The sequence below is a fragment of the Streptomyces sp. CB02923 genome, assembly GCF_001905005.1.
In the GTDB taxonomy this organism is placed as follows: domain Bacteria; phylum Actinomycetota; class Actinomycetes; order Streptomycetales; family Streptomycetaceae; genus Streptomyces.
This window is the reverse complement of record NZ_LWKZ01000005.1, coordinates 1-115343: the sequence shown is the minus strand read 5'-3', so window position 1 is coordinate 115343 and position 115343 is coordinate 1. Positions and strand designations below refer to the sequence as shown.

Annotated in this window: 98 protein-coding genes (1 of these 98 running past the window's edge); 66 read left to right on the top strand and 32 right to left on the bottom strand. The window is 71.8% G+C overall.

Annotated features, from left to right (window positions below):
* The 3 genes in view from A6A06_RS09560 to A6A06_RS09550 are tightly spaced (at most 56 nt apart) and all read left to right on the top strand, a layout consistent with a single transcriptional unit that may run on beyond the window.
* Positions 1-599 carry the 3' portion of a thiamine ABC transporter substrate-binding protein gene (locus A6A06_RS09560; RefSeq protein WP_073760778.1) on the top strand. Its footprint begins 481 nt before the window's first position, so 599 of the gene's 1080 nt are visible here — the last part of the coding sequence; the start codon falls outside the window, past its left edge; its stop codon occupies positions 597-599.
* A gap of 56 nt (positions 600-655) precedes the next feature.
* Positions 656-2269: an ABC transporter permease gene (locus A6A06_RS09555; protein WP_073760777.1), complete on the top strand. Its 1614-nt coding sequence runs from the start codon at positions 656-658 to the stop codon at positions 2267-2269.
* Positions 2270-3331, top strand: a complete 1062-nt coding sequence (locus A6A06_RS09550; protein ID WP_073760776.1) for an ABC transporter ATP-binding protein — start codon at positions 2270-2272, stop codon at positions 3329-3331. It abuts the gene before it with no gap.
* Positions 3332-3514: 183 nt separating this feature from the next.
* On the opposite strand, the gene A6A06_RS09545 is transcribed toward A6A06_RS09550, so the two are convergent.
* The 6 genes from A6A06_RS09545 to A6A06_RS09520 form a co-directional block, all read right to left on the bottom strand.
* A complete protein-coding gene (locus A6A06_RS09545) occupies positions 3515-4528 on the bottom strand; it encodes a hypothetical protein (protein ID WP_073760775.1) in 1014 nt (337 codons plus the stop codon).
* Positions 4529-4833: 305 nt separating this feature from the next.
* Complete coding sequence (locus A6A06_RS09540) at positions 4834-6009, bottom strand: LOG family protein (RefSeq protein ID WP_079193914.1); 1176 nt, start codon at positions 6007-6009, stop codon at positions 4834-4836.
* 69 nt (positions 6010-6078) lie between these two features.
* Complete coding sequence (locus A6A06_RS09535; protein WP_073760774.1) at positions 6079-7290, bottom strand: hypothetical protein; 1212 nt, start codon at positions 7288-7290, stop codon at positions 6079-6081.
* Positions 7272-8003: an ABC transporter ATP-binding protein gene (locus A6A06_RS09530; protein ID WP_073760773.1), complete on the bottom strand. Its 732-nt coding sequence runs from the start codon at positions 8001-8003 to the stop codon at positions 7272-7274. Before A6A06_RS09530 ends, A6A06_RS09535 begins: the two co-directional genes overlap by 19 nt.
* Before the next feature lie 275 nt (positions 8004-8278).
* On the bottom strand, positions 8279-9640 hold the full coding sequence (locus A6A06_RS09525; RefSeq protein WP_073760772.1) for an aspartate aminotransferase family protein: 1362 nt from the start codon (positions 9638-9640) through the stop codon (positions 8279-8281).
* Positions 9641-9642: 2 nt separating this feature from the next.
* On the bottom strand, positions 9643-10116 hold the full coding sequence (locus A6A06_RS09520; RefSeq protein WP_003980199.1) for an Lrp/AsnC family transcriptional regulator: 474 nt from the start codon (positions 10114-10116) through the stop codon (positions 9643-9645).
* Positions 10117-10295: 179 nt separating this feature from the next.
* On the opposite strand from A6A06_RS09520, the gene A6A06_RS09515 reads away from it, so the two are divergent.
* Both A6A06_RS09515 and A6A06_RS09510 read left to right on the top strand, forming a co-directional pair.
* Positions 10296-11750, top strand: a complete 1455-nt coding sequence (locus A6A06_RS09515) for a gamma-aminobutyraldehyde dehydrogenase (protein ID WP_073760771.1) — start codon at positions 10296-10298, stop codon at positions 11748-11750.
* Positions 11751-11877: 127 nt separating this feature from the next.
* Entirely contained in the window at positions 11878-13062 is a 1185-nt protein-coding gene (locus A6A06_RS09510; protein ID WP_073760770.1) for a polyamine ABC transporter substrate-binding protein, read from the top strand.
* A gap of 8 nt (positions 13063-13070) precedes the next feature.
* Here the strand turns inward: A6A06_RS09510 and A6A06_RS09505 are convergent, their stop codons facing one another.
* Complete coding sequence (locus A6A06_RS09505) at positions 13071-14018, bottom strand: hypothetical protein (protein WP_199930782.1); 948 nt, start codon at positions 14016-14018, stop codon at positions 13071-13073.
* A gap of 135 nt (positions 14019-14153) precedes the next feature.
* On the opposite strand from A6A06_RS09505, the gene A6A06_RS09500 reads away from it, so the two are divergent.
* Complete coding sequence (locus A6A06_RS09500) at positions 14154-14687, top strand: HXXEE domain-containing protein (RefSeq protein WP_073760769.1); 534 nt, start codon at positions 14154-14156, stop codon at positions 14685-14687.
* Between the two features lie 25 nt (positions 14688-14712).
* Here A6A06_RS09500 and A6A06_RS09495 read toward each other — a convergent pair whose 3' ends face one another.
* Both A6A06_RS09495 and A6A06_RS09490 read right to left on the bottom strand, forming a co-directional pair.
* Positions 14713-15405 (bottom strand): glycerophosphodiester phosphodiesterase, encoded by a 693-nt coding sequence (locus A6A06_RS09495; RefSeq protein ID WP_073760768.1) that lies wholly within the window; start codon positions 15403-15405, stop codon positions 14713-14715.
* Positions 15393-16415 (bottom strand): adenosine deaminase, encoded by a 1023-nt coding sequence (locus tag A6A06_RS09490; protein WP_073760767.1) that lies wholly within the window; start codon positions 16413-16415, stop codon positions 15393-15395. Before A6A06_RS09490 ends, A6A06_RS09495 begins: the two co-directional genes overlap by 13 nt.
* Before the next feature lie 131 nt (positions 16416-16546).
* Here A6A06_RS09490 and A6A06_RS09485 point away from each other — a divergent pair, with 131 nt between their 5' ends.
* Complete coding sequence (locus tag A6A06_RS09485; protein WP_073760766.1) at positions 16547-17554, top strand: DUF4190 domain-containing protein; 1008 nt, start codon at positions 16547-16549, stop codon at positions 17552-17554.
* Positions 17555-17557: 3 nt separating this feature from the next.
* Here the strand turns inward: A6A06_RS09485 and A6A06_RS09480 are convergent, their stop codons facing one another.
* Entirely contained in the window at positions 17558-18190 is a 633-nt protein-coding gene (locus A6A06_RS09480) for an NADAR family protein (RefSeq protein WP_073760765.1), read from the bottom strand.
* A 231-nt stretch (positions 18191-18421) separates the two neighbouring features.
* Between A6A06_RS09480 and A6A06_RS09475 the strand changes: the two genes are divergently transcribed.
* From A6A06_RS09475 to A6A06_RS09415, 13 genes are all read left to right on the top strand, one after another.
* Positions 18422-19939 (top strand): gamma-aminobutyraldehyde dehydrogenase, encoded by a 1518-nt coding sequence (locus A6A06_RS09475; RefSeq protein ID WP_073760764.1) that lies wholly within the window; start codon positions 18422-18424, stop codon positions 19937-19939.
* An 81-nt stretch (positions 19940-20020) separates the two neighbouring features.
* Entirely contained in the window at positions 20021-21268 is a 1248-nt protein-coding gene (locus tag A6A06_RS09470) for a polyamine ABC transporter substrate-binding protein (RefSeq protein WP_073760763.1), read from the top strand.
* A 72-nt stretch (positions 21269-21340) separates the two neighbouring features.
* Positions 21341-22489 (top strand): ABC transporter ATP-binding protein, encoded by a 1149-nt coding sequence (locus A6A06_RS09465; protein ID WP_073760762.1) that lies wholly within the window; start codon positions 21341-21343, stop codon positions 22487-22489.
* On the top strand, positions 22486-23418 hold the full coding sequence (locus A6A06_RS09460; RefSeq protein ID WP_073760761.1) for an ABC transporter permease: 933 nt from the start codon (positions 22486-22488) through the stop codon (positions 23416-23418). The genes A6A06_RS09465 and A6A06_RS09460 overlap by 4 nt, the downstream gene beginning before the upstream one ends.
* Positions 23418-24212, top strand: coding sequence for an ABC transporter permease (locus tag A6A06_RS09455; protein WP_073760760.1), 795 nt, complete (start codon positions 23418-23420; stop codon positions 24210-24212). Before A6A06_RS09460 ends, A6A06_RS09455 begins: the two co-directional genes overlap by 1 nt.
* A gap of 5 nt (positions 24213-24217) precedes the next feature.
* Positions 24218-25633, top strand: a complete 1416-nt coding sequence (locus tag A6A06_RS09450) for an NAD(P)/FAD-dependent oxidoreductase (protein WP_073760759.1) — start codon at positions 24218-24220, stop codon at positions 25631-25633.
* A 256-nt stretch (positions 25634-25889) separates the two neighbouring features.
* Positions 25890-26342: a hypothetical protein gene (locus A6A06_RS09445; protein ID WP_073760758.1), complete on the top strand. Its 453-nt coding sequence runs from the start codon at positions 25890-25892 to the stop codon at positions 26340-26342.
* Positions 26343-26519: 177 nt separating this feature from the next.
* Complete coding sequence (locus A6A06_RS09440; RefSeq protein ID WP_073760757.1) at positions 26520-27539, top strand: helix-turn-helix domain-containing protein; 1020 nt, start codon at positions 26520-26522, stop codon at positions 27537-27539.
* 154 nt (positions 27540-27693) lie between these two features.
* A complete protein-coding gene (locus A6A06_RS09435; protein ID WP_073760756.1) occupies positions 27694-28752 on the top strand; it encodes a glucose-1-phosphate thymidylyltransferase in 1059 nt (352 codons plus the stop codon).
* The gene (gene rfbB, locus A6A06_RS09430; RefSeq protein ID WP_073760755.1) at positions 28749-29729 is read left to right on the top strand and encodes a dTDP-glucose 4,6-dehydratase; all 981 of its coding nucleotides are present in this window, start codon (positions 28749-28751) and stop codon (positions 29727-29729) included. Before A6A06_RS09435 ends, rfbB begins: the two co-directional genes overlap by 4 nt.
* The gene (locus A6A06_RS09425; RefSeq protein ID WP_073760754.1) at positions 29726-30838 is read left to right on the top strand and encodes a DegT/DnrJ/EryC1/StrS family aminotransferase; all 1113 of its coding nucleotides are present in this window, start codon (positions 29726-29728) and stop codon (positions 30836-30838) included. The genes rfbB and A6A06_RS09425 overlap by 4 nt, the downstream gene beginning before the upstream one ends.
* A complete protein-coding gene (locus A6A06_RS09420) occupies positions 30838-32193 on the top strand; it encodes an NDP-hexose 2,3-dehydratase family protein (protein WP_073760791.1) in 1356 nt (451 codons plus the stop codon). Before A6A06_RS09425 ends, A6A06_RS09420 begins: the two co-directional genes overlap by 1 nt.
* Before the next feature lie 2 nt (positions 32194-32195).
* Positions 32196-33443, top strand: a complete 1248-nt coding sequence (locus tag A6A06_RS09415) for a class I SAM-dependent methyltransferase (RefSeq protein WP_073760753.1) — start codon at positions 32196-32198, stop codon at positions 33441-33443.
* Positions 33444-33521: 78 nt separating this feature from the next.
* Here the strand turns inward: A6A06_RS09415 and A6A06_RS09410 are convergent, their stop codons facing one another.
* The 3 genes from A6A06_RS09410 to A6A06_RS09400 all read right to left on the bottom strand — a co-directional run bounded on the left by A6A06_RS09410 (position 33522) and on the right by A6A06_RS09400 (position 36551).
* Positions 33522-34094, bottom strand: coding sequence for a hypothetical protein (locus A6A06_RS09410; RefSeq protein ID WP_073760790.1), 573 nt, complete (start codon positions 34092-34094; stop codon positions 33522-33524).
* Positions 34095-34255: 161 nt separating this feature from the next.
* Complete coding sequence (locus tag A6A06_RS09405; protein WP_073760752.1) at positions 34256-35383, bottom strand: nucleotide disphospho-sugar-binding domain-containing protein; 1128 nt, start codon at positions 35381-35383, stop codon at positions 34256-34258.
* Positions 35384-35414: 31 nt separating this feature from the next.
* The gene (locus tag A6A06_RS09400) at positions 35415-36551 is read right to left on the bottom strand and encodes a DegT/DnrJ/EryC1/StrS family aminotransferase (RefSeq protein WP_073760751.1); all 1137 of its coding nucleotides are present in this window, start codon (positions 36549-36551) and stop codon (positions 35415-35417) included.
* Between the two features lie 264 nt (positions 36552-36815).
* Between A6A06_RS09400 and A6A06_RS09395 the strand changes: the two genes are divergently transcribed.
* Together A6A06_RS09395 and A6A06_RS09390 are read left to right on the top strand one after the other, a co-directional pair.
* Positions 36816-37745, top strand: coding sequence for a TauD/TfdA dioxygenase family protein (locus A6A06_RS09395; protein WP_073760750.1), 930 nt, complete (start codon positions 36816-36818; stop codon positions 37743-37745).
* Complete coding sequence (locus tag A6A06_RS09390) at positions 37742-38806, top strand: L-tyrosine/L-tryptophan isonitrile synthase family protein (protein WP_073760749.1); 1065 nt, start codon at positions 37742-37744, stop codon at positions 38804-38806. Before A6A06_RS09395 ends, A6A06_RS09390 begins: the two co-directional genes overlap by 4 nt.
* Here A6A06_RS09390 and A6A06_RS40735 read toward each other — a convergent pair.
* Both A6A06_RS40735 and gabT read right to left on the bottom strand, forming a co-directional pair.
* Entirely contained in the window at positions 38770-39534 is a 765-nt protein-coding gene (locus A6A06_RS40735; RefSeq protein WP_199930781.1) for a phosphatase PAP2 family protein, read from the bottom strand. The two genes, A6A06_RS09390 and A6A06_RS40735, sit on opposite strands and share 37 nt — an antisense overlap.
* Positions 39535-39925: 391 nt before the next feature.
* Positions 39926-41275, bottom strand: coding sequence for a 4-aminobutyrate--2-oxoglutarate transaminase (gene gabT / locus A6A06_RS09380; protein WP_073760748.1), 1350 nt, complete (start codon positions 41273-41275; stop codon positions 39926-39928).
* Positions 41276-41518: 243 nt separating this feature from the next.
* Between gabT and A6A06_RS09375 the strand changes: the two genes are divergently transcribed.
* Positions 41519-43663: an ATP-binding protein gene (locus tag A6A06_RS09375; RefSeq protein WP_073760747.1), complete on the top strand. Its 2145-nt coding sequence runs from the start codon at positions 41519-41521 to the stop codon at positions 43661-43663.
* A 12-nt stretch (positions 43664-43675) separates the two neighbouring features.
* Here A6A06_RS09375 and A6A06_RS09370 read toward each other — a convergent pair whose 3' ends face one another.
* Together A6A06_RS09370 and A6A06_RS09365 are read right to left on the bottom strand one after the other, a co-directional pair.
* On the bottom strand, positions 43676-44104 hold the full coding sequence (locus tag A6A06_RS09370; RefSeq protein WP_073760746.1) for a PIN domain nuclease: 429 nt from the start codon (positions 44102-44104) through the stop codon (positions 43676-43678).
* Entirely contained in the window at positions 44101-44313 is a 213-nt protein-coding gene (locus A6A06_RS09365) for a type II toxin-antitoxin system VapB family antitoxin (protein ID WP_073760745.1), read from the bottom strand. The genes A6A06_RS09370 and A6A06_RS09365 overlap by 4 nt, the downstream gene beginning before the upstream one ends.
* A gap of 165 nt (positions 44314-44478) precedes the next feature.
* On the opposite strand from A6A06_RS09365, the gene A6A06_RS09360 reads away from it, so the two are divergent.
* The 11 genes from A6A06_RS09360 (at position 44479) to A6A06_RS09310 (ending at position 59822) form a co-directional block, all read left to right on the top strand.
* Entirely contained in the window at positions 44479-46143 is a 1665-nt protein-coding gene (locus A6A06_RS09360; RefSeq protein ID WP_073760744.1) for a PucR family transcriptional regulator, read from the top strand.
* Positions 46144-46325: 182 nt separating this feature from the next.
* Positions 46326-47771 (top strand): aldehyde dehydrogenase family protein, encoded by a 1446-nt coding sequence (locus A6A06_RS09355; protein WP_073760743.1) that lies wholly within the window; start codon positions 46326-46328, stop codon positions 47769-47771.
* 305 nt (positions 47772-48076) lie between these two features.
* A complete protein-coding gene (locus A6A06_RS09350) occupies positions 48077-49417 on the top strand; it encodes a sensor histidine kinase (protein WP_079193910.1) in 1341 nt (446 codons plus the stop codon).
* On the top strand, positions 49392-50078 hold the full coding sequence (locus A6A06_RS09345; RefSeq protein WP_199930780.1) for a response regulator: 687 nt from the start codon (positions 49392-49394) through the stop codon (positions 50076-50078). The genes A6A06_RS09350 and A6A06_RS09345 overlap by 26 nt, the downstream gene beginning before the upstream one ends.
* 300 nt (positions 50079-50378) lie before the next feature.
* Positions 50379-52298: an acyl-CoA dehydrogenase family protein gene (locus A6A06_RS09340; protein ID WP_073760741.1), complete on the top strand. Its 1920-nt coding sequence runs from the start codon at positions 50379-50381 to the stop codon at positions 52296-52298.
* A gap of 141 nt (positions 52299-52439) precedes the next feature.
* The gene (gene dxr, locus A6A06_RS09335; RefSeq protein ID WP_073760788.1) at positions 52440-53711 is read left to right on the top strand and encodes a 1-deoxy-D-xylulose-5-phosphate reductoisomerase; all 1272 of its coding nucleotides are present in this window, start codon (positions 52440-52442) and stop codon (positions 53709-53711) included.
* The gene (locus A6A06_RS09330) at positions 53708-55009 is read left to right on the top strand and encodes a M50 family metallopeptidase (RefSeq protein WP_073760740.1); all 1302 of its coding nucleotides are present in this window, start codon (positions 53708-53710) and stop codon (positions 55007-55009) included. The genes dxr and A6A06_RS09330 overlap by 4 nt, the downstream gene beginning before the upstream one ends.
* 178 nt (positions 55010-55187) lie before the next feature.
* Positions 55188-56345: a flavodoxin-dependent (E)-4-hydroxy-3-methylbut-2-enyl-diphosphate synthase gene (ispG, locus tag A6A06_RS09325; protein ID WP_073760739.1), complete on the top strand. Its 1158-nt coding sequence runs from the start codon at positions 55188-55190 to the stop codon at positions 56343-56345.
* Between the two features lie 217 nt (positions 56346-56562).
* Positions 56563-57408 (top strand): GNAT family N-acetyltransferase, encoded by an 846-nt coding sequence (locus A6A06_RS09320; protein ID WP_073760738.1) that lies wholly within the window; start codon positions 56563-56565, stop codon positions 57406-57408.
* An 83-nt stretch (positions 57409-57491) separates the two neighbouring features.
* On the top strand, positions 57492-58025 hold the full coding sequence (locus A6A06_RS09315) for a GNAT family N-acetyltransferase (protein ID WP_073760737.1): 534 nt from the start codon (positions 57492-57494) through the stop codon (positions 58023-58025).
* A 96-nt stretch (positions 58026-58121) separates the two neighbouring features.
* Positions 58122-59822: a proline--tRNA ligase gene (locus A6A06_RS09310; RefSeq protein WP_073760736.1), complete on the top strand. Its 1701-nt coding sequence runs from the start codon at positions 58122-58124 to the stop codon at positions 59820-59822.
* Between the two features lie 172 nt (positions 59823-59994).
* On the opposite strand, the gene A6A06_RS09305 is transcribed toward A6A06_RS09310, so the two are convergent.
* From A6A06_RS09305 to A6A06_RS09295, 3 genes are all read right to left on the bottom strand, one after another.
* Positions 59995-60912, bottom strand: a complete 918-nt coding sequence (locus A6A06_RS09305) for an aminoglycoside phosphotransferase family protein (protein ID WP_073760735.1) — start codon at positions 60910-60912, stop codon at positions 59995-59997.
* 87 nt (positions 60913-60999) lie between these two features.
* A complete protein-coding gene (locus A6A06_RS09300; RefSeq protein ID WP_073760734.1) occupies positions 61000-61524 on the bottom strand; it encodes a ferritin-like domain-containing protein in 525 nt (174 codons plus the stop codon).
* A 76-nt stretch (positions 61525-61600) separates the two neighbouring features.
* Complete coding sequence (locus tag A6A06_RS09295) at positions 61601-62239, bottom strand: hypothetical protein (RefSeq protein WP_242440659.1); 639 nt, start codon at positions 62237-62239, stop codon at positions 61601-61603.
* A gap of 118 nt (positions 62240-62357) precedes the next feature.
* Between A6A06_RS09295 and rimP the strand changes: the two genes are divergently transcribed.
* The 8 genes from rimP (at position 62358) to A6A06_RS09255 (ending at position 70918) form a co-directional block, all read left to right on the top strand.
* Complete coding sequence (gene rimP, locus A6A06_RS09290; protein ID WP_073760732.1) at positions 62358-62891, top strand: ribosome maturation factor RimP; 534 nt, start codon at positions 62358-62360, stop codon at positions 62889-62891.
* Between the two features lie 2 nt (positions 62892-62893).
* Positions 62894-63886, top strand: coding sequence for a transcription termination factor NusA (gene nusA / locus A6A06_RS09285; protein WP_073760731.1), 993 nt, complete (start codon positions 62894-62896; stop codon positions 63884-63886).
* A 169-nt stretch (positions 63887-64055) separates the two neighbouring features.
* The gene (locus A6A06_RS09280) at positions 64056-64367 is read left to right on the top strand and encodes a YlxR family protein (RefSeq protein ID WP_073760730.1); all 312 of its coding nucleotides are present in this window, start codon (positions 64056-64058) and stop codon (positions 64365-64367) included.
* A 148-nt stretch (positions 64368-64515) separates the two neighbouring features.
* A complete protein-coding gene (gene infB / locus A6A06_RS09275; RefSeq protein ID WP_073760729.1) occupies positions 64516-67656 on the top strand; it encodes a translation initiation factor IF-2 in 3141 nt (1046 codons plus the stop codon).
* A gap of 180 nt (positions 67657-67836) precedes the next feature.
* Positions 67837-68133 (top strand): DUF503 domain-containing protein, encoded by a 297-nt coding sequence (locus A6A06_RS09270; RefSeq protein WP_073760728.1) that lies wholly within the window; start codon positions 67837-67839, stop codon positions 68131-68133.
* 55 nt (positions 68134-68188) lie between these two features.
* Complete coding sequence (gene rbfA / locus A6A06_RS09265) at positions 68189-68635, top strand: 30S ribosome-binding factor RbfA (RefSeq protein WP_073760727.1); 447 nt, start codon at positions 68189-68191, stop codon at positions 68633-68635.
* Positions 68635-69618, top strand: coding sequence for a tRNA pseudouridine(55) synthase TruB (gene truB, locus A6A06_RS09260; RefSeq protein ID WP_073760726.1), 984 nt, complete (start codon positions 68635-68637; stop codon positions 69616-69618). The genes rbfA and truB overlap by 1 nt, the downstream gene beginning before the upstream one ends.
* A gap of 343 nt (positions 69619-69961) precedes the next feature.
* The gene (locus A6A06_RS09255; RefSeq protein WP_073760725.1) at positions 69962-70918 is read left to right on the top strand and encodes a bifunctional riboflavin kinase/FAD synthetase; all 957 of its coding nucleotides are present in this window, start codon (positions 69962-69964) and stop codon (positions 70916-70918) included.
* Between the two features lie 149 nt (positions 70919-71067).
* Here the strand turns inward: A6A06_RS09255 and A6A06_RS09250 are convergent, their stop codons facing one another.
* From A6A06_RS09250 to eccE, 3 genes are all read right to left on the bottom strand, one after another.
* Positions 71068-74121 (bottom strand): SCO5717 family growth-regulating ATPase, encoded by a 3054-nt coding sequence (locus A6A06_RS09250; protein ID WP_073760724.1) that lies wholly within the window; start codon positions 74119-74121, stop codon positions 71068-71070.
* 397 nt (positions 74122-74518) lie between these two features.
* The gene (locus A6A06_RS09245) at positions 74519-75367 is read right to left on the bottom strand and encodes a hypothetical protein (protein ID WP_073760723.1); all 849 of its coding nucleotides are present in this window, start codon (positions 75365-75367) and stop codon (positions 74519-74521) included.
* A complete protein-coding gene (gene eccE / locus A6A06_RS09240; RefSeq protein WP_073760722.1) occupies positions 75367-76587 on the bottom strand; it encodes a type VII secretion protein EccE in 1221 nt (406 codons plus the stop codon). Before eccE ends, A6A06_RS09245 begins: the two co-directional genes overlap by 1 nt.
* 375 nt (positions 76588-76962) lie before the next feature.
* Between eccE and A6A06_RS09235 the strand changes: the two genes are divergently transcribed.
* From A6A06_RS09235 to A6A06_RS09195, 9 genes are all read left to right on the top strand, one after another.
* Positions 76963-78591, top strand: a complete 1629-nt coding sequence (locus tag A6A06_RS09235; protein ID WP_073760721.1) for a type VII secretion protein EccB — start codon at positions 76963-76965, stop codon at positions 78589-78591.
* A 274-nt stretch (positions 78592-78865) separates the two neighbouring features.
* Positions 78866-79189, top strand: coding sequence for a WXG100 family type VII secretion target (locus A6A06_RS09230; RefSeq protein WP_073760720.1), 324 nt, complete (start codon positions 78866-78868; stop codon positions 79187-79189).
* 134 nt (positions 79190-79323) lie between these two features.
* Entirely contained in the window at positions 79324-79617 is a 294-nt protein-coding gene (locus A6A06_RS09225; protein WP_073760719.1) for a WXG100 family type VII secretion target, read from the top strand.
* Between the two features lie 195 nt (positions 79618-79812).
* Positions 79813-81087, top strand: coding sequence for a type VII secretion-associated serine protease mycosin (gene mycP / locus A6A06_RS09220; RefSeq protein WP_073760718.1), 1275 nt, complete (start codon positions 79813-79815; stop codon positions 81085-81087).
* Complete coding sequence (locus tag A6A06_RS09215; protein WP_073760717.1) at positions 81080-81427, top strand: hypothetical protein; 348 nt, start codon at positions 81080-81082, stop codon at positions 81425-81427. The genes mycP (A6A06_RS09220) and A6A06_RS09215 overlap by 8 nt, the downstream gene beginning before the upstream one ends.
* A 49-nt stretch (positions 81428-81476) precedes the next feature.
* Entirely contained in the window at positions 81477-82985 is a 1509-nt protein-coding gene (locus A6A06_RS09210) for a hypothetical protein (protein ID WP_073760716.1), read from the top strand.
* A gap of 91 nt (positions 82986-83076) precedes the next feature.
* Complete coding sequence (gene mycP / locus A6A06_RS09205) at positions 83077-84438, top strand: type VII secretion-associated serine protease mycosin (protein ID WP_073760715.1); 1362 nt, start codon at positions 83077-83079, stop codon at positions 84436-84438.
* A 474-nt stretch (positions 84439-84912) separates the two neighbouring features.
* The gene (locus tag A6A06_RS09200) at positions 84913-85254 is read left to right on the top strand and encodes a WXG100 family type VII secretion target (RefSeq protein WP_073760787.1); all 342 of its coding nucleotides are present in this window, start codon (positions 84913-84915) and stop codon (positions 85252-85254) included.
* A gap of 30 nt (positions 85255-85284) precedes the next feature.
* Positions 85285-86382: a WXG100-like domain-containing protein gene (locus A6A06_RS09195; RefSeq protein WP_073760714.1), complete on the top strand. Its 1098-nt coding sequence runs from the start codon at positions 85285-85287 to the stop codon at positions 86380-86382.
* A 131-nt stretch (positions 86383-86513) separates the two neighbouring features.
* On the opposite strand, the gene A6A06_RS09190 is transcribed toward A6A06_RS09195, so the two are convergent.
* Positions 86514-87506, bottom strand: a complete 993-nt coding sequence (locus A6A06_RS09190; RefSeq protein ID WP_073760713.1) for a WXG100-like domain-containing protein — start codon at positions 87504-87506, stop codon at positions 86514-86516.
* Positions 87507-87737: 231 nt separating this feature from the next.
* A complete protein-coding gene (locus A6A06_RS09185) occupies positions 87738-88082 on the bottom strand; it encodes a WXG100 family type VII secretion target (RefSeq protein WP_242440657.1) in 345 nt (114 codons plus the stop codon).
* A 422-nt stretch (positions 88083-88504) separates the two neighbouring features.
* Here A6A06_RS09185 and A6A06_RS09180 point away from each other — a divergent pair, with 422 nt between their 5' ends.
* The 4 genes from A6A06_RS09180 (at position 88505) to A6A06_RS09165 (ending at position 91003) form a co-directional block, all read left to right on the top strand.
* The gene (locus A6A06_RS09180; protein ID WP_073760712.1) at positions 88505-89104 is read left to right on the top strand and encodes a hypothetical protein; all 600 of its coding nucleotides are present in this window, start codon (positions 88505-88507) and stop codon (positions 89102-89104) included.
* Positions 89104-89823, top strand: coding sequence for a hypothetical protein (locus A6A06_RS09175; protein WP_199930779.1), 720 nt, complete (start codon positions 89104-89106; stop codon positions 89821-89823). Before A6A06_RS09180 ends, A6A06_RS09175 begins: the two co-directional genes overlap by 1 nt.
* Before the next feature lie 175 nt (positions 89824-89998).
* Positions 89999-90637: a hypothetical protein gene (locus tag A6A06_RS09170; protein WP_073760710.1), complete on the top strand. Its 639-nt coding sequence runs from the start codon at positions 89999-90001 to the stop codon at positions 90635-90637.
* Positions 90638-90703: 66 nt separating this feature from the next.
* On the top strand, positions 90704-91003 hold the full coding sequence (locus A6A06_RS09165) for a hypothetical protein (RefSeq protein WP_073760709.1): 300 nt from the start codon (positions 90704-90706) through the stop codon (positions 91001-91003).
* A 41-nt stretch (positions 91004-91044) separates the two neighbouring features.
* Here the strand turns inward: A6A06_RS09165 and A6A06_RS09160 are convergent, their stop codons facing one another.
* From A6A06_RS09160 to A6A06_RS09145, 4 genes are all read right to left on the bottom strand, one after another.
* Entirely contained in the window at positions 91045-92385 is a 1341-nt protein-coding gene (locus tag A6A06_RS09160) for an SUKH-4 family immunity protein (protein WP_073760708.1), read from the bottom strand.
* Positions 92382-94571 carry a hypothetical protein gene (locus A6A06_RS09155; RefSeq protein WP_073760707.1) on the bottom strand — a complete coding sequence of 730 codons (2190 nt, stop codon included), beginning with the start codon at positions 94569-94571 and terminating at the stop codon, positions 92382-92384. The genes A6A06_RS09160 and A6A06_RS09155 overlap by 4 nt, the downstream gene beginning before the upstream one ends.
* A gap of 200 nt (positions 94572-94771) precedes the next feature.
* The gene (locus tag A6A06_RS09150; protein WP_073760706.1) at positions 94772-96025 is read right to left on the bottom strand and encodes a hypothetical protein; all 1254 of its coding nucleotides are present in this window, start codon (positions 96023-96025) and stop codon (positions 94772-94774) included.
* Between the two features lie 414 nt (positions 96026-96439).
* The gene (locus tag A6A06_RS09145) at positions 96440-96868 is read right to left on the bottom strand and encodes a hypothetical protein (RefSeq protein ID WP_242440656.1); all 429 of its coding nucleotides are present in this window, start codon (positions 96866-96868) and stop codon (positions 96440-96442) included.
* A gap of 272 nt (positions 96869-97140) precedes the next feature.
* On the opposite strand from A6A06_RS09145, the gene A6A06_RS09140 reads away from it, so the two are divergent.
* The gene (locus A6A06_RS09140) at positions 97141-97449 is read left to right on the top strand and encodes a hypothetical protein (RefSeq protein WP_073760705.1); all 309 of its coding nucleotides are present in this window, start codon (positions 97141-97143) and stop codon (positions 97447-97449) included.
* Positions 97446-98312, top strand: a complete 867-nt coding sequence (locus A6A06_RS09135) for a WXG100 family type VII secretion target (RefSeq protein ID WP_079193908.1) — start codon at positions 97446-97448, stop codon at positions 98310-98312. The genes A6A06_RS09140 and A6A06_RS09135 overlap by 4 nt, the downstream gene beginning before the upstream one ends.
* Before the next feature lie 88 nt (positions 98313-98400).
* Here the strand turns inward: A6A06_RS09135 and eccCa are convergent, their stop codons facing one another.
* Positions 98401-102354 carry a type VII secretion protein EccCa gene (eccCa, locus tag A6A06_RS09130; RefSeq protein WP_073760704.1) on the bottom strand — a complete coding sequence of 1318 codons (3954 nt, stop codon included), beginning with the start codon at positions 102352-102354 and terminating at the stop codon, positions 98401-98403.
* Positions 102355-102635: 281 nt separating this feature from the next.
* Between eccCa and eccD the strand changes: the two genes are divergently transcribed.
* From eccD to A6A06_RS09100, 6 genes are all read left to right on the top strand, one after another.
* Entirely contained in the window at positions 102636-104111 is a 1476-nt protein-coding gene (eccD, locus tag A6A06_RS09125; RefSeq protein ID WP_073760703.1) for a type VII secretion integral membrane protein EccD, read from the top strand.
* A 198-nt stretch (positions 104112-104309) separates the two neighbouring features.
* Complete coding sequence (rpsO, locus tag A6A06_RS09120) at positions 104310-104597, top strand: 30S ribosomal protein S15 (RefSeq protein WP_073760702.1); 288 nt, start codon at positions 104310-104312, stop codon at positions 104595-104597.
* A 300-nt stretch (positions 104598-104897) separates the two neighbouring features.
* On the top strand, positions 104898-107111 hold the full coding sequence (locus A6A06_RS09115) for a polyribonucleotide nucleotidyltransferase (RefSeq protein ID WP_073760784.1): 2214 nt from the start codon (positions 104898-104900) through the stop codon (positions 107109-107111).
* Entirely contained in the window at positions 107108-108487 is a 1380-nt protein-coding gene (locus A6A06_RS09110; RefSeq protein ID WP_073760701.1) for a M16 family metallopeptidase, read from the top strand. Before A6A06_RS09115 ends, A6A06_RS09110 begins: the two co-directional genes overlap by 4 nt.
* 70 nt (positions 108488-108557) lie before the next feature.
* On the top strand, positions 108558-109310 hold the full coding sequence (gene dapB, locus A6A06_RS09105; protein ID WP_073760700.1) for a 4-hydroxy-tetrahydrodipicolinate reductase: 753 nt from the start codon (positions 108558-108560) through the stop codon (positions 109308-109310).
* 15 nt (positions 109311-109325) lie between these two features.
* Positions 109326-109778, top strand: coding sequence for a tetratricopeptide repeat protein (locus A6A06_RS09100; RefSeq protein WP_073760699.1), 453 nt, complete (start codon positions 109326-109328; stop codon positions 109776-109778).
* Between the two features lie 123 nt (positions 109779-109901).
* Here A6A06_RS09100 and A6A06_RS09095 read toward each other — a convergent pair whose 3' ends face one another.
* Positions 109902-110453 carry a PH domain-containing protein gene (locus A6A06_RS09095; RefSeq protein ID WP_073760698.1) on the bottom strand — a complete coding sequence of 184 codons (552 nt, stop codon included), beginning with the start codon at positions 110451-110453 and terminating at the stop codon, positions 109902-109904.
* 125 nt (positions 110454-110578) lie between these two features.
* Entirely contained in the window at positions 110579-110818 is a 240-nt protein-coding gene (locus A6A06_RS09090; RefSeq protein WP_073760697.1) for a hypothetical protein, read from the bottom strand.
* Between the two features lie 234 nt (positions 110819-111052).
* On the opposite strand from A6A06_RS09090, the gene thyX reads away from it, so the two are divergent.
* The 3 genes from thyX (at position 111053) to A6A06_RS09075 (ending at position 114746) form a co-directional block, all read left to right on the top strand.
* Positions 111053-111811: an FAD-dependent thymidylate synthase gene (gene thyX / locus A6A06_RS09085; protein ID WP_073760696.1), complete on the top strand. Its 759-nt coding sequence runs from the start codon at positions 111053-111055 to the stop codon at positions 111809-111811.
* 236 nt (positions 111812-112047) lie between these two features.
* Positions 112048-112947, top strand: a complete 900-nt coding sequence (dapA, locus tag A6A06_RS09080) for a 4-hydroxy-tetrahydrodipicolinate synthase (RefSeq protein ID WP_073760695.1) — start codon at positions 112048-112050, stop codon at positions 112945-112947.
* A 113-nt stretch (positions 112948-113060) separates the two neighbouring features.
* Positions 113061-114746, top strand: a complete 1686-nt coding sequence (locus A6A06_RS09075) for a ribonuclease J (protein ID WP_073760694.1) — start codon at positions 113061-113063, stop codon at positions 114744-114746.
* Positions 114747-115343 lie beyond the last annotated feature (597 nt).

Sequence of the window (115343 nt, the reverse complement as noted above, 5' to 3'; positions counted from 1 at the left end):
ACGACCTGCTCAAGCCCGCCTACAAGGGGCTGCTGGTCACCGAGAACTCCGCCACGTCGTCACCGGGGCTCGCCTTCCAGCTCGGCACCATCGCCAAGTACGGCGAGTCCGGCTGGCAGGACTACTGGAAGAAGCTCAAGGCCAACGGCGTGGAGGTCGTGGACGGCTGGGAGCAGGCGTACAACGAGCGCTTCTCGGGCTCGGCGGCGGGCAAGGGCAAGGGCGACAAGCCCCTGGTGGTCTCCTACGCGTCCAGCCCGCCCGTGGAGGTCCTCGGCAAGAAACCGGAGCCCGAGGAGGCACCGACCGGAGTCGCCACCGGCACCTGCTTCCGGCAGATCGAATTCGCGGGCCTGCTCAAGGGCGCCGGGAACGAGAAGGGCGGCAAGGCGCTGCTGGACTTCCTGCTGAGCAAGAAGTTCCAGGAGGACGTGCCGCTCCAGATGTTCGTCAACCCGGCGCGCAAGGACGCGAAGGTGCCGGAGCTGTTCACCAAGTACGGCGAGAAGATCGACAAGCCGGGGACGGTGGCTCCGGAGACGATCACCGAGAACCGCGAACAGTGGATCAAGCAGTGGTCCTCGCTCGTCCTGAAGTAACCGGCCGCGAGAAGCGGGCGCGCCGCTCACGCGGGACGGCCACGCGGCTGGCCCTGATGGCCCTGCCGCTCGCCTTCTTCGCGCTGTTCTTCGCCTACCCGGTCGCCGCGATCGTCGGGCGCGGGCTGAAGGACGGCGGACAGTGGCAGCTGGGCCGGGCCGGTGAGGTGCTCTCCGACCCGGACGTCCTGCACGTCCTGTGGTTCACCGTCTGGCAGGCGGCGGCCTCGACCGGGCTCACGCTGCTGATCGCGCTCCCCGGCGCGTATGTCTTCGCGCGCTTCGAATTCCCCGGAAAGCGGCTGCTGCGGTCCGTGGTCGCGGTGCCGTTCGTCCTGCCGACGGTGGTGGTGGGCTCGGCGTTCCTGGCACTGGTCGGGCGCGGCGGCGTGCTGGACGAGCTGTGGGGCGTACGGCTGGACACATCGGTGTGGGCGATCCTGCTGGCGCACGTGTTCTTCAACTACGCCGTGGTCGTACGGACCGTCTCCGGCCTGTGGGGGCAGCTCGACCCGCGGCAGGAGGAAGCGGCCCGGGTGCTCGGGGCGTCCCGCTGGGGCGCCTGGCGGCGGGTGACGCTGCCCGCCCTGGCCCCAGCCGTCGCGGCCGCCGCACTGATGGTCTTCCTCTTCACCTTCACCTCCTTCGGGGCGGTGCAGATCCTGGGCGGCCCGAAGTTCTCCACACTGGAGGTGGAGATCTACCGGCAGACCGCCGACTTCCTGGACCTGCCGACCGCTGCCGTTCTCACGTTGCTCCAGTTCGCCGCCGTACTGGCGCTCCTGGGCCTGCACGCCTGGACCGTACGGCAGCGGGAGTCCGCCCTCACGCTCGTCGACCCGGCGCAGACGGTACGGCGGCCCCGCGGCGCCGGCCAGTGGGCGCTGCTGTGGGGAACGCTCGTCGTGATCGCCCTGCTGCTGGTGATGCCCCTGGTGGTACTGATCGAGCGGTCCTTCGCCGGGCCGGACGGCTACGGGCTCGTCTTCTACCGGGCTCTGCAATCCGCCGCCTCGATGGACAGCACGTTCGCCGTCGCCCCGCTGAACGCCCTGTGGAACTCGCTCGCCTACGGGGCCGCCGCCACGCTGATCGCCCTGGTCGTGGGAGGGCTGGCGGCGGCCGCGCTGACGAAGCGGGGCGGCCGGCTGGTGCGGGGGTTCGACGCGTTGCTGATGCTGCCGCTCGGAGTTTCGGCGGTGACCGTCGGCTTCGGTTTTCTGATCACTCTCGATCAGCCGCCGCTCGATCTGCGCTCGTCGTGGTGGCTGGTGCCGCTGGCGCAGGCCCTGGTCGGTGTCCCCTTCGTCGTACGGACCATGCTGCCCGTGCTGCGCGCGGTGGACGACCGGCTGCGGGAGGCCGCGGCGGTGCTGGGGGCCTCACCGTGGCGGGTGTGGCGCGAGGTCGACCTGCCGCTCGTGCGGCGGGCGCTGCTGATCGCCGCGGGCTTCGCGTTCGCCGTGTCGCTGGGCGAGTTCGGCGCGACGGTCTTCATCGCCCGGCCGGACAACCCGACGCTGCCGGTGGCCGTGGCGCGGCTGCTGGGACGCGCCGGAGAACTCAACTACGGGCAGGCGATGGCACTGTCCACGATCTTGATGGTGGTGTGCGCGGGCGCGCTGCTGGCGCTGGAGCGCATCCGTACCGATCAGGCCGGAGAGTTTTAGATGGCGGAACACGCCGACCGTACGGCGGACGAGGCACTGCTGCGGCTGGCGGACGTCACCGTCCGCTTCCGCGACGGGCAGCCGCCGGCACTGGACGCGGTGGACCTGGACGTCGCCGCGCAGGAGATCGTCTGCGTGCTGGGGCCCAGCGGCAGCGGGAAATCCACCCTCCTCCGCGTCGTGGCGGGGCTGCGGCCCGCCGACGCGGGGCGCGTGTACCTGGAGGGCCGCGACCAGTCGGGCGTCCCCACGCACCGGCGCGGCGTCGGGCTGATGTTCCAGGACCACCAGCTCTTCCCCCAGCGGGACGTCGGCGGCAACGTGGCCTTCGGCCTGCGGATGCGCGGGGTGTCCCGCGCCGAGCAGGAACGTACGGTGGCCGGCCTCCTGGACCTCGTCGGCCTGCCGGGTGCGCAGCGGCGCGCCGTCGCCGCGCTGTCCGGTGGTGAGCAGCAGCGGGTCGCGCTGGCCCGGGCGCTCGCGCCGCAGCCCCGGCTGCTGATGCTGGACGAGCCGCTCGGCCAGCTCGACCGCGGCCTGCGGGAGCGCCTGGTCGTCGAACTGCGCCGGGTCTTCGGGGAGGTGGGGACGACCGTGCTGGCGGTGACCCACGACCAGGGGGAGGCGTTCGCCCTCGCCGACCGGGTGGTGGTCATGCAGGAAGGGCGGATCGCGCAGAGCGGCACACCGCTGGAGGTCTGGCAGCGCCCCGCCACCGAGTTCGTCGCCCGTTTCCTCGGCTTCGACAACGTGGTGGAGGCGACGGTACGGGGTGGGACCGCCGACACTCCGTGGGGCAAGCTCCCGGTGCCGGAGGGCACGGCGGACGGGCCGTGCCGCCTGCTCGTACGTCCGGCGGGCGTACGGATCACGACCGCCACGGAAGGGCTTCCGTGCACGGTCGCGGCCCGCACCTTCCGCGGCACCCACGTCACGCTCCAGCTCCGGCCCGCTTCCGGACCGCAGCTGGAGGCGGCCTGCGCCCTGCGCGACGCCCCCGAAGACGGGAAGAGGGTGGGGGTCCTCTTCAGCGCGGAGGACGTCGTGGTGCTGGACCGCTGACGGGCGGGGGGCGGGTGCCTCCCGGCCGCCGGACTGCTGAGGCGGCGGGTGAGCACCTCCTGGCCGCCGGGCCGCTGAGGCGACGGGTGCGTACCTCCCGGCCGCCGGGCCGACGGCTGACTTCCGGCCGCCCGGCCGCAGCGGGCGAGCGGCTGCCTTCCGGCCACCGGACCGTGACCGCTCCTACGAGCCGGCGCGGTTGCCCGCCGGGCGGGCCGGCTCGGCGCCGGACCGGACGTCGCCGTCCGCCGACTGCCCGGCCAGGGCCGTGTCCGGGGCTTCCGCCGGAGCCGGCACCGCGGCATCGGCCGTACCGGTCGCGGAGCCGTCTTCCGGCTCGCCGAACCAGGCGACCGCGACGGCACCGGCCACCGCGACGACGAAGCCCAGCACGGCCATCCAGGCGAAGCCCGGCCGGGAGGAGTCGCCGAGCCACAGCACCCCGAGGATGCCCGGAACCACCGTCTCGCCCACCACCAGTGCCGCCGTGGCGCCGTTGACCGAACCGATCTGGAGGGCGACCGTGTGCAGGTACATGCCGCCGATGCCGGCGACGAGAATCGCGTAAAGGGCCGGGTCGGCCAGGAGCGTGGGCAGGTGGAACGGGTCGACGCCGTTCAGTACGCGCACGCCGACGCCGAGCGCGCCGAAGCCCAGGCCCGACAGCAGACCGGCGAGAATCGCGGCGCGGCTGCCGAGCAGCCGGACGATCAGCGTCCCTCCGCCGATCAGTGCCACCGAGGCGGCCAGCAGCCACCAGTGCGTGGTCGTCGAGGAGTCACCGCCGCCTTCCGGCCCTGCCGCCGTGGCCAGCAGGACCAGCGCCGAGCAGACCACGGCGATGGAGGCCCACTCGGGACGGTTCAGCCGGATGCCGAGCAGCTTGATGCTGAGCACGGCGGTGATCACGAGGTTGGCGCTGATGACGGTCTGCGAAAGGAAGAGCGGCAGCAGCCGGGCGGCCAGCGCACCCAGCCCGAACCCCACGAAATCCAGCACAGTGCCGACCATGAACTCCCAGGTCACAGCGGCTTTGGCGGTGGAGGAGAGGCTGGGGCCGCCGTGCTGGGTGACGCCGGTCGTGGACGCGGCGGCCGCCTCCCGGCGCGCGGACTTGCGCGATCCCACCGCTTGCAGGACCGACCCCGTGCCGTAGCAGGCCGAGGCCGCTACCGCCGTCAGAAGACCGATGAGCACCAAGAACTCCGTTCGCGCACTGCATGGATTTACCTGTTCATTACCTGGCTAGGCAGACGTGGATTCGGGGGCGGGAGTTGCCTCGGACGGTCAAACAGATGCCGCGGGGCAAAGGACGGGCCGGCTCTCCGGAAGGTGTGCGCCGCCGTCGGCCGACACGTTCGGCTACCGCAAGGGCAGCACCAAACACGGTCTCCTGCCGGTTGCGGATCAGGGCGACTCCGAGACACCGGGTCTGCACAACACCGGCCGCTGACCGCCCTCGCCGCCCAGCGTCCACGGCGCCGGGCGGCGTGCGGTGTTCTTCACCCCGCCGTGGCATCCGCGAGGCGGGCCAGCGCCTCCGGGGCCTCTTCCACCGAGTCGACCAGAGCGATCTTGGCGGACATGGCGCGCTCCGCCGCGAGCGCCTGCAGCAGCGGCCAGGCGGGCAGCCTCTCGGTCCAGTGGGCACGGTCCACGAGCACCATCGGGGCCGGCTCGCCCCGCGACCCGTAGTAGTTCGGGGTCGCGTTGTCGAAGATCTCCTGCACGGTGCCCGCCGCGCCCGGCAGGAACACCACCCCGGCGTTGGAACGCGCCAGGAGGCCGTCCTCACGGACCGCGTTGACGAAGTACTTGGCGATGTGCGCCGCGAAGGCGTTCGGCGGCTCGTGCCCGTAGAACCAGGTGGGGATGCCGACCGAGTCGCCACCGCCCGGCCGGCGGGCGCGCACCTCGAAGGCGGCCCGCGCCCAGTCCGTCACCGAAGGGGCGAAGTGCGGCGTCTTGGCGAGGAGCGCCAGGCTCTCGTCGAGCATGGCGTCGTCGAAGGGTGCGGCGTAAGCGCCGAGGTTCGCGGCCTCCATCGCCCCCGGGCCGCCGCCCGTGGCGACCGTCAGACCGGCCCGGGTGAGCCGTCGGCCGAGCCGGGCGGCGCCTTCGTAGGCGTCGGTCCCGCGCTCCAGCGCGTGTCCGTCCATGACACCGACGACGCGGGCGCCGGTGAGGTGTTCGTCCAGCGCGTCGGAGACGGCGTCGTCGTGGATGCCGCGCAGCATCGAGGCGAAGACGTCGCCGTCCGACATGGTCCGCCGGTACCAGTCGTACGCGCGGGCATCGGGCGTCGCCGCGTAGCCGCCGTCGGTGGCGAGGCCCTCGAACAGCTCGTCGGACGTGTAGAGACTGCCGCGGTACGGGTCGAAGGGCAGATCCGGTACCGGCGGGAAGACCAGCGCACCGCCCGCCCGCACGCTCGCGGCGGCCTCCGGCTCCATCCGGCAGCCGAGGAAGACGGCGTCGGAGACCGGCGTGCCCAGCAGGGCGGACGTGCGGCCGGTCAGATCGACGGACTGGACGCGGAAACCGCGGAGACCGCCCCCGGCCAGCACGCGGTCGAACGCGACGAGTGACTCGATCTCGCGGTCGCTGCCGCGGCGGGGCGACCGCGCGATGGGGCGATGGGACGCGGAGGACTCGGAGTTCGGCTGCACGCCCGTCATCGTAGGCGGGCGTTCCGAGGGTCGGGGACGCCCGGGGGGGGGAGGGGCGCGAGGAATGCGAGGTGGGTGTCAGTGGAGCAGAGGGAGGGCGGCGAGCTCGGCGATGGCCCAGGTCAGCGGCCCGAGGACGAGCAGGAGGGCCAGGATGCGGAGGGCGGAGGCGCGGTGCAGGAGGGAGCGGGGCGTACCGAGGCGGCGGAGGGCGGCGGTGGTGTGCGTACGGGCCCAGCGGGCTTCCAAAGCCGCCGTGAGGGCGCTGGCCGTCACACAGGCCAGGACGAGCGCCGCGCCCAGCCCCGTGAGAGGGCCGAGGGGCCGGGTGGGGGCGGCGTCGTACACCATCGCCGCCGCGTACGTACCGGAGGCGACCGCGCAGAGCACGCCGAGCGGACGGCCGATGCGCCGGGACTCCTCCTGCAGGACACGGCCCGCGAGGAGGCGTACGGCGCCCGGACGGCCGGCGGCGAGCAGCCGGCCGGACAGCTGCGTCAGGCCCGGACCGGCCAGGACCAGGCCGAGGGCGGACAGCGCCCAGCCCGCCAGGACACCCGGCGGGCTGCCGATGAGGCGTTCCGGCAAGGGGAGGAGTGTGTCGGCGTCGGCGGAACCGCGGCTGACGTAGACCTCCAGGGCGAGTCCGGCTGCCGTCAGCGTGATCCCCCACGGGAGCGCGGCGGGTACGGAGGAACGGGTGCTGTTGGTGTCCATGGCGGTGAGCGGGTCGCCGGTGCCGGTGGCTGCCCGGACCCCGCGCCGGCCGGCGCGGGCGTCCTTGCGGGGCCGCAGGACGACGGCGGTGGCGGCGGCCGCCATCAGCGGGACGACGGCGAGGAGTATCAGCGCACCGGCCAGGGGCAGCGGGCTGCCCGCGCCGAGGAGCTCGGTGGCGGAGCCGGTCGCGGTCGCGCCGCCCAGGTCGCCACGGAGCGCGAGGAAGACCAGCAGCGCGAAGAAGCTGCCCAGGACACAGGAGACCGCGGTGGAGGTGGCAGCGATCAGGGTCAGCCGGACGGGCCCCAGGCCGGCGGCGGACATGCCCCGCTGCGGACGGGAGGCGGGGTCGGTACGGGCCGCGGACACGGCGAGCTGGGTGGTGGCCGCGACCGGGACGGCGCACCAGAGGAGGCGTACGAGAGCGTCGGTGGCCGTCGCCGGGTGGGCGGCGGCGTGGCCCAGTGCGGCCAGGAGGAGGAAGCCGGTGCCGGCGGAGGCGGCGGCCACGAGCAGGCGGCGCAGGAGGACGAGGGGGTGGGCCCCGCGGGCTAGACGGAGAGCGAGCACTCTGCCCTGCTTTCCTTGTCGGAGGCGGGGGCCTTGGTGCCGACGCGCCGGCCGTCGAGGAGCGCCACGGTGCGGTCCGCGAGGGTCTCGGCCTCGGGCTCGTGGGTGGCCAGGACGACCGTGATGTCGTGGGAGCGGGCGGCCGTGGTGATGGCGCGCAGGACCTGGGCGGCGTCGGCGCGGTGCAGCGGCGCGGTGGGCTCGTCGGCGAACAGGACCCGCGGAGCGCAGGCCAGGGCGCGGGCGATGGCGATGCGCTGACGCTGTGACTGGTCGAGGCGGCCGGGACGTTGGCGGGCGCACATGCCCACGTCCAGCCGGTCCAGCCATTCGCCGGAGGTCTGCTTGGCGGCGCGGTGACCGACTCCGCGCAGCAGCAGGGGGAGGGCGGCGTTCTCCCAGGCGGTCAGCTCGGGGACGAGATGCGGTTCGGTGTCCACCCAGCTGAAGCGGTCCAGGCGCAGCCGTTCACGGCCGGCGGCGGAGAGTGTGTGCACGGGTGAACTGTTGAACCAGATCTCGCCGCTGTCCGGCGCAAGTTGGCCGGAAAGGCACCGCAGGAGCGTCGTCTTGCCGCAGCCGCGAGGCCCGGTGACGGCGAGGATCTCGCCCTCGCGGACACCCAGGGAGACCCCCACGAGCGCGGGGGATCCGGCGTAGGTGTGGTGCAGGCCGCGCGCCCAGAGAACGTCGTTGTCAGGTGGGGCCACCATCTGCGCACCTCATGCTCGTCGCGTCCGATCGTTCCCCCAACCGGGTGAACGACCATGGAGAGTATCGGTCACTGGCACGGTAAGGAGTGGCGACCCTCGGTATTCGGCGCTCGCCGCGCACCACGGCTCAGGTTCACTCAAATGGCGGCTTATATGAAGAACCCGGCCGGGTGTGCCGTTGCCGGTCGGCTTCGGTCGCCTTCGCTCGTCGACCGGGCGGGCCGGGGCGGGCCTGGGCTGACGCGGGCGCGGACCCGTCCCCCGGTCCCCGTTCGTCAGAGCTTCGACCAGGCCTCCGTGAGCGTCCCCCGCAGGATCTGCTCGATCTCGTCGAAGACCGGCTGGTCGGCGATGAGCGGCGGGGCGAGCTGGATGACCGGGTCGCCGCGGTCGTCGGCGCGGCAGTACAGGCCGTTGTCGAAGAGGGCCTTGGAGAGGAAGCCGTACAGGACCCGCTCGGTCTCCTCGTCGTTGAAGGACTCCTTGGTGGTCTTGTCCTTGACGAGTTCGATGCCGTAGAAGAAGCCGTTGCCGCGGACGTCGCCGACGATCGGCAGGTCGTGGAGCTTGCGCAGGGTCGAGAAGAAGGCATCCTCTTTGTCGAGCACGTGCTGGTTGAGGCCCTCGCGCTCGAAGATGTCGAGGTTGGCGCAGGCGACGGCGGCGGAGACCGGGTGGCCGCCGAAGGTGTAGCCGTGCAGGAAGGTGTTGTCGCCCTGGTAGAACGGCTCGGCCAGCCGGTCGGAGATGACGCAGGCGCCGATGGGGGAGTAGCCCGAGGTCATGCCCTTGGCGCAGGTGATCATGTCGGGTACGTAGTCGAACTTGTCGCAGGCGAACATCGTGCCGAGGCGGCCGAAGGCGCAGATGACCTCGTCGGAGACGAGCAGCACGTCGTGGCGGTCGCAGATCTCGCGTACGCGCTGGAAGTAGCCGGGCGGGGGCGGGAAGCAGCCGCCCGCGTTCTGCACCGGCTCCAGGAAGACGGCGGCGACGGTGTCCGCGCCCTCGAAGAGGATCTGCTGCTCGATCTGGTCGGCGGCCCAGCGGCCGAACGCCTCCGGGTCGTCGCCGAAGAGCGGTGCCCGGTAGATGTTGGTGTTCGGGACCTTGTGCGCGCCGGGGACCAGCGGCTCGAACGGGGCCTTGAGGGCCGGCAGGCCGGTGATGGACAGGGCGCCCTGCGGCGTGCCGTGGTAGGCCACCGCACGCGATATGACCTTGTGCTTGGTGGGCTTGCCGGTGAGCTTGAAGTACTGCTTGGCCAGCTTCCACGCGGTCTCGACGGCCTCGCCGCCGCCGGTGGTGAAGAAGACCTTGTTCAGGTCGCCGGGCGCGTGGTGCGCCAGCCGCTCGGCGAGTTCCACGGCCTTGGGGTGGGCGTACGACCAGATGGGGAAGAAGGCCAGTTCCTGGGCCTGCTTGAGCGCGGTCTCGGCGAGTTCGGCGCGGCCGTGCCCGGCCTGGACGACGAAGAGGCCGGCCAGACCGTCGATGTAGCGCTTGCCCTTGTCGTCGTAGATGTCGGTGCCCTCGCCGCGCACGATCGTCGGCACGGGGGCGTTCTCGTACGACGACATGCGGGTGAAGTGCATCCACAGGTGGTCGTAGGCCGTCTTCGAGAGGTCAGCGGTCATGGCTATCTGGTTCCCCAGGTGTAGGTCTGCTTACGGAGCTTGAGGTAGACGAAGCTCTCGGTGGTCCGGACGCCGGGCAGCGTGCGGATCCGCTTGTTGATCATTTCCAGGAGGTGGTCGTCGTCCTCGCAGACGATCTCGATGAGGAGATCGAAGGAGCCCGCGGTCATGACGACGTACTCGACCTCTTCCATGGCCGTCAGGGCGTCGGCCACCGGGTCGAGGTCACCTTCGACGTTGATCCCGACCATCGCCTGCCGCCGGAAGCCGACCGTGAGGGGGTCGGTGACCGCGACGATCTGCATCACGCCTTGGTCGAGCAGTTTCTGTACGCGTTGCCGCACCGCCGCCTCGGACAGGCCGACGGCCTTGCCGATCGCGGCGTACGGACGGCGGCCGTCCTCCTGGAGCTGCTCGATGATCGCCAGGGAGACGGAGTCGATCGACTGGGTGCCGTTTCTGTCACGAGTGGCCACATCCCTCACTGTGCACGAGCCTCGTCAGTCCCGCAACCCCGATTCAATGAAATCAGTTGCCTGTCGCGCTCGATATCACTGATTTCGTTGTTCACCCTTTGTGGGTATGTCGAAAACGTTGCCTTCCTGACTAGGGTGGGCATCTCAACCACTGGACATCTGACTAGGAGGGGTCGCTCGTGACCACCGAACTGCGTCGGCTGCGCAACTACATCGACGGGGAGTTCCGGGACGCCGCCGACGGGCGGACCACGGAGGTGGTCGACCCGGCCACGGGTGAGGCGTACGCCACCGCTCCGCTGTCCGCCGCCGCGGACGTCGACGCCGCCATGGCCGCCGCCGAGGCCGCCTTCCCCGCCTGGCGCGACCTGGTGCCGGCCGAGCGCCAGAAGGTCCTGCTCAAGATCGCCGACCGCTTCGAGGAGCGGGCCGAGGAGCTGATCGCCGCCGAGTCGGAGAACTGCGGCAAGCCCCTCGCGCTCGTGCGCTCGGAGGAGATCCCGCCGATGGTGGACCAGATCCGCTTCTTCGCGGGGGCCGCCCGGATGCTGGAGGGCCGCGCGGCGGGCGAGTACATGGACGGCTTCACGTCGATCGTCCGGCGCGAGCCGGTCGGTGTCTGCGCGCAGGTCGCGCCGTGGAACTACCCGATGATGATGGCGGTGTGGAAGTTCGCGCCGGCGCTGGCCGCGGGCAACACCGTGGTCATCAAGCCCTCCGACACCACGCCCGCCTCGACCGTGCTGATCGCCGACATCATCGGCAGTGTGCTGGACGAACTGGGCCACAGCCGCGGCGTCTTCAACGTCATCTGCGGCGACCGCGACACCGGCCGCCTGATGGTCGAGCACCGCACCCCGGCGATGGCCTCGATCACCGGCTCCGTACGGGCCGGTATGCAGGTCGCCGAGTCCGCTTCGAAGGACCTCAAGCGGGTCCACCTGGAGCTGGGCGGCAAGGCGCCGGTCGTGGTCTTCGAGGACACCGACATCGCCAAGGCCGTCGAGGACATCTCGGTGGCGGGCTACTTCAACGCGGGCCAGGACTGTACGGCCGCGACCCGCGTACTCGTCCAGGAGTCCATCCACGACGAGTTCGTGACCGCGCTCGCCAAGGCCGCCGCCGACACCAAGACCGGCGCGGCGGACGACGAGGACGTGCTCTACGGGCCGCTGAACAACGCCAACCAGCTGGCGCAGGTCAAGCGCTTCATCGACGGCCTGCCCGCGCACGCCAAGATCGAGGCGGGCGGCCACCAGGTCGGCGAGAAGGGCTACTTCTACGCGCCGACCGTCGTCTCCGGTCTCCAGCAGGACGACGAGATCGTCCAGCAGGAGGTCTTCGGCCCGGTCATCACCGTCCAGTCCTTCCGGGACGAGGACCAGGCCGTCGAGTGGTCCAACGGCGTCGAGTACGCGCTGGCGTCCTCGGTGTGGACCAAGGACCACGCGCGGGCGATGCGGATGTCCAAGAAGCTGGACTTCGGGTGCGTGTGGATCAACACCCACATCCCGCTGGTCGCCGAGATGCCGCACGGCGGGTTCAAGAAGTCCGGCTACGGCAAGGACCTCTCCGGCTACGGCTTCGAGGACTACACGCGCATCAAGCACGTGATGACGTCGCTCGACGGCTGAGCGACCCGCCACGGCGGCGGGCCCGGCGGACCCGGCCCGCCGCCCGGCACACCGTCGTGGGCGGCGGCCCGGCAGCCGACGCTCTGTCGCTTGCCGCCGCCGCCCACGGCGCGTGAGAGTGCTCGCCATGGCTGAACTTTCGCGGCGTTCGCTGCTACGGAGCACGGTCGGTACGGGAACGGCCGGGGCGCTGGCCCTGCTGGCGGCCGGATGCGGAGTGCCCGCCGCGTACGTCGGCCCGGCCGACCGCGCCGCCCCGGACCGCTCGGCCCGCGACCGGCGCCTGACCTTCGCCAACTGGCCGCTCTACATCGACGTGGACGAGCGGGACACCCGGCGGCGGCCGACGCTGGAGGCGTTCGAGAAGCACACCGGCATCTCGGTCACGTACACCGAAGAGATCAACGACAACGACGAGTTCTTCGGAAAGATCAGCCCCGCGCTGATGAACCACCAGCCGACCGGCCGCGACCTGATCGTCATCAGCGACTGGATGTGCGGCCGCTTCGTACGCCTCGGCTGGGTGCAGGAGATGGACCGGGCCCGGCAGCCGAACGTCGCACGGCACCTCGACCCGCTGCTGCGCGCACCGCACTTCGACCCGGGACGCAAGCACTCCGTGCCGTGGCAGTCGGGCATCACCGGCATCGCGTACCACCGCAGGAAGCTCGGCCGGGAGATCCGGCACACCGCGGACCTGTGGAAGGACGACCTGCGCGGACGGGTGACGCTGCTGTCCGGGCTGGACGAGTCGTTCGCGATGCTCATGCAGGGCGACGGCGTGGACATCACGCGCTGGACGGAGAGCGACTTCTACCGGATGACCGGCCGCATCCGCCGCCTGGTGGCCGAAAAGCACATCCGGCGCTTCACCGGCAACGACTACATCAAGGACCTGGCCTCGGGGGACGTGCTCGCGGCACAGGCGTATTCGGGCGATGTCATCCAGCTCAGGGAGGACAACCCGGACATCGAGTTCGTGGTGCCGCAGGAGGGCGCCGAACTGTGGGCGGAGAGCCTGATGATCCCCGCCCGCGCGGAGCACAAGCGCAACGCGGAACAGCTGATCGACTTCTACTACCGGCCGGAGATCGCCGCCGAGCTGGCCGTCTGGGTCAACTACGTCTGCCCGGTGCCGGCCGCGCGGGACGTCCTCGCCTCCTCCAAGGACGGGGAACGTGCCGCGCTGGCCGAGGACCCGCTGGTCTTCCCGGACGACGCGATGCGCGAGCGGCTGGCCATCGCCCGCGACATCACCTCCAAGGAGCGCCCGGCGTTCGCCAAGGAGTGGAACGGGATCGTGGGGCTGTGAGGCGCCGGTCAGCGGGGGGTGCTGTGCGCGACCGTCCGCTCCAGGGCCGTGCGGAGCCGTTCGTACGTGGGGGCGAGGTCCCGTAGGGCCGCTTCCAGCGACGTGTCGTCCCCGGAGACGGTGGGGAGTTGCAGGCCGCCGAGGATGCGGGACTGTTCGGCCAGGAGGGCGGCCGGGGCTTCAAGGCCCAGCGACCCCAGGCACGCGGACGCGTCGTTGAGGCGGCGGGCGCCGACCTGGATGGCGAAGGAGCCGAGCAGGCCGCGGGCCTCGGCGGTCAGGTCGCCCTTGGCGACCTGGTCCGCCAGCGCCTCGACCGCGGCGGCCCCGCCCAGCGATCCGGGCGGGACCGGCAGGTCGTCGCGCCCGGCCAGCCACCGCACGGCGTCGGGCAGCGACCGCCGCAGGGCGTCGGCCGGGTCGGTCGCCCGCTCTCGTACGAAGGCGGAGCGCATCACGTACGCGTCGTCGGTGTACGGCACCGTCTCCGCGCGCCAGGCGGCGGCGAACGCCGGGGCGGGCAGTGTCGCGTACGGGTGTCCGTGCGGGTCGTGGAGGAGGATGGTGCCGTTCTCGACCGCGAGGACGACCACGTAGTGGTCGGCGCCGATCGCGGTGCCGGAGCCGGACTGGAACAGCAGCAGGCCCATCTCCAGAGGGCCGGCCAGGACCGGCCCTTCCGCGCAGGCGGCGCGCAGCCGGGCCAGTGCCTCGTCCTGGGTACCGCCCGCGTCGCGTACGCAGCGCAGGCCGAGCGCCGGTATGGCGGCGTCCAGGCCCAGCTCCGGGTCCCAGCCGTACGGGTCGAACAGCGGCAGGGTGCCGCCGATGAGCTGGACGCCGAACGGGGAGCCGGTGAGGGTTTCGATGACGGCGGTCGACGGGGCCGCGGGGCCGAGCACCATCGCGAGACAACTGCTGTAGCAGTACGGGCCGGAGCCGGTGTAGGTGAGCACGAGGGTCCTAGGTGAGGGGAGCAGGGGCGGACGGGCGTGTCCCTCAGTGGACGGCTTGACACCGTGACAAGGTCAAGTGCGTTCGTAAGTGGCCGGGTGTGAGCGGTATTTGGGCTTGTGCCAGACTCGGCCGTCATGTCGAAGACCACGCAGGACATGAGCCCCGCCGTCACGTTCGGGCTGCTCGCCGCCTGGGCGCTGCACGACGCGGAGGAGGTGGCTTTCGGGCCGCGCTGGATCCGGGCGCGCCTGCCGGAGTTGCGGAAACGGTTCCCCGGGGCGCCGGAACGCCTCTGGAAGGCGTTGGAGGGCGTCGACCAGCGGGAGTTCACGGTCGCGGTGGGCGCCATGGCCGTGATCGTGGCCGCCGCCTCGGCACAGGGACACCGCACCGGCGGCCGCTCGGCCTTCTTCCAGGGCGCGGTGGACGGATTCGGGCTGCACGGCCTGGTGCACCTCGCGCAGGCCGCCGCCGTACGCGGCTACACCCCCGGCTCGGTCACCTCACCGCTCATCGTCGTCCCGTACGCCCTGTGGGCGCGCGGCAGACTGCGGCACGCGGGGCGCCTCAGGCCCGCGGACGTGCGCGGCACGGTGAGCGGACTGGCCGTGGCCGGAGCGGCCACGGCCCTGTCCCACTTCGTCGCGCGGCGGCTGCTGCGGCGCTGAGCCGACGGGCGAGGGCCGGTACGCGTCAGAGCGCGGCGCGTACGGCGGCCACGCGGTTGGTCGTGACGGCGTCGACGCCCGCCCGTCCGAGGCGGCGCGCGGCGCGGAGCGTGTCGGTGGTCCAGGCGGCGAAGAGATAGCCGTCGCCGTGGGCCCTCTCGACCAGGTCCCGGGTGACCAGGCCGAAGTGGTAGTTGAGCCAGCGGGGGCGGACCCGGGCCAGCAGTTCGGGGCGGGGCGGGGCCGTCCGGCTCCAGGAAAGGGCGAGTTCGGCGGCCGGGTCGGCGGCGCGCACGGCCAGCATGGACCGGCCGCCGCCGCAGTAGTACGCGCGATCGGCGGCGCCGGACTCGTGGACCTCGGTGACGGCGGCCCGCGCGGCCGCGGGGTCCGGCAGGTCGACCAGGGCGCGGGCGGCCGGGTACCCGGCGGTGAGGGCGAGGGCGTCGCGCAGCGTGGGCACACCGCCCGCGGTGACCTCGTCCACCTGGGAGTACGTGAGCGAGGAGAGCCGGCGGTCGTGGCCCCACAGGCGTTCCAGCGTCGGATCGTGCAGCAGGACCGGTACGCGGTCGGCGGTCAGCCGTACGTCGATCTCGACCGCGTCGGCGCCCGCTTCGAGCGCCGCACGGAGCGAGGCGAGGGTGTTCTCGCGGTGGTCGTACGGGGCGCCGCGGTGCCCGATGACCGTGACCCGTCCGGCCCTCACCGCGGCCACGCCGCGGTGTAGTCGTCGATCTCGGTGGCCAGCGCCGCCTTGGCGGAGGCGTCCATGAACGAGGCCTCGACGGCGTTCTTGGCCAGGGCGGCGACCCCGGCGGCGTCCAGGTCCAGCAGGCGCGCGGCGACGCCGTACTCCAGGCACAGGTCCGTGCCGAACATCGGCGGGTCGTCGCTGTTGATCGTCACCAGCACCCCCGCGTCGACCAGCTCCTTCAGCGGGTGCTCGTCGAGGGTGCGCACGGCGCGGGTGGCGATGTTCGAGGTCGGGCAGACCTCCAGCGGGATGCGGTGCTCGGCGAGGTGGGCCAGCAGCTTCGGGTCTCGCACGGAACTGGTGCCGTGGCCGATCCGCTCGGCGCGCAGGTCGGTGAGCGCGTCCCAGACGGTCTGCGGGCCGGTGGTCTCCCCGGCGTGCGGGACCGAGTGCAGGCCCGCGGCGATGGCGCGGTCGAAGTACGGCTTGAACTGCGGGCGCGGCACGCCGATCTCCGGGCCGCCGAGCCCGAAGGAGACCAGCCCCTCCGGCCGCAGGTCGCAGGCGATCCGCGTGGTCTCCTCGGCCGCCTCCAGACCGGCCTCGCCAGGGATGTCGAAGCACCAGCGCAGCACCACGCCCAGCTCGGTCTCCGCCGCCCGGCGCGCGTCCTCGATGGCCTCGACGAAGGCGTCGTCCGGGATGCCGCGGCGGGTGGAGCTGTAGGGGGTGACGGTCAGCTCGGCGTAGCGGATGTTCTGCCGCGCCATGTCGCGGGCGATCTCGTACGTCAGCAGCCGGACGTCCGAGGCGTCACGGATGAGGTCCACGACGGAGAGGTAGACCTGGATGAAGTGGGCGAAGTCGCGGAAGGTGAAGTAGTCGGTGAGCGCCTCGGGGTCGGTGGGGACCGCGGAGTCCGGGTGGCGGGCGGCCAGCTGCGAGACGATGCGCGGGGAAGCCGATCCGACGTGGTGGACGTGCAGCTCCGCCTTCGGCAGTCCGGCGATGAAAGCGTCGAGATCGGACAACGGTTCCTCCTGGTCGAGGGGTGGAGCTGGGGTGCTGCGGACGGTGTTCATCGTAAGTGGGACCTGCTTCGGCGGACGGTGCAGGTCTTAGCATGGGCGGACAGTGAATGGGGGGGATTGTGGGGGTGTCGATGTCCGACAGTCAGGAGCCTGAGCCGCGCGACCCGTGGGCGCCGCCGGAGGACCGGGGGCCGCAGGCCGGGCCGGTGGCGGACGCGCGGGCCAAGGCCGCGTCCGCGGCGGACGGGCCCGGCGCTTCCGGCGCTCCGGCTGCTTCCGGCGGGTCAGGGGCAGCGGGTGAGGCGGGTGCTCCGGGCGGTCGGTACGACGTTCCGCCGCCGCCACCCGCGCCGGGCACGGCGGGGGCGTACGCGCCGCCCTCCGGCGCCCCGCCGATATCCGGCGCCGGGGCGAACGGGCAGCGCCCCGGGAACCCGTACGGCACCGCCGGGCCTCCGCACGACGGCGTCTCCCCGTACGGCACCGCCGGGCCTTCGCACGGTGACGGCGTCTCCCCGTACGGCACCGCCGGGCCCGGCTGGGGCGGCGCTCCCTACGCGGGCGGTCACCCGGGGCAGCAGCTGCCGCCCGGCTACCAGCAGCAGTGGATGCCTGCCGGGGCGAACAACGGGTTCGGCACGGCCGCTCTCGTCCTCGGGATCGTGGGCGCCGTCCTCAGCGTCACGGTCGTGCTCGGTGTCCTGCTCGGGGTGCTCGCGGTCATCTTCGGCGGTGTCGGACGGGCGAGGGCCTCCAGGGGCGAGGCGGACAACGGCGGGAGCGCGCTGGCCGGAGTGGTCCTGGGCGGGGTGGCGGTCCTGCTGAGCGTGTTCATGATCTGCTTCTTCGTGGTGGTCGACGCGACCTTCGCGGGGTACGGCGACGACCCCTGGGACCCCGGCTACTCCGACGGGTCGGGCTCCGACGGCCCCGGCCACGGCCCCGGTCACGGCGGCTCCGGTTCGGGCGGTGGCTCCGGTTCCGACGACGACGGCCCGGACACGTACGAAGCCGCGCCCGCCCCCGGCCCCCGTACGCACGGCACCGCGCCCGCGCTCGGACCGGCCGCCGTCCCTGCCCTCCCTGTCCTCTCTGCCCTCCCGGCCCGGTCCGGGACCCGGCTCGTCGTCCTCGCCTGAGCTCTACCCGGCCGCGGACCCGGCCCCCGCCGCCAGTCGCTGCCGGGCCTCCATCAGGGCGAAGCCGAGGAGGTTCAGCCCGCGCCAGCGGGCCGGGTCCTGTGCGCGCTCGTCGTCGGCGGCCAGTCCGATGCCCCATATGCGGTCCAGCGGGCTGGCCTCGACGAGCACGCGGGTGCCCGTGCCGAGGAGGTGGTCGCGCAGGGCGGCGTCCTGGCCGAACTTGTGGAAGCTGCCGTCGGCCACGTACCCGAAGCGGTGCCGCTCCCATTGCGCGCCGTCGAAGCCGCGCACCGAGCGGCCCGCGTCCTTCGCCCGCTTCGGGTGCCCGGCGGACAGCGCCCGCTGCTCCGCCTCCGCGTCGCCGAACAGCCGGGCCTTGCAGGCCATCATCCAGTGCTCGGCGGTGGCGTACCGCACGCCGTCGACGGTGAACGGCGAGGGCCACCACTGGCTGAAGCAGCTCGCGCCGAGCCGCCCGTCGCGGCGTGGCGCGTGGCCCCAGAAGCAGAGGTAGTCGAATGGCTCGCCCGCGGCCGCCCGCGCGGTCAGCTCCCCGGCCGAGCGCGGCCCGTCGGCAGCGGCTCGCGCACCCTCCGCCGCACCGGCCGCCGTCTGGTCCCGTGTCTCGCTCATCCCCGCACCCCCGTGCTGCCGTGCATCATGCCGGGATTCTGTCAGCGGGCACTGACAACGGGGCGGGGTGCCTCACGACGGAAAGCGCAGAATCCGTCGCGTAACCAAAAGGCAACAACGGAATCCCTTGTTGAGGCCCTGTTGCTCTGTCAAGATCAGCCATCGATTCCGGAAAGAGCTACGCCTGGGTGAGCCGCCGAGCGGCCCCGGCGCCCGGCGGAGGAGAGCACCATGGTTCAGCGATTCGACGTGAACGAACGATTCGCCGAGGGCGCGCAGTACATCGGCGGAGAGCTCCGGGACGGCAGTTCCGGCCGTACCCAGCAGGTGGTCGATCCGGCCACCGGCGAGCAGGTCCATACCTACCGTCCGGCCTCGACGGCGGACGTGGACGCGGCCGTACGGGCCGCCGGGGACGCCTTCCCCGCCTGGGCCGGCGCGACCCCCGGGGAGCGTTCCGACGCCCTCCACCGCTTCGCCGCCGTCCTCGGGGAGCGGGCCGGCGAACTGGCGTACGCCGAGTCGCTCCAGTGCGGAAAGCCGGTCAAGCTCAGCGAGGAGTTCGACGTACCGGGATCGGTCGACAACGCGGCCTTCTTCGCGGGCGCCGCACGGCACCTGGAGGGCCGGTCGGCGGGGGAGTACAGCCCTGACCACACCTCCGTGATCCGCCGCGAGCCCATCGGCGTCGTCGGCTCCATCGCGCCGTGGAACTACCCCTTGCAGATGGCGGCCTGGAAGGTGCTGCCGGCCATCGCGGCAGGCAACACGGTCGTCCTCAAGCCCGCCGAGATCACCCCGCTGACCTCGCTGATGTTCGCGCAGGCGGCGACCGAGGCGGGCATCCCGGACGGCGTGCTCAACATCGTCTCCGGTACGGGCCGGGAAGCGGGCGAGCACCTGGTCGCCCACCCGGGCGTCGCCATGACCTCCTTCACCGGTTCGACGGCGGTCGGCAAACGGGTCGCCGAGATCGCCACGAGCACCGTCAAGCGGCTGCACCTCGAACTCGGCGGCAAGGCGCCCTTCGTGGTCTTCGACGACGCCGACCTGGCGGCCGCCGTGCACGGCGCGGTGGCGGGCGCCCTGATCAACACGGGCCAGGACTGCACCGCCGCCACCCGCGCCTATGTCCAGCGCCCGCTCTACGACGCGTTCGTCGGCGGCGTCGCCGACCTGATGGCGACCGTACGGCTCGGCGACCCGTTCGACCCCGCCACCGACCTCGGCCCGCTGATCTCGCACACCCAGCGCGACCGGGTCGCCGGATTCGTCGAGCGCGCCCGCTCGTACGCCACCGTCGTCACCGGCGGCGAGTCCCCCCAGGGCGACCTGGCCAAGGGCGCCTACTACCGGCCCACGCTCATCACGGGCGCCGCGCAGGACAGCGAGGCCGTACAGAGCGAGATCTTCGGCCCGGTGCTGGCCGTGCTGCCCTTCGACAGCGACGACGAGGGGATCGCGCTGGCCAACGACACCCCGTACGGCCTCGCCGCCTCCGCCTGGAGCCGGGACGTCTACCGCACCGGCCGCGCCACCCGCGAGATCAAGGCGGGCTGCGTCTGGGTCAACGACCACATCCCGATCCTCAGCGAGATGCCGCACGGCGGCTACAAGGCCAGCGGCTTCGGCAAGGACATGTCCGCGTACTCCTTCGAGGAGTACACGCAGGTCAAGCACGTCATGTACGACAACACCGGACTCGTCAGGAAGGACTGGCACCGGACCGTCTTCGGGGACCGCACCTGAGACGCGGGCTCCGCACAAGGCGGCAGCCGCCGCACAGCCGCACCGGCCGACCACCGGGCTCATCCTGAAAGGGCACCGCGCATGGAGGACACCCGGCAGCCCGGGAGCCTGTCCCCGCCCGAACTCGCCGCCGTGCGGCGCAGCCTCACCGACGGCCGGATGGCCATGACCCGGCGGTCGCTGCTGCGCGCGAGCGCGGCGGGGGCGTTCGCGTCCGGCGGCGTCGGCGCGCTGTCGGCCTGCGGCATCCCGCCCGCGGGCCGTACGGACGCCGGACGGTCCGAGGACCACTCCGGACCGGAGAAACGTGTCGTCTTCTCCAACTGGACGGAGTACCTCGACGTCAGCGACGACGGCAGGCGACGGCCGACGCTGGACGCCTTCACCCGCCGCACCGGGATCGCGGTGAAGTACACCGAGGACGTCAACGACAACGACGAGTTCTTCGGCAGAATCCAGGCGCAGCTGGCGGCGGGCCAGGACACCGGCCGGGACCTGATCGTGCTCACCGACTGGATGTGCGCGCGGATGATCGGGCTCGGCTGGATCCAGAAGCTGGACCCCGCCGCCCTGCCGCACGCGAGGGCTCATCTCTCCCCGCAGTTCCGCGACCCGGACTGGGACCCCGGCCGCGCCCATTCCTACCCCTGGACGGGCATTCCGGCGGTCATCGCGTACAACGCCGAGGCCACCGGCGGCCGCACCGTCGACTCCGTCGGCCAGCTGCTGGACGACCCGCGGCTCAAGGGCCGGGTCGGCTTCCTCTCCGAGATGCGCGACACCGTCGGGCTGACGCTCCTGGACATGGGCAAACGCCCGGAGGACTGTACGGCCGACGATTTCGACGCCGCCGTGGCCCGGCTCCAGCAGGGCGTCGACAGCAGGCAGATCCGGCGCTTCACCGGCAACGACTACATCAACGACCTCAGCAAGGGCGACCTCGCCGCGTGCGTGGCCTGGGCCGGGGACATCGTCCAGCTCCAGCACGACAACCCGGACATCAGGTACGCCGTGCCGAAGGCCGGCTACATGACCTCCACGGACAACCTGATGGTGCCGAACCGGGCCCGCCACAAGAGGAACGCCGAACGCCTCATCGACTACTGCTACGAGCCGAAGGTGGCGGCGCGGATCGCGGCGTACATCAACTACGTGTGCCCGGTCGACGGCGTACGCGAGGAACTGGCGAAGATCGACCGGGAGCTGGCGGACAACCCGCTGATCCTGCCCGACCGGGACATGGCCGCCCGGTCGCACTCCTTCCGCGCCCTGAGCGGCGAGGAGAGCAAGGACTTCGCCCGGAAATTCGCCGACCTCACGGGCGCCTGAGCCGGGTCCGCCCCGCCCGCCGCCCGGCCATGAACCGGCCCGCGCCCGCCCTCCGACCCCACGGGACCACCCATGACACCGACCTCCGGTGGCGACGTCCGCCTCTCCGGGATCAGCAAGACCTACGGCTCCTTCACCGCCGTCCACCCGCTCGACCTCACGGTTCCGGCGGGCTCCTTCTTCGCGCTGCTGGGCGCCTCCGGCTGCGGCAAGACCACCACCCTGCGCATGATCGCGGGCCTGGAGGACCCGTCCGGCGGCACCGTCGAGCTGGACGGCAGGGACGTCACCGGGCTGCCCCCGTACAAGCGCCCGGTCAACACCGTCTTCCAGAACTACGCGCTCTTCCCGCACCTGGACATCTACGAGAACGTCGCGTTCGGCCTGCGCCGCCGCGGCATCAAATCCGTGAAGAAACAGGTCGGGGACATGCTCGACCTGGTCGAACTCGGTCCGATGGCGCGCCGCAAACCACAGCAGCTCTCCGGCGGCCAGCAGCAGCGCGTCGCGGTGGCCCGCGCCCTGATCAACCACCCGCAGGTGCTCCTCCTGGACGAGCCGCTGGGCGCCCTCGACCTCAAGCTGCGCCGCCAGATGCAGCTCGAACTCAAGCGCATCCAGACCGAGGTCGGCATCACCTTCGTGCACGTCACCCACGACCAGGAGGAGGCCATGACGATGGCCGACACGGTCGCGGTGATGAACGGCGGCCGCGTCGAGCAGCTCGGCGCCCCCGCCGACCTGTACGAGAACCCGGGCACCACCTTCGTCGCCAACTTCCTGGGCACCTCCAACCTCATCGAGGCCGAGGTGGTGACGGCGGGCGGCGACGAACTGCTGCTCACCGCGGGCGGCGGCAAGCTGCGGCTGCCCGCCGGACGATGTCGCGCCACGGCCCGTACCGGCGGCACGGTCCTGGCGGGCGTACGGCCGGAGAAGATCACCCTCGCGCACGCCGACGACGCGGGGACGATCGACGACGGCCGCAACCGGCTGCCCGGCCGTATCGAACACGCCGGATTCCTCGGCGTCAGCACGCAGTACGTCATCGAGTCCCCGGGCGCCGGCCGCCTCGCCGTCTACGAGCAGAACGTCGAACGCGACCCGCGCCTGGTGCCCGGCGCGGAGGTCGTCCTGCACTGGAACCCCGCGCACACCTTCGGCCTGGACGCCTCCCAGGACATCGAGGCGGGCGCGGACACCGGCGAGGAGGCGGCATGACGACGACCACCGAGGCGCCGCCACCGCCCGCCTCCGGGGACGTGCCGGAGGCCCGCAAGCGCGGCGCGCGGAAGCGGCTCGTCCCGTACTGGCTGCTGCTCCCCGGCATCCTGTGGCTGGTCGTCTTCTTCGCCGCCCCACTGGTCTACCAGGCGTCCACCTCCGTCCAGACCGGCTCCCTCGAAGAGGGCTTCAAGGTCACCTGGCACTTCGCGGCCTACTGGGACGCGCTCGGCGAGTACTGGCCGCAGTTCCTGCGCTCGGTCGGTTACGCGGTCACCGCGACCGTGCTCTGCCTCGTCCTGGGCTACCCGCTGGCGTACCTCATCGCCTTCAAGGCGGGCCGCTGGCGCAATCTGGTGATGGTCCTGGTCATCGCCCCGTTCTTCACCAGTTTCCTGATCCGCACGCTGGCCTGGAAGACGATCCTGGCGGACGGCGGCCCGGTGGTCGGCGTACTGAACTCGCTGCACGTCCTGGACGTGACCAGCTGGCTGGGGCTGACCGAGGGGCAGCGGGTGCTGGCCACGCCGCTCGCGGTGGTCTGCGGCCTGACGTACAACTTCCTGCCGTTCATGGTGCTGCCGCTGTACACCTCGCTGGAGCGCATCGACCCGCGGCTGCACGAGGCGGCCGGGGACCTGTACGCCCGCCCGGTCACCACCTTCCGGCGGGTGACGTTCCCGCTGTCCATGCCGGGTGTGGTGGCCGGTACGCTGCTGACCTTCATCCCCGCCGCCGGTGACTACATCAACGCCGAACTGCTCGGCTCCACCGACCAGAAGATGATCGGCAACGTCATCCAGTCGCAGTTCCTGCGCGTCCTGGACTACCCGACGGCCGCCGCGCTCTCCTTCCTCCTCATGGCGGCCATCCTCGCCGTGGTCACGCTCTACATCCGCAAGTCCGGGACGGAGGACCTGGTCTGATGGCCGTGCTCCGGTGGCTGCGCCGCCACCTCGTCGTGCTCGCGGGCCTCGGTACGCTCGCGTACCTGATCCTGCCCAACCTCGTCGTGCTGGTCTTCTCCTTCAACAAACCCAACGGCCGCTTCAACTACGCCTGGCAGCGCTTCTCGGCGGACGCCTGGACCGACCCGTGCGGCGTCGCCGACCTGTGCGGATCGCTGGGTCTGAGCCTGCGGATCGCCGTCTGGGCGACGGTCGGCGCGACCGTGCTGGGCACCATGATCGCCTTCGCGCTGGCCCGCTACCGCTTCCGCGCCCGGCCCGCCGTCAACACCCTGATCTTCCTGCCGATGGCGATGCCCGAGGTGGTGATGGCCGCGTCGCTGGCCACCCTCTTCCTCAACATGGGCATCCGGTTCGGGTTCTGGACGATCCTGATCGCGCACGTCATGTTCTGCCTGAGCTTCGTCGTCACGGCGGTCAAGGCCCGGGTGATGAGCATGGACCCACGTCTGGAACAGGCGGCCCAGGACCTCTACGCGTCCCCCGCGCAGACGTTCCTGCGGGTGACCCTGCCGATCGCCGCGCCCGGTATCGCCGCCGGAGCGCTGCTGTCCTTCGCGCTCTCCTTCGACGACTTCATCATCACGAACTTCAACGCCGGCTCCACCGTGACCTTCCCCATGTTCGTCTGGGGATCGGCGCAGCGCGGCACACCCGTTCAGATCAATGTCATCGGAACGGCGATGTTCCTCATCGCCGTGGTCTGCGTCCTGGGGGCACAGCTGCTCTCCGGACGCCGGAAGAGGAGCTGAGAACCATGGCACGAGCTGCCATGACCACCCCTGTCCACGCCCTCGCGGACGCCGCGCCGACCTCGTTCTGGCTGGACGACGCGGCGCGCCCCGCCGCCCTCCCCGCCCTCGTCGGCGACGCACGTACGGACCTCCTCGTCGTCGGCGGCGGCTACTCCGGCCTGTGGACCGCGCTGCTCGCCAAGGAGCGCGACCCCGGGCGCGACGTCGTCCTCGTGGAGGGCCAGGAGGTCGGCTGGGCCGCCTCCGGCCGCAACGGCGGCTTCTGCGCCGCCTCCCTCACCCACGGCCTCGGCAACGGCCTGGACCGCTGGCCGGACGAGCTGAAGAAACTCGAAGAACTCGGCGCCCGCAACCTCGACGCCATCGAGGACGCCGTCACCCGCCACGGCATCGACTGCGCCTTCGAGCGCACCGGCGAGATCAGCGTCGCCACCGCACCCCACCAGGTCGCCGAACTGAAGGAGGGCGCCGAGCAGGCCGCGCGCCTGGGCCTGCCCGGTGTGGAGTTCCTCGACCGCGAGGCACTGCGCGAGCACGTCGTCTCGCCGACGTTCCTGGCCGGCCTCTGGGACCGTACGGGCGTCGCCATGCTCCACCCCGCCCGCCTCGCCTGGGGGCTGAAGAAGGCGTGCCTGGACCTGGGCGTACGCATCTACGAGCACACGCCCGCCACCGCGCTCGCCGCCGACGGCGTGGGCATGGCCGCCCGCACGCCGTACGGCCGGGTCTTCGCCCGCCGGGTCGCCCTCGGCACCAACGTCTTCCCGTCCCTGGTGCGCCGCGTCCGCCCGTACGTCGTCCCCGTCTACGACCACGCGCTGATGACCGAACCGCTCTCCGCCGGGCAGCAGGCCGCCATCGGCTGGCAGGGCCGCCAGGGGCTGTCCGACAGCAACCACCACTTCCACTACTTCCGCCGCACCGCCGACGACCGCATCCTGTGGGGCGGTTACGACGCCGTCTACCGCTTCAACGCGTCGGTCCGGGCCGAGTACGACCACCGTCCGGCCACGTACGAGAAGCTGGCCCGGCACTTCTTCCGGTGCTTCCCCCAACTGGAGGGCCTGCGCTTCACCCACGCCTGGGGCGGCGCCATCGACACCTGCTCGCGCTTCTCCGCCTTCTTCGGCACCGCGTACGCCGGCCGGGTCGCCTACGCGGCCGGCTACACGGGCCTGGGCGTGGGCGCCACCCGCTTCGGCGCCGAGGTCATGCTCGACCTCCTGGCCGGGGAGCGCACCGAGCGCACCGAACTGGACATGGTCCGCAAGAAGCCGCTGCCGTTCCCGCCGGAGCCGCTGCGCTGGGCCGGGATCGGCCTGACGCAGTGGTCGATGACGCGGGCCGACACCCACGGCGGCCGGCGCAACCTGTGGCTGCGCGCGATGGACAGGGCCGGGCTCGGCTTCGACAGCTGAGGAGCCCGGACGGGCTCGGACCGGCTCGGACCGGCCTCCGGTCGGGACGGGGCGGATCGGCCCCGAAGGTTTCCGGGCGCGCCCGTCTTCCCTGGGCGCGCCCGCATCGCACTCCCCGCGCGTCCGCTCACCACCCCGCGCCCCCGGCTGCTTCCGTCTTCCGTGAAAAACCCCGGCAAACCCGTGTAAGGATGCCGCCTCCGCCGCCTCTCAACGGGCGGACAGCGGTCCGAGCGGACCGCGGAAGCGAGGAGACATGGACGTCGCGGGGGCCAAGAACGCAGTGGAGTGGCTGGTGACGGCGGCAGCGGACCCGGACGCCTGCCGGTGGGACTGGGAGCGCAACCCCCTCGGGGTCGCCCTCCTCCCGGCCGGCCGGCTCTGGGACGTACTGATCGTGCCCGGCGCACTGGGACGGCCGACCCTTGACGTACTGACCCACGTACTGGACCTGCCGGGCCCGGTCCTCGGAGATTTCGGGGACGCCCGTACGGGATTCTTCGTGCCGCCGGGTACGGCCGCGCGCTGGCTCGGGACGGGGGTGCGCGGCGCGGGCGACGGCAGCTGGATCGTGGTGCCGTACCCGGGGCGGGCGACGGGCGGCGTGCGCTGGCTCGTCGTCCCGGACGGCACGGGCCGGCTCACCGAACCGGCGGTGCTCGAACTGGCGATGCACGAGGCCGCCGCACGGCTCGCCGGGGACCGGTGAGGGGCCGGGACGGCGGAGTGAGACGGGACACAGATGCGCCGTGGCCGACGCGGAGCTGAGTTTTTCGGGCCCCTGGATCCGTGGTCCGGGGTGGGAAGCCCGTCAAGGCTCCCCGACGGCCGGGCGCGTGGGGCGCCCGCCGCCCGGACCAGGTGCCGCATCTCAGGGGGAAGAATCATGCGCACGTCGGAGCACGTTCTCGGACGGCTGGGCGTCGAACCGGCGACGGAATCGGTCTACCGCGCCCTGCTGGCCCAACCGCACGCCTCCGCCACCGAGCTGGCGTCCCGTACGGGAATGGCCGAACGGGACACCGGGCGCGCCCTGGACCGGCTGGCCGCCCTCGGACTGGTACGGCCTTCCACGGAGCATCCGGACCGGCTGTACGCGGTGAGCCCGCGCCTGGGCATGGACCTTCTCCTCGCCCGCCAGCAGGCCGAACTCGCCGCGCAGCAACAGCGGGTGGAGGAGAGCCGGGCCGCCGCCGCCCGGCTGGTCTCCGAATTCTCCGCACACCAGCACTTCGCCGCCGACCACGGCGTGCACCGGCTGGCGGGAGCCGACCGGATCGCCGACCATCTGGCGGAACTCGCCACCGCCGCCGAAGAGGAGGTCCAGGTGTTCGCCGCCGGGCAGCCGTGCACGTCGTCCGGACCGCCGGCGTCCCGGCGGCTGTTCGAGGACGTCCTCGCGCGGGGAATCCGGGTGCGCACCGTCTGCCTCGACAGCGCCCGGTACGACCCGGAGGCCGTGGCGTACGCCGAGTGGCTGGCGTCGGCCGGCGCCGAGGTCCGTACCGCTGCCGTGCTGCCTACCCGGATGGTCGTCGTCGACCGGCGGTCCGCGCTCGTCTCCACCACCGGCGAAGGCGGCGCCGAGGCCGCCGTCTCCGTACGGGTGCCCGGCGTGGTGGCCGCGCTGAGCACGCTGTTCGACGCCGTGTGGGCAGCGGCGGAACGGCTGGGCCCGCCCCCGCCCCGGCGCACGGCGGACGGCTTCACCCGGCAGCACCTCGCCGCGCTGCAACTGCTCGCCGAGGGCCACACGGACGCCACGGTCGCCCGGCGGCTCGGCGTCTCGGCCCGGACGGCACGCCGGATCGCGACCGACGCGATGGCCGGGATGAAGGCACGCAGCCGGTTCCAGGCGGGGGTGCTCGCGGCGCAGCTGGGCTATCTTCCGGCGTCGTCCGCCTGACCTGCGGCACGGGAATTCCGGCCGGTGCCCCGGCACCGGCCGGAATTCCCGCCCGCTGTACGGGGCCGCGTCGTGGACCGAAAGGGACACGGCCGGTTCGGTCCACCGGCCGCCCCTTTCCCGCGTACGGCAGCCGCACCGACACTCCTTTTCCATGAAGGCTCTGGTGTTGTCGGGCGGGACGGGAACCCGTCTTCGCCCTTTCACGTACTCGATGCCCAAGCAATTGATCCCGATTGCGGGCAAGCCGGTATTGCGGCACGTCCTGGAAAACCTCCGGAAGGCGGCCGTGACGGATATCGGCATCGTCGTCGACTCCCGTGACCGGCACATCGCGGCGGCCCTCGGCGACGGTTCGGACCTCGGCGTCCGCCTCACCTATCTGCGCCAGGAACGGCCTCTGGGACTGGCCCACTGCGTGGCCCTCGGCCGGGATTTCCTCGGCGCGGAGGATTTCGTGCTGTACCTCGGCGACACCATGCTGCCCGCGGGCATCGGCGCGCCCGCCGCGGAATTCGCAGCCCGCCGGCCCGCCGCGCGGCTCGTCGTCCAGAAGGTGCCCGACCCGCGCCGCTTCGGCGTCGCCGAACTGGACGCCGACGGCGCGGTGCTGCGGGTGACGGAGAAACCGGACCGGCCGCGCAGCGACCTCGCCCTGGTCGGCGTGTATTTCTTCACCGCAGCGATCCACCGGGCGGTGGCCGCCACCGGGCCGGGACCGCGCGGCGAACGGGAGATCACCGACGCCGTGCAGTGGCTGATCACCGCCGGTGCCGAGGTCCGGGCGGGGGAGTACGACGGCTACTGGCGGGACACCGGCCGCGTCGAGGACGTCCTGGCGTGCAATCGCAGGCTGCTGGAGGACGTCCGGCCCGCGGTGGCGGGCGCCGTGGACGCCGCGAGCCGGCTGACCGGGGCCGTCGTCGTCGAGGCCGGGGCACGGGTCACCGGCTCGCGGATCGAGGGCCCCGCGCTCGTCGGCGCGGGCACCGTCGTCGAGGACAGCCGCGTCGGCCCGTACACCGCCCTCGGCCGCGACTGCGTACTGCGCCGGGCCGGGATCGAGGACTCCGTCACCCTCGACGGCGTGACGATCGACCGGGTCGGCGGCCTGCACGGCTCGCTGATCGGGCGCGCGGCGCGCGTCGGTCCCGGTGACGGCCGGCACCGGCTGGTGGTGGGCGACGACACCCGTATCGAGGTGGCCGCGTGAGGCTCCTGGTCACCGGCGGTGCCGGATTCATCGGCTCGCACTACGTCCGTGCGCTCCTCGGCGGCGGCTTCGGGGAGGACGGCGACGCGCACACCCGCCTCACCGTCCTGGACCGGCTCACCTACGCGGGCAGCCGCGCCAGTCTGCCCGCCCGCCACCCCCGGCTGGACTTCGTGCACGGCGACATCTGCGACCTGCCGCTGCTGCTCTCGCTCCTGCCCGGCCACGACGCCGTGGTGCACTTCGCGGCCGAGACCCATGTGGACCGCTCGCTCGCCCCGGACACCGCGCCCGACTTCGTCCGCACCAACGTGCTCGGTACGCAGACGCTCCTCGACGCCTGCCTGCGCACCGGCGTCTCCCGGATGGTGCACATCTCCACCGACGAGGTCTACGGCTCCCTCCGGCACGGCGCGTGGACCGAGGACCAGCCGGTGGCGCCGCGTTCCCCGTACGCGGCGTCCAAGGCCGCCGCCGACCTGTTCGCGCTGGCCTGCCACCACACCCACGGCCTGGACGTGTCGGTCACCCGCTGCTGCAACACCTACGGGCCGTACCAGCACCCCGAGAAGCTCGTCCCGTGCTTCGTGACCCGCCTGCTGGAGGGCCGCGAGCTGCCCCTGTACGGCGACGGGCGCAACGTCCGCGAATGGCTGCACGTCGACGACCACTGCCGGGCCGTCCACCGGGTCCTCCACCACGGCAGGGCCGGCGAGATCTACCACGTCGGCGGCGGCGTCCCGCGCACCAACCTCGCGCTGACCGGACAGCTGCTGCGGCTGTGCGGCGCCGACTGGTCCCGCGTCCGCCGGGTGCCCGACCGCAAGGGCCACGACCGGCGGTACGCGCTCGACACGACCAAGATCCGCACGGAGCTGGGCCACGCGCCCCGCACCGGCTTCGCCCGCGGCCTGGCCGACACCGTGGCCTGGTACCGAGACAACCCCCAGTGGTGGAAGGAGGCGGCACGGCGATGACCACCCGCGTATGGGACTACCTGGCCGAGTACGAGGAGGAGCGCACGGACGTCCTCGACGCCGTCGACACGGTCTTCCGCTCCGGGCAGCTGGTGCTCGGCGCGAGCGTGCGCGGCTTCGAGGCCGAGTACGCCGCCCGGCACGGCACCGCCCACTGCGTCGGCGTCGGCAACGGCACCGACGCCGTCACCCTCGCCCTCCAGGCCCTCGGCGTCCGCCCCGGCGACGAGGTCGTCACCGTCTCCAACACCGCCGCGCCCACCGTGCTGGCCATCGACGCGGCAGGCGCCGTCCCCGTCTTCGTCGACGTGCACCCCGGTACGTACCTCATGGACACCGGGCAGCTGGCGGCGGCCGTGACCGCGCGCACCCGCGCGCTGCTCCCCGTGCACCTCTACGGGCAGTGCGTGGACATGGCGCCGCTCCGCGCCGTCGCCGCAGCACACGGTCTGGCCGTACTGGAGGACTGCGCGCAGGCGCACGGCGCACGGCACCACGGCCGTCCGGCGGGAACGATGGGCGACGCGGCGGCGTTCTCCTTCTACCCGACCAAGGTCCTCGGCGGGTACGGCGACGGCGGCGCGGTTCTGACGCCGTACGCCCAAGTCGACGCCGCGCTGCGACGGCTGCGCTACTACGGCATGGAGGAGCGCTACCACGTCGTCCGCACCCCCGGCCACAACAGCCGCCTGGACGAGGTGCACGCCGAGATCCTGCGCCGCAAACTGCGCCGCCTGGACCGGTATGTCGCCGGGCGCCGCGCGGTCGCCCGGCGCTACGAGGAGGCGCTGGCGGACAGCGGCCTGGTGCTGCCCGTCACGGCCCCCGGCAACGAGCACGTGTACTACGTGTACGTCGTCCGCCACCCCGAACGGGACCGCATCCTCCGCGTCCTGAAGGAGCGGCACGACATCGCGCTCAACATCAGCTATCCCTGGCCGGTGCACACCATGAGCGGGTTCGCGCACCTGGACGTTCCCCAGGGCTCGCTGCCCGTCACCGAGGCACTGGCCGGTGAGATCTTCTCGCTGCCGATGTACCCGTCGCTGCCACGAGGCGTGCAGGACAAGGTGATCGACGCCCTGCTCGGCGTACTGCGGGGGCTGTGATGCACGCGCCCGCGACCGCCGCTCCCCGCCCGGCGGACCACCCGGCCCCCGCCCTGCCCGGCGATCTCGGCCGCTGGTTCGCCGAGGCCGCCGAGCGGACGTACACCCGCTCCCGGCGCATTGCGCTGGACGCCCTGGAAGGCTGGCACACCGACGCCCGCACCGGCGATCTCGTCCACGACCGGGGCGTGTTCTTCACCGTCGAAGGACTGGCCGTGTCGGCACCCGACGGCCCCGTCCGGCAGTGGGCGCAGCCCATCCTCGACCAGCCCGAGACCGGCATCCTGGGCCTGCTGGCCAAGGACTTCGGCGGAGTGCCGCACTTTCTGATGCAGGCCAAACCCGAGCCGGGCAACGCGGGCGGCCTCCAGCTCGCCCCCACCGTGCAGGCCACCCGCTCCAACTTCACCCGGGAGCACGGCGGCCGCGCGGTGCCCTACCTGCGTCACTTCCGTGCCCCGCCGTCCCGCCGGCTGGTCGCGGACGTCCGCCAGTCGGAACAGGGCGCCTGGTTCTACCGCAAGCGCAACCGCAACATGATCGTGCGCACGACGGAGGACGTCGAAGTGCTGCCGGGGCACCGCTGGATGACGCTGCCCCAGGTCAACGCCCTGCTCGCGGCCGGTGACGTGGTGAACATGGACGCCAGGAGCGTGCTCGCCTGCCTGCCCCCGCCGCCGGGACCCGCGGGCCGCGCGGCGCACTCCGGGCGGGAGATCCTGCGCTGGCTCACCGACGTCCGCAGCCGCGCCGGGCTGCGGACCCGGCCCGTACCCCTGCGCGGCCTGCCGGGCTGGCACCGCACCGAACACGCCGTCAGCCACGACAGCGGCCGCTTCTTCGACATCGTCGCGGTCGAGGTGCGGGCCGGCGGCCGGGAGGTGCGGCGCTGGACCCAGCCCATGCTGCGCCCGCGCGGCACCGGCGTCATCGCCTTCCTCCTCACCCGTATCGACGGCGTGCCGCACGTCCTGGTGCACGCCGCCGCCGAGCCGGGCAGCGTGGACGAGGCCGAACTGACCGCGACGGTGTGCTGCACGCCGGAGAACTACGACCTGCTGCCGCCCGGGGCCCGCCCGCGTTTCCTCGACGAGGTCCTGGAGGCGCCGCCGGAACGCGTGCTCTTCGACGCCCTCCTGTCGGAGGAGGGCGGCCGCTTCCACCACGCGCTCAACCGCTACCTGATCGTGGCGGTGGACGGCCCCGAACCGTACGAGGCCGCGGGGGACCACCGGTGGGTGACGCCGCACCAGCTCTCCGCCCTGCTGCGGCACAGCCACTACGTCACCGTCCAGGCCCGCTCCCTGCTCACCTGCCTGCGCAGCCTGACCGGCCCGGCCGGGGAATGGGAGTGACCATGCCGACGTGCCGGATCTGCGGAACCCCGCTGCGCACCTTCCTCGACCTCGGGCACCACCCGCTGTCCTCGGCCTTCCCGGCACCCGACGAGGCCCGCGACGAGGCCCGTGACGGGGCGTGCGGCGGGGCCGGTGACGGGGCGTGCGACGCGTTCCGCTACCGCCTCGCCGTCGGGCACTGCGGGCGCTGCGCCCTCGTCCAGCTCACCGACGACGTCCCGCACGAGCGCCGCCCCTACCCGGGCTACCCGTACCACTCGTCCGGCTCGGCGACGATGCGCGCGCACTTCCGCGCGACCGGACGGCGCCTGCTGCGTACCGAGCTGTGCGGCAAGGACGATGCCTTCGCCGTCGAGATCGGCTGTACGGACGGCGTCGTCCTGCGGACCGTGGGGGAGGCCGGAATCCGCCATCTCGCCTTCGAGCCCTCCGGATACGGCGGGGTACGGGTGCACCGCGCTTTCCTCACCGCCGACTCGGCCCGCGAGGTCGTCGCCGCCGAAGGCCGCGCCCAGGTCGTGTACGCGGCCAACACCGTCTGCGACATCGCCGACCTGCCGGAGCTCTTCGCGGGCCTGGACGGACTCCTCGCCGCCGACGGGGTGTTCGTCTTCGAGGACCCGTACTTCGGCGAGATCATCGGGCGTACCGCCTTCGACCAGTTCTACGACGAGCACCGCTACTACTTCACCGCGGCCTCCGTACGGGCCCTGGCCGAGCGGTTCGGGTTCCGCCTCGTCGGCGTCGAACGGCTGCCGGTGCACGGCGGCCAGCTCCGCTACACCCTCGCCCGCGCCGGCCGCCGCACCCCCGCCCCGGCCGTCGCGGAACTCCTGGCCGAGGAGGAAGCTCGGGGGCTGACGGCCCCGGCGGCACTGGCCGCCTTCGCGGACCGGGTGGACCGCGTGCGCACGGACCTGGTGACGCTGCTGGAAGGACTGCGCGCCGCGGGCCGCACCGTGGCCGGCTACGCGGCCACCGCCAAGAGCTGCACCGTGACCACCTACTGCGGCCTCGGCCCGCACCTGGTCCCGTACGTCTGCGACTCCACCCCGGCCAAGCAGGGCAGGCTGACCCCCGGCGCCCGCATCCCGGTCCGCCCGCCCGCCGCTTTCGCCGCGCCCTACCCGGACTACGCGCTGCTGTTCGCGTGGAACCACGCGGCGGAGATCATGTCCAGGGAACAGGCGTTCCGGGCCGCGGGCGGGCGCTGGATCCTGTACGTGCCGGAGGTGCACGTGGTGTGAGGCCGGGGACCGGCGGCGGCCTGCCACCGGTGCCCGGCCGCACGGGGTCAGGCCGTCACAGCCGTCACGAGGCCCGGCCTACGCCTGGTGGATCTTCCAGTCGGCCACGTCGGAGCTGCGGTTGAAGTAGGCGTTGGTGCACAGGTCGTACTTCCCGCCGGTGGCCGAGCTGTGGCCGTTGGTCTCCAGGAAGCCGCCGTTGTCGCCGTAGGTGTTCCACAGGAGGACCACGTCGCCCGCGCGGACGTTCCGGTCGGCCGGCGAGGAGCTGCGGGCGAAGATCCGCCAGCGGCCGGTGCCCGGGGCGCGGTCCCGGGACTGGGAGGTGGACACGTCGTACAGGGCTCCCGCGGTCTTCTGGGCGTCGGAGGCGTGGCCGTTGCTGTCGAGGTAGCCGCCGTCGCCGCCGTAGAGGTTGCGCAGGTGGACCAGGTCCCCGCTGACGACGGGCTGGCCGGACGCCTTGCCGGTGGCCGACTGGATCTCCCAGGTGCCGGTGCCCTTGCCGCGGGAGGGCGTGTCGGCGGTCGAGACCTGGTACTTGCCGCCCGAGGCGCTGCTGTGCCCGTTGGTGTCGAGGTAGCCGCCCTCCCAGCCGTTGTACCCGTTCTGCAGGTGGATCTGGTCGCCGTACTTGAGCTCGTTCGCCATGAGAATCCCCTCGGTGGACGATGCCGTGTGCGGTACCCGGACCGGGCCGTGGAGCCGGTGCCCGGCGTGCACGGTCATCCTGCCGACAATGTGCCCCTCGCCGACGGTGATGCGGGGACTTGTCCGGAACCCGCCCGGCGCGCCCGCGCTTCCCGCTCCTGTCAGGCCAGTTTCTCCAGGCGCGGCACGATGGCGGCGGGGGAGGGCAGGGCCGCCGTCTCGTCGCGGACCTCGGCCGCCGCGGCCTTCAGGCCCGGGTCCGCCAGCAGGCGGCGCAGCAGACCGGTGTCCACCGCGTCCGGGCTGCTGACCATGGCGACGCCCCGCCTGCGCAGGATCTCCGCCACCTCGAAGTCGTCGGCGCCGCCCGGCAGCACCAGGTGACGGACGCCCGCGCCGAGTCCGGCCAGGGTGGTGCCGTTGCCGCCGTGGTGGATCATCGCGGTGCAGGTCTCCAGGAGCGCGGTCAGCGGCAGCCAGCCCTCGGCCCGTACGTTGGCGGGCAGGCGGCCCAGTCCGGCGGGGTCGGCGTCGCCGAGCGCCAGGACGAAGTCGGCGTCCACCGCGCCGGCCGCCCGGACCACCGTACGCAGCTCGCCGACACCGCTGAGCTGCGGGCGCAGGGTGCCGAGGGTGACCGCGACCCGTGGCCGCGCCGGGCGTTCCAGCAGCCAGGGCGGCAGCACGGCGCCGGTGGTGTAGGGCAGGGCCCGCATCGGCCAGCCGCCCATGCCGTACGTGACGATGCTGGGCGGGCGGGTGTCGACCGTCGCCGCGGGCGGCAGCGGGCCGTCCAGGCCGTACCGCCGGTAGGCGTCCGCCAGCCACGGCCCGAAGCGGCTGCTGATCTGCCGGAAGTGGTGGCAGCTGATGGTGTGCTCGACGGCGGGCACCCCGAGCACGGCCGCCACTAGCGGCCCGGCGCCCTGGAGTTCGGTGTGGACGACGAGGTCGGGGCGCCACGACCGGGCGACCTCGACGGTCCGCTCCACGGTGGCCAGGGAGGTCTTGGCGAAGAGTTCGGCGGCCAGCGCCACGGCCGTCGGCGAGTCCGTACGGAACCGGTCGAAGGTCATGCCCCGCTCGGCCAGCAGCCGCCCGAAGATCTCCTCGGTGTCGGCGGCGGGGGAGGAGTCGAAGCCGTGCAGACCGGCACGCGCGACGTGTGCGCAGGAGGCGCCGGGGGTGGCGAACAGGACGTCGTGCCCCGCTGCGCGCAGCGCGTGCGCCAGCGCGACCGGCGGGAAGACGTGCCCTGCTCCGTGGGACGTGGTGACCAGGACGTGCATCGCTCCGCTCTCCTTCCTCGGAACCGGCCGGTCAGCCGGACGACTCGACGGCCTTGCGCAGCGCGGCGGCCACCGTGCGGACGTCGGCGTCGCTGAGCCCCGGGTGCAGCGGCAGGCACAGCGTCTCCTCGGCGGCCTGTTCCGCGCCCGGCAGGGCGGGACCGCCGGTCCCGTACGCGGGCACCTTGTGCAGCGGCGCGTAGCGGAAGGTCGTGTAGATGCCGTCGCGGAGGAGCGCGGCGGCCACGCCGTCGCGCAGCCGGGCCGCCATCTGCACCCAGTAGAAGAAGTACGAGGACTCGTGCCCGGCGGGCAGAGCGGGCGGCACCCGCACCGCGTCGCAGCCGGCCAGCTCCCGGTCGTACAGCTCGACGATCTCCTTGCGGCGGGCGAGGAAGGCGGGCAGCCGGTCCAGCTGGACGGCCCCGATCGCCGCGGTGAGGTCGTTGCCGATCTCCCGGCGGCCGGGCTCCGGCACGTCCAGCTCCCACCAGCGGTGCGAGACCCGCGCGTGGCCGAGCCCGGTCGGCTGCACCAGGCCGTGGTAGGCCAGCCGGCGCGCCCGTACGGCCAGTTCGGCGTCGCGTACGTGCAGCATCCCGCCGTCGCCGGTGGTCAGCACCTTGGCCGCGTCGAAACTCCACATCGCCAGGTCGCCGAAGGTGCCGGCCGCCTTGCCGTCGACGCGGGAGGCGACGGAACAGGCGCAGTCCTCGACCAGGGTGCGGCCCGCGGCGCGGCAGCGGGCGGCGATGCGGGCGATGTCGCCGGGGTAGCCGCCGTAGTGCAGCACCACGACCGCCTTCGTGCGGGACGTGACGGCGGCCTCGACGTCCTCGGCGGTCGGGTTCAGGGTCCGGGCGTCCACGTCGCAGAAGACCGGGCGGCCGCCGGCCCGTACGACCGCGTTGGCGGCGGCCACGAAGCTGGGCGACGGCAGCACCACCTCGTCGCCGGGCCGCAGACCGAGGAGTTCGGTGGCGAGGAAGAGGCCCGCCGTACCGGAGTTGAGGAACAGCACGTGCTCCGGCCGTGCCCCGATGTGGGCGGCGAAGGCGGCCTCGAAGGCGGTGCTGCGCGGTCCGTGGCCGAGCCAGCGGTCGGCGAACACCGCGGCCACGGAGGCCAGTTCGGCGTCACCGGCCTGCGGCTGGAAGAGATCGATCATGCCGGGTCCTCGCATCCTCGGGGGTGTTTCCCGGAGAGTCTGGTGCGGGCCGCGGGGGCGCAGAAGCGGGCGGCGCGGGACCGAACGGGCCACGGCCGGTTCGGGCCACCGGAGGTGTCTTTCGCGCACGCGGGGGGCGGCGGGAACGTCGTGGGTGTCAGCGAGATGTGGCCGCGACGTGGAAAGTTCTTGAAGTCTCAAGTACTGTCGCTGTCACCGCGCCCGGACCGACCGGTCCGGCGAGCCGCCTTCCGGAGAGGAACCATGACGTCCCAAGCCGTCCACGCGTCCGGTCCGACCACCGACGACGCCCCTGACGACACCCGGCCCTGGACGACCGCCGCCCCCGGCCCCTTCGGCGTCCTGATCACCGCGACCGAGCCCGGCACACCGGTCACCGCCGTCCCCGTGCCCTGGCTGCGCGACCTGACCCGCCGTCACCACCTCGTGGCCCTGCGGGGATTCACCGCCCCGGCCGACGCCCCGGCGCTCGACGCCTACGCGCGCACCTGGGGCGAGGTGATGGAGTGGCCGTTCGGCACGGTCTTCGACGTACGCGCCCACCAGGACCCCGAGGACCACGTCTTCGACACCGGCTTCATGCCACTGCACTGGGACGGCATGTACGTCGACTTCGTCCCCGAGTTCCAGGTCTTCCACTGCGTCGCGGCCCCCGGAGCGGCCGACGGCGGCGGCACGCTCTTCTGCGACACCACCCGCGTCCTCGCCGACGCCGACCCCGCGACCCTGGAACGCTGGCGCGGCCTGACCCTGCACTACCGCAACGCCAAGGTCTCCCACTACGGCGGACTCGTCGTCTCGCCCCTGATCGAACCGCACCCCGACGCCGGATTCCCGGTCATGCGGTTCCTCGAACCCGTGCCGGACGGCGAGCACATCATCAACCAGCCCGACGTGGGCATCGACGGGCTGGAGGGCGAGGCGGCCGCCGCCGAACTGGCCGCCATCCGCGACGCCGCGTACGACCCCCGGCACGTGTACGTCCACGCCTGGCAGCAGGACGACATCGTCATCGCCGACAACTACACCCTGCTGCACACCCGCGTGCCCTACCGCCGCGGACTGCCGCGCCACCTGCGCCGCGTCCACGTCCTGGGCGATCCCCCGCTCCCCAGCCATGTCCACGACCACCGGGGCACCACCGGGACCGACACCCAGCGGGGGACCGCATGACCGTGACGTATGAGCAGCCCGCCGAGCGCCACGAGCAGGGGGAGGACGAGGGGGACGCCGCGCACTTGGCCCGCACGGAGCAGTACTGCGCCCGGATCCTGGAACTGCTCCTGCCGCACCGCCGGCCCGTCGGCGCACCCGCGGACACACGGGCCGACGGCGGCGACGGCGCCGACAGAGCCGACGGCCACGCCCACGACAGCCACCCGCCCGAGCGGTGCTTCGCCGAACAGCTCGCCCAGATCCGCGCGTTCGTCGCCCGCCGCGAGCCGGTGCTGCTGACCCTGCCGGCCTTCCCCTGCAAGTCACCCAACCCCGCCAAGGTCGTCGGCCACCTGCCCGACCTCGGCGAACTGCTCTCGCTGCGCTTCCTGGACGACCTGTGCGCCGCGATCGGCGCGGTCTACCCGCCCGGCGCCCGGCTGCTGATCTGCTCGGACGGCCATGTCTTCGGCGACCTGATACGGGTCCCGGACGCGCACATCGACGCGTACGGCGAGGCGCTGCGCCACATGATCGACGCCAACGGCCTGCGGCACATCGACACCTTCGGCCTCGACCACGTCTACGAGAACCGCACCTACGACGAGAAGCGGGCGCGGCTGGAGGAGGACTTCGCGCAGAGCGTGGAGGAACTGCGGGCCGAGGTGCGGGCCGGCGGCCCGGCGCTCAGCCACTACCGCGGCACCATCCGCTTCCTGGTCGAGGACACCGCCGACTGGACCGGCTCCAAGGCCCAGTTGCAGCGCGAGTGCCGCGCCCGCGCGTACGGCGTCCTGCGGCGCAGCCGCGCGTGGGGCGAGCTGATAGCCCACCACTACCGGCGGACCGTACGGCTCTCCATCCACCCGCAGACCTGCGGTTCGGCGAAGTTCGGGATCGCGCTGCTGGAGGCGGCGGACAACTGGCTCACGCCCTGGCACGCCGTCGTCGTGCAGACCGGCATGGACCGCTTCCGGCTGATGAAGCGGCACGAGGCGGAGCGGGTGGGCATCCCGGCGGGCCCCAGCTGGCGCCCGAGCCACTACATCGCGTCGGAGCTGTTCGGCGCGGCGAACTGACCGTCCTGCGGGCGGTGCGGGCCGTCCTGCCTCCGGTACGGACGGTCCGCCCACCGCCCGCACACGGCCGCGCAGGCCGTGAGCAGCACCCCGGCCAGGCACCAACTGGCCAGCACGTCCAGCGGCCAGTGATAGCCGCGGCGCACCAGGCCGATGCCGACCGCGAGGTCGAGCAGCCCCACGGCGGCCGCGAGGCCGGCCGTCATCGGCCTGCGTGTTCGTGCCGGGCGGGCGGTCCAGGGCGCGGCGAGCAGCAGGGCCACCGCGCCGTACGCGACGGCCGCCGTCGCCCCGTGGCCCGAGGGGAAGAAACCGTCGTGTGCACCGCCCGCCATCTCCGGCGGGCCGGGCCGGGCCAGCCACCGCTTCAGGGGGACCACCAGCGCGGGCACCACGGCCATCGTCACCAGGGCGGCCGACGGCGGCAGCCACCAGCGCGGAGTGTCCGGCCGCTGGGGACCACCCGGCCGCTGGGGACCGTCCGGCTGTTGGGGACCGTCCGGCTGTTGGGGACCGTCCGGCTGTTGGGGGGCGTCCGGCCCCCGCGGCACGGCCGCCCGCCGTCCGCGCCAGGCCGCGTACAGCGCCGCGAGCGCCAGTACCGGCAGTGCGACGGCCGTATTGCCGAGGTCGGCGAAGAATTCCGCCAGGGCGGTGGGTACGGAGCTGTGCACGACCGCGCGGCCGAGGCGTTCGTCCAGCGCGCGCAGCGGACCGCCGGAGGCCACCTGCCAGGTGAGGACCGCGAAGAGCGCGGCGCACAGCAGGCCCGTCCACAGGAGGCGGTGGGGGAAGAAGGTCGGCCGCCTCGGAACAGGGGGGGTGGTTCCGAGGCGGCCGCGCTGACCGGAGCGCCGCGCGCCCCGGGGGGTTTGGGGCGGGCGGCCGTCCGATCGGTGAGGATTCCCGGGGCGCGGGGCCCCGGATGCGTGCACGAAGGCACGGCCTGGCCGGAGCTGGGGAAGCGCCGTCCGGGCGTCGCTCACAGTCTCCTGTGAGCGGGGTGTTTCTCTCATCTGCAGAAACCGTACGGCAGTGAGGCGGGACCGGACAGCCAGATCACCTGCCCACCATGGGCCCCGCACACATTCTTCACGACCTGCCGTCCCCTCCTTCGGTTCACACCGCCGCGAGCGCGCTCTCGATGATGTTCAGACCCTCGTTCAGCAGGTCCTCGCCGATGACCAGCGGCGGCAGGAAGCGCAGCACGTTGCCGTACGTACCGGTGGTCAGCACCAGCAGGCCCTCCTGGTGGCACGCCGCGGCCAGCGCGGCGGTCGCCTTCGGGTTCGGCTCCTTGGAACCGGGCTCCACGAGCTCGATGGCGATCATCGCGCCACGGCCGCGGACCTCACCGATGATGTCGTGCTTGTCCGCCATCGCCTGCAGGCGCGGCTTCATGATCTCGCCGATCCGCCGGGCCTTCGCGTTCAGGTCCAGCTCGCGCATGGTCTCGATGGAGCCGAGCGCCGCGGCGCAGGCGACCGGGTTGCCGCCGTAGGTGCCGCCCAGGCCACCCGCGTGCGCCGCGTCCATCATCTCGGCGCGGCCGGTGACGGCGGCCAGCGGCAGACCGCCCGCGATGCCCTTGGCGGTCGTGATCAGGTCCGGCACGATGTTCTCGTCCTCACACGCGAACCACTGGCCGGTACGGCAGAAGCCGGACTGGATCTCGTCCGCGACGAAGACGATGCCGTTCTCCTTCGCGAAGTCCGCGAGGGCGGGCAGGAAGCCCTTGGCCGGCTCGATGAAGCCGCCCTCACCGAGCACCGGCTCGATGATGATCGCGGCCACGTTCTCCGCGCCGATCTGCTTGGTGATCTGCGAGATGGCCTGGTCCGCGGCCTCCTTGGCGCAGTTCTCCGGGCCGGTCAGCCAGCGGTAGGGGTAGGCCAGCGGCACCCGGTAGACCTCGGGGGCGAACGGGCCGAAACCGTGCTTGTACGGCATGTTCTTCGCGGTCAGCGCCATCGTCAGGTTCGTCCGGCCATGGTAGCCGTGGTCGAAGACGACGACCGCCTGGCGCTTGGTGTACGCACGGGCGATCTTGACCGCGTTCTCGACGGCCTCCGCGCCGGAGTTGAACAGCGCCGACTTCTTCGCGTGGTCGCCCGGGGTCAGCTCGGCGAGCTGCTCGCAGACCTCCACGTACGGCTCGTACGGCGTGACCATCACACAGGTGTGGGTGAAGTCCGCGAGCTGCGCGGCGGCGCGGCGCACCACGGCCTCCGCGCTGTTGCCCACCGAGGTCACGGCGATGCCGGAACCGAAGTCGATGAAGGAGTTGCCGTCGACGTCCTCCAGGACGCCGCCGCCCGCGCGCTTGGCGAAGACGGGCAGTACCGCCCCTACGCCCCCGGCCACCGTGGCCTGCTTGCGGGCCCACAGCTCCTGGGACTTGGGGCCGGGGATCGCGGTGACGACGCGACGCTCCTGGGGGAGGGCGGGGCCTCCGGACAGTTCGGTCATGGCAGTCTCCTGGGGGTGGAACGGGTCGTACTGAAGGGGTTGTGCTCGCAGGCTAGGGGGAGGAGCGGGACGTCGGCATGTTCCGTTCGGGAGAAGTGCGCGTGTTGCGTTGTCCGCACCGGACATAGCGGCGCGCCACGGCCAGTAGATTGAGCGGCGGCGTACGCAGCGAACGGCAGGGCGCACGGGACGGACCGCATCCGTTCCGCGCCCGCACGTCTCAAGGGGGACGAGGGGCACCGGATGGACACCGAGGGCACGCAGCACGACGCACCGCACACCCGCACCGACCACCACGTACCCCGGCCCACGGCACCACCGGTCCCGTCCGCACCGCCGGCCCCGAAGATCCCGCCGGTGCCGCAGGCCCCGCCCGCCGCTGCCGGGGACGGCACGTTCCTGCGCTGGCTGCGCGCCCCCCGCCGGGCCGGCGCGCCCGGCATCTGGACGTACGGACACGTCCCCCGGCCCGCCGAGAACCCCGACCGGGTGCCCACCCGGCAGCTCGTCTCCGGCGCGCTGATCTCGTTCCTGTGCGGCTGGCTGCTGTGGTCGCTGCTCTGGAACGGCTATCTCGGCCCCTACTGGCTCTACCCGCTGCTGCTGCTCACGCCCGACTCCTGGCGCTCGGCCGGCGGCGACAAAATGATCTTCGTCTGGCTCACCTACCTCTACTACGCCCTCTTCGCGGCCCTCCTCGTCCTCGTCTTCGGCCGCCTCGGACGCTGGGCCGAACTGGGACGGCGCTGCCTCGGACCGGTGCTGCGCCGCGCCCGCGAGCGGGCCCCCGACGCCATACCGGAGCCGCAGGAGGACCGCGCCCAGTGGCCCGCACTGCGCGCGGGCGGCGCCCCCGACGCCGCCGACAAGCTCGCCGCCGAGACCCTCGCCGGCCGCCTGAACGACGTCGACGTGGCCCGCATCGAACGCGCCTGGCACTCGGTGCGCTCCGGCAGGAACTCCCTCGCCTCCTTCACCGACACCGTCCTGCGGCACGGCGCCGCCGCCTGCGCCCACCCCTCCGGCCTGCGCGACCTGCCCACCCGCGCCGCCCACCACGACCTGCTCGCCCACCAGGTACGCATCGGCACCGCCGCCGACCACCCGCGCAACCCCCACCAGCACCGCGGTACGGGCTTCGCCCTCGACCCGGCCCTGCTGGGCACCTCCCTCCTGGCCGTCGGCCCGCCCGGCTGCGGCAAGACCACCCGCGTGGTGCGGCCCGTCGTGGAAGCCATGTGCCTCCAGGCGCTGGCCGGGCGGAGCGCGGTGGTCGCCGTCTGCGCGGCCGGCTCCGCACCCGGCCCGGACGACGCGTTCGACGTGGTCGTACGGATCGGTGCCCCCGAACCGGACTGCGACCTCGACCTGTACGGCGGCACCACCGACCCCGACGAAGCGGCCGGCGTCCTCGCCGAGGCACTCGTCGGCGACCTGGCCGCCACCCTCCCCGGCGGCGACAGCCGGCGCGCCGCGACCGCGCTCGGCCAGCTGCTCGGACCGTTCCGCGCCGCACACGGCCGCTTCCCGTCCGTACCCGAACTGCGCGAACTCCTCGACGGCACGGCGACGGCCCTGGCCTCGCTGCGGACCGCGCTGAAGACCGCCGAGGCGCACACGCTGCTGCGCGAACTCGACGCCCGCGAACGGCAGTCCGGGCGCCCCGGCGACATCGGCGAACTCCTCGCCGACCGCGTCGCCCTCCTCGACCGCCCCGCCTTCGCGCCCTACTTCGACCCAGAAGGCGGCGACCGCCAGCTCTCGCTGCGCGCCCTCGACCACCCGCTGCGCGTCCGCATCGACCTGCCCGAACGCGGCCACGCGGAAGCGTCACGCATCCTGGCCCGGCTGGTGCTGGCCCAGTTCACCGAGTGCGCGGCCGCCCGCGGCGACCGCTCGCTCTTCGCCTGCCTGGTCCTCGACGACGCGGCGCACACCGTCACCGCCGAGTCGCTGCGCGGCCTGCAACGGCTGCGCGCCGCCAACGCGGGCGTCCTGATGACCCTGCGCTCCCTGGACGACGTCCCCGAAACGCTGCGCAGCGCGCTGCTGGGCGCGGTGGGCTGCCGGATGGCGTACGCGGGCGTGACGACCTGGGACGGGGCGCGCTTCGCCGAGGTGTGGGGCAAGGAGTGGGTCGAGACGCGCGACGTGACCGACCGGCAGATCATCGCGGAGGGCGCGGCGATGAAGGCGTTCCACATCTTCCGCCACCTGGTCACCGGCAAGGCGGCCACCGCCAAGGCCGTCACCGTCCGCACCGTCGAACGCGAACGCTGGTCCGCCTCCGACCTGGCCAACTCGGTCCCCCCGGGCCACGCGGTGCTGTCGGTGACGTCGGTACGGGGGGAGCACGCGCCGCCGGTGCTGGTGGATCTGCGGGGGTGAGGAGGCGGGCGGTCAGTCGTTGGACGTGGCGGGGCTCACGACCCGCTTCACGGGGAGTCCGGTGATCCGCGACACGGCTTCGTAGTCGCGGTCGTCGTGCAGCACGATGAGCCCTTCCCGCTCTGCTGTGGCCGCCACCAGCAGGTCGACGGCACCGGCGGAGCGGTGGAGCCCCGACTCGGTGAGTTGCTGCTGGAGTTTCTGTGCCCGCTCGAAGACCTGCTCGGGCATCGGCACCCAGGAGAACAGCTCACGCAGCAGTTCTTGCTTCTCCAGGCGATCAGCCAGCGACCGGGCGGAGTACAGGAACTCCAGTTCCACGACCGGGCACAGTGCGATGATCCCGTTGTTGATCTGCAGATGCCACCGTTCACGAAGTGGCTTGACGAGGATCCGGAACAGCGCGGAAGTGTCGATCAGGTAGAGGGCACTGCTGGTCACGGACGGTAGGCCGCCTTGTTGTTGATGAACTCGTCGAAGTCTCCGCGGTCGGCCATCTCACCGAGCCGCTCCAGGGCGCGGGCGCGGGCTATCCGCTGCGTCGCCTCACGCAGGGCGGTGTTGACCGTGTCCTTCTTCGTCTTCGTGCCGAAAACCTGGGCCGCCTGCTCCAGCGCCTCGTCGTCGATGTCCACCAGCATCTTGGTCATGCGATCACCTCCTGGATATATCAAGAATGTATCCAGGATATCCGCTGGCTTCAACCCACCCCCACCCCACCACTGAGGCAGAATCGGCAACGGCCGTTCATACGGGACGGCGAAGACGAAGCCCGCCGACAGCACGCCCGCCCGCCGACGCCCACCGAAGGTCCCATGCCGCACACGCTCGCCTCCCTGGCCCACCACTCCGCGCTCAAGCTGACGGTGCTCGCGGGCGCGGACCGGCTGGACACCCCCGTGCGCTGGGCGCACGCCAGCGAGCTGATCGACCCGGTGCCGTACATGGAAGGCGGCGAGCTGCTGCTCATCACCGCCCTCAAGCTGGACGCCGAGGACCCGCAGACGGCCCGCAGGTATGTGCGGCGGGTCGCGGGCGCCGGTGTCGTCGGGCTCGGCTTCGCGGTCGGCGTCAACTACGAGGACGTGCCGCCGGCGCTGGTCACCGCCGCCGCCGAAGAGGGGCTGCCGCTGCTGGGCGTGCCCCGCAGCACCCCGTTCATCGCCATCAGCAAGGCCGTCTCCGCCGCGGTCGCCGCCGACCAGTACCGCGCCGTGACCGAAGGCTTCGAGGCCCAGCGCGAGCTGACCCGGGCCGCCCTCGGCACCGAGGGCCCGGCCGAGCTGCTGGCCCGCCTCGCGGCGCACCTCAAGGGCTGGGCCGCGCTGTACGACGCGTCCGGCGCGGTGGTCGCGGCGGCCCCCGACTGGGCGGCCCGCCGCGCCGCCCGGCTCGGCGGCGACGTGGGACGGCTGCGCGAGCGCCCGGCCCCCGCCAGCTCCGTGGTCAGCGAGGCGGAGGGCGACGACCGTGTCGAGCTCCAGTCGCTGGGCACCGGCCGCCGCGCCCGCGGCGTCCTCGCGGTCGGTACGGGCGCGCCGCTCGGCACCGCCGAACGCTTCGCCGTGCACTCCGCCGTCGCCCTCCTGACCCTGACCACCGAGCGCTCCCGCGCCCTCCAGGAGGCCGAGCAGCGGCTCGGCGCCGCGGTGCTGCGGATGCTGCTGGCCGGTGAGCCGGACCACGCGCGGGCGGTCGCCGGCCGGCTGTACGGCGGGCTCCTGGACGCCCCCTTCCGGGTGGTGGTCGCCGAGCCGGTCGCCGCCGACGGCGCGGAACCCGGCGACGCGCCGCCCGCCCTGGACGCGCTCGCCGACGCCATGGAGTCGGCGGCGGCCCGCACCGGCGAGGCGGTGCTGGCCGTACCGGAGGGCGCCCGCCTGGTCGTGCTGGCCGCCGACGGCGGAGCCGCCGTCGAGGCGTGCGCCGAGCACACCGCCGTGGTCGAGGCCAGGTACGGCGGGCAGCAGGTGCCGCGCGGGCGCCCGGCGCGGCCCGGCCCGGGGCGGTCCGGCGAAGGGCTCGCCGTCGGCCTGTCCGCGCCGTCCGGGCCGCGGGACGCCGCACACGCCCACCGCCAGGCCGAACAGGCACTGTCCGTCGCCCGCCGCCGCGGCCGGGTGCTGGTCGAGCACGAGGACGTGGCGTCCGGATCGGTCCTGCCGCTGCTGGCCGACGACGCCGTACGGGCTTTCGCCGACGGCCTGTTGCGCGCCCTGCGCGAGCACGACGCCACCGGCCGCGGCGACCTCGTCGCCTCCCTGCGCGCCTGGCTGTCCCGGCACGGCCAGTGGGACGCGGCCGCCGCCGACCTGGGCGTGCACCGGCACACGCTGCGCTACCGGATGCGGCGGGTGGAGGAGATCCTCGGCCGCTCGCTGGACGATCCGGACGTACGGATGGAGCTGTGGCTCGCGCTGAAGACGACGGCGGCGGTGACGGAAGCGTACGGGGGCGGGTCCGCGGAGCAGCAGCCGTAGGCGGAGGCGGGAGCAGCGGCCCCGGGCACGCGCCGCGGCACCCCGTACGCCAATGCGGCGGGCCGCACCGTACGACTACTCCGTGCCGGACAAACGCCGCGGACACCCCCCGCCCCTACGGTGGACCCAGGCCCGCGAGGGCCGTCCGTACCACCCCCACTTCGGAAGGGCCGGGATCCTCTGTGACTTCCCCCACCGCCTTTTGGCTCGCCGGTCGCCAGGCCACCGGCGAGGACACCTTCGACGTCACCTCCCCCTGGGACGGCCGTCACGTCGGCACGGTGAGCGTTCCCACCGAGGCCCAGACCGAGGAGGCCGTCGCGGCCTCGGTCGCCGTGCAGGACGCGTTCGCCGCCACCCCGGCCCATGTGCGGGCCGCGGCGCTGGACCATGTGCAGCGGCGCCTGGTGGAGCGTACGGAGGAGATCGCCCGGCTCATCTCCGCCGAGAACGGCAAGCCCGTGAAGTGGGCCCGCGGCGAAGTCGGCCGTGCCGTGTCCGTCTTCCGGTTCGCGGCCGAGGAGGCCCGCCGCTTCAACGGCGGTGACGCGCAGCGCCTGGACACCGACGCGGGCGGCGCCGGACGGCTCGCCCTGACCCGCCGCTTCCCGCGCGGCACGGTCCTGGGCATCGCGCCCTTCAACTTCCCGCTCAACCTCTGCGCCCACAAGATCGCCCCGGCCATCGCGGCGGGTGTGCCGATCATCCTCAAGCCGGCCCCGGCCACCCCGCTGTCCGGTCTGATCCTCGGCGAGCTGCTGGCCGAGACCGACCTGCCGGCCGGCTCCTGGTCGATCCTGCCGGTGACCAACGACCGGATGCCGGCGCTGGTCCAGGACGAGCGGCTGCCGGTGATCTCCTTCACCGGTTCCGAGCAGGTCGGTTACGCGATCATGGACTCGGTGCCGCGCAAGCACTGCACCCTCGAACTGGGCGGCAACGGCGCGGCCGTGGTGCTCGCCGACTACGCCTCCGAGACGGACCTGGACTGGGCGGCGCAGCGCATCGCCACCTTCTCCAACTACCAGGGCGGCCAGTCCTGCATCTCCGTGCAGCGGGTGATCGCCGACGCGTCCGTCTACGACCGGCTGGTGCCGAAGATCGTGGCCGCCGTCAACGCGCAGGTCACCGGTGACCCGTCGGACGACGCGACCGAGGTCGGTCCGCTGGTCAGCGAGGACGCCGCCCGGCGCGTCGAGGCATGGGTCGACGAGGCCGTCGGAGCGGGCGCCAGGCTGCTCGCGGGCGGCAAGCGGGACGGCGCCTCCTACGCGCCGACCGTGCTGGAAAACGTGCCCGCCGGCGCGACCCTCGCCTGCGAGGAGGTCTTCGGGCCGGTCCTCACCCTGAAGAAGGTGGACGGCGAGGAGGCGGCGTTCGCGGCCGTCAACGACTCCAAGTACGGCCTCCAGGCGGGCGTGTTCACGCACGACGTGCAGACCGCCTTCCGGGCGCACCGCGCACTGGAGGTCGGCGGCGTGATCGTCGGCGACGTACCGTCCTACCGCGCGGACCAGATGCCGTACGGCGGCGCCAAGCAGTCCGGTGTCGGGCGCGAGGGCGTGCGCTTCGCGATGGACGACTACACGTACGAGCGGGTGCTCGTGCTGACCGGCCTGGACCTCTAGGCCCAAGCTGTAAAACCGGCCACGCCGGTCATGAGCAACGCGCTCCGGCACGCTGTCCCGGAGCGCGTTGCCTCCCCCGTTCCCCCGTGCGGCGGCGCCGTTCTCCCCCGTACCCCCGCACGTCTGGGGTGTTGTGCTGCGACCGTACGCGTCCGGCGCCCGCCGGGGCGTCCCGTCACGGGTGTAAAAGCGGGGGTGACTTCCGCGGTACTCCCGGTGCGGGCGTACGACTTCCGCGGTACGCGCGGGACCTCCTCCGGTTCGACGACCCGCCGTGCGCCCGGGGCTACGCTGCGGGCGTGCGCATGGGCGGGGTGGCCGGGGCGGTGCGACGGCGGGTGCGGAGGGTCCCGCCGCTGACCCTCGACGCGGCCGTGGCGGCCGGGTTCGCCACCGTCTCGCTGCTGCTCGGCCACGACAACGTACCCGCCGGGTGGGAGCGCCTGGACGGCCTCGGCTCCGCGCTGACCTGCCTGATCAACCTGCTGACCGCGGCCCGCAGGCAGGCGCCCGTCACCGTCTGCCTGGCCGTCCTCCTGCTGTGGTCCGGCTACATCGCGCTGGACTACTGGCCCGTCGTCAACAGCCTCGCCGGTCTGATGGCCCTCTACACCGTCGCCGCCCACCGCCCGCCGCGCGTCGCCGCGGGCTGCTCGGTCCTGCTGGCCGTGCTGTGGAACGTCGCCGGAACGACCGGCGACGAGAGTTCCTGGGCGACCACGCTCGGCCAGAGCGTCCTGTACCCGGTGATCCTGTGCTGGTTCGGCAACGTCGCCCGCACCTCCGCCGAGCGCAACCTCCGGCTCACCGAGATGGCCGGGCAACTGCGCCGCGAGCAGGAGGAGAACGCCCGGCGCGCGGTCGCCGAGGAGCGGGTGCGCATCGCCCGTGAACTGCACGACGTGGTCGCCCACCACATGTCCGTGATCTCCGTGCAGGCCGGACTGGCCGGATACGTCTTCGCCTCCGACCCGGGCACCGCCCGCCGCGCACTGACCACCATCGCCGGGACGAGCGCCGAGGCCCTGGAAGAGATGCGGCGGCTCCTCGCCGTACTGCGGGTCGACCCGCGGGAGATGACGGGCGGACCGGCCGCCGCGGACCGCGGGGAGACGGCCGGGCGCGCGGCGGCCGACGCCTACGAACCGGCGCCCGGCCTCGACCGGATCGACGAGGCCGTCGCACGGATACGGGCCGCGGGACCGACGGTCGCCCTGCGCACGACGGGGGAGCGGCGGCCGTACGCGCCGGGGCTGGAACAGTGCGCGTACCGCGTCGTCCAGGAAGCGCTGACCAACGCCCTCAAGCACGCGCGGACCGCCCGCGTCGAAGTGCGCGTCGACCACGGCGCCGACCGCCTCACGGTCGAAGTACGGGACGACGGCGGCACGGCCGGCGCACGCGCCGCGCACGCCCCGCCCTCCGGAGCGGCCGTTCCACCGGCGGCTTCCGGCCAAGTCTCCACCGGACACGGGTTGCTGGGGATGCGCGAGCGGGCCAGGATTTACGGGGGCAGCCTGCGGGCCGGTCCTCTTCCGGGCGGCGGCTTCCGGGTGCTGCTCACCCTGCCCGTCCACACCGCGGCGGGTCCGGCACCGCCGCGGAAAGGGACGACAGAGCATGATCAGGGTGCTGGTGGCCGATGACCAGGTCCTCATCCGGGCCGGCGTCGCCGCCCTGCTGCGGGCCGCGCCCGGCGTCGAGGTGGTCGGCGAGGCCCCGGACGGCGAGGAAGCGGTCCGGCTGGCCGCCGAGCACCGCCCCGACGTGATCCTCATGGACATCCGGATGCCCGGGGTCAGCGGCATCACGGCCACCGAGCGCATCCTGCGGGCCGCGGCCGGGTCCGGCGGACCGGCCCCGCGCATCGTGGTGCTCACCACCTTCGACCTCGACGAGTACGTGTACGCGGCGCTGCGCGCCGGTGCCAGCGGCTTCCTCCTGAAGGACACCCCGCCGCAGCGGCTGCTCTCGGCCATCGCCACCGTCGCGGGCGGCGACATGCTCTTCGCACCGAGCGTGACCCGCAGACTGGTCGAGGCGTACGCTCAGCGGCTGGACGAGCCCGCCCCCGAGGCGGCCGACGGGCCGGAGCCCCTCCAGGTGCTCACCGCCCGCGAGCTGGAGGTGCTGCGGCACACCGCCAAGGGACTGTCCAACCCCGAGATCGCGGCCCGGCTGGTCATCAGCGAGGCCACCGTGAAGACCCACCTGAACCGGACGATGGCCAAGCTGGGCCTGTGCAGCAGGGCCCAGGCCGTGGTGCTGGCGTACGAGACGGGGCTGGTCACGCCGGGCGCCCGCTGAAGGGTCCGAGGGGACGGGCACCCCGGTGGGCGGACGGCCGAAATCCGGACACCCGCGCCCACCCGTCCGCCCGCGTCCGTGCCGCGAAGTCTGGTGCAAGTCGAACGGAACGGGTAGAGACTCACAAGTAGCACTGACCGGTAGCCGGACGGCGGCGGGACGCCGTACGCCCGCCGGCCCGGCGCCGACCGGTACGGAACGCCGGATCCCGTGACCGGCCGGACGCACGGTCCCCGCAGACCGACGACCCACTCCGAGACCCCACTCCGAGACCCGACTCCGCGGCGAGGTGAGCCCCTCATGACCGCTCCATCCACCCGCAATGTGTCCGAGCGCGAGGCCCGGCAGGTCGCCGAGGCCGCCCGGGAACAGGACTGGCGCAAGCCCAGCTTCGCCAAGGAACTGTTCCTGGGCCGCTTCCGGCTCGACCTCATCCACCCGCACCCCACCCCCGCCGACGAGGACGCCCAGCGCGGCGAGGAGTTCCTCGCCAAGCTCCGCGACTTCTGCGAGACGAAGATCGACGGCGCCCGGATCGAGCGCGAGGCGCAGATCCCCGACGAGACCATCGACGGTCTCAAGGAGATCGGCGCGCTCGGCATGAAGATCGACACCAAGTACGGCGGCCTCGGCCTCACCCAGGTCTACTACAACAAGGCGCTCGCCCTCGTCGGCTCCGCCAACCCGGCCATCGGCGCGCTGCTCTCCGCCCATCAGTCCATCGGCGTACCGCAGCCGCTGAAACAGTTCGGCACCCAGGAGCAGAAAGACGTCTTCCTGCCGCGCTGCGCCCGTACGGACATCTCGGCGTTCCTGCTCACCGAGCCGGACGTGGGCTCCGACCCGGCCCGGCTGGCGACCTCGGCCGTGCCCGACGGCGAGGACTACGTCCTCGACGGCGTGAAGCTGTGGACCACCAACGGTGTCGTCGCCGACCTCCTGGTCGTCATGGCGCGCGTCCCGAAGAGCGAGGGCCACAAGGGCGGCATCACCGCCTTCGTCGTCGAGGCCGCCGCCGAAGGCGTCACCGTCGAGCACCGCAACGCCTTCATGGGCCTGCGCGGCATCGAGAACGGCGTCACCCGCTTCCACCGCGTACGGGTGCCCGCCGCCCACCGCATAGGGCCCGAGGGCGCCGGCCTGAAGATCGCGCTGACCACGCTCAACACCGGCCGCCTCTCGCTGCCCGCCATGTGCGTCGGCGCCGGCAAATGGTGTCTGAAGATCGCCCGCGAGTGGTCGGCGGCCCGCGAGCAGTGGGGCAAGCCGATCGCCCGGCACGAGGCCGTCGGGTCGAAGATCTCCTTCATCGCGGCCACCACCTTCGCCCTGGAGGCCGTCGTCGACCTCGCCTCGCAGATGGCCGACGAGGACCGCAACGACATCCGCATCGAGGCCGCGCTCGCCAAGCTGTACGGCTCCGAGATGGGCTGCCTGATGGCCGACGAACTCGTGCAGATCCGCGGCGGCCGCGGCTTCGAGACCGCCGCCTCACTGGCCGCCCGCGGCGAGCGCGCCGTGCCCGCCGAGCAGATCCTGCGCGACCTGCGCATCAACCGCATCTTCGAGGGCTCGACGGAGATCATGCACCTGCTGATCGCCCGCGAGGCGGTGGACGCGCACCTGTCCGTGGCCGGTGACCTCATCGACCCCGACACGTCCCTGGCCGACAAGGGCAGGGCCGCCGCCAAGGCCGGCACGTTCTACGCCCGGTGGCTGCCCAAGCTGGTCGCAGGACCCGGCCAGCTGCCGAACACGTACGCGGAATTCGGCGACCTCGCCGGGCACCTGCGGTACGTGGAGCGCGCCGCCCGCAAGCTGGCCAGGTCCACCTTCTACGCCATGTCGCGCTGGCAGGGCCGGATGGAGACCAAGCAGGGCTTCCTCGGCCGGATCGTCGACATCGGCGCCGAACTCTTCGCCATGAGCGCCGCCGTCGTACGCGCCGAGCACCTGCGCGCCACCGACGACCACGGCCGCGAGGCGCACCAGCTCGCCGACGCGTTCTGCCGGCAGGCCCGCATCCGCGTCGACGAACTCTTCGGCCGGCTGTGGACCAACACCGACGACCTGGACCGCAAGGTCGTCTCCGGCGTGCTGACCGGTACCTACACCTGGCTGGAGGAAGGCGTCGTGGACCCGAGCGGCGACGGCCCGTGGATCGCCGACGCGACGCCCGGACCGGCGACGAAGGAGAACGTCCACCGGCCGATCCGCTGACCGCCGCGGGGGCGGCCCCGCCCGCCCCCGCCACGCCGCGCCGACGGCGACAGCGTCCGGTTCCCTGTCCGTACCGTCCCACGCGTCACCGACAGTCCCCTGCGGCTCACGGCGCCGCCCGGACCGGCAACAATGGTCTCCATGACGGACACCCTCGCTGACCCGCATCTGCGCTTCACGCCCGCCCCGCTCCCCGGCAACGGCGCCGGGCCGCGTGACATCGTGATCCTCGGCTCGACCGGCTCCATCGGCACCCAGGCCATCGACCTGGTGCTGCGCCACCCCGACCGCTTCCGCGTGACCGCGCTGTCCGCGGCCGGCGGCCGGGTGGCGCTGCTGGCCGAGCAGGCGCACCGGCTGCGGGTCCATGCGGTGGCGGTGGCCCGCGAGGACGTGGTGCCGGCCCTGCGCGAGGAGCTGGCCGGCCGCTACGGGGCGGGGGAGCCGCTGCCGGAGATCCTGGCCGGACCCGACGCGGCCACCGACCTCGCCGCCTCGCCCTGCCACACCGTCCTCAACGGCATCACCGGCTCCATCGGCCTCGCGCCCACCCTCGCCGCCCTGGACGCGGGCCGCGCGCTGGCGCTCGCCAACAAGGAGTCACTGATCGTCGGCGGCCCGCTGGTGAAGGCCGCGGCGCGCCCCGGCCAGATCATCCCCGTCGACTCCGAGCACTCCGCCCTCTTCCAGGGCCTGCTGGGCGGCACCCGCCAGGAGGTGCGCAAGCTGGTCGTCACCGCCTCCGGCGGGCCGTTCCGCGGCCGTACCAAGGAGCAGCTGGCGGCCGTCACGCCGGAGCAGGCGCTCGCGCACCCCACCTGGGCGATGGGCCCGGTCATCACCATCAACTCCGCGACCCTGGTCAACAAGGGCCTGGAGGTCATCGAGGCGCATCTGCTGTACGACGTGCCGTTCGAGCGCATCGAGGTCGTCGTCCATCCGCAGTCCTACATCCACTCGATGGTGGAGTTCACGGACGGCTCCACCCTGGCCCAGGCCAGCCCGCCGGACATGCGGATGCCGATCGCGCTGGGCATCGGCTGGCCCGACCGGGTGCCGGACGCGGCCCCCGGCGTCGACTGGACCAGGGCCCACCAGTGGGAGTTCCTGCCCCTGGACACCGAGGCGTTCCCGTCCGTGCCGCTGGCCTGCCATGTCGGCGATCTGGGCGGCACCGCGCCCGCCGTTTTCAACGCGGCCAACGAGGAATGCGTCGACGCGTTCTTGCAGGGCGGGCTGCCGTTCACAGGAATTGTCGATACGGTCGCCGAGGTGGTCGCGGAGCACGGTGAGCCCGCCCGGGGAACCTCCCTGACGGTCGCGGACGTCTTGCAGGCGGAAACCTGGGCGCGCGCCCGCGCCCGTGAGCTGGCCGCCCGTGCGGCCCGTACGACATCGGAGGCTCGCGCATGACGACCTGGATGACCATTCTGGGCATAGTCGTCTTCGTCGTCGGCCTGCTCTTCTCGATCGCCTGGCACGAGCTGGGGCACCTGTCCACCGCCAAGCTGTTCGGCATCCGGGTGCCGCAGTACATGGTGGGCTTCGGGCCGACGCTCTTCTCGCGCCGCAAGGGCGACACCGAGTACGGCATCAAGGCCATACCGCTCGGCGGCTACATCCGCATGATCGGCATGTTCCCGCCGGGGGAGGACGGCGCCCTGCAGGCCCGCTCCACCTCTCCCTGGCGCGGCATGATCGAGGACGCCCGTTCGGCGGCCTTCGAGGAGCTGCAGCCGGGAGACGACAAGCGGCTGTTCTATACGCGCAAGCCCTGGAAGCGCGTCATCGTGATGTTCGCCGGGCCGTTCATGAACCTGGTCCTCGCGGTCGTGATCTTCATGAGCGTGCTGATGGGCTTCGGCATCAACACCCAGACCACCCAGGTCAGCTCGGTCTCGGACTGCGTCATCGCGGCCTCCGCCAAGACCGACAAGTGCACCGCGGGCGCCAAGGACTCCCCGGCCAAGGCCGCCGGCCTGCGCGCCGGCGACAAGATCGTCGACTTCGACGGCAAGCCCGTACCGGACTGGAGCGCCCTCCAGCAGAGCATCCGGGACACCACCGGCCCCGCGACGATCACCATCGAGCGGGACGGCAAGCGGCAGCAGCTGCACGCCGACCTCATCGAGAACAAGGTCGCCAAGACCGACGGCCACGGCGCGTACGTGCCCGACGAGTACGTCACCGCGGGCTTCCTCGGCTTCACCCCGGCCACCGGCGTCGTCCCGCAGACCTTCGGCCAGTCCGTGGACCGCATGGGCAGCATGGTCGAGCAGGGCTTCCAGTCGCTGGTCAACCTGCCCGCCAAGGTCCCGGACCTGTGGAACGCCGCCTTCAACGGCGGCGAGCGCAAGCAGGACTCCCCGATGGGCGTGGTCGGCGCGGCCCGGGTCGGCGGCGAGGTCTTCTCGCTGAACATCCCGCCGGAGCAGCGGGTGGCGACCATGCTCTTCCTGGTCGCCGGCTTCAACCTGTCCCTGTTCCTGTTCAACATGCTCCCGCTGCTGCCCCTGGACGGGGGCCACATCGCGGGTGCCCTGTGGGAGTCGGTCCGCCGGGCCTTCGCCCGCGTCTTCCGGCGACCCGACCCCGGCCCCTTCGACGTGGCCAAGCTGATGCCGGTCGCCTATGTCGTCGCCGGGATCTTCATCTGCTTCACGCTGCTGGTGCTGGTGGCGGACGTGGTGAATCCGGTGAAGCTGACATAGGTACCGGGGCGCTGCCCGTCCCACCAGCAGCGCAAACCGCGCACATGGGTGCTCCTCCTGCCTCCGACGGGGGGCAGGAGGGGATCGATGTGCCCACGGCGACCCTCGTGCCGTAATCTCGAAGGCCGGAGCCCGCCGATCTCGGGACCTAGATCCACACCTTGGGGTTGCTCGCCAGATGACTGCCATTTCACTGGGAATGCCGGACGTACCGACCAAGCTGGCCGACCGCCGGGTCAGCCGCAAGATCCAGGTCGGTCCGGTCGCCGTGGGCGGAGACGCACCGGTCTCGGTGCAGTCGATGACGACCACGCGTACCTCCGACATCGGAGCCACGCTCCAGCAGATCGCCGAGCTGACCGCCTCCGGATGCCAGATCGTCCGGGTCGCCTGCCCGACCCAGGACGACGCCGACGCCCTGCCGGTCATCGCCCGCAAGTCGCAGATTCCGGTCATCGCCGACATCCACTTCCAGCCGAAGTACGTGTTCGCCGCGATCGACGCCGGCTGCGCCGCGGTCCGGGTCAACCCGGGCAACATCAAGCAGTTCGACGACAAGGTCAAGGAGATCGCCAAGGCGGCCAACGACGCCGGCACTCCCATCCGGATCGGCGTGAACGCCGGCTCCCTCGACCGCCGCCTGCTCCAGAAGTACGGCAAGGCCACCCCCGAGGCGCTCGTCGAGTCCGCCCTGTGGGAGGCGTCGCTCTTCGAGGAGCACGGCTTCCGGGACATCAAGATCTCGGTCAAGCACAACGACCCGGTCGTCATGGTCAACGCGTACCGCCAGCTCGCCGCGCAGAGCGACTACCCGCTGCACCTCGGCGTCACCGAGGCGGGCCCGGCCTTCCAGGGCACCATCAAGTCGGCGGTGGCCTTCGGCGCGCTGCTGAGCGAGGGCATCGGCGACACCATCCGCGTGTCGCTGTCCGCGCCGCCCGCCGAGGAGGTCAAGGTCGGCCTCCAGATCCTGGAGTCGCTGAACCTGCGCCCGCGCCGCCTGGAGATCGTCTCCTGCCCGTCCTGCGGCCGCGCCCAGGTGGACGTGTACAAGCTGGCCGACGAGGTCACCGCGGGCCTGGAGGGCATGGAGGTGCCGCTGCGCGTCGCGGTCATGGGCTGCGTCGTCAACGGCCCCGGCGAGGCCCGCGAGGCCGACCTCGGCGTGGCCTCCGGCAACGGCAAGGGCCAGATCTTCGTCAAGGGCGAGGTCATCAAGACCGTGCCCGAGTCGAAGATCGTCGAGACGCTCATCGAAGAGGCCATGAAGATCGCCGAGCAGATGGAGAAGGACGGCGTGGCGTCCGGCGAGCCCACGATCGCCGTCGCCGGCTGACACCTCCGTACCGCCCCGCACAGCCTCCGTAGCGCCCTGGCGCCCCGCGCGCCCCACGAGCCCCGCCGCCGGACCACACCGGTGGCGGGGCTCGTGCGTAATCCGGGCCAGGAGCGGTACCCGCAGCGGATCCGCTGCTCCGCCGCCGGGGAGGTAAAGTGCCAGGACCTGCTATCGCCTGGCCTCCCAGGCCCGTAAAGGTGAGGCTTTCCGAGACGTGCTGACGACCACGACCACCAAGGTTCTGGAGCCCGGGGAGCTCGACGACGCGCTGGCGGTGCTCGACCGCGACCCGGTCGCCAACGCCTTCGTCGCCGCCCGCGTCCAGGTCGCCGGGCTGGACCCCTGGCGGCTCGGCGGCGAGATGTGGGGCTGGTACACGGGCGGCCGGCTCCGGTCGCTGTGCTATGCGGGCGCCAACCTCGTCCCCGTCTGCGCCACCCCCGAAGCGGTACGCGGCTTCGCCGAGCGCGCCCGCCGCCAGGGGCGGCGCTGCTCCTCCATCGTCGGCCCGGCCGGTCCGACCGCCGAGCTGTGGTCCCTGCTGGAGCCCGCCTGGGGCCCGGCCCGCGAGGTACGCGCCCACCAGCCGCTGATGGTCACGTCCTCCCTCGCCACCGAGGTCGAGCCCGACCCGTACGTACGGCGCATCGGCAAGCACGAGATGGACCTGATCATGCCCGCGTGCGTGGCGATGTTCACCGAGGAGGTCGGCATCTCGCCGCTGGCCGGCGACGGCGGGCTGCTCTACCAGGCACGCGTCGCCGAGCTGGTCGGCGCCGGCCGGTCCTTCGCCCGCATCGACGACGGCAAGGTCGTCTTCAAGGCCGAGATCGGCGCCGCCACGCAGCGGGCCTGCCAGATCCAGGGCGTCTGGGTCGCCCCCGAATACCGCGGCAAGGGCCTCTCCGAGACCGGCATGGCCGCCGTGCTGCGGCACGCGCTCACCGAGGTCTCGCCCGTCGCCTCGCTGTACGTGAACGACTTCAACACGGCGGCGCGGGCCGCGTACCGGCGGGTGGGGTTCGAGGAGACCGGCGCCTTCATGAGCGTGCTCTTCTGAAACACGGCGGCAGACCGCGGCGCCGCCGTACCGGGCCCACCGGCCGATCGTCTTCCACCCCGGCGCCTTGTACGCTCCCGACCATGGATGACGTCGCGGTCGGGCCCCTGGATCTCGCTGTCCGCGTGGACGACGCGCTCGCCGTGCAGGCGCTGGCGTTCGGACTGACCGACGACGAGATCGGCGTCCGCCGCCACATCGTCCTGCGGCATCTGAGCAGCCCGGGGGCCCGCGCCCTCGGCGCCACGACCCCCGCCGGGCGCCTGGTCGGCTTCGTCTACGGGATGCCCAACAGCCGTACGCACTGGTGGTCCACGGTCGTCGAGCCGTACCTGCGCTCCGAGGAACGCGACCACTGGCTCGACGACTCCTTCGTGATCACCGAGCTGCATGTGCTGCCCGCCTTCCAGAACCGGCGCATCGGCCGCGAACTGATCACCCGCATCACGGACGGCGTGCCCGAACCGCGCAGCATCCTGTCCGCCATCGACACCGACAGCCCGGCCCGCGGCCTGTACCGCTCCCTCGGCTACGAGGACCTGGCCCGCCGCGTCCTGTTCCCCAGCGCCCCGATGCCGTACGCGGTGATGGGCGCGCCCCTGCCGCTCAAACGCTGACGGAACGCGGCCAGGCGGCGGCGCATCCCATTTCCATGGGGCGCGTCCCTCCGGATAACCTCGCGGAAGTCACCTTTCTTACGCAGGAGAATCACCATGGCCCAGGTCCAGCGCATGTCCCGGTTGATGATCAAGACGCTGCGCGACGACCCGGCCGACGCCGAGACCGCCAGCCACAAGCTGCTCGTGCGCGCCGGCTACGTCCGCCGCACCTCCGCCGGCATCTGGACCTGGCTGCCGCTGGGCAAGAAGGTGCTGGAGAACGTGTCGCGCATCATCCGCGAGGAGATGGACGCGATCGGCGCCCAGGAGGTGCTGCTGCCGGCCCTGCTGCCCAAGGAGCCCTACGAGGCGACCGGCCGCTGGGAGGAGTACGGCGACCAGCTGTTCCGCCTCAAGGACCGCAAGGGCGCGGACTACCTCCTCGGTCCCACCCACGAAGAGATCTTCACGCTCATGGTCAAGGACCAGTGCACGTCCTACAAGGACCTGCCGGTGATGCTCTACCAGATCCAGACCAAGTACCGTGACGAGGCCCGCCCGCGCTCCGGCGTGCTGCGCGGCCGCGAGTTCCAGATGAAGGACTCGTACAGCTTCGACACCACCGACGAGGGCCTGGCCGAGTCGTACCGCCTGCACCGCGAGGCGTACCAGAAGATCTTCCAGCGCCTGGGCCTGGACTACCGCATCGTCTCCGCCGTCTCCGGCGCCATGGGCGGCTCGGCCTCCGAGGAGTTCCTGGCCCCGGCCGCGGCCGGCGAGGACACCTTCGTGGACTGCCCGGCCTGCGACTACGCGGCCAACACCGAGGCCGTCACGGTCACCGTCCCGGCGGTGGACGGCTCCGCGCACGGCCCCGTCGAGGAGCTGGACACCCCCGACACCCCGACCATCGAGACGCTGGCCGGGCACCTCGGCGTACCGGCCTCCGCCACGCTGAAGAACCTGCTGGTCAAGGTCGACGGCGAGATCGTCGCGGTGGGCGTGCCCGGCGACCGCGAGGTGGACCTCGGCAAGCTGGGCGAGCACCTGGCCCCGGCCACGGTCGAGCTGGTCACCGCCGAGGACTTCACCGGCCGCGAGGACCTCGTGCGCGGCTACGTCGGCCCGCAGGGGCTGGCAGGCAAGTCCTTCAAGTACCTCGCCGACCCGCGGGTCGCCCCCGGGACCGCCTGGATCACCGGCGCCAACAAGGACGGCAAGCACGCGCGGAGCGTCGTCGCGGGCCGTGACTTCGAGGTCGACGAGTACCTCGACGTCGTCGTCGTCGAGCCGGGCGACCCCTGCCCCGCGTGCGGCGCGGGCCTGCGCATCGACCGGGCGATCGAAATCGGCCACATCTTCCAGCTGGGCCGCAAGTACGCGGACGCCTTCGAGCTGGACGTCCTCGGCCAGAACGGCAAGCCCGTACGCGTCACCATGGGCTCGTACGGCGTCGGCGTCTCCCGCGCCGTCGCGGCCCTCGCCGAGCAGACCATCGACGAGTCCGGCCTGTGCTGGCCGCGCGAGGTCGCCCCGGCCGACGTGCACGTGGTCGCCGCGGGCAAGGCCAAGCAGACCGAGCTGGCCCTGGAGGTCGGCGACAAGCTGGGCGCCGCGGGCCTGCGCGTCCTGGTGGACGACCGGGCGGGCGTCTCGCCGGGCGTGAAGTTCACCGACGCGGAGCTGCTCGGCATCCCGAAGATCCTGGTCGCGGGCCGCCGCGCCGCCGAGGGCGTCGTCGAGCTGAAGGACCGCCGTACGGGCGAGCGCGAGGAGCTGACGGTCGAGGAGGCCGTGGCCCGGCTGAGCGCCTGACGGGCGAAGAGCGGTCCGGTGGCCGGGCGGGTCCGAGGAGTCGGACGCGCCCGGCCACCGGGCGTCTGCGGGGCACCGGGCGTCTGCGGGCCACCTGGCGTCTGCGGGGCACCGGAGGGGTCGCGGGGCACCGGCGTGGCCCGCGCGGGTCACCGGAGGGGCTGCGCCGCCTCTACAGCCACGTGGCGAACTCCAGCAGCAGTTCGCCGCGCTGCACGTCGCCGCCCGCCCGCGTCACCTCACGCACCCCCGAGTCCACCGCCCGGTACAGCGTCCAGCTGCGCAGCCGGTCGCGGTCCACGTCCAGGGAGTCGGCCAGCTTGGCCACCCGCCGCCGGGCCGCCGACGCGGCACCCGAGCCGGCCGCGAGGTCCTCGAAACGGTCCAGCACCAGCCAGGCCAGGTCGTACGCCCGCTCGCCGACCACCGGCGACGGGCCGACCGCCAGCCACGGCGCCCGCTCACCGGCCAGCACCTTGCCCTGCCGGAACGCGCCGTGCAGCAGGACGTCCTCGGAGGCGTCGGCCGGCAGCGCCCGGCGCAGCTCCAGGGTCTCGTCCAGCAGCGGCCCCTCGGCCTGGGTCGCCGACCCGAGGGCGCGCAGCTCCCCGACGGCCTCCTCCGTACGGCCTGCCAGCGACGCGAAGGGGTGGCCGTCGGCCGGTGGCACCCACAGCCGCCGTACCGTGCCCGCCGCCTCCAGCAGCGCCTTCGCCTCCGGCAGCGAGCGCAGCGACACCGCGCCCTGCAAACGCTCCAGGAGCAGCGCACCGCTGCCCGCGTCGGCGCGCAGCAGCCGCGCGGCGCCCCAGCCGTCCCAGTGCGCCAGCGCCGCGCCCTCGTGCGCCGGCGCCCGGCCGGGTGCCGGGAACTTCAGCGCCCCCGGCGTGCCGTCGGCCAGCCGCACGTGCACGAGCAGGCTGCTGCGCCCACCCGGCTCGTGCACCCGCTCCAAGGTCAACTCCCAGGCGTCCAGGCGCTGTTGCACCATCCCGGGCAGCGCTTCCAGCCAGGCACCGGCCGGGCCGTCCGGATCGCCGCCGAGCGCGCTCACCAGCCGTTGCGGCGGTTCGATGGGTGCCGTAGCCATGCCTGTGCTGTCCCTTTCGGTGGACGTTCGACGGACGTCGCGGTGGACGTCCCGGTGAGCCCCGGTGAGCCCCGGTGCGGGCGGGCGTCAGTGCCGGTCCGCCGCGGCGCCGGGCGCCGCGCCGGACGGGGTGCCGCCGCCTCCGGCCCGTTCCGCGAGCCCAGGGAAGGCTACGCCGCTGCCGCGCCAGCGCACCGCACGCACCGCGGCCTCCCGCAGCGCCCCGGCCGCGTCCCGGCGCCGGGCGCCGCCACCGTCCCGTACGAGATCGGCGTAGACGGCCGCCACCCGGTCCTCCAGCTCGGCGGCCAGCCGGGCCGCGGCGGCCGCGTCCGGCACCGGAAACGGCAGCTCGTACGCGGCCGCCGCGGCCTGCGGAGTGCCGCCCAGATCCCGTACGCCGCGCCGCAGCTCGTCCCGGCGCGCGCGGTGCGCGTCGTAGCTCTCCTGCGCCTCCTTGCGCCGGTCGTCGCCGATCCGGCCCCCGACCACGCCGTACCCGTAGACGGCCGCGTGCTCGGCCGCCAGCGCGGCCTGGAGCGCCCGCAGCTCGGCGCCGCGCGCCCCGTCCTCCTCCGCCGCGCCGGTACGCGCCGCCCTGGATGTCAGCATCGCTGTGCCCCTTCCGTGGCCAGGTCCCGGCCCGGCCGCTGTTCCGTGCCGAGTGCGGCTGCCGCTCCGGCGCGCCTCACGCGCCGTCCACCGTGAGCAGGTACGCGTGCGCGGCGCCCGCCGCCGCGACCGAAGCCAGCAGCCGGGCCAGCTCCGGCGTCGCGCTCATCAGGGCCGTGACGCGGGCGTCCGCGGTACGGCGCTCCGCCGCCGCGAGGTCCGTACGCGCCTGCTTCTCGTCCGGCGGGACGGCGGGAGCGGAGGGCGCGGAGGGCATGGAGGGCGCGGGGGAGGAGGCGGGCGGCGCGGAGGCCGACGAGTCCGCACGGGGCCCGGCCGAGGTCCCGTCGGACGGGCCGGCGGACGTGGACGGCGCGGGGGCGGCGCCGAACGCCGCCGCGTGCCGGGCCACTTCGGCGCGCAGGGGCCGCAGCCGTCCGCCGAGCCCGGGGTGCGCGTCGAGCGTCGCGTCGTACCGGGCGAGCAGCGCGGCGGTGTCCCGCGCGGCCTGCCCGCGCAGCCGGGCGTCCGCCGCGGCGTCCGCGGCGGCGTCCTTCCGGCCCCTGCCGGGCCCGGAATCCTCCGAGCAGCCGGTGAGCAGCAGCGCCGTCCCGCCGAGCACGGAGCCGGCCAGCAAGGTCCTCCTGCGCGTGAGCGCGACGTTGTGCACGTGTGACTTCCCGGGGTCTTCGGTGGGGGCGTCCGTAGTGATCACCGCAGGCGAGCGTAGCCGTGACCGGCCACCGAATCGTCAGTACCCCGCCGGAACAGCTAGGCTTTGACCCGACACGCGACCTTCCCACAACAGCACACGCGGCCGAGGAGTCACCCGGATGAGCACCACCCAGAGCGAGAGGCTGCGCGGACTGCTTGAACCGCTCGTCGCCGCGCGAGACCTGGATCTGGAAGAGATCGAGGTGACACCGGCCGGAAAGCGGCGTGTGCTGAGGATCGTGGTCGACTCCGACGACGGCGTGCAGCTGGACGAGTGCGCCGAGCTGAGCCGCGAGGCCTCGCAGGCGCTCGACGACTCCGACGTGATGGGCGGCGCCCCGTACACGCTGGAGGTCACCTCTCCCGGAGCCGACCGCCCGCTGACCGAGCCGCGGCACTACCGCCGCGCCGTCGGCCGCCTCATCAGGGCCCAACTCCACGAGGGCGGCGAACTGGTGGCGCGTATCACCGCCATGGACGACGAGGGCCTGGACCTTGAGGTACCGGGTGTGAAGGGCCGCAAGCCCACCGCCCGCCGGGTCGCCTTCGCCGAGATCGCCAAGGCGCGCGTGGAGATCGAGTTCAACCGCAAGCAGGACCAGGGGCGCGACGACCGCGCCGAGCAGAACGACGAGAGCCAGGAGGAGGCGTAGCCGTGGACATCGACATGAGTGCCCTGCGGGGTTTGGTACGGGAGAAGGAGATCTCGTTCGACCTGCTGGTCGCGGCCATCGAGTCGGCCCTCCTCATCGCGTACCACCGCACCGAGGGCAGCCGCCGCCACGCGCGGGTGGAGCTGGACCGCAGCACCGGGCACGTGACGGTGTGGGCCAAGGAGGACCCGGCCGACCTCGAAGAGGGCGCCGAGCCCCGTGAGTTCGACGACACCCCGTCCGGCTTCGGCCGGATCGCGGCGACCACCGCCAAGCAGGTCATCCTCCAGCGGCTGCGGGACGCCGAGGAGGAGATCACCTTCGGCGAGTACGCCGGGCGTGAGGGCGACGTCGTCATGGGCGTCGTCCAGCAGGGCCGGGACCCGAAGAACGTGCTGGTCGACATCGGCAAGCTGGAGGCCATCCTGCCGGCGCAGGAGCAGGTCCCCGGCGAGGAGTACACACACGGCACGCGGCTGCGCTCGTACGTGGTCCGGGTGGTCAAGGGTGTGCGCGGCCCGTCCGTGACGCTCTCGCGCACCCACCCCAATCTGGTGAAGAAGCTCTTCGCCATGGAGGTGCCGGAGATCGCCGACGGCTCGGTGGAGATCTCGGCCATCGCCCGTGAGGCGGGTCACCGCACCAAGATCGCCGTACGGTCCACCCGCTCCGGGCTGAACGCCAAGGGCGCCTGCATCGGCCCGATGGGCGGCCGGGTGCGCGCGGTCATGGCCGAGCTGCACGGCGAGAAGATCGACATCGTCGACTGGTCGGACGACCCGGCCGAGCTGGTGGCGCACGCGCTGTCGCCCGCCCGGGTCAGCAAGGTCGAGATCGTCGACCTCGCGGCGCGCTCCGCGCGGGTGACCGTCCCCGACTACCAGCTCTCCCTGGCCATCGGCAAGGAAGGGCAGAACGCCCGGCTCGCCGCCCGGCTCACCGGCTGGCGGATCGACATCCGCCCGGACACCGAGCAGGGCGCGGACCAGGAGTGATGCCGAGCCGTCGGCAGGCGCGGGGGAGTACCCGCGCCCGGCGGCGGTCCGGGGTGTACCAGGGTGCGGCCGCAGCCGAAAAATCGGTGGCGGCCCACCGGAATTTTGAGCGACCGTTCGGGCATTACCCCGTAGGGGTGAGGTCGGCGCGGGGAGGTAGACTTAAGCAGTGTCTGGCCGGACGCATGCCCGCGTATGCCCTGAGCGCACCTGTGTGGGGTGCCGGGAGCGAGCGGCCAAGGGTGATCTGCTGCGGATCGTGGTGATCGAGGGTGAGTGTGCCCCCGATCCTCGCGGTACGCTGCCCGGCCGGGGTGCTTATGTGCACCCGACACGGGTCTGTCTCGACCTGGCGGTCCGCCGCCGGGCCTTCCCCCGGGCCTTCCGGGGCCGGGGACCGTTCGACGCGACGGCCTTGCGCCGGTTCGTCGAGCGGGCGCATGTTGATCAAGCTACACCGGTTGATCAGGCAACACCGTAAGAAAGCACAGCGCACGGAGAACCGTGCGGTCAGGTACCTCGCGAGTCGGAAGTAGGTCGAGATTGCGATGAGCACTCGATGAGTACGCGATGAGTACGCCCATGAAGTAGCGACGGTCCGGTCGACACCCGGACCTAGAAGGAGCGAAGTGGCTAAGGTCCGGGTATACGAACTCGCCAAGGAGTTCGGAGTGGAGAGCAAGGCCGTCATGGCCAAGCTCCAAGAACTTGGTGAATTCGTCCGTTCGGCGTCCTCGACGATCGAGGCGCCGGTTGTTCGAAAGCTGACCGACGCTTTCCAGGCCGGCAGCGGCAACGGCCGCGCCGCCGGCAAGCCCGCGGCGCCGCGCAAGAGCGCGCCCGCGAAGCCGTCCGCGCCGTCTCCGGCGCAGGCCGCACGTCCGGGTGCCCCCAAGCCGGGCGCCCCCAAGCCGGGCCCCGCGGCTCCGGCGCCGGCCGCCCCTGAGGCGCCGGCCGCCCCCGAGGCACCGGCCGCCCCCGAGGCGACCCAGGCACCGGCGGCCCCCGCCGAGGCCCCGAAGTCGGCCCCGGCCCCGGGTCCGCGTCCCACGCCGGGCCCCAAGGCCCCGGCGCCCAAGCCCGCTCCGGCCGCGCCCGCGCAGCCCGAGTTCCAGGCCCCGCCGTCGGCTCCGGCTCCCAAGCCGGGCGCCACCCCCGGTCCGCGTCCGGCCCGCCCCCAGCAGGGCGGCCAGGGCGGTCAGGGCGGCGGCCAGGGTGGTCAGGGCCGCGGCAACGCGCCCCGTCCCGGCGGCGACCGCCAGGGCGGCGCCCCGCGCCCCGGCGGCAACCGTCCGTCCGGCCCGCGTCCGGGCAACAACCCCTTCACGTCCGGTGGCTCCACCGGCATGGCCCGCCCGCAGGCCCCCCGTCCCGGCGGCGCCCCGCGCCCCGGCGGCCAGGGTGCCCCCGGCGGCCCGCGTCCGCAGGGCGGCGGCCAGGGTGGCCAGGGCGGTCCCCGTCCGCAGGCTCCCGGCGGCAACCGTCCGTCCCCGGGCGGCATGCCCCGTCCGCAGGGTGCGGGCCAGGGCGGCCCGCGTCCCGGCGGCGGTAACCGCCCCAACCCCGGCATGATGCCGAAGAGCCCGGCCGCCGGCCCGCGTCCGGGTCCCGGCGGCGGCGGTGGCGGTCGCGGTCCCGGTGGCGCCGGTCGTCCCGGTGGCGGCGGTCGTCCCGGTGGCGGCGGCGGTTTCGCCGGCCGTCCCGGTGGTGGCGGCGGCGGTCGTCCGGGTGGCGGCGGCGGTTTCGCCGGTCGTCCCGGTGGCGGCGGTCCCGGTGGTGGCGGCGGCTTCGGCGGTCGTCCCGGCTTCGGCGGCCGTCCGGGTGGTCCCGGTGGCCGTGGTGGCACGCAGGGCGCCTTCGGCCGTCCCGGCGGTCCCGCGCGCCGCGGTCGCAAGTCCAAGCGTCAGAGGCGCCAGGAGTACGAGGCCATGCAGGCCCCGTCGGCCGGCGGCGTGATGCTGCCGCGCGGTAACGGTGCGACGGTCCGCCTGTCGCGCGGTACCTCGCTCACCGACTTCGCGGAGAAGATCGGCGCCAACCCGGCGTCGCTGGTCCAGGTCATGCTGAACCTGGGCGAGATGGTCACCGCGACCCAGTCGGTCTCCGACGAGACGCTGCAGCTGCTCGGCAGCGAGATGAACTACGTCGTCGAGATCGTCAGCCCGGAGGAGGAGGACCGCGAGCTTCTCGGTTCCTTCGACATCGAGTTCGGCGAGGACGAGGGCGGCGAGGAGATGCTCGTCGCGCGTCCCCCGGTGGTCACCGTCATGGGTCACGTCGACCACGGCAAGACGCGTCTGCTGGACGCGATCCGCAAGACGAACGTCATCGCGGGCGAGGCCGGCGGCATCACCCAGCACATCGGTGCCTACCAGGTCGCGACCGAGGTCAACGACGAAGAGCGTCGGATCACCTTCATCGACACCCCGGGTCACGAGGCGTTCACCGCCATGCGTGCCCGTGGTGCCAAGTCGACCGACATCGCGATCCTCGTGGTGGCGGCCAACGACGGTGTCATGCCGCAGACGATCGAGGCGCTGAACCACGCCAAGGCGGCCGACGTGCCGATCGTGGTCGCGGTCAACAAGATCGACGTCGAGGGCGCGGACCCGACCAAGGTGCGCGGCCAGCTCACCGAGTACGGCCTGGTGGCAGAGGAGTACGGCGGCGACACGATGTTCGTCGACATCTCCGCCCGCCAGGGCGAGAACATCGAGGCCCTGCTGGAGGCCGTGGTCCTCACCGCGGACGCCTCGCTCGACCTGCGCGCCAACGCGGAGCAGGACGCGCAGGGTATTGCGATCGAGGCCCACCTCGACCGCGGCCGCGGCGCCGTGGCGACCGTGCTGGTCCAGCGCGGCACCCTGCGGGTCGGCGAGACGATCGTCGCCGGCGACGCGTACGGCCGTGTCCGGGCGATGCTCGACGACAAGGGCAACAACGTCCAGGAAGCGGGTCCCTCGACCCCCGTCCTGGTCCTGGGCCTGACCAACGTCCCGGGCGCCGGCGACAACTTCCTGGTGGTCGACGAGGACCGTACGGCCCGTCAGATCGCCGAGAAGCGTGCCGCCCGTGAGCGGAACGCGGCGTTCGCCAAGCGCACCCGCCGGGTGTCCCTGGAGGACCTCGACCAGGTGCTCAAGGCCGGCGAGATCCAGCAGCTCAACCTCATCATCAAGGGCGACGCGTCCGGTTCGGTGGAGGCGCTGGAGTCCTCGCTGCTCCAGCTCGATGTGGGCGAGGAGGTCGACATCCGCGTACTGCACCGCGGCGTGGGTGCGGTCACCGAGTCCGACATCAACCTGGCGTCCGGCTCCGACGCGATCGTCATCGGCTTCAACGTGCGCGCCGAAGGCCGTGCCACGCAGATGGCCGAGCGCGAGGGCGTCGACGTCCGGTACTACTCGGTCATCTACCAGGCGATCGAGGAGATCGAGGCAGCCCTCAAGGGCATGCTCAAGCCGGAGTACGAAGAGGTCGAGCTCGGTACGGCGGAGATCCGCGAGGTCTTCAAGTCGTCCAAGCTGGGCAACATCGCGGGTGTGCTCATCCGCTCCGGCGAGGTCAAGCGCAACACCAAGGCGCGCCTCCTCCGCGACGGCAAGGTCGTCGCGGAGAGCCTCAACATCGTGGGCCTGCGCCGCTTCAAGGACGACGTCACCGAGATCCGCGAAGGCTTCGAGGGCGGTATCAACCTCGGCAACTTCAACGACATCAAGGTCGACGACGTCATCGCGACGTACGAGATGCGGGAGAAGCCGCGCGGCTGAGCCGTGTGAACTTCCTGCCCCAGCGGCGCCCGGACCACCGTCACCGGTGGCCGGGCGGCGCGCGGGCCCGGGGCCGGTCGGCGGGATATTCCGTCGATCGGCCCCGGCCGTTGCGTGTACGGTTCGAATGGTTCGTACATCTGGCATCTAGTGCCCCACGGGTGGCCTTACCCGCACCGCATGTACGTAGGGACGCTGTCCTTCGACCTCCTCCTCGGCGACGTACGGTCGCTGAAGGAGAAGCGCTCCGTCGTCCGCCCGATCGTCGCCGAGCTGCACCGCACGTACGCGGTCAGCGTGGCGGAGGTCGGCGAGCAGGACCTCCACCGCAGAGCCACCATCGGACTCGCGGTGGTGGCCGGGGACACGGGGCACCTCACAGACGTACTGGACCGCTGCGAGCGCCTGGTCGCCGCACGGCCCGAAGTGGAGCTGCTGTCGGTACGACGGCGGGTCCACGGCGACCATGACGACTGAGCGGGTCGTCGGCGCCACATGCACCATGGTGAAAGACACAGAAGGAGACGGACCAGTGGCCGACAATGCGCGGGCGAAGAAGCTGGCGGACCTCATCCGTGAGGTGGTCGCCCAGAAACTGCAGCGCGGCGTCAAGGACCCGCGGCTCGGCAGCCACGTGACCATCACGGACACCAGGGTCACCGGCGACCTGCGGGAGGCTACGGTCTTCTACACGGTCTACGGGGACGACGAGGAGCGCGCCAGCGCGGCGGCCGGGCTGGAGAGCGCCAAGGGCATCCTGCGCTCCGAGGTAGGCCGGGCGGCGGGCGTGAAGTTCACGCCGACCCTGACCTTCGTCGCGGACGCGCTGCCGGAGAACGCCAAGACGATCGAGGACCTGCTGGACAAGGCACGGGCCTCGGACGCCAAGGTGCGCGAAGCGTCCTCCGGCGCGAATTTCGCGGGCGAGGCGGACCCGTACCGCAAGCCGGGCGACGAGGACGAGGACACCACGGCGTAATGAAGCGCGAGAACACCGGCGCGAAGCGCGTGGAGCGCACCCGCGCCAAGCAGGGCGCGCCGGACGGTCTGGTCATCGTCGACAAGCCGGCCGGCTTCACCTCGCACGACGTGGTGGCCAAGATGCGGGGCATGGCCCGCACCCGCCGCGTCGGGCACGCCGGCACGCTGGACCCGATGGCGACGGGCGTGCTCGTGCTGGGCATCGAGCGCGCCACGAAGCTGCTCGGGCACCTCGCGCTGACCGAGAAGGAGTACGTCGGAACGATCCGGCTGGGCCAGACGTCGGTCACCGACGACGCCGAGGGCGAGATCACCGCGGCCAAGGCCGCGCACGGCCTGGACCGGGCGGCGATCGACGCGGGGGTCGCCGCGCTGACCGGCGCGATCATGCAGGTGCCGTCCAAGGTCAGCGCCATCAAGATCGACGGCAAGCGGTCGTACTCGCGGGTACGCAACGGCGAGGACGTGGAGATACCGGCCCGGCCGGTCACCGTCTCCTCGTTCGTCGTGTACTCGGCCGAGGAGACCGAGGCGGCGGACGGCACGCCCGTCACCGACCTGCTGGTCTCGGTGGAGTGCTCCTCCGGTACGTACATCCGGGCGCTCGCCCGCGACCTGGGGGAGACCCTCGGCGTCGGCGGCCACCTGACCGCCCTGCGGCGCACCCGGGTGGGCCCGTACAAGCTGGACCGGGCCCGCACGCTGGAGCAGCTGCAGACGGCCGTGGACGACGAGGCGGGCGGCGGCCTGCCGGTCATGCCGATCGGTGAGGCGGCGGCCGCGGCGTTCCCGCGCTGGGACGTCACGCTGGACCAGGCACGGCTGCTGACCAACGGCGTACGCATCCCGATGCCGCGCTTCGACGAGGGCGACGGCCCGGCGCGGCCCGCCGCGGCGTTCGCGCCGGACGGGACGTTCCTGGCGCTGCTGGAGAACCAGGGCGGCCGCGCGAAGAGCCTGGCGGTCTTCGCGGCGGTCTAGGGCGGCGCGCCTCTGACCACATACGACGGGCGGTGCCATGGCCATGGCACCGCCCGTCGCCGTAGCCGCGGGAGCGGAGCAGCGGACGCGTGCCGCGAGGCTCCCGGCGGACGCCGGGGCGCGGGCGGCGCGGTGTGCTCCGGCGCGCGGTGACACGCGCGGGCCGCGACAGCGCGACGCGCACCTCCGGGCGCCGCACTCCGCGGAGGCGAGGTGACCCTTCCCGCGAAGCGATGCGCGAGGCATGGCAGTCTTAGACCTGCGTAAGGCCGAGGGTGCCCGGATCCGACCGGGTTCTTCCCGGCGCAGTGACGGACGAGAGTTCTGGCGAGGAGCGGGCACAGTGCAGCGCTGGCGTGGCTTGGAGGACATCCCCGAGGGCTGGGGACGCAGCGTCGTCACCATCGGCTCCTACGACGGCGTGCACCGCGGGCACCAGCTGATCATCGGGAAGACGGTGGCGCGCGCCCGGGAGCTGGGCGTACCGGCCGTGGTGGTCACCTTCGACCCGCACCCCAGCGAGGTCGTACGGCCCGGCACCCACCCGCCGCTGCTGGCGCCGCACGAGCGGCGCGCGGAGCTGATGGCGCGCCTCGGCGTGGACGCCGTCCTGATCCTGCCGTTCACCAAGGAGTTCTCGAAGCTGGCCCCGGCCGACTTCGTGGTCAAGGTCCTGGTCGACAAGCTGCACGCGAAGCTGGTCGTCGAAGGACCGAACTTCCGCTTCGGGCACAAGGCGGCGGGCACCGTGGAGACCCTCACCGAGCTGGGCGGCACGTACGACTACGCGGTCGAGGTCGTCGACCTGTTCGAGCGCGGGACGGCGGGCGGCGGCGAGCCGTTCTCCTCGACCCTGACCCGGCGGCTGGTCGCCGAGGGCGACGTCGCGGGCGCGAGAGAGGTCCTGGGACGGCCGCACCGCGTCGAGGGCGTCGTGGTACGCGGTGCCCAGCGCGGCCGGGAGCTGGGCTTCCCGACGGCCAACGTGGAGACGCTCCCGCACACCGCGATCCCCGCGGACGGGGTGTACGCGGGCTGGCTGCACGCGGACGGCGAGAAGATGCCGGCGGCGATCTCGGTCGGCACCAACCCGCAGTTCGACGGCACGGCACGGACCGTCGAGGCCCATGCCATCGACCGCGTCGGCCTGGAACTGTACGGCCTGCACGTCGCGGTGGACTTCTACGCCTACCTCCGCGGGATGGAGAAGTTCGACACGCTCGACGGGCTGCTGGAACGGATGGCGGTCGACGTGAAGGAGACACGCGAACTGATCGGGGCGGCCGAGGCCGGGAGCTGACGGCCGGCCGACGACGGCCGTCGCGGCGTTCGCCGCGGGAACGGGGCCGCTGAAGAACGGGGCGAGGCCCGGCACTTGGGAGAGTGCCGGGCCTCGTTGTTTTCCGGGCTGCTGTGTCCGGTTTTCTGCCGTGGTGACGGCGACGGCTGTTACTGCTGCGGCGGGGGCTGCTGCGTCCACCCCGGCTGGAGTCCGGGCTGGGCGGGCTGCTGCGGCGCGTCTGGAGGCTGCTGCTGCCAGCCGGGCGGCGGCTGCTGGCCCTGGGGCTGCTGGGGCTGCTGAGTCCAGCCGCCCTGCTGCGGCGGGTACCCGGCGGGCTGCTGGCCCGGCACCTCCTGGCCCGGCTGCTGCGGGTACGCCTGCTGGCCGTACTGCTGCCCGTACTGCTGCTGCCCGTACTGCTGCTGGGCGTTCGGGTCGCCCGGCTGCATCTGCTGCTGAGCGGGGTCCTGCCAAGCGCCCTGCGCCTGCTGGGTCCGGGAGAAGTCCTCGGCCACCAGCGCGGACAGGTGGAAGTACGCCTCACGGGTCTTGGGACGCATCATGTCCAGGTCGACCTCGGCACCGGCGGCCAGATGCTCGTCGAACGGGACCACGACCACACCGCGGCACCGCGTCTCGAAGTGCGACACGATGTCGTCGATCTTGATCATCTTGCCGGTCTCGCGGACCCCGGAGATCACCGTGATACCGCGCTGTACGAGGTCGGCGTAGCCGTGCGCGGACAGCCAGTCCAGCGTGGTGCTGGCACTGGAGGCGCCGTCCACCGACGGCGTGGAGATGATGATCAGCTGGTCGGCGAGGTCCAGCACCCCGCGCATCGCGCTGTAGAGCAGGCCCGTGCCCGAGTCGGTGAGGATGATCGGGTACTGCTTGCCGAGGACGTCGATCGCGCGCCGGTAGTCGTCGTCGTTGAACGTCGTCGAGACGGCCGGGTCCACATCGTTGGCGAGGATCTCCAGACCGGACGGCGCCTGCGAGGTGAACCGGCGGATGTCCATGTAGCTGTGCAGCTGCGGAATCGCCTGCACCAGGTCACGGATGGTCGCACCGGTCTCGCGGCGGACCCGGCGGCCGAGCGTGCCGGCGTCCGGGTTCGCGTCGATGGCCAGGATCTTGTCCTGCCGCTCGGAGGCGAGCGTGGCGCCCAGCGAGGTCGTCGTCGTGGTCTTGCCGACACCGCCCTTGAGGGAGATGACCGCGATCCGGTAGCAGGACATCACCGGCGTGCGGATCAGCTCCAGCTTGCGCTGGCGCTCCATCTCCTCCTTCTTCGCACCCAGCTTGAAGCGCGAGGGCTGCGCGTTGGCGCCCGGCTTCTTCTTCTTGGGCTGGTTGCGGAGCAGGCGGTCGGAGGTCAGCTCGACGGCGGCGCTGTAACCCAGGGGCGCGCCGGGGGCGGCCCGCTGCTGTTGCTGCTGCTGGCCCGGCTGCGAGTACTGCGCGTAGTTGGCAGCGGCGTTCGGGTCGGCACCCTGGACGGGGGTGGGGGCCTGGGGCTGCTGCGGAACCTGGGGCTGTACTTGGGGCTGTTGCTGCTGGGGGTGCTGAGCCTGCTGGGGGTGGTGGGCTTGCGGCTGCTGTGCCTGGGGCTGCTGTGCCTGCGGCTGCGGCTGTTGGGGCTGTGCTTGCTGCTGGCCGTACCCGGGGTACTGCTGTTGCTGCTGGGCGGGCGCGGCCTGCTGCGGGTAGCCCTGGGCGGCCTGTGGGTAGCCGTAGGCACCCTGCTGCGGATAGCCGTAACCGGCCTGCTGCTGAGCCTGCTGGGGTGCTTGCTGAGGCGCCTGCTGCGGGGGCTGGGCCTGCTGCGGGTAGCCGTAACCGCCCTGCGCGGCAGCGGCGTTGGGGTCGGCCGGTGCCTGCTGCGGCATCGGGGCGCCTTGCTGGGGGTACTGCTGCTGCGGGTAGCCGTAGGCGGGCTGCGGGTATCCGTACGCGGCCTGAGCCTGGGCCTGCTGGGGTGCCTGCTGCTGGGGCTGGGGCTGGGCGTGCTGCTGCGGGTAGCCGGCCTGCTGCTGGTACGGCTGGGGCTGCTGCTGCTGTGCGTACGCCTGCTGCTGCGCCTGTTGCTGGGCGGCCTGCTGCTGGTACTGCGGCTGCTGAGCTTGGCCCGTCCGCGGGTCCGCAGGCTGGTACTCCGGAGGCAGCGGCGGCAGGTTCGCAGGCGCACCTGCCTGCTGCCCGGCGGCGGCACCCCAGGGCGCGCCCTGCTGGGGAGCCCCCTGCTGCTGAGGCATCTGCTCCGGCGGCATCTGCTGCGGCGACTGCTCCTGAGGCGCGGCCTGAGGCGCGACCTGAGGCGCGGCCTGTGGCGGCATCTGCTGCTGCGGCAACTGCCCCTGAGATGCGGCTTGTTGCGGAGCTTCCTGCGGTACGTCCTGCTGCACGGCCTCCGACTGCTGCTGGGCGTCCGGGGCCGGGTGCTGCTCCACAGGCTGCTGCTGTACGGGCGGCTGCGGCGCGGCGACCGGTGCCTCGCCTTCGGCCTCGGCGGGGCCGTCGGTACGGCCCGCCTCGTCGGCCTGCTGTGCATCGGCGACCGGCGCGGCCTCCACCGGAGCGGGCGCGGGGGCCGGTTCGGGCGCCGGGTCGTCGTCCCACAAGGACGCCGACGGGTCGACGCCGCGACCGGCACGTACGTTCCCGGCGTTCCCGGAGGCGGGCGTACCTGCCGGTGCGTCGGACTCCGCAGGTTCGGCGGGCATTTCCGGCGCGGCTTCGGCGACCGGCGCGGGCGGCGTCACGGGGGCCACCGGCTCGGGAGCGGGAGCGGGCGGCGTGGGTGCGAGGGGAGCCGGGGCGGTGGGCGCAACCGGCGGCGCGGTGGGCACGGGCGCCGGAGCGGCGTTGGCGGCACCGTCGTCGGGGCGCAGCGTCGGGAACCCGGGAGGGGCGGCAGGCGGCGCCGCAGCACCCTGCGGCACGCCCTGCGGGGCACTTTGGGCCGGACCGCTCTGCGGGGCGGCCTGGCCGGGTCCCGTCTGCGCGGGCCCGGTCAGCGGCGCGCCGGTCGGCGGCGTGGAGGGCGTGGCGGCGGGAGGTGTGGCCGGGGCGGCCGCGGCCGGACCGCCGCCGCTGGTGTCGTTGCTGGCGTACCAGGCCGGAGCCGCAAAGTCGATCTTGAATTCACCCGTCAGATCGAACTCGGACTGGTCGTCGTCAGGATCGTTCCCGTCCGGACGGAAAGCCTCCTGCTCCCTCACTGTGCCTCCTGGTGTACTGAAACGCACCTGAACGGCAGGACCGGATACAGGCGGATCGATCGGATGTAGCGGACGTCGGACCACACCACCCCGGGTAGCGCCAACACTAACTGTCTCCATCCCCGTATCGGCAGCCGCCGGTGTGCTCTTGCGGCTCTCCAATACAGACTAATCAACAGTCGGCCTCGAACGGCAGTCGACGGCATCTCGTCTTGGCAACCCGGCGGCGCACCGCGGCACACCGGTGGTGCGCCCGTTCACCGCGCCCGTGTGCGGACGGCCCGCCGCGGACCCCGGCGCGCGGCCGCGTGTACGACGCACTCGCGCGGGCCCGCGGACACCCCCTAAGAGGTACCCGCGAAAGCCCGCGCTGTACGTGTATCGCTTGCCGCTCTCGTCAGTCCATGCGCCGCGGCCCGCCCAGCAGATTCGTCTCCGCGTCGGTGGGCTGCGTCATCACGAACTGGTGGTTGTCGCGCGTGCACCAGAGCATCGCGTTGTCGCTGAGGGTCGGCAGCACCCCGCCGATCTGCGCCGGGAGCCGCATGATGCGCGTCACGACCTCGGCCTCCTCCGGTGACAGCCGCTGCAGGCAGACCAGGTCGGCGCGGGCCAGCAGCTGCGGCGACCGCGGGCCCAGGAAGGGCAGCACGGTCAGCACGGACTGCCAGGGGCCGGGCGCCAGCTGGTTGCGCGGCGGCCGCGCGCCCATGTCCCGTACGACCAGGACCGGGCTGGAGACCGACGCGCCCTGCGGCGCGATCTGCCGTACGTCGTGGACCGAGACGCACTGCTGCCCGCCGCCCGCGGCCTGCGCCATCTGCGCCCAGGCCGGCGGCCGCGCGGTCTCGACCGCGACCCGCGCGCCGGTGGCGACCGTACGCAGCGCCAGCACCTGCGCCAGCCACATGCTGCCCACCAGCACCACTTCGAGAGGACTGGGCCGCAGCAGGCTCAGTACCGCGGGCTGGTTCTGCGGGTCGATGCCGATGACGACGCCGTCCTCGGCGACCGGCAGGGACAGCGAACCGAGCGACTCCGGCGTCAGGACGTGCGGGCTGCGCCGCGGACCGCGCAGGCCGAAGCCCGGCTGCGGGCGCGGGCCGGTGGCCGCCGACTGCCGCTCGTCGGGACGGGGCTCGTGCGAGAGCCGCCGCCCGCCGCCCGCGGGGGCGCCGCCGATGGGGGGATTGCGCCAGCCGTCGCTGCTCGGAGTGGCGCGGGGCTGGTAGGTGGGCGTCGCCATCAGCGGGTACCTCCGAGGGGGAGCGTGGCCAGGAGACCGGGGAGCTGCTCACGGTCCAGCCGTACGAGCCCGACCTTCACGGAGCCGGAACGGCGCTCCAACTCGCCCTGTGCGGCGCTCAGTTCGTTCTCGCTGCGGGTCGAGAGGCGGACGTAGCCCGAGATGGCGGGCGCCCGGCCGCTGCCGTGCGAGGCGGTCAGCGAGAAGGTGCTGGCCATCGCGGGGGTGCTGCTCAGCAGCTGGACGACGCCCGCCAGCGGCGTACCGCCCTGGCCGAGCTGGGGCCAGCGGCCGATCCAGTACGTGGTGTGCCAGCGGTCGTCGCAGCGCATCGCGCGGACCGTCTCCTGGATGCGGCGCGCGGCGCGGCCGTCGCGGCCCATCGCGCCGTTCGCGGCCCGCGGGCTGACGCACACCGCGGTGCCCACCGCGGCCACCACCTCGCGCTCGGCGAGCACCTTGGCCCGTACGCCGTGCGCGGAGAGCCTGCTGACGAGCTGGTCGGCGGCGCGCAGCAGCGACCGCTTCGCGCCGTCGAGACCGCCGCCGCGGGCCTCGATGGCCTCCGCGCACAGCTCCGGGTCCAGCTTCAGCGCGATCCAGGTGAGCTGCAGGGCCGGGGTCTTCGTCTGTGCCTGCAGCGGCGCGTACGAGCGGGCGGCGACGGCCTGCTCGGGCAGGTGCGGGGCCGGGGCGGGCTGGGTGTACTGGACGAACTGCACCGATTCGAGGTGGATGTCCTCCACGTCCAGCGCGGTGTGCAGCACGTCCATCGGCAGCGGGCGGCTGCCGCTCGCCGGGCGCAGCGGCTCGTCGCGTCCCTCCAACTGAACGACGGCGGTCAGGAACGTACCGTCCCCGACGAATCCGATCGCGCGCTGCTCGGCGTCGGTGTACTCGTACGTCCGCAGCGCCGGGTCGCACTCCACCAGCGGCGCGAAGGCCGGGTCGACGCCGCCGGAGCCCGCGGCCGCACCACTCCGCTTGGCACGGCGCTTCATCGCACGCACGGTCGTGATCCACTCCGGCAGCGGGATGCGCCGGCGACGGCCGAGGGCGAAGACGACGAGCACCGCCGCCAGTACCGCCGCGACGGTCAGGGCGACGGGGTGGATCGCCCATCCCACCAGCACCAGCGCCGCGGCGATTTCGATGATCGCAAGCTGCTGGACGCGGACGCCGCCGATGTTTCCGGCCTGCGCGCGCAGCCGGGGAGCCACCGGACCGGCCGGCCGGTCCGCCGCTGCACGATCCTGATTTCCTCCATTGCCCGGAGCTATACCGTTTTGGCCCGCATTTCCCGCGTATTGCGGCGCAACGGAAGGCTGTTGCTGTTGCTGCCGCCCATTGCGGCGTCGAGCCCTGGTGGCGCTGGACATCCCCCGGCCTGCTCCTCTACTGGTGGTGTTGCTCCGAGCATTGTGCCTCTGAGCGGTATGTCTTCCCGGCCTCGGTACCGTCGTCGAGACTGGTGCACCGGAAGGTGGCACCCGTACCGTACGGGTCGATCGACACACGGCATAGTAGAGGGCGCTGCGGCCCGAGTGCCGGGGGCGGTCCACGGTGGATCCGACAGGCGGGGAGAGAAAGCAACAATGGCATCACGTCGGGACGAGCTGAATGCGTATTCGTTCGCTCGAAAGCGGACGACTGCGGCATTTCTGAAGCCGCTGCCGAACGGCTCGATCGAGAGCGCGCCGCGGCCGCTCAAGGCGGTGCTCCCGAGCATCCTGCTCGGCCTGGTGGTCACCGTGGGCTTCGGTGCCTGCGGCATCCTCAAGCCGGTGGCGCCGAAGGGCTGGGACACGCCGGCGCAAAACGTCATCGTCGGCGACAAGTCCACCACCCGCTATGTCGTCCTGAACAGCAAGGGCGAAAACGGAAGCAACCAGAAACTTCTCCACCCGATCCTCAACCTGGCCTCCGCCAAACTCCTTCTCGATCCGAAGAAGTTTCAGGTCGTAAAGGTGAAGGAAGAGGAACTCGACGGGAAAATCCCGCACGGTCCGGCCATCGGAATCCCGTACGCCCCCGACCGGCTGCCCTCCGAGAAGGAGGCCGGCGCCCCCAAGGTCTGGGCGGTGTGCGACCGTCCGGGCAGCGGCGAGAACAGCAAGTCCCAGCAGGCCGTGTTCGTCCTCGGCGGCAAGGACAAGGCCAAGGTGCTCGACCACGGCAAGCTGGACCTGCACCAGGCGCTGTACGTCCAGGACCCGCAGGGCGAGAAGTACCTGGTCGACGAGAACGGCGTGGCCTTCAAGTTCGACGCCCTCGCCGGCCACGCCCCCTCGCCGGAGCTGAAGGAGCAGCAGGACGACAAGCTGCGCCAGGTCATCTTCGGGGACGCACAGCCGCAGCAGGTGACCTCCGAATGGATGAACACCCTCATCAAGAGCCAGATGCCGCTCACGATGCCCCGCGTGGAAAAGGCCGGCACGCGCGCGGCCGTCGAGGGGGTGCCGAGCAAGTACAGCGTCATCGGCAACGTCCTGCAGGCCGGTGACAGCCAGAAGTACGTCGTGACCGCCGGCGGCCTGGAGAAGGTCTCGAACTTCCAGGCCAAGCTGCTGCTGGAGGGGCCGAACGCGACCGCCGTGAACAAGGGCGGCGAGAAGATGGACGCGGTCAAGGTCTCCACCGACAGCATCACCCCCAAGCGTGACGACAAGGACCAGGTCGTCCAGTTCATGTCCGAGTTCCCCGGCACGGCCCTGTGGCCCTCCGAGGCCGTCACGATGGCCAACGCCGCCGCGACGCAGCGCAGCTCCGGCATCGGCGACGCGGGCAAGGGCGCCGGCGTCGCCTGCAGCGTCTACCACGGCACCGGCACGGACTACGCGAACGGCGCGGGCAAGGCGCTCGGCTTCGACGGCGCCGTACCGAAGATGTCCACCTGGGTCGGCAAGGACTACCCGGCCGCCATCGCCGCCGGCTCTGCCTCGTACGTGACGCCCGGCAGCGGCCTGCTGTACCAGCAGGTGACGGGTACCGCCAAGGAGGGCACGCTGTTCCTGGTGACCGACACCGGCCTGCGCTATTCGGTGCCGCGCAGCAATGACAGCGCCACCAAGGCGGGCAACGCGGAGAAGGACCGCGACCAGGCGCAGATCCACCTCGGATACGAGGGCGTGCATCCGCCGACGGTCGACAAGGCGTGGTCGCAGCTGTTGTCCGAAGGGCCGGAGCTGGACGTCAGCAGCGCAAAGAAGCCGCAGAGCTCCTGATCCCGGGACCCTCACCACTCCTTCACATCCGAGTGAGTAGCTTCACCTAGACGCTTGACCGAAAGAAAGGCATCTGTCCGTTTCCATCGAATTGGCTTTCGGAGTCGGTCAGTTGCCATTGTTGTGATCGCGTCACAACTGCCCACCCGCTGTTGGGAACAGGCGTATGGAGTGGTTAAAGTGGCGGAAGGCGTCAACAGAAGATGCCGACCGGGGGAGCTCTTCACGCGAGTCCCCCGGCACGACGTACGAGTCTCATGGGGGACGTTGACTTATGGCTGGTCAGCAGTTCACAACCACTGAGGAGGAGATGGTCGCATTCAGCGGCCGTATCTCCTCCGTCAACCAGTCGATCCAGGGTGAGATCACTCGCCTCAACGGGGTCGTCGAGGGCATCACGGCTGGCTGGAAGGGCTCTGCTGCCTCCTCGTACCACCAGCTGCAGACCCAGGTGAATGATGACGCCAAGCGCCTGAACCAGCTGCTGAACGAGATCAAGGAAGCGATCGACTCGACCACGAAGAACTACGTGGCCTCGGAAGAGGAGCAGGCCCAGTCGATGTCCCACGTCTCCGCGCAGGCCTCGCCCTTCGGATGACGGGACCGCGCCGCCCACCGCGGCGCGCCCACTTCGCCGCAGCACGCACCGGCCCACCGCCCCGGCGGACCGTGGGCCGGCCGGCCTGCTGCGGCATGTGAATCGACCAGAGCTCAACTCCCCGAGGAGACCACATGTCCGGCCAGATCCTCGTCAATTTCGCGACGATCTCCCAGGCCAGCTCCGACGTGCGCGGAACGGCCAACAACATCCGTACCCAGCTCGACGACCTCGAGTCGGGTGTCAAGAAGATCGCCGCCAGCTGGGAAGGTGCCGCGCAGGAGGGCTACCAGGCCCGCCAGCGCGAGTGGGACCAGCGCGCCGCTTCCCTGCACTCGACCTTGGAAGCCATCGCCAAGGCCCTGGACCAGGCCGCTCAGAACTACCAGAGCACCGAGTCCAAGAACGCCAGCATCTGGGGCGGCTGATTCCTCGCCGTCCACCGACGGTACGGACACGGCACAACGGCTGAGCAGCCACGAAGGCTCGCACAGTGGTGAATGAGGGCGGGCGCGCTGCACCAGTGCGCTCGCCCTCACGCAGTCCACCCACTTCCTCCACCGCCTCCCCGGTTCCTCCCCCTCACCTAACCGAATCCGCCACACACGGAGAGCAGACACCTCGTGGGATCTCGTGCCAATGGTCACCGAGCCGGCCACCGCCGACGCGCGACGGTAGCCCTGGCCGGTGCGGCCTCGGCCGTCGCACTGTCCTGCGCGACGGCCGCGCCGGCGTCCGCGGACCCGAACGTGCCCCTGAACAGTGGACAGTGCACGTTCGGCACCGACGACATCAAAGAGACCCCGTGGTCGCTGCAACGCCTGCTCACCCGGCAGATGTGGGCCTACGGACGGGGTGAGGGCGTCAAGGTCGCCGTCATCGACACCGGCGTCGACGCCGGCAACGAACAGCTGCGCACCGCGATCAGCGGCGGCAAGAGCTACGTCGACAAGGGCAAGCCCACCGAGGACCAGGTCGGTCACGGCACGAAGGTCGCGGGCATCATCGCCGCCCGTACGAAAGCCGGCTCCGGCTTCTACGGTCTCGCCCCCAAGGCGACGATCATCCCCTTCCAGCAGACGGACAAAGAAAAGGGCGGTACGGCCGACAGCCTCGCCAAGGCGATCACCGACGCGGTCGCCGCGGGCGCCGACATCATCAACATCTCCCAGGGCACCAACGCGGACCCCGCGCGCCTGGGCAGCCTGCGCGCCGCGGTCACCGCCGCCGAGGCCAAGGACATCCTCATCGTCGCCTCGGCAGGCAACGGCGGCGCCAGCGGCGCCGAGCAGAGCATGTACCCGGCCGCCTTCGAGAACTCCAACGTCCTGGCCGTCGGCGCCTCCGACCGCAACAACGAGCGCGCCCCCTTCTCCCAGGCCGGCTCCTTCGTCGACCTCGCCGCCCCCGGCGTGGACATGGTCTCCACCGTCCCCAACGGCGGCAACTGCGTCGACCAGGGCACCAGCTTCGCCGCCCCGTACGCGGCCGGCGCCGCGGCACTCCTGGTCGGCCGCAACAAGGCCGAACACCAGAAGTGGAAGCCGCGCGAGATCATCTGGCACCTGGAGAAGACCGCCGAACGCGTTCGCAAGAACCGCGACCACAACATCGGCTGGGGCGTCGTCGACCCGGTAGCGGCCCTCAACGACAAGACCAAGCCGACCGGCGAGCCCAAGCCGGACACCGACTCCGACCGGGCCGACGCCGGCGCCAACATCCAGCCGGCCGTCCTGACCATCGGCGAATCCACCGAGGAACGACAGGCCCGCATCGCCATCTACATCATCGGCGGCGGCGCCCTAGCCGTCGCCACGGTCGTCGGCACCTCGATCGCCATGCGCGACTGGCGCCGCAAGACCGGCTACAACTCGAACGGGGAGGCCAATCATGGCTAACGATTCCTACCGCGTTGATCTTGACCGGTTGGACGAAGTGGTGAAAAAGCTCAACGCCGTACTGAAGGACATGCAGGGGGCTTCGGGCAAGGCTAAGAGTGGGACGCATCTGCCGCCTGGCGCGCTGGGGCAGGGGTTCTCGGAGGAGGGGGAGCTTCGGAATGCGCACGGCGAGATGAAGGCGCATATCGAAACGTATGTCCTCAAGAAGCTCGAAGACTTGATCGACGACTTGTCGAAGAAGACGGCCAAAACGCACGGCGCGTACCAGGACCGTGAGCAGGACACCAGCAACGCGATGAACCACGGGCAGTCTTCGTCGGGTAACCAGTACCGGTGAACCGTGACTGTGGATACTGGGAAAACTGAGCAGAAGAGGGGGCAGGCCCGTGGGTAGTTACGCGAACTCGAAGTACGCACCGCAGGACAAGTGCTACGCGATCGAGAACACGACGAAGTTCCACAACATCGACTTCGAATCGCTGAAGGCCATGGTGGCCAACGCGAAGCCCGACGATGTCGCCGGTGTCGGGCACGCCTGGGAACAGGTGCACAACCAGCTGGTCAGCGACAACGGTGGCGGCATCAAGGCCATGTTCGACAAGGCCATCAATGAGGTCCTGGAGCACTGGGAGGGCGACGCCGCCAAAGCCTTCCGCACCCGAGCCGAGAAGATCAGCAAGAACATCGAGAACGGTGCCTCCTACGCCAAGGTCGTCGGCGAAGGCATGAAGCGTTCGAGCGAAGCGCTGGGTGAGTACAAGAAGCACCTGGATGGGATGGAGTGGCCGAGCTGGGGCAGTCGCGCCTGGGACTGGGCCACGGACAGCGTCGGCCGGGACGACTCGAAGGCCAACTCCGCGCTGGCGGGCGGGAAGAGTGCCGCTCAGGTTGTCGAGGACAACGAGGACAACCTCTCCGCCGGTAAGGAAACCCAGCTGAAGGCTGCGGCGACCATGGAGTACCTGGGTGCCGCATACCGAACGAACGCGGCCGCGATTGGTAAGCCCCCGAACGCCAAATTCAACGATGACACTGATATTCCGCCGCCCAACACCGGACCTGCGGTCCCGCCCGTCCTCCCGCTCCCCGCAGCGGTAGCAAAGAAGCCCAAGCCGCTCGTGGGCGGACCGGGGGGCTCTCTGGGCAAGGGCCCCGGTTTCTCCTCCGACGGACTCCAGGCTCCCAAGACGGACGGCATCCACGGCGGCGTGGGCTCCGTCCAGCCCGGCAAGGGCGGCATGCCGTCCAACATCGGCACCGGCCTCGACAGCTTCAACCCGCCCAGCACTTCGGGCCCCGGCGGTGGTCTGACCAGCACCGGTCCAAGCGGCGGCGGCCCCGGTCTGGGGAATCCTGGCGGCGGCGGGCAGCTGAACGGTGGCCCCGGAGGCGGCGGACACCTCGGCGGCGGGCCGGGCATGCCTGGTATCGCGGGTGGCGGTAAAGCCGGCGGCGGTCCCGGTGGCACGTCGGCCAGTCGCATCGGAGGTCCCGGTTCCGGCAGCGGTTCCGGCACCGGAGGCGCGCGCGGCGGGCGTCAGGGAATGCCCGGCATGGGTGGTGCGGCAGGCGCCGGCGCAGGCCGTGGCGGAGGAGCCGCCGCAGGCCGTGGCGGCGCACTGGCTCGCCAGAAGGGCGGCGTGGTCGGCAGCACCAGCGGCAGCAAGACCGGCGGCGGCGCACAGGGCGGCGCGGGTCTGCACCGCAGCCGTGGTGGTGCGCAGGCGGGCACCGGCGGGAACGGCCGCCGTCCGATGGGCATGGCGGGTGCTCCCGGCGCTCACGGCGCCAAGGGCAACGACAAGGGCGAGAACGGGCAGCGCCCCGACTACCTCGTCGAGGACGAGGAGACCTGGACGCCGGAGCGTAATGTGGCGCCCAAGGTCATCGAGTAGGGACCAGTCGGTCTGACAGCCGGCGAAGACGAGACGGGGCCCGCAGTCCTCGGGCTGCGGGCCCCGCCCTGTTTCAGGAGAGGTGTACGGCATGAGCTTCACGCGGACGCTGCGTGCGGTGAGCGGCGCGGTCTTGGCGGGAGCGCTGGTCATCGGCACCGCACCGGCTGCTTCGGCGGACTACATCAGGGACGGGCAGTGGGCGCTTGGTGCGTTCGGAGCCAAGGACGTCTGGGGAAAGTCCACAGGTGAGAACGTCACTGTCGCTGTTGTGGACACAGGGGTCGACGGTAATCACCCCGATCTCAAGGGCAGCGTTCTCCCCGGAAAGAGTTTCGCCTCGGACGGCGGCACCGCTGACCAGGAGCCGGGGGACGGCCATGGAACCGGAATGGCGTCCCTGATCGCTGGTCATGGCCATGGTCCGAATGGCGCCGACGGTATCAAGGGCCTGGCACCCGGGGTCAAAATCCTTCCGATCAAGACGAAGGATTCGGAAGGTGGTGTCTCCTCGGAGAACGGCTTCGCCGAGCCGCTGCGCTACGCGGTTGATCACGGGGCGAAGATCGTCAACATGTCCTTCGGCGGCGTTGGGTTCGACCAGAAAGAGAAGGAAGCAATCAGCTACGCCCTGGCCAAGGACGTACTGATCGTCGCTGGAACGGGAAATGACGGCGTAGAAACGCCCATGTACCCGGCTGCGGCTCCCGGAGTCCTCGCTGTAGGCGCTGTGGCCAAAGACGGGCAAGTCTGGCGCAAGTCCAACTACGGCCCGCATGTCCGTCTCCTCGCCCCCGGCGAAGGTATCTACTCAGCCGGCCTCGGCTCCAAATACCGGCAGGCGGACGGTACCTCCGACGCCACCGCTTACGTCTCCGCCGCCGCCGCGCTGGTCCGGTCCAAGTATCCGAACCTCACTGCCGGCCAGGTCGCCAATCGTCTGACGAAGACGGCGATCACTCCCGACGGCAAGTCGGACATCAGCACGCCGAGTCCCAAGTACGGATACGGCACCATCCGCCCGTACCGTGCGCTCACCCAGGACATTCCGGCCGGGTCCAAGTACGGCCCGCTCAAGGCTCCGGAAGTCACGGATCCGACTTCCGCCGGGAATGACGGAGCCACCCCCGGCAAGACCGGTGAGCAGAAGGCGAGTGGTGGCGGTATCGGAATTTCTCCGATCGTCGTCATCGGTCTCGTACTGGTTCTGCTGGTGGCGGCTCTGGTGGTCGTCATCGTCGTCGTGCGGCGCAAGAAGAACAATGGCGGCCCGCCGCCCGGTGGTCCCGGTGGCTACGGAGGGCCCGGTGGCAACACCGGTTACCCGCCGCACCAGGCCGGGCCGTACCAGCAGCAGCCGAACCCGTATGGGCAGCAGCCCAACGCCTACGGTTCCTACCCGTCGGCTCCGTCGGCTCCGCCTGCCCAGCCTCCGGGTCCGCCGGGACAGTAGTCACGGCATCGCGTAACGCCAGAAGGGGTCCGCAGCTCGCTGCGGGCCCCTTCTTTGCGTGCGGGGAGGGGGAGACGGAAAGAGTCGTCAGCGGAGTGCGCGCCGTTCGCCCGGATGAGTGAGGACTGAAAACGACGGGTGTGTGCCCAGTTTGTTTCGGTTGCTCGTCCGGGAGTGACTCGCTTTATGGCGTTCGGGTTCGAGGTGGTGACTGTATCGCCGAGGGGAACGTCTGCGCGGCATCGCGTCGCTGGGGCCTGATCGTGGCATGGTAAAGGTTTCTTCGGATTGTGTGAGCGGCGTGGTGCGGGGCGTCGGGGCGGGTGTGCGAGTGCGTTTGCCGTGTTCCGCTCACGGGTGCGGATGTTTGCCGCCCGCTTGGCGGCGTGGAAGGCTCTCGCCACTGATTTGGGCGGGCGGGGAGCCCGCTATTCCTTTTGCTGGCTACTTGTTCGAGCGAGTGGGGGCTGTGTGATGGGCAGGGTATTCGATGTCGACCCGGTCGGGCTCAGGCGTCAAGGGGCGGAGTTCGTCGATATCGGGACCGAGTTCGGGACCGCTTCCAGGCGGTTGCAGGACCGGCTGAAGGGGTTGGGAGAGCCGTGGCGGGGTGCTGAATTCGCGGAGACGTTCGCGATGATTTACGAGCCGGTCCGGGACGGCATGTTCAAGTCCATGGATTCGCTCGGCAGGCGGATGGCGGGCATGGGGGAGAACCTGCAGGAGATGGCGCGGGGGTACGAGACGGCGGAGCGGGAGGGGCTCCAGCTCGTCGGTCAGGTGGCGCGTGCGCATCCTTCCCCATGGGGTCCGTGATGGCGGCGGGGGCTGGGGGAGGAGGCGGCTGTGGCGCTGACGCTGCCTGGTGAGGTCGTGTGGGTGCTTGATCTGCTCGGGTATCACTGGCCCGCGGCGGACGAGGACAAGCTCATGGAGTGCGGGCAGGCCTGGCTGGAGTTCGCGGCTCAGGTCGGAAGGGCTGAGGGGCGGGGTGGATCGGCCGTACGGGAAGTCGCCACCGGTAGTTCGGGTGAGGCGGTGAGCCGCTTCACGGGCGAGTGGGAGGACTTCTCCGGTGGGCCCGGTTCCTGCCTGACCGATGCGCAGATCGCTGCCAACGTGATCGGTATCGCTTTCGAGGTGGCGGCGGTCGCGGTGTTCGCGGCCAAGGCCGAAGTCATCGTGCAGCTCGTCGTCCTGGCGGTCGAACTCATCGCGGCGCAGGCCGCCGCGCCTTTTACCCTCGGCCTCTCGGAAGTGGGGGCGCTGGGGGTGACCCAGGCCACCCGTCTCGTGGTGCGGCGGCTCCTGGACACGCTGAAACAGGAGGTCGTCGAAGCCGTCACCAAGGCGATGGCGGATGCCGCCGAAAAGGGCGTCAAGAAGATTGCCGCGGACTTCGTGCAGAACCAGGTCAAGGACTTCGCGACGGAGTATGCGAAGAAGACGGCCAGGGACATGGTTGTCACCCCCGCCGGGGAGAAGGTCACGGACATCGTGACCGGGGCGGGGCAGGACATCGTCCAGCAAGGGATCGAGGCCCGCTTCGGTGCTCGCGCCGGCATCGATCCGGGTGACGCGCTGGACGGTGCCAAGGAGGAATTCGCGAAGCAGTTCGGGGTGGTCGAGGGCGGGGAGTTCCGGCCCGGCGAGTACGTCGTCGGCGCGCCGACCGGCCCGGCGGAGAGGGCAGGCGGCCTGGCCGGTCTCCTCGACCCCGCGACGCATCGTGACCGTCTGCTCGATGGAGCGACCGAGGTGGGGACCAACGCCGTGGCGGCGAAGGCGCGGGACGCCACTCAGAGCGGAAGGGGAGGACCTAGAGGGCCGGGAGGGGTGGAAGGGGCTGGAGACAGGACTGGGAGCGGAGGTACGAGCGGGAGTACGAACGGAAGCAGCGGGGGAGGGGGCATCGCCGAGGACGTTCGTAACGTTTTCGGCTGAAGGGCGTGGGGGCGGCGCCGGGGTGCGGTGGCGCGTAATCAGGGAGGCGCGGAGTCAGGGAAGCGTGGATGAGGCGCGGAGGTGTGGGCATCGGCCGGTGGTCGGCACGGGCGGCCGGCATGCCCGCCCCCTCACCCGAACACGGCCCGCACTGAATCCTTGGCGCCGTCGGTGACGCCCTGGTGGCGGGTCGCGGCACCGCCGGTGCGGTGGTCCACGTGCTTCTGGGTCGCGTCGAGGCCGCGGTTGGTGAGGTCTTCCCTGGCGTGGTCGACGTACGTCTGGGGGTCGGTCAGGTTCTGGGCGCCTTCCTTGAGGCCGTCGACGTATTCGCCGGCTTTTTCCTTGCCGACGTCGGCGGTTTCGCCCCAGTCCATACCGTCGCGGGCGCCGAAATGGTGCTCGATGCCCTGCTGGGCGACGTTCTGTCCCATTTCCGTGGCGGCTTCGGTGGCTTTCGCCTTGCCCTCTTCGACGACCTTGTCCTTGACGGTCTCCTTGACCGTGTCCTTGACCGTCTTCTTGGCGTAGTCCGTCGCCAGCTGCCGGGCTTCCTTGGACACCGCCTTCTTGGCCAGCTTCTTGATGGCGTCCATCGTCGCGTGTTCCATGGCCTTGGTGGCGGCCTGGACGACCTCTTGCTTGATCTTGTTCAGGATCTCGCGGACGGCGACGCGGGTGATTTGCGTCGCGCCCGCCGCGCCCGCTTCGGAAAGACCGAACGTGAAGGGGGCGGCCGCTTGCGCGGCGATGAGTTCCACCGCGAGGACGACGAGCTGGGCGATGATCGCGATTTTGCCGGTGAGTACGGCGATGGCTGCCGCGTCGAAAGCCAACGCGATGGTCTCGGCGGCGATTTGGGCGTCACGCAGATAGTGGTCGGAACCGGAACTGCCGGAGAAAGCGCCCCATTCCTTGGTGAAGCCGTCGACCGCTTCGCCCGTGTTGGCCCCGACCACCTCGTTCGCCGCCGACGTGCCCTGCGAAGCCGCCTGTTCGACCTGTGTGGCGAAGTTCCGCCACGTCTCGGCGCACTTGAAGAGCGCGTCCTCGTCGGCTTCCGGCCAGTCGTACCCGAGGAGTCCGAGGACCCAGGAGACCTCGCTCGGCAGTGTCAGTGACACAGTGTTCGTCCCCCGTGCGGTTGCAGCCGTGTGCGGCTGGAGTCGTCGTGTTCGTGGTGTTGGTGCTGATCAGGGCTGCGGCGGTGCGGGAAGTGCGGAAGCGGAGGGAGCAGGGCGGGGCTGAGCGGGGGCGGGATGCCCGGAGCACGCACAGCCGTACCGACCCCAGCGGATCCGTACGGCGAGAAGCGTGAGCGTCTCCGCGGGGCCAGTGCGCCCGGGGTCGCGGCCTCAGACGGCGGGGCGGGGGACCGAGCTGACGACGTGGACGCCCTCTTCGTCGGACGCCGTGTACGTACGGGCCATGCCCTGAAGTTTGTCGCCGATGTCCTCCAGGCGTTCGCCCAGCGAATCCATGGAGGTGAACATGCCGTCGCGTATCGGGGTGTAGATGACGTCGAAGGTCGCGCCGAAGTCGGCGTCCTCCCACGGCTTTCCGAGACCCTCAAGATCATCCTTGAGTTTCTTGGCCGCCTTGGCGAACTCCGTACCGATGTTCACGAACGCATGGCCCTGCGTGCTCAGCACCGCCGGATCCACGTCAAATGCCTTGTCCGCCATCACGACCCCCGTCATTGCCCTGTCATTCACGCTTGGCGTGTTTGTCTCTCGACACGTCCAGCACGACCACTTTATGTGCTCTTAACGCAGGCATGTCAAGGCGAGCCCGCGGGGCGGGAGCCGGGGTGACGGGGTGGGCTTCGCGGGGGACAGTGGTGCAGAAATAGGGGACAACGGGGCACTGATGGCGGGCCGTTGAGGCATTCGGCAGTGCGGTATCCACTCGAATGGCGCTCGAATTCGGGGGGATTGACCGAGGTGGGGCATCGGCGACGGCCCGAATGCGGGCGGAAGGGGAGTGGTGCGGACGGGGAAAGAGGTGGTTAAGTTTCGGTACCTGCCCGGTCAAGAGGCCGCGCGCCCCGGGTGGCGTGCGTGCCCGGCCGTATGGCTGCCGGGCAGGCCGGCACTGTCCTCCACAGCATCGCGGTCCCACCATGCCAACGCAGCCCTTCATACGCACGCGCTTCCCGACCCGGCTGCCGTCCTCGGCGGGCAGGGTCGTCGGCGCCGGTCTCGTCCTCGCCGGGCTGTTCTTCGGCGGGATGACGGCCAAGGACATGGGCTACGCCAACGGCCATCGGGGCGACGCGGGCACGCTCACGGTCCAGGAGTGCCGTACGCAGTTCGACCGCGTCGGCTCGTCCCGGCACCGGCACGCGCGGCCCGTCGTCACCTGCACCGGCGCCTTCCAGGACGACGAGGGCGGCGCCGCGGTCGAGGATGCGACGGTCGAGACCGGAGCCAAGTTCGAGCCGGGCAAGCAGCTGGCGGTCCAGAAGACGGACTACAAGTTCGTCATGATCGAAGAGCAGTGGATCTGGCGGAGCCTGGCGATCGTCGGTGTCTCGGTGTGCGCGATCGTGGCGGGCCTGTTCTGCCTGCTCACCGGGTTCGGTACGCGCCGCGGGCCGGGCTTCCGGGACGCCTGGCACCGGGTGCCAGGCGGCACCGTCGTCCGTGCCGTACTGGCCGGGGCCGGCGGCCTGGCCGCCCTCGGTGCCGCCGCGGCGCTGCTCGTCGACGGGCTCGTCTGATGCCGCCACCGACGGCGCGCCGTACGCCGCTCGCGTCGCTCCGCTCGCTGAGTCGGGCCCTGGCCGCGGTGACCAGCCGCCGCAACGCCGCCCGGTACGTGGTGGGGCGGGTCACCGGCCTCGTCCTGGTGCTGCTGGGGGTGATGGTCTGCGTGATCTCCGCCAGGGAAGCGGCGCTCGCCGTCGGGTACAGCGGCACTGGCGGGACGTACACCGTTGAGGAATGTCACGAGCGCTACACGGCGGCGGGCGGCAGCGGCCGTCACGGCAGCCGGACGATCACCTGCACGGGCACCTTCCGAGCCGATCGTGACAGCGGCAGCGGCGGCAGCAGCGCGGACCAGGGCCAGGATCAGGGCAGCGGCACTACCGACCGGAACAGCGGCGGCAGGGGCAATCCTTTCGGAACGTTCCACCCCGGCACGGTGTACCCGCCGGGCGCCCGGGTCCCCGTACAGAGCGGCGACGGCGGAACATACGTGGCCGCAGGTTGGGAGCAGGCGTGGGGCGATGTCGCCGGGGTGTTCGTGTCGTTGCCGGTGCTCGCGGCGGGTGCTTTCTGCCTGCTGACCGGCTTCGGCGCCCGCTGGGGGCGCTCGTTCGGCGACAGCTGGGACGGGCTGCCCGGCGGGGCGGTGCTGCGCCCGCTGCTGCTGTCCGTCGCCGGGATCGGCATCCTTGGTGCAGCCGTCTTTCTCTTTTTGCAGCATTACGGGTGACACTGCGGGCCGCCTGGCCGGCCGGGCAGGTGCGTCCGGGCCGTAGGCTCGGCACATCGCGTAAGCCCGTACACCCCGCAAGTCCGTACGTCCCGTACGCGCGGTATGTCCGTCATGCCGATGTGTGCACCGCTCGTTTCGCACCTTCGCACGCCCCTGGAAAGGATCGCTGACCATGGCAGCACAGTCGGAACACACCAGGTCAGGCGCGTCCCGTGAGGCCGGCGTGGGCGGTGTGCCGGACGCGGCGGACGGGGTGAAGCGCGGCCTGGGGCGGCTGATCGGGGTGGGCGTCCTGCTGGCCGGACTCATGCTGATCGCGATCGGCGTCTACGTGGGTCCGTACTCGGTGTGGGTGGACGGCAGCCCCGGCAAGATCACCGTTGAGGCGTGCGCCACGGACTACCACTACGCGAACAAGCAGCATTCGGGGAACCGTACGCGCGACATCCAGTGCTACGGCACGTTCCGGTCGGACGACGGCAGGACGAAGGACCTGAACGCCAGCGTCGACTCCTGGCACCGGTTCAAGGAGGGCGACCTGATCGAGGTCCGCCAGGTCGGCCGCTCCAGCTACGTCCAGCACAGCTGGAACCGGCTGGCCAACGGCGTCCTGTGCCTCTGCGGCGGGCTGGTCGTCCTGGTCCTGGGCGTGCTCTGCACCGTGACCGGCTACCGTTTCCGGAGCGCCCCCACCTTCGACGACGCATGGCGGTCGGTCGGCCCCGGCGTACTGCGCACGCTGATGGTGGGGCTGATGGCCGCGGGGCTGATCGGCGCGGTGCTGTCCGGCGCGGTGCTCCTCTTCACGTAGGCCTGGCGTCCGGGAAGCGAACGCGGTCGTACGGAGCCGAACAGCCGTCCCGTACCATTCCCGCTCATGGACGCACCCGCCGATGAACAGCCCCTGCCCGCACGCCGCATGAACCTGACGCCCCGTCAGGCCCGGCGGGTACGGATCGTTCTGGCCTCCGTGCTGATGGCCGCGATGGCGGCCGTGCTCGTGATCCGCCTCGCGAGCCGCACATCGGTCCTGGTCGTGGGGGTGTACGGCGCCGCGCTGATCCTGTGCGGGATCGTGATCGAGCTGAGCCGCAACGGGCGTACGCGGCTGGGCAGCTGGCTGCTGGGCCTCGGCCTGGCGGCGGCCCTCGCCGCGGACTGGCTGCTGCCGCCCTGAGCACACCGCCGCCGAAGCAAGCAGAAGGCGTCCGGAAAGTGTCAGAAGAGCCCGTGCCACATCTGCTCGACGATCAGGGACCACCAGTTCTTGTCGCTGTCCAGTGACCACCCGTCGATCGCGACCAGCTGTTCCTGGAAGGCGGCGACCGCGGCGCCCGCCGCGCGCGGGTCCATGCCCCGTATCTGACGCCGGGTGGCCGCCAGCAGGACCAGGGACCGCAGGAACGCCGCGAGCGACGCGTTGACGAACCGGCCGCCGCCCGAGGACGGCTGGACCGCCCACACCGCGCCGATCAGCGCCCGGCTCTCCTCCGGTGCCGTGCACTGGACGGTGATCAGGTAGGCGCCGTCCGTACCGAGGCGGACATGGCCCGCCAGATTGCCGAGCGTCCCTTCGGAGGCCTCCGTGCCGACCGCGCGCAGATGCGTCGCCGCGTCCGTGAACAGACCCCCGGCCGGGGGACGGGCCGCCTCGTCGGCGGTGAAGAAAAGCGGCATCTCCACGGGCAGACCGGCCCAGGTCAGCGTCTTCTTGGCGGCCTCCGGCAGCCGGGTGTCCGCGATGTCGTCGGCATCCGGACGGAACACTCCCTGTGGACCGAAGGCCTCGGCGAGCTGCTTGCCGAGGGCCACGTCCCGTACGGGCTCGGCCCGCGGCACGCTGTCGGGTGACGGAACCGGCAGCCGGTGCGGCCGCGGCGGCGGCTGCTGTCCCGTGAGCTGGTGCATCGTCTCGACGTGCCGCAGCAGCCCGGCGACGCCCTCGGCGCGCTCCGCGGAGGTCGCGCCGTAGCCCTCGGTGCAGGAGAAGCGGGCGTTGGGGAAGGCGCGGAAGACGAAGCTCCCCGTATAGCCGCCGGGGAACAGGGCGGGGCGCAGGTCGGTGTGGACCGCGCGCACGTCCTCGCCGCGGACGCCGATGCGCCGCAGCTCGTCGAAGAGCTGGTACTCGGCGGGCGGCAGGCCGGGGCCCGACACCCGCACCAGGTTGGTCTCCGCACCACTGGACGGGTCGTCGTACGTGGCGACGGCGGTGTTGCCGGGGCCGGTGACCGGCGGCTCGGCGGGCGCCTGGGCAGGCGCGTCGCCGCTGCCCGCGCCGTGCTTCTGCCGGTACATCCGTACGACGTCGCCGGTCGGCACCGAAGGCCAGACGGTCAGCTCGCCACTGGCCCGGTCGACGACGCCGCAGGCGTTGCCCACCTCCGCCGGGGGCCGCCGCTGACCGGTCGCCGGATCGGTCTCGGGGGGCGGCGGAACGGCCCACACCACCCAGCCGAGGTCGAACTCCTCCATACCGACCCGGCGCGGCGGGCCCTGGTGCCCCTCGGGGTTGAGCCAGCGGTCGGCGGTGGCCTGGGCCTGCGCCTGGGTGATCACGTGCGGTCTCCTTCGCGGCCGTACGGGCCGGCGGGCGTGTCGGCGGGGGGAACAGGGGCGGCGGGGGCGGCAGGGGCCGGTACGGCAGCGCCGGACGTGGACGCGGAGATGGAGGCGGGCGCGGGCAGCAGTATCTGCAGTGCCTTGACGCCGCGCGCCGTGGCGACGACCAGGATGCCTTCGGGCGAGAGGTCGGCGCCCGTGAAGGGGACGTCGCTGACGAGGGCGGCCACCACCTCCTCACGCTGCCGGTCCCATACCCGCAGGTAGTCCGCGCCCCGGCTCAGCGCGAGCGGTGCCGCTGCCCGTATGTCCTCCGAGGGGCGCAGAACCTGCGCCGGATCGGCGTCCACGGGCCCGGGACTCAGCAGCCGGTGGACGAACACGGCGGAGTCACCCGCATCCGCGGCTCCGGCGGGGACCGCACGGGAGCCGGGGGTGCCTTCGGGGACGACGAAGGCGGCGACCGGCAGCGCGGCGGTGGCCGGTGCGCCCGCGGGGGCCGCCCCACCGCCGCTCGCCGGGGTCGGGGTCGGGGTCGGCGGGAGGCTGCCGACCGTCACGCCGGTGACTCCGGGCAGCGGCACACTCCACAGCGTGCGCCACGGCAGACCGAGGCCGAGCGCGTGCACCGCGTCCGCGTACGGTCCGAGGCCGTCCTCGACGAAGGCCGTCTCCAGGAGCGCCGCACGCATGACGACGGACGCCTGGGTGCGGGTGAGCAGCGGAGCGGTCCGCAGGTACGTACGGGCGGGGGCGCCCAGGGCCTCGTACGGCACGGCTTCGACCGCCGTACGCAGCGGCACCGGATCGGCGTGCACGAACAGGCCGGGGTCGGTGAGCAGTTGCGGAAGGAGGCCGGCGGCCAGCGTGTGTGCGGCGAGGTGGTCGCGGACGTACGGATCGGCCCGGGACCAGTCCTGCTCCGGTACGGCCTCCAGGAGCGCCATGGCGATACGGGTCTGCGCGTCGCGCGCGTCGGCCGGCCCGGCACGGACCTCGTCCGCGACAGCGGGGTGCACGAGGCGGAGCAGCGTACGGCCGCCACGACCGGCGTCCCCGGAGGCCGCAGCCGGTGCCTCGCCGCCCGCCCCGGCTGCTCCGTCCGACGCCGCCACAGCCCCCGGCACCTCGGCCGGTTCGACGAACGGTCCCGCCAGCAGCATCCCGTCCGCGATCTCCCGGCTCATGTCGCGCCCGGCGACGGCGGACGCCAGCGGTCCCCACAGACCGAGCGGCAGTCCGTCCCCCTCGGCGAACGCCAGCGGCGCCAGCATCAGCCGCAGCGTCCGCGGATCGGCGCCCAGCCGCTGTGCGTGCAGGTCCAGCGCCTCACCCACATCGCCCGGCAGCTGCGACACGTCGGCGGGGTCGAAGCCCTCCGGCCGCATGAGGACGCACCGTACGGCGAGCTGCGCGGTCAGCCGGCTGCCGTCGGCGCGCCCCGCGACAGCCTCGGCGAGTGCCCGGCGCGCCCCGGGATCTGTGGTGTACGGCAGCGCCGAGGCGCCGGACCCCGGGTCCAGCGACCTCTCCACCTGGAGGGCCAGCCCCTCGGGGTCGGCCCAGCGCGGCTCGTCGAGATCGATGATCTGTCCCTGCCCTGACGGCAGCGCCGCGATCACCTCGGCGGCCAGCGCGCGCGGCACGTCGGCGAGCAGCTGGACCGTGCCGGTCTCGGCGAGCGGCTTCAGCACGTCCCGGACGAGGCGCGCGGGCTCGTCGGCGGCCCGCACCGGCCCGGCCCGGTCGACGTCGGGGACGACGACCGTCACCGGGGCGGCGGCAGCGGCGAGTTCGGGAACGATGTCCGCGGTGCGGGCGGCACCCAGGCCGTGGTGGTCGGCGATGGTCCACAGGAGCTGGGCGGCGGTGCGGCCCGCCGGGTCCGGTACGGCGGGGGCGGGCAGGTCGGGCGGGACGGTCGTCGGGTCCAGGTCGTCCAGCGGCAGGCGTTTGCGGTACTCCGGGTCGCACAGCATGAGGAAGCCGGTCACCAGGCGCGAACGCCCGCTGCCCGGACTTCCGGTGACCACGACGACCCGGGGCGCGCCGGGCCACTGCATACGCCATGCGGCGAGCGCACGCAGGGCGGCGGTGCGGCCGCCGATGTGCGGATGCGGTGCGTAACCCCCCGTACTGCCGTGCTCCTCGTCCGAGGCGTGCATGAATTCCTCGTCCCCCATGAACCTTTCGCCTTCCACCGTCGCGGGTCGTCGCGTGTGTGTGCCGGCCGGCATGCCGTGCTGACCGTGCTGTTCCCGATGTCCGCGCCGCGAGCGCCGCTTGCCCGCACTCCCCGCGCTGCCCGTACTCCGTTCCTCGACTCCCGGCTGATCCTACGATCCGGCACTGACACCGGTACCGCTGCCCGCCGAGGCGCAGGTCAGCCCGCGGGTGGCGGACCGAAGCCGCCCTGCGGCGTCGGATACGCGCCCGGCGCGGGATACCCGTCGGGCGCCGGATGCCCGCCCGGCGCGGGGAACCCGCCCGGCACCGGCCCTCCGGCAGCCCCATGAGCGGACGCCCCGTACGCAGGATTCCCGTACGCAGGAACCGGCGCCCCGTAAGCAGGAGCCCCGTACCCGGGCGCCCCATACACGGACCCGCCCACGGCCCCCGCCATCCCCGACTGAACCGGCTCCCCGCTTCGCCCCATCAGCACCAGCAACAGCACAGAACCCACCAGCTCCACCACCATCTGCGCCCGGCTCAGCAGTGCGCCGCCCGGTGCGACGTCACCCAGCTCGAAGAGCGTTCCGGTACGGAGGTAGCCGCACATGCCCAGGAAGGCGACCGGCAGCAGAACCAGCGCCGGTCCGAGGGCGAAGCCGCGGGCGGAGACCCGGCGGGTGGCGGCCAGCAGCGCACCGGCCGCGCACAGCGGCAGGAAGGTCAGCCAAGCCCAGCCGGGCGCCAGGCCCAGCATGGCCAGGAGCAGGCCGCGGCCGGTGAACAGGACGTCCAGCGGTACCCCGTACCCGCTGCCGAGGGTCTGCACCAGCATGTAGCAGATCCAGGCCGCCGAGAGGAGCGTGAGCACACCCAGCACGATCGCGGCCACCGGACCCGCAGGCCCGGCGGGCCGCACCGGAGGCGCACCGGGCGCCGTGCCGGGCCGCGGCCAGGCACGGATGCCGGCCGGCAGGACGACGGCCGCGACGAGGGCCAGTGGCACCACCAGGCCCGCCGAGACGAAGACCGCCATGAGGGTCGCGTCGTCGCCGTCGCCCAGGCCGAGGAACCATCGGTTGGCCGAGGTGTGGTTGCCGGTGCTGACGACGGCCTGCACGCGCATCGAGAACGTCAGCGCCGTCGCCACGGCGAGCAGCCCGCCGGCCGTCCGCCTCCCGGCGAACGCGGCGGCCACGGCGGCGCCTTGCAGTACGGCCAGGCCGACGTCGTACGGAGTCGTGGCCGGATAGGCGGCCGCCGGAACGCCACCGCCACCGGCACCGGAAGAGCCGGCGGAACCACCGGAAGCGGGAGACGCGCCTCCCGTCCACAGATCCCACACCATGCCGGGACCGGCGGTTACCAGATCATGTCCCAGCCAGTACAGGGTGTGCAGGAGGAATAGCAGGCACAAGGTGCCCGCCGTGATCCGCGCGCCCTTACCGAGCACCCGAATATGTGGCATTTTGCTCCGCTCTCTCCCGCGTGCGCTTCTCCGGCAGCGCGTGATCGCGCACGATAGCAATGCCGGTCAAGATTCCCTTAGGGATGGACAACTGCCATCAAAGAGCCGATCGCATACCGGCGAATACGGTCAAACGTCGACCGCGGGAGAGCGGACAAGCGGGAAAATATCGTGGTGAGTCGGCACGCGAGAACCCGATGGCGTCGAAGTCGCCGAAGGCCCGTACCGGATACCGGGGCACCGGAGTGCCGGGCATCGGAGTGCCGGGCCTCGGAGTACTGGGCCTCGGAGTACTGGGGAACCGGAGTACCGGGCGGGCGAATCCCGCATGACGCACGAACAGCCATGAACGGACTCGCGCCCGCCCGGTGAACGGGAGTTCGGACCCGGCCGCCGACGGCCGGGCCCGCCGGTTCAGTTCCGGTGGCTCGTACCGCCCCGGCCGCTCCGCCGCGGCCCCGTCACGATGGCGCCCGAAGGGCCGTCGCGCTCGGCGCGCTCCTGGTCCTCCTTGGCCTCCTGCTCCTTCTGCCACTTCGCGAACTGCTCACGGGACGCCTCCCGCTCGGCCTGCGTCTGGTTCTCCGCCGCCCGCCGCATCTCGTTCATACGGTCGCCGATGGCACCCATGTACTCATCGGACTGGATGGCGTCCTTCATGCCGATCCGCCCGGAGAGCACCTCCTTGGCCATCTCCTGGAGCTTTCCGCCGACCTGGGGATTGGTGGCCAGCGTCTGCAGGGCCTTGCGCAGCCGGTGCGCCTGCTCGGGATCCTGGGCGACGTCCATCAGATCCTCGTCCTGGATCTGCCGCTCATTGCCCATGCCGCTCATACCGCTCATGTCTTCTGCCCCCAGTGAACTCGGTGGCACAGCAACCGCGTGTGCTGCACCGGCGTCATGAGTGTAATGACGGATCCGAACGATGCGTCAAGGAGGGTTGTTGGCATTGCGGGATATTGGTCCCTTTTCCCTCCTCGCCACGCCGTCCCGGCGCCTTCGGGCGCGGCGGTCGGCCCCTATCCGGATGTGCTAGACCTGGGGCCTTGTCCGGCAGGCCGCCGCGCTTTCGAGCCGCGTCATTCGGGCTGCGCCAAACAATTCGGGGAGAAAAGATGTCAGACGAGGTCCGGATCAGTACCGAGGAGCTGCACGGGCTCGGTGCCAAGTTCGAGATATCCGCGGACGACCTGGGCCGTCAGCTGACCGCTTTCAGACGGCGCAGTGACGCCGAGGCGCTGTGCGACGGGTTCGGCTCACGCGAGGCGGCCGGGCCGTACCTGGAGCTGTACGAGCAGGCCGAGCGCGCCCTGGAGCAGCTGCGGGAGCGGCTGACGGAGGTCGCCGACGGCATCAGGGAGACCGCCGTGTCGACCGACGCGGCCGAGGAAGAGCTCGTCAAGACGATCCGGGGTGTCCAGTGACCGAGCGGCACAACCCCCAGGCCCTGCACGAGGCGGCGGCCGGCTGGCGGGACATGGGCAAGCACCTGGACGGCCTGGTACGCGACCTCGACCGGCACGTCGGCCTGGCCGCGGCCGCCAACTGGCACGGTCCGGCGGGCGAGGCGTTCGCCGGGGAGTGGCACCGGCTCAAGCAGTCCGTCGACGAGACGCTGCCGGTCTTCGAGCTGGCCGCCGCCGACCTGGAGAACGCCGCCTCCCAGGACAAGGGGGCGCACGCGGGCGCGGACTCCGGCGCTCACGACGCCGCCCCGGCCGCCTCCCAGAACGACGGCTCGCAGTCGTCCGGCATGCAGACCGCGTACGGCTTCATGGCCCTCGGCCAGCTCGCCACGTCGCTCGGCGGTGTCTTCCGCGGCAAGGGCGGCAAAGGCGGCCAGGGGCAGCGGCCCCCGCTGACCGCGACGTGGGAGACCTCCGGCGCACCCCAGGGGCCCGACCCCTTCGGGCCGCCGCGGGCCGGTGACCCGAAGGGCGTGCGGGGCGGCGCGGGAGTCGCCAAGGGCGTACGTACGGGGGAGTCCGAGGCCGAGGGGGGTGGTGCCTCCGAGGGCACGCCCAAGGCGGCAGCCGGAAAGGCCGGTTCCGCGCCTTCCTCCGACGCGGACGCGGCCTCCCCAGCCTCGGAGAAGACGGCCTCAGGCTCTGAGAAGGCGGCTGCCGAGCATCCGTCCGACGCTCGGGGGCAGTCCGGCACCGGGAACAGGAACGACAAGGGCGCCAAGGACCAGGACGGCAAGGACACCAAGGACCAGGACGGCAAGGGCGAGGGCGGCCCCGGCGAGCCGTCCCCGGACGTCCGCCGCCACGGCGCCTTCGGCTGAGACCCGGCCCGTTACCCGTACCCCCGAGAACGGCGGTGGGGCGCCCCTCCCGAAGGAGAGACGCCCCACCGCCATTCAGTTGTGCGCATCAGCTGTGCGCCGGCAGCCATCCGGTCTGCACCAGCTGGGCACCGCGCTTGCGCGTGATGAAGTGCGCACGCCCCGGTGTCAGGCTGGTCGCCTTGATGTTGCCCATCAGCGGGCCCTCGCCCGGGTCACCCGAAAGGACCAGACCCTGGGCGCCGAGCTCCTTCGTCCGCTGCATCACGGGCTCGAAGGAGGACCGTCCCGCACCCGAGGAGCTGCGCGCCAGGATCAGGCGCAGTCCCAGGTCACGGGCGAACGGCAGGTACTCCAGCAGCGGCTGCAGCGGGTTGCCGCTGCTGGTCGCCACCAGGTCGTAGTCGTCCACGATCACGAACGCGTCCGGCAGGTCGTACCAGCTGCGGTTGCGCAGCTGCTCCGGCGTGACGTCCGGGCCCGGCATACGGCGGCCCAGCGAACCGGCCAGCCCGGTGATGACCTCCTGGAGCTGCGGCCCCGCGGCGCAGTACTTGTACAGGTGGCTCTCGGGGACCTCGCCGAGCAGCGCGCGCCGGTAGTCGGAGACCACCATGAGCGCCTTGTCCGACGGGTAGCGCTCCGCGATCTGCTTGGTGATCAGACGCAGCAGCGAGGACTTGCCGGACTCGCTCTCGCCGTAGATGACCAGCAGCGGGTCGGTCTCGAAGTCGATGAACGCCGGCGACAGCGTCGTCTCGTCGACACCGATCGCGATGCCGTGCTGCGGGTAGTCGCTGCCCTTGGGCAGGTCGCTCGCCGGGAGCAGCGTCGGCAGCATCCGCACCTTCGGGGCGGGCGCGCCCTGCCAGTTCTCCTTGACGGTCGCCACCAGGTGCGCCATGCCGTCGCTGAGGCTCTCGGCCTCCTGGACGCCGTCGATACGGGGCAGCGCCGCCAGGTAGTCCAGCTTCTCGGGGGACAGACCGCGGCCGGGGCGGCCCATCGGCACGTTCTCCGCGCGCTTGCGGTCGAACTCCGACTCCATCGGGTCGCCGAGCCGCAGTTCGACGCGGTTCAGCAGTTGGTCGCGCAGTGCCGGGCGTACCTCGGTGTAGCGGGAGGCGCCGAGGATCAGGTGGATGCCGAAGCCGAGACCGCGGCTGGCGATGTCCAGTATGACCGGGTCGAGCTGCTCGTAGTCGGTCTTGAAGGTGCCCCAGCCGTCGATGACGAGGAAGACATCGCCCCACTTCTGGTCCGGGAACGCGCCGGCGGCGCGCCGCTGGCGGTACGTCCCCATGGAGTCGACGGTGTTGGCGCGGAAGAACTCCTCCCGCTCGTTGAGGATGCCGACGACCTCGGCGACCGTACGGCGGACCTTCTCCGCGTCCAGCCGGGAGGCGACGCCGCCGACGTGCGGCAGCCCCTCCATGGCCAGCATGCCGCCGCCACCGAAGTCGAGGCAGTAGAACTGCACCTCGGACGGGGTGTGGGTGAGCGCGAAGCCCGCCATGGCGGAACGGATCAGCGTCGACTTGCCGGACTGCGGACCACCGACGACCAGGCCGTGACCGGCGCCCGCGGAGAAGTCCAGGTACATCACGTCGCGCCGCTGCTCGAACGGCTTGTCCACGAGCGCGACCGGCACGACCAGCTTGCCGAGCGCCGTGTACTCCGGGGCGTGCACGCCCCGCTCGGGCGTGACCGCGAGCGCCGGGAGCAGCTGGTTGACGGTGGGTGACTCGTCCAGCGGGGGCAGCCACACCTGGTGCGCGGGCGGGCCCTGGCCCTGCATCCGCTGGACGATCACGTCCAGGACGGTGTCGGCCAGCGCGTCGTCCTGCTGCTGGGTGAGCGACGGCTCCTCGGCGATGATCTCCTCGACGATCGGCGCCAGGACCGGCGACGCGGTGAACGGCACCGGCATCCGGTTCGTACGGCTGCCACCGCCGCCACCGCCGGCGCCCGGACCGCGGTACGGGCCCGACACGTACGCGGCCTTGAACTGCACCATCGTCTCGGTGTCGTACTTCAGGATGCCGGAGCCCGGCACGTTGGGCAGGTGGTAGGCGTCCGGTACACCGATCGCCGTACGGGACTCGGCCGCGGAGAACGTCCGCAGACCCAGCCGGTAGGACAGGAAGGTGTCCAGGCCGCGCAGCTTGCCCTCTTCGAGGCGCTGCGAGGCGAGCAGCATGTGCACACCCATCGAACGGCCGATACGGCCGATCTGGATGAACATGTCGATGAAGTCCGGCTTTGCGGTCAGCAGCTCGGAGAACTCGTCCAGCACCATCACCAGCGAGGGCAGCGGGTCCAGCGGGGCGCCGGCGGCGCGTGCCTTCTCGTAGTCGGTGATGTTGGCGTAGTTGCCCGCCGAGCGCAGCAGCTCCTGGCGGCGCTGGAGTTCACCGGTGATCGAGTCGCGCATGCGGTCGATCAGGCTGACGTCGTCGGCCAGGTTGGTGATGACCGCCGCGACGTGCGGCATCTCGGACATACCGGTGAAGGTGGCGCCACCCTTGAAGTCCGCGAGGATGAAGTTCAGCGTCTCCGAGGAGTGGGTGACCGCGAGGGCGAGCACCAGCGTGCGCAGCACCTCGGACTTTCCGGAACCGGTCGCGCCGACGCACAGGCCGTGCGGGCCCATGCCCTCCTGGGAGGCCTCCTTGATGTCGAGCAGGACGGGCTGGCCGTCCTTGTCGACACCGATCGGCACGCGCAGCCGCTCGTGCAGCGTGCGCGGGCGCCAGGTGCGCGAGACGTCCACCGAACCGGCGTCGCCGATGTTCATCAGGTCCGTGAAGTCCAGGTTGGACAGCAGCGGCTCCTCGCCGTCGGCGCCCGACCCGGCCCGCAGCGGCGCGAGCTGGCGGGCCAGCGACTCCGCCTCGGAGACCGACAGGGTGTCCACGGTGCCGTTGTAGACCGCGCCGCTCGACGACTCCAGCACCAGCTTGCCCGGCCGCACCTGGATGGCCAGACCGCCCCGGATCTCGTCCAGGTCGCCCGGTACGACCTCCAGGATCGTCACGCCCTGCAGGCCCTCGGCCCCGGCGATCACCGAGTCCATCGGCACCTCGCCGGCGTCCAGCACGATCACCACGTGCGGGGCGTCGGTGACCGGTGTGCCCTGCGGGTTGAAGCGGCCGCGGCCCTCCAGGTCGTCGGCGAGCAGCTCCTCGATCTCGCCCAGGTCACCGACGACCAGGCGCCGGGTCCCGGCGCCGTCGGTGGTCTTGTCCTGTACGTGGGGCAGCCACTTGGTCCACTCCCACTCGGCCTGCGCACCCGGCGCGGCCACCACGGCGACGACCAGGTCCTCCGGCGAGTGCAGGGTGCACAGCTGCGCGAGGATGGCGCGCGCGGACCCGTACACGGTGTCCGGCTCGCCCGAGACCGTCAGGTGGTAAAAGGCGCGCAGCGAAACGGCGAGCGGCAGCGAGTCCAGATGCCCGTGCTTGTCGAGGAACTCCTTCATCGCGTGCGCGGTGAGCGGTTCCAGTTCGTCGACCGGCGCGGTCTCCGGGGCTTTCAGGGGAGTGGCCAGCTGCTGCGGCCCCAGTCCCATGCGTACCTGTGCGAAGTCCGGGTCGGACGACCGGCGTTCCCATACCCGTTTGCCTTCGGCGACGATCGACCACAATTGGCCCGGATCCGGGTGGGTGAAAAGCTGTGCGTCCCGCTGTTTGCGCGCGGTGCGCCGTACTTCCTTTCGCTTCTGCGACAGGTATTTGAGGTAATCCTGGCGCTCCTGGAGCATTTGCCCGGAAGGCCCTTGACGGGCCTTGACGATCTGGACAATAGCCATCGCGAGGGTGGAAACCACCATCACGCCGCCCATGATCTTCATGAACGGCTGGGTGCCCATGAACAGGAAACCCGCCGAACCCGCCATGCCCATCATGGGCATGAGGTTCATCAGCATGTTGTCCTCGCCTTCGCGAGGCAGCTCCGGCGGAGCTTCGAGCGTCAACTCCTCCCCGGGGATTTCGGGTGGAAGCGCGCGGGGCGGGCGCTTGACGATGACAACGCTCACCGAGGCATCAGTCCTTCATGCATCTCGCAGTCTCGGACCGCCCCCGTTGGTTCGACGGTCCCCCGGACCAAGTCCATGGCCCGACGCAGGCGTTGATCCTACTGTTAACGGTCAAGTGCCGGGGCGGGTGGGGCGGCGGCCTAATTGGGGGGTACGCTGACGCCTCGCGAGCGCGCCCAAGGCCCCGTAACGACGTCCCTATATATAAGGCACGGTGGCGGCGCCCCTATATATAAGGCGCGCACGCGACAAACTGCCCAACGGATAGGGGGAACCGCCAGGTGAGCACGACTACAGGCACCGGCTTCTGCCGGGTCACAGTCGCCGCGCCGGACGCACGGATCGACGTGGCACTGCCGGAGGATGTCGCACTCGTCGATATTTATCCGGAGATCCTGCGACTCTCCGGCCAGTCCCAGGCGGAGGGCGCCCCCACCGGTTACCACCTGGTGCGCCGCGACGGCACCGTTCTGGACGCGGGGCAGTCCCTCGCGCAGCAGCGCATCCTCGACGGCGACCTGCTCCTCCTGCGGCCGTTCGCGGAGTCCCTGCCGCTGCCGGTCTTCGACGACGTCTCGGACGCCGTCGCCTCCGCGGTCAAGCGCAACCGCAACCGCTGGAGCGACGACCTCATGAACATCGTCGGCCTCACCGCCGGCGTCCTGCTGCTCGTCATGATGGCGTTCGCCCTGTGGTTCTCCAACCCGGTCGACCGCGACATGCACCGCCTGCCCGGCATCATCGCCGGTGTCACCGGCATCGTCCTGGTCGCCCTGTCCGGCGTACGGGCCCGGGTCTACGACGACCACGCCTCGTCCATCGCGCTGGGCCTGGCGTCGCTGCCGCACCTACTGCTCGCCGGCTCCGGGATCATGCCGGTGACCGACGGTGACGGCCCCGGCCGCCTGCAGTTCCTGGTCGGCTGCGTGACCGTGCTGATCGCGTCCGTCCTTCTCGTGGTGCTGCTGCCGCGCGGGGACGCGCCCTTCGTGGCGGCCGCCTTCCTGGCCAGCATCGGCACCCTCGCGGTCTTCGCCTCCATCCTCACCGAGGCCGAGCCGCGCGAGGTCGCCGCGGTCACCGCCATCGTCGCCATCGCCGTGGTGGCCTGGCTGCCCGGCCTGTCCTCGCGCTTCGCCCGGCTGCCCATCGGCTACAAGTCGCCCGACCAGATCGCGGCCGGCCCGCACACCGACGGCGAGCAGGGCCCGGCGACCGAGTCGGTCGACTTCGTCAAGATCGGCAACCAGGCCAAGCGCGGCCACGAACTCCTGCTCGGCCTGGTCGCGGGCTGCTCCGCCCTGGTCGTCGGCGCCGCCGGTGTCGTCCTCGGCTTCTCCGACAACAGCTGGGCGCAGCTGCTCGCCCTGGCCGCGGGCATCACGGTCATGCTGCGGGCCCGGCTCTTCGACTACACCGCGCAGGTCGCCTGCCTGACGATCGCCGGCATCCTGACGATCGTGCTGCTCATCCTGGGCATCGCACTGCACCCGCCGGTCGACATCCTCACCGACCTCGTGCGCTTCGGTGACTCCGGCCCGCTCAACATCCGTACCGTCTGGTTCGCCGCCAGCATCGCGGCCGGCGCCGCCATCCTGGTCGGTGTGGGTCTGATCGTCCCGCGCAAGGGCGTCACCCCCTTCTGGGGCCGCGTCTTCGACATCTTCGACGGCGTCGTCCTGCTGTCGCTGGTGCCGCTGTGCCTGGCGGTACTGGATGTGTACGGCACCGTACGCGGCCTGACCGGCTCCTCTTAGACGCCCGCGAAAGCACCACGTACGGATGATCCGCGTACGACGCGGGGTCACCCGTCCGCACGGCCCTCCGACCGCCCGGTCGGGGGGCCGTTTTCAGCTGGTACTCTGGGTGACGGCCTTCGGTGAGTCATCAAAGATCCCCTGTGAAGCAAATCCAGGGGCGCTCCCGGGCCCGATGGATTCCCAGAGGAGTACCGCGTGTCGCTCGACGCCGCTACGAAGAAGCAGATCATGACCGAGTTCGGCACCAAGGAGGGCGACACCGGCTCCCCCGAGGTCCAGGTCGCGATGCTCTCCCGCCGCATCTCGGACCTGACCGAGCACCTCAAGGTCCACAAGCACGACCACCACTCCCGCCGTGGTCTGCTGCTGCTCGTCGGCCAGCGCCGTCGTCTGCTGCAGTACCTGGCGAAGAAGGACATCACGCGCTTCCGTGCGCTGGTCGAGCGCCTGGGCATCCGCCGCGGTGCGGCGGGCGCCAAGTAAGACGTCGTGAAGGGAGCGGTTCCCACACCCGGGGGCCGCTCCCTTTGCCGTACGCGCCAGACGTTCGGTCCACTGCCCGGTGGACCGGAGCTTTGTAGTCTGGTCCCATAACGCCATAGCGAAGAGGTGGAGCGCCTTTCAGCCGCCGGTCCTCGGTAGTGGCCCCCGGATGGCGCGCGGACGAACCGCGCGACCCCGTATCCGGGTGCTTCGATCGAAGACCGGCCCGCAACCCCGGCGCTCCACCGACGAAGGTCCACCGCCACACGGGCGGTGGACGCAGACGAGGAGATATTCCTGGTGGAGAACGAGACCCACTACGCCGAGGCCGTCATCGACAACGGCTCCTTCGGCACCCGCACCATCCGCTTCGAGACGGGCCGCCTGGCCAAGCAGGCCGCCGGCTCCGCCGTTGCGTACCTGGACGACGACACCATGGTGCTGTCGGCCACCAGCGCGTCCAAGACGCCCAAGGACCAGCTCGACTTCTTCCCCCTGACGGTGGACGTCGAAGAGCGCATGTACGCGGCCGGCAAGATCCCCGGCTCCTTCTTCCGCCGTGAGGGCCGGCCCTCCGAGGACGCGGTCCTCACCTGCCGCCTGATCGACCGGCCGCTGCGCCCCTCCTTCAAGAAGGGCCTGCGCAACGAGATCCAGATCGTCGAGACGATCATGGCCCTCAACCCCGACCACCTCTACGACGTGGTCGCCATCAACGCCGCCTCCTGCTCCACGCAGCTGGCCGGCCTGCCCTTCTCCGGCCCGATCGGCGGCACCCGCGTCGCACTGATCAACGGCCAGTGGGTCGCCTTCCCGACCCACACCGAGCTGGAGAACGCGGTCTTCGACATGGTCGTCGCCGGCCGTGTCCTCCCGGACGGCGACGTCGCGATCATGATGGTCGAGGCCGAGGCCACCGAGAAGACCATCCAGCTGGTCAAGGACGGCGCCGAGGCCCCCACCGAGGAGGTCGTCGCCGCCGGTCTGGAGGCCGCCAAGCCCTTCATCAAGGCGCTGTGCAAGGCCCAGTCGGACCTGGCCGCCAAGGCCGCGAAGCCGGTCGGCGAGTTCCCGGTCTTCCTGGAGTTCCAGGACGACGTCCTGGAGGCGCTGACCGCCGCCGTCAAGGGCGAGCTGGCGCAGGCGCTGACCATCGCGGGCAAGCAGGACCGCGAGGCCGAGCTGGACCGCGTCAAGGCCGTGGCCGCCGAGAAGCTGCTGCCGCAGTTCGAGGGCCGCGAGAAGGAGATCTCCGCCGCCTACCGCGCGCTGACCAAGTCCCTCGTGCGTGAGCGCGTCATCAAGGACAAGGTCCGCATCGACGGCCGTGGCGTCACGGACATCCGTACCCTCGCCGCCGAGGTCGAGGCGATCCCGCGCGTGCACGGCTCGGCGCTGTTCGAGCGTGGCGAGACCCAGATCCTGGGCGTCACCACCCTGAACATGCTCCGCATGGAGCAGCAGCTGGACACCCTTTCCCCGGTGACCCGCAAGCGCTACATGCACAACTACAACTTCCCGCCGTACTCGGTCGGCGAGACCGGCCGCGTGGGCTCGCCCAAGCGCCGCGAGATCGGCCACGGCGCGCTCGCCGAGCGTGCCATCGTGCCGGTGCTGCCGACGCGCGAGGAGTTCCCGTACGCGATCCGCCAGGTCTCCGAGGCGCTGGGCTCCAACGGCTCGACCTCGATGGGCTCGGTCTGCGCCTCGACGATGTCGCTGCTGAACGCCGGTGTGCCGCTCAAGGCCCCGGTCGCCGGCATCGCCATGGGCCTGATCTCCCAGGAGATCGACGGCAAGACGCACTACGTCGCCCTCACCGACATCCTCGGTGCGGAGGACGCGTTCGGCGACATGGACTTCAAGGTCGCCGGTACGAAGCAGTTCGTCACCGCCCTGCAGCTGGACACCAAGCTGGACGGCATCCCGGCGTCCGTGCTGGCCGCGGCCCTCAAGCAGGCCCGCGACGCCCGTCTGCACATCCTCGACGTGATGAACGAGGCGATCGACGTTCCGGACGAGATGTCCCCGAACGCGCCGCGCATCATCACCGTCAAGATCCCGGTGGACAAGATCGGTGAGGTCATCGGCCCCAAGGGCAAGATGATCAACCAGATCCAGGAGGACACCGGCGCCGACATCACGATCGAGGACGACGGCACCATCTACATCGGTGCCGCCGACGGCCCGGCCGCCGAGGCCGCCCGCGCCACGATCAACGGCATCGCCAACCCGACCATGCCGGAGGTCGGCGAGCGCTACCTGGGCACGGTCGTCAAGACCACGACCTTCGGTGCGTTCGTGTCCCTGCTCCCGGGCAAGGACGGTCTGCTGCACATCTCGCAGATCCGCAAGCTGGCCGGCGGCAAGCGCGTCGAGAACGTCGAGGACGTGCTCGCCGTGGGTGCCAAGGTCCAGGTGGAGATCGCCGAGATCGACCAGCGCGGCAAGCTGTCGCTGGCCCCGGTCATCGAGGGCGAAGACGACGACGCGAAGGACGACGCCGCCAAGTGACGTCCCGTAGCTCACGGACGACGGCCCGCACCTCTTCGGAGGGGCGGGCCGTCGCCCGTACCCAAACGCTTCTCAAGGGGACGGGCGGCGCCGGCACGGTCCGCAAGACGGTCCTGCCCGGCGGCCTGCGCGTCGTCACCGAGACCCTGCCCTCCGTACGCTCCGTGACCTTCGGCATCTGGGCCAACGTCGGTTCCCGCGACGAGACCCCCTCGCTGAACGGCGCCACCCACTACCTGGAGCACCTGCTCTTCAAGGGCACCAGGGAGCGCAGCGCGCTGGACATCTCCGCCGCCATCGACGAGGTCGGCGGCGAGATGAACGCGTTCACGGCGAAGGAGTACACCTGCTACTACGCGCGGGTGCTGGACACCGACCTGCCGCTCGCCATCGACGTGGTCTGCGACATGCTGACCGGCTCGCTCATCGAGCCCGCCGACGTCGACGCCGAGCGCGGCGTGATCCTCGAAGAGATCGCGATGACCGAGGACGACCCGGGCGACTGCGTGCACGACCTGTTCGCGCACACCATGCTCGGTGACACCCCCCTCGGCCGCCCGGTCCTCGGCTCCGTCGACACCGTCAACGACCTCACCCCCGAGCGCATCCGCCGCTTCTACAAGAAGCACTACGACCCGACCCGCCTGGTCGTCGCCGCCGCCGGCAACGTCGACCACGCCAAGGTCGTCCGGATGGTCCGCGCCGCCTTCGAGAAGGCCGGTGCCCTCGACCGTACGGACGCCACCCCGGTGGCCCCGCGCGACGGCTCCCGCACCATCCGCACCGCGGGCCGCGTGGAGCTGCTCAACCGCAGGTCCGAGCAGGCCCACGTGATCCTCGGCGTGCCGGGCCTGGCCCGTACCGACGACCGCCGCTGGGCCATGGGCGTACTGAACACGGCCCTCGGCGGTGGCATGAGCTCCCGCCTCTTCCAGGAGGTACGGGAGAAGCGCGGCCTGGCCTACAGCGTCTACTCGTACACCTCCGGATACGCCGACTGCGGCCTGTTCGGCGTGTACGCGGGCTGCCGGCCGAACCAGGTCGACGACGTCCTGAAGATCTGCCGCGACCAGCTCGACCAGGTCGCGGCCGAAGGCCTCACGGACGACGAGATCCGCCGTGCGATCGGGCAGCTGCGCGGTTCGACGGTGCTCGGCCTGGAGGACACCGGCGCGCTGATGAACCGCATCGGCAAGAGCGAGCTGTGCTGGGGCGCCCAGATGTCGGTCGACGACATGCTGGCCCGGATAGCGGCGGTCACCCCGGACGAGGTCCGGGAGCTGGCCCGCGATGTACTGGGGCAGCGTCCGTCGCTGTCCGTCATCGGCCCGCTGAAGGACCGGCAGGCGGCCCGGCTGCACGACGCGGTCGCCTGACCTTCCGTATCAGGCGTACCCACGGGATCAGGCGTACCCACGGGTACAGGGAAAGAGAGAGCGGGAAACGATGAGCAAGCTGCGCGTGGCCGTACTCGGCGCCAAGGGGCGCATCGGCTCCGAGGCCGTACGGGCCGTCGAGGCCGCCGAGGACATGGAACTGGTCGCGGCCCTGGGCCGGGGCGACAAGCTGGACGCGCTGACCGAGGCCGGTGCCCAGGTCGCGGTCGAGCTGACCCACCCCGACGCGGTCATGGAGAACCTGGAGTTCTGCGTCCGCAACGGCATCCACGGCGTCGTCGGTACGACCGGCTGGACCGAGGAGCGCCTCGCGCAGCTGCGCACCCGGCTCGACGCGTCGCCCCGCACGGGCGTGCTCATCGCCCCGAACTTCTCCATCGGCGCGGTGCTGACCATGCGGTTCGCGCAGCAGGCGGCCCGGTTCTTCGAATCGGCCGAGGTCATCGAGCTGCACCACCCGAACAAGGCCGACGCCCCCTCGGGCACCGCGGCCCGCACGGCCAAGCTCATCGCCGAGGCCCGCGCCGCCGCGGACCGCCCGCCGCAGCCGGACGCCACCAGCAGCGCGCTGGACGGCGCCCGCGGCGCGGACGTGGACGGCATCCCCGTCCACTCCGTACGGCTGCGCGGCCTCCTGGCCCACCAGGAGGTGCTGCTCGGCGGGGTGGGGGAGACCCTCACCATCCGCCACGACTCGCTCCACCACAGCAGCTTCATGCCGGGCATCCTGCTCGGCGCGCGCCGCGTGGTGGCCACTCCCGGCCTGACCGTGGGCCTGGAGAACTTCCTCGACCTGGACTGACGGGCAGAACCGAGCGTGCGTGCAAAGATCACCTACTGCGTCCTCGCGGCGATCCTGGTCGTCTACTTCGGCCTCGTCGGCAGCCGCGGCGTCCTGCTCATCGAGCAGGGCACCGTACTGACCGTCGCGTTCGGCGTCGCCGTCCTGATCCTGCCGTTCATCGGCGTGTGGTTCCTCTGGCACACCACCCAGTTCGCGCGCAAGGCCGGCCGGCTGGCGCGCGAGCTGGAGGCCGAGGGCGGGCTGCCGGTCGACGAACTGAAGCGCACCCCGGGCGGACGCATCGACCGGGACTCCGCCGACGAGGTCTTCGACCGGCGCCGCGCCGAGACCGAGCGGGCGCCGGAGGACTGGCGCGCCTGGTTCCGGCTGGCGGTCGCCTACCACGACGCGCGGGACACCCCGCGGGCCCGTAAGGCGATGCAGCGGGCCATCGCCCTGCACGACGGCAAACCCGTACGGGTCTGAGCCGTACGGGTCCGGGCCGTACGACGTCCAAGCTGTACGGGCCTGAGCTGTACGGGTCCGGGGCGTACGTTCGGCGACGCCCACCGGGGCCGGTTCCACTCCAGGAGCCGGCCCCGGCGGCGTCTACCGGCGGTACTCCGCGGCCCACGCCTCCAGCACGTCCGCGGCCCGCTCGAACGCCTCGGGACGCGCGAGGAAGTCCCCGTTGTGGTCCGTGACCAGCGTCCGCAGCGAAGAGCCACCCTGCCGGTCGACGACCAGCGCCTGGCCCTGCACGGTCCGCGGCAGACCCAGCCAGCGCACCGGCCGCTGGACCGTACGGACCGCGGCGACCTCGCTCCAGCGCAGCGTCGTCGTGCGCAGCAGCTCCACCTGGCGCAGGCCGTGGGCGCTCACCCACACCCCCACCCGCAGGAAACGCAGCGCGAGCGCGATGATCAGGACCGCGACACCGGAGCAGATGACGGCGGCGGGCAGCGCGCCCGCGGCGACGATGATCACCGCGGACAGCAGGACGAACGAGGCCAGCAGCAGAGACACGGCGGCCGCCCCCACCCGTCCGGGGCCCGGACGGTAGGGACGGCGCCAGTGGTCGGCCCCGGCATGGGGCAGCGGGACGGCGTCGGCGGCCCGGTCGTCGAGGTCGCGGTCGGCCGTCAGGATGGTCAGGGGCACGGCGGGTCCTCACTCCAGGCACGCAGACGAAGGCTGTGACCGGTGAGGTTATCGAGACTTACGTGCCGGAACCACTTCGTGCCGGACGGCCCGCGCGTCGATGGCGCGCGGGCCGTCCGGCCGGGTCAGCGGCCGTGCGACGCCTCGGACTGGTGCGTGCCGACGCCGCCGGTCTCCTGCTGGAGCGCCGGGACGCCGAGCAGCAGGGCGCCGGCGAGACCGCCGACGACCGTCAGGCCGATCAGTGACCGGCCCGCGAGCTGGGCACGACTGACGCGTTCTCGGGGCGGGGGCGCGACATTGCTGCGGAACCGGTCTGCCTCGGCGACAAAGGCGAACGGAACGGGCTCTCGCCGGCGGAACATTAGCGGGCTCTCCTTGGAACCTCGAAGTGGGCACTGTCACAGGGTTAGACGTCTGCCGCGTCCGTTTGGTGCCCGTTTTCTGCAAGTTCTGTGAAAAATATCAACCACAGGCCGAGCCGGGCACGACAGAGTCCGTTTTTGTACGGTACGCGGTATCCCGCCGTATTTCCTGGACTGTCGGTGGCGGGCCGTAGGCTGGGGCGCGCCACGTGGAATGAACGGAAGGAACCGTCGGTGTCCCCTACCCCCGCCGAGAGCATCGAAAGCTCCGAAGGCACAGCCCCCAGCTTCCGGAGCGAGGTGACGGTCGAGCTGGTCAAGCACAGCGCCGCGGACAGCGACGTGCTGTGGGCGGCCCGTGTCTCCACCGCGGGCGAGCAGTCGCTGGAGGAGCTGCAGAAGGACCCGGAGCGCTCCAAGGGCCTGATCAACTACCTGATGCGGGACCGGCACGGCAGCCCCTTCGAGCACAACTCGATGACCTTCTTCATCAGTGCGCCGATCTTCGTCTTCCGCGAGTTCATGCGGCACCGCGTCGGCTGGTCGTACAACGAGGAGTCCGGCCGCTACCGCCAGCTGGAGCCGACCTTCTACGTCCCCTCCGAGTCCCGCAAGCTGGTCCAGCAGGGCCGTCCCGGCAAGTACGAGTTCGTCGCGGGCACCCCCGAGCAGCACGCGCTCACCGGCAAGGTCATGGAGGACTCCTACCGGCAGGCGTACGAGGCGTACCAGGAGATGCTGGCCGCCGGCGTCGCCCGTGAGGTGGCCCGCGCGGTCCTGCCGGTCGGCCTGTTCTCGTCCATGTACGCGACCTGCAACGCCCGTTCGCTGATGCATTTCCTCGGACTGCGCACGCAGCACGAGCTCGCGGCCGTGCCCTCCTTCCCGCAGCGCGAGATCGAGATGGTCGGCGAGCGGATGGAGGCCCACTGGGCCCGGCTGATGCCCCTCACCCACGCCGCGTTCAACGCCAACGGGCGTATCGCCCCGTAAGGAACCGTCCCCGGCGGCGACCCGCCGGACCGGTGTGCGGACCGGCCACGGCCTTCCGGGGCCGTACCGGACCGCACAGACGTGCCCGGTGTCCGTATTGCGGCATTTTGAGAAGTTCATCTACGCTGAAGAAACGGACCCGGCACTGCTTGAACCCCCGAGCAAGCAGTGCCGGAGTCCACATCCCGGCTCCCCAGGGGCGCGACCCGAGGTGAGCTACGAGTAGCGTGGTGCCCATGGCTCCGACTTCCACACCGCAGACCCCCTTCGGGCGGGTGCTGACCGCCATGGTCACGCCGTTCACGGCGGATGGCGCTCTCGACCTCGACGGCGCGCAGCAGCTCGCCGCGCACCTGGTGGACTCCGGCAACGACGGTCTGATCGTCAACGGCACCACCGGTGAGTCCCCGACCACCAGCGATGCGGAGAAAGCCCAGCTGGTCCGGGCCGTGGTGGATGCGGTCGGAGACCGGGCCTTCGTCGTCGCCGGAGCCGGCACCAACGACACCGACCACAGCCTGCAGCTGGCCCGCGCCGCGCGCGACGCCGGAGCCCACGGCCTGCTCGCCGTGACGCCGTACTACAGCAAGCCGCCGCAGGAAGGTCTCTTCCGGCACTTCACGGCCATCGCGGACGCCACCGACCTGCCGGTCATGCTCTACGACATCCCCGGCCGCAGCGGCGTCCCGATCAACACCGAGACCATGGTGCGCCTCGCCGAGCACCCGCGCATCGTCGCCAACAAGGACGCCAAGGGCGACCTCGGCCGCGCCAGCTGGGCCATCGCCCGCTCCAACCTCGCGTGGTACAGCGGCGACGACATGCTCAACCTCCCGCTGCTGTCCGTGGGCGCCGTCGGCTTCGTCTCCGTCGTCGGCCACGTCGTCACGCCGGAGCTGCGCGCCCTGCTCGACGCCCACCTGCACGGCGACGTCACCAAGGCCACCGAGATCCACCAGAAGCTGCTGCCCGTCTTCACCGGCATGTTCCGCACCCAGGGCGTCATCACGACCAAGGCCGCGCTCGGCCTCCAGGGCCTGCCCTCCGGGCCGCTGCGCCTGCCGCTGGTGGAACTGTCCGCCGAGGAGACCGAACAGCTCAAGCGCGATCTCGCCGCCGGCGGGGTACAGCTGTAACCACAGACTTCACAACTGAACACGGAAAACAACCGCCAAACCGCAAGTGCACGAATGTCACGCGCGCCACGTGTGCCTCCGGGCGACGTGGCGCGTGTGGTGAGGAGAGTCTTTTGAGTCATCCGCATCCTGAGCTCGGCGCGCCGCCGAAGCTCCCCAAGGGCGGCCTGCGCGTCACCCCCCTCGGCGGTCTGGGTGAGATCGGCCGCAACATGACGGTCTTCGAATACGGAGGCCGGTTGCTGATCGTCGACTGCGGAGTGCTTTTCCCCGAGGAGGAGCAGCCCGGAGTCGACCTGATCCTGCCGGACTTCTCGTCCATCAGGGACCGCCTCGACGACATCGACGGCATCGTGCTCACGCACGGCCACGAGGACCACATCGGCGGTGTCCCCTACCTCCTGCGCGAGAAGCCGGACATTCCGCTGATCGGCTCCAAGCTGACCCTGGCCCTCATCGAGGCCAAGCTCCAGGAGCACCGCATCCGGCCGTACACGCTGGAGGTCAAGGAAGGGGACACGGAGGGCATCGGCCCCTTCGACTGCGAGTTCGTCGCCGTCAACCACTCCATCCCGGACGCCCTCGCGGTCGCCATCCGCACCCCCGCGGGCATGGTCGTGCACACCGGCGACTTCAAGATGGACCAGCTTCCGCTGGACCGCCGGCTGACCGACCTCCCGAAGTTCGCCAAGCTGGGCGAGGAGGGCATCGACCTCCTGCTGTCCGACTCCACGAACGCCGAGGTCCCGGGCTTCGTCCCGCCCGAGCGCGACATCTCCAACGTGCTGCGCACGGTCTTCGCGAGCGCCCAGAAGCGCATCATCGTGGCCAGCTTCGCCAGCCACGTGCACCGCATCCAGCAGATCCTGGACGCGGCAAACGAGTACGGCCGCCGGGTCGCCTTCGTGGGCCGCTCGATGGTCCGCAACATGGGCATCGCCCGCGAGCTGGGCTACCTGAAGGTCCCGGGCGGGCTGGTCGTCGACGTCAAGACCCTCGACGACCTGCCGGACGACGAGGTCGTGCTGGTCTGTACGGGTTCCCAGGGCGAGCCGATGGCGGCCCTGTCCCGGATGGCCAACCGCGACCACCAGATCCGCATCGTCCCGGGCGACACGGTGATCCTCGCGTCGTCGCTGATCCCCGGCAACGAGAACGCGGTCTACCGCGTCATCAACGGCCTGACCCGCTGGGGCGCCAACGTCGTCCACAAGGGCAACGCCAAGGTGCACGTCTCGGGCCACGCCTCGGCCGGCGAGCTGCTGTACTTCTACAACATCTGCAAGCCGAAGAACCTGATGCCGGTACACGGTGAATGGCGCCACCTGCGGGCCAACGCCGAACTCGGCGCGCTGACCGGCGTCCCGAAGGACCGGATCGTCATCGCCGAGGACGGCGTGGTCGTCGACATGGTCAAGGGCGTCGCCAAGATCGTCGGCAAGGTCCAGGCGGGGTACGTGTACGTCGACGGCCTCTCGGTCGGCGACGTCACCGAGTCCTCCCTCAAGGACCGTCGCATCCTCGGCGACGAGGGCATCATCTCGGTGTTCCTGGTCGTGGACTCCAGCACCGGCAAGATCGTCGGGGGCCCGCACATCCAGGCCCGCGGCTCGGGCATCGACGACGCGGACTTCGCCGCCGTGATGCCCAAGATCGACGAAATCCTCGCCAAGGCCGCCCAGGACGGAGTGGCGGAGCCCCACCAGCTCCAGCAGCTCGTCCGCCGGGCCATCGGCAAGTGGGTCTCCGACAACTTCCGACGGCGCCCGATGATCCTTCCGGTCGTCGTCGAGGTCTGACCCGCAGGGGCACGCGTACACAGGTACGAGGAGCGGGGCAACCGGATTTGCATCCGGGCGCCCCGCTCCAGTACGTTTACGGCTCCGCCTGAACGGGAACCCGGAACGCCTGTGCGTCCCGCGGCCACCCCGGAGGAGCGGAATTCCGACCCGGAGCAATCTGATAAAGTCGGATCAGCCGAAAGGCAAACCCCCTCCGATAAAATCGGAACCGAATTCGGCCCGGAAACGGACTGTGAATCGGATCTGATAGAGTCGGAAAGGCCGAAAAGCGAAAGCCGGACGGCCGCCCCGCTCCAGCAGGGAGCCGGATACGGAAAGCGGAAACGCCGAACGGATCTGGTAAGGTTGGAACCGCGAAGAAGCCGAAAGGCCGAAACGCACCGGCGGAAATCAGGACCGCGAGGATCTGATAGAGTCGGAAACGCAAGACCGAAGGGAAGCGCCCGGAGAGCCTGGTGAAACAGGCACAAAGGAAGCGTCCGTTCCTTGAGAACTCAACAGCGTGCCAAAAGTCAACGCCAGATATGTTGATACCCCGTCTCCAGCATCAGCTGGGACGAGGTTCCTTTGAAAAGCCCACCGGCATCGTTAGTG

What these genes read in the sequence shown, in the direction of transcription:
- A6A06_RS09555 (WP_073760777.1), top strand. Translation starts at nt 656, where the DNA reads ATGGCCCTGCCGCTCGCCTTCTTCGCGCTGTTCTTCGCCTACCCGGTC.
- A6A06_RS09550 (WP_073760776.1), top strand. Translation starts at nt 2,270, where the DNA reads ATGGCGGAACACGCCGACCGTACGGCGGACGAGGCACTGCTGCGGCTG.
- A6A06_RS09540 (WP_079193914.1), bottom strand. Translation starts at nt 6,009, where the DNA reads ATGACGGGCGTGCAGCCGAACTCCGAGTCCTCCGCGTCCCATCGCCCC.
- A6A06_RS09530 (WP_073760773.1), bottom strand. Translation starts at nt 8,003, where the DNA reads ATGGTGGCCCCACCTGACAACGACGTTCTCTGGGCGCGCGGCCTGCAC.
- A6A06_RS09525 (WP_073760772.1), bottom strand. Translation starts at nt 9,640, where the DNA reads ATGACCGCTGACCTCTCGAAGACGGCCTACGACCACCTGTGGATGCAC.
- A6A06_RS09510 (WP_073760770.1), top strand. Translation starts at nt 11,878, where the DNA reads ATGGCTGAACTTTCGCGGCGTTCGCTGCTACGGAGCACGGTCGGTACG.
- A6A06_RS09500 (WP_073760769.1), top strand. Translation starts at nt 14,154, where the DNA reads ATGTCGAAGACCACGCAGGACATGAGCCCCGCCGTCACGTTCGGGCTG.
- A6A06_RS09485 (WP_073760766.1), top strand. Translation starts at nt 16,547, where the DNA reads ATGTCCGACAGTCAGGAGCCTGAGCCGCGCGACCCGTGGGCGCCGCCG.
- A6A06_RS09480 (WP_073760765.1), bottom strand. Translation starts at nt 18,190, where the DNA reads ATGAGCGAGACACGGGACCAGACGGCGGCCGGTGCGGCGGAGGGTGCG.
- A6A06_RS09475 (WP_073760764.1), top strand. Translation starts at nt 18,422, where the DNA reads ATGGTTCAGCGATTCGACGTGAACGAACGATTCGCCGAGGGCGCGCAG.
- A6A06_RS09470 (WP_073760763.1), top strand. Translation starts at nt 20,021, where the DNA reads ATGGAGGACACCCGGCAGCCCGGGAGCCTGTCCCCGCCCGAACTCGCC.
- A6A06_RS09465 (WP_073760762.1), top strand. Translation starts at nt 21,341, where the DNA reads ATGACACCGACCTCCGGTGGCGACGTCCGCCTCTCCGGGATCAGCAAG.
- A6A06_RS09460 (WP_073760761.1), top strand. Translation starts at nt 22,486, where the DNA reads ATGACGACGACCACCGAGGCGCCGCCACCGCCCGCCTCCGGGGACGTG.
- A6A06_RS09455 (WP_073760760.1), top strand. Translation starts at nt 23,418, where the DNA reads ATGGCCGTGCTCCGGTGGCTGCGCCGCCACCTCGTCGTGCTCGCGGGC.
- A6A06_RS09450 (WP_073760759.1), top strand. Translation starts at nt 24,218, where the DNA reads ATGGCACGAGCTGCCATGACCACCCCTGTCCACGCCCTCGCGGACGCC.
- A6A06_RS09445 (WP_073760758.1), top strand. Translation starts at nt 25,890, where the DNA reads ATGGACGTCGCGGGGGCCAAGAACGCAGTGGAGTGGCTGGTGACGGCG.
- A6A06_RS09440 (WP_073760757.1), top strand. Translation starts at nt 26,520, where the DNA reads ATGCGCACGTCGGAGCACGTTCTCGGACGGCTGGGCGTCGAACCGGCG.
- A6A06_RS09435 (WP_073760756.1), top strand. Translation starts at nt 27,694, where the DNA reads ATGAAGGCTCTGGTGTTGTCGGGCGGGACGGGAACCCGTCTTCGCCCT.
- A6A06_RS09425 (WP_073760754.1), top strand. Translation starts at nt 29,726, where the DNA reads ATGACCACCCGCGTATGGGACTACCTGGCCGAGTACGAGGAGGAGCGC.
- A6A06_RS09420 (WP_073760791.1), top strand. Translation starts at nt 30,838, where the DNA reads ATGCACGCGCCCGCGACCGCCGCTCCCCGCCCGGCGGACCACCCGGCC.
- A6A06_RS09415 (WP_073760753.1), top strand. Translation starts at nt 32,196, where the DNA reads ATGCCGACGTGCCGGATCTGCGGAACCCCGCTGCGCACCTTCCTCGAC.
- A6A06_RS09410 (WP_073760790.1), bottom strand. Translation starts at nt 34,094, where the DNA reads ATGGCGAACGAGCTCAAGTACGGCGACCAGATCCACCTGCAGAACGGG.
- A6A06_RS09405 (WP_073760752.1), bottom strand. Translation starts at nt 35,383, where the DNA reads ATGCACGTCCTGGTCACCACGTCCCACGGAGCAGGGCACGTCTTCCCG.
- A6A06_RS09400 (WP_073760751.1), bottom strand. Translation starts at nt 36,551, where the DNA reads ATGATCGATCTCTTCCAGCCGCAGGCCGGTGACGCCGAACTGGCCTCC.
- A6A06_RS09395 (WP_073760750.1), top strand. Translation starts at nt 36,816, where the DNA reads ATGACGTCCCAAGCCGTCCACGCGTCCGGTCCGACCACCGACGACGCC.
- A6A06_RS09390 (WP_073760749.1), top strand. Translation starts at nt 37,742, where the DNA reads ATGACCGTGACGTATGAGCAGCCCGCCGAGCGCCACGAGCAGGGGGAG.
- gabT (WP_073760748.1), bottom strand. Translation starts at nt 41,275, where the DNA reads ATGACCGAACTGTCCGGAGGCCCCGCCCTCCCCCAGGAGCGTCGCGTC.
- A6A06_RS09375 (WP_073760747.1), top strand. Translation starts at nt 41,519, where the DNA reads ATGGACACCGAGGGCACGCAGCACGACGCACCGCACACCCGCACCGAC.
- A6A06_RS09365 (WP_073760745.1), bottom strand. Translation starts at nt 44,313, where the DNA reads ATGACCAAGATGCTGGTGGACATCGACGACGAGGCGCTGGAGCAGGCG.
- A6A06_RS09360 (WP_073760744.1), top strand. Translation starts at nt 44,479, where the DNA reads ATGCCGCACACGCTCGCCTCCCTGGCCCACCACTCCGCGCTCAAGCTG.
- A6A06_RS09350 (WP_079193910.1), top strand. Translation starts at nt 48,077, where the DNA reads ATGGGCGGGGTGGCCGGGGCGGTGCGACGGCGGGTGCGGAGGGTCCCG.
- A6A06_RS09345 (WP_199930780.1), top strand. Translation starts at nt 49,392, where the DNA reads ATGATCAGGGTGCTGGTGGCCGATGACCAGGTCCTCATCCGGGCCGGC.
- A6A06_RS09340 (WP_073760741.1), top strand. Translation starts at nt 50,379, where the DNA reads ATGACCGCTCCATCCACCCGCAATGTGTCCGAGCGCGAGGCCCGGCAG.
- dxr (WP_073760788.1), top strand. Translation starts at nt 52,440, where the DNA reads ATGACGGACACCCTCGCTGACCCGCATCTGCGCTTCACGCCCGCCCCG.
- A6A06_RS09330 (WP_073760740.1), top strand. Translation starts at nt 53,708, where the DNA reads ATGACGACCTGGATGACCATTCTGGGCATAGTCGTCTTCGTCGTCGGC.
- ispG (WP_073760739.1), top strand. Translation starts at nt 55,188, where the DNA reads ATGACTGCCATTTCACTGGGAATGCCGGACGTACCGACCAAGCTGGCC.
- A6A06_RS09315 (WP_073760737.1), top strand. Translation starts at nt 57,492, where the DNA reads ATGGATGACGTCGCGGTCGGGCCCCTGGATCTCGCTGTCCGCGTGGAC.
- A6A06_RS09310 (WP_073760736.1), top strand. Translation starts at nt 58,122, where the DNA reads ATGGCCCAGGTCCAGCGCATGTCCCGGTTGATGATCAAGACGCTGCGC.
- A6A06_RS09305 (WP_073760735.1), bottom strand. Translation starts at nt 60,912, where the DNA reads ATGGCTACGGCACCCATCGAACCGCCGCAACGGCTGGTGAGCGCGCTC.
- A6A06_RS09300 (WP_073760734.1), bottom strand. Translation starts at nt 61,524, where the DNA reads ATGCTGACATCCAGGGCGGCGCGTACCGGCGCGGCGGAGGAGGACGGG.
- rimP (WP_073760732.1), top strand. Translation starts at nt 62,358, where the DNA reads ATGAGCACCACCCAGAGCGAGAGGCTGCGCGGACTGCTTGAACCGCTC.
- A6A06_RS09270 (WP_073760728.1), top strand. Translation starts at nt 67,837, where the DNA reads ATGTACGTAGGGACGCTGTCCTTCGACCTCCTCCTCGGCGACGTACGG.
- truB (WP_073760726.1), top strand. Translation starts at nt 68,635, where the DNA reads ATGAAGCGCGAGAACACCGGCGCGAAGCGCGTGGAGCGCACCCGCGCC.
- A6A06_RS09245 (WP_073760723.1), bottom strand. Translation starts at nt 75,367, where the DNA reads ATGGCGACGCCCACCTACCAGCCCCGCGCCACTCCGAGCAGCGACGGC.
- A6A06_RS09235 (WP_073760721.1), top strand. Translation starts at nt 76,963, where the DNA reads ATGGCATCACGTCGGGACGAGCTGAATGCGTATTCGTTCGCTCGAAAG.
- A6A06_RS09230 (WP_073760720.1), top strand. Translation starts at nt 78,866, where the DNA reads ATGGCTGGTCAGCAGTTCACAACCACTGAGGAGGAGATGGTCGCATTC.
- A6A06_RS09225 (WP_073760719.1), top strand. Translation starts at nt 79,324, where the DNA reads ATGTCCGGCCAGATCCTCGTCAATTTCGCGACGATCTCCCAGGCCAGC.
- A6A06_RS09215 (WP_073760717.1), top strand. Translation starts at nt 81,080, where the DNA reads ATGGCTAACGATTCCTACCGCGTTGATCTTGACCGGTTGGACGAAGTG.
- mycP (WP_073760715.1), top strand. Translation starts at nt 83,077, where the DNA reads ATGAGCTTCACGCGGACGCTGCGTGCGGTGAGCGGCGCGGTCTTGGCG.
- A6A06_RS09200 (WP_073760787.1), top strand. Translation starts at nt 84,913, where the DNA reads ATGGGCAGGGTATTCGATGTCGACCCGGTCGGGCTCAGGCGTCAAGGG.
- A6A06_RS09185 (WP_242440657.1), bottom strand. Translation starts at nt 88,082, where the DNA reads ATGACGGGGGTCGTGATGGCGGACAAGGCATTTGACGTGGATCCGGCG.
- A6A06_RS09180 (WP_073760712.1), top strand. Translation starts at nt 88,505, where the DNA reads ATGCCAACGCAGCCCTTCATACGCACGCGCTTCCCGACCCGGCTGCCG.
- A6A06_RS09175 (WP_199930779.1), top strand. Translation starts at nt 89,104, where the DNA reads ATGCCGCCACCGACGGCGCGCCGTACGCCGCTCGCGTCGCTCCGCTCG.
- A6A06_RS09170 (WP_073760710.1), top strand. Translation starts at nt 89,999, where the DNA reads ATGGCAGCACAGTCGGAACACACCAGGTCAGGCGCGTCCCGTGAGGCC.
- A6A06_RS09165 (WP_073760709.1), top strand. Translation starts at nt 90,704, where the DNA reads ATGGACGCACCCGCCGATGAACAGCCCCTGCCCGCACGCCGCATGAAC.
- A6A06_RS09155 (WP_073760707.1), bottom strand. Translation starts at nt 94,571, where the DNA reads ATGGGGGACGAGGAATTCATGCACGCCTCGGACGAGGAGCACGGCAGT.
- A6A06_RS09150 (WP_073760706.1), bottom strand. Translation starts at nt 96,025, where the DNA reads ATGCCACATATTCGGGTGCTCGGTAAGGGCGCGCGGATCACGGCGGGC.
- A6A06_RS09145 (WP_242440656.1), bottom strand. Translation starts at nt 96,868, where the DNA reads ATGAGCGGTATGAGCGGCATGGGCAATGAGCGGCAGATCCAGGACGAG.
- A6A06_RS09140 (WP_073760705.1), top strand. Translation starts at nt 97,141, where the DNA reads ATGTCAGACGAGGTCCGGATCAGTACCGAGGAGCTGCACGGGCTCGGT.
- dapB (WP_073760700.1), top strand. Translation starts at nt 108,558, where the DNA reads ATGAGCAAGCTGCGCGTGGCCGTACTCGGCGCCAAGGGGCGCATCGGC.
- A6A06_RS09090 (WP_073760697.1), bottom strand. Translation starts at nt 110,818, where the DNA reads ATGTTCCGCCGGCGAGAGCCCGTTCCGTTCGCCTTTGTCGCCGAGGCA.
- dapA (WP_073760695.1), top strand. Translation starts at nt 112,048, where the DNA reads ATGGCTCCGACTTCCACACCGCAGACCCCCTTCGGGCGGGTGCTGACC.